Genomic DNA, 111,281 nt, shown 5'->3' with positions numbered 1-111,281 from the left:
GCCGAGTTCGACTACGGGTCCAACCTCGCCAGCGCCGAGGACAAGATCCAGACCGTCGTCAACGCTCTCTCCCTGCCGGACTCCGTGCAGACGCAGATCGTCACCGGGTCCTTCGACGACCTGCCCGTGCTCCAGCTCGCCGTGTCCGCCAAGGGTGACCAGGAGCAGCTCGTCGACCGGTTGAACGCGACGGCGATCCCCGACCTCGAGAAGCTCGACGGCGTGCGCGAGGCCGACGTCTTCGGCAACCCGGGTCGCCGCGTGGTGATCACCCCCGACCGCGACGAGCTCGCCGCCAGGGGCCTGTCCGAGACCACCATCTCCGACGCCCTCGACGACAACGGCACGCTCATCCCCGGCGGCAGCCTGACGCAGGACGGCTCGACGCTCTCGGTGCAGACGGGGGAGCGCATCGCGTCGACCGCCGACATCGCTGCCCTGCCCCTGACCGGCGGCAAGGACGTCACCGGCGCCCCCGTGGCGACGACCCTCGGGGACGTGGCGACGGTCGCGATCAAGGAGTCCCCGCGCACGTCGATCAGCCGTGTGGACGGTGAGCAGGCGCTGACCATCGCGATCACCAAGACCCAGCAGGCCAACACGGTGGACGTCTCCACGACCGTCCGCGACGCCCTGCCCGGCATCGAGTCCAAGATCACCGGGGACCCCAAGTTCACGGTCGTGTTCGACCAGGCGCCCTACATCCAGCAGTCCATCGACTCGCTGGCCGAGGAAGGGCTGCTCGGGCTCGGCTTCGCCGTGGTCGTGATCCTGGTGTTCCTGCTGTCCGTCCGGTCGACGCTCGTCACCGCGATCTCGATCCCGACCTCGGTGCTGCTCGCGGCGATCGGCATGCGCGCCGCCGGGTACACGCTCAACATCATCACGCTCGCCGCGCTGACGATCGCGATCGGCCGCGTGGTCGACGACTCCATCGTCGTGATCGAGAACATCAAGCGGCACCTGCAACCCGGGGTCGACCGGCGCCAGGCCGTGCTCGACGGCGTGCGCGAGGTCGCCGGCGCCGTGACCGCGTCCACCGTGACGACCGTCGTGGTGTTCCTGCCGGTGGCGTTCGTCGCCGAGCTCGTCGGTGAGCTCTTCCGGCCGTTCGCCCTCACCGTGTCGATGGCGCTCGTGGCGTCGCTGCTCGTCTCGCTGACGATCGTGCCCGTGCTGGCGTACTGGTTCCTCCGCGCGCCGAAGGGCCACAAGCACGCGGCGGCGGCGTCCGCGTCCTCGTCCTCGTCGGCCACGAGCACCACGCTCAGCAGTGCCGCCGACCTGCACGACGCCAGCGCTCCCGACCGGCTGCGGCGCGGGTACCAGCCGCTGCTGCACTGGGTGCTGCGGTTCCCGTGGGTCGTCGTCCTCCTCGCCGTGCTGGTGCTCGGCGGGACCGCCGCCGCGCTGCCGTTCGTGAAGACGAACTACCTCGGCGACTCCGGCCAGAACACGTTCACGGTCACGCAGGACCTCGAACCGGGGAGCTCGCTCGCGGTCCAGTCGGACGCAGCCCGCAAGGTCGAGCGCGAACTCCGCGCGGTCGACGGCGTCGAGACCGTGCAGACCACGATCGGGTCGAGCGGTCAGTCGATCCAGGCCGCGTTCGGCGGCGGCGGGACGGCGTCGATCCAGTACGCGGTCACCACCACGTCCGGTGCCGACCAGACCCGGATCCAGTCCGACACCCGCAAGCGCCTCGACGGGATCACGGGTGCTGGGAACGTCGCAGTGTCCTCTGCCGGCGGGGCCTTCGGCGGCAGCAGCGACATCGAGGTCGACGTCACGGCGCCGACCCAGGCGCAGCTCAAGACGGCGTCCGACCGGGTGCTCGCGAAGATGCGGGGCCTGGACGACACGACCGGCGCGTCGAGCAACCTCTCCGCCGCCGAGCCCTACCTGGCCGTCCGGGTCGACCGGGCGAAGGCCGCCGAGCTCGGGCTCACCGAGACCCAGGTCGGCGGGCTCGTCGCCGCGTCGGTGTCCCCGCGTGACACGGGCTCGGTCGAGATCGAGGACGCCACCCTCGACGTCTACATCGCCGACCCGGAACCGCCGACGACGATCGCCGCGCTGCGGGCGCTCTCGGTGCCGACCGCGACGGGCTCCGTCCCGCTGTCGGACGTCGCGACGGTCGAGCGTGCGGACGGACCGACCACGGTCACCACGTCGGACGCGGTCCGGACGGCCACCATCACGGTGACCCCGGACCCGGCGAACCTCGGGGCAGCGGTGCAGTCCGTCACCTCGGCGGTGGACCAGCTCGACCTGCCGAAGGGCGCGTCAGCGTCGATCGGCGGCGTCGCCTCGAGCCAGTCGTCGGCGTTCAGCCAGCTGCTGCTCGCGGCCCTGGTGGCGATCCTGATCGTCTACGTCGTCATGGTCGCGACCTTCCGCAACCTGTACCAGCCGGTGCTGCTGCTCGTGTCCGTGCCGTTCGCGGCGACGGGGGCGATCCTGCTGCAGCTCGTGTCGGGCATCCCGCTCGGGGTGGCCTCGCTCATCGGCGTGCTCATGCTCGTCGGCATCGTCGTGACGAACGCGATCGTGCTCATCGACCTCGTCAACCAGTACCGACGACGGGGCCTCCGCGTGCGCGAGGCCCTGGTCGAGGGCGCCACACGACGACTCCGGCCGATCCTGATGACGGCGCTCGCGACGATCTTCGCGCTGGTGCCGATGGCGATCGGGGTCACCGGGCAGGGCGGCTTCATCTCGCAGCCGCTCGCACTCGTGGTGATCGGCGGGCTCGTGTCGTCTACTCTGCTGACGCTCATCGTGCTGCCGGCGCTGTACTTCCTGGTGGAGCGGGCGCTGGAGTGGCGTGCAGACCGTCGCGCCGCAGGCCGCCCGCGGCGTCGGTTCCGGCAGTGGCTCCGGGAGACCTTCACCCGGTCGGGCCGTCAGGAGTGGAAGGACCAGTACGCGCGCTAGCGCCCCTCGGCGTCCTCGACCTCGAGCTGCGTGAACCAGTTCACCAGGACGACGGTCAGCGTCACGAGGAACACGACCGCACCGAGCTGGGCGACCGGCGAGGTGTGGCCGGTCGCCACGCCCCAGCCCGCGAAGGCCACGGTCACCACGAACGACAGCCCGAGCAGCAGCTCCGCCGCGGTGCTGGCGAGCGAGCGGTGCTGCCAGCTGGTGGTGGGTCGCACGAGGAGGGTCGAGGTGTCGGTCACCCGGGAAGTCTCGTCCGGACGGTGCGCCGCCGGCAGCCCGACTCCGGGTGGCACCCGCCCGGGGTACAGACCGGTCCGCGGTCTGACCGACCGCCCGACCGCCCGCTCCGTCAGCGCAGCGTCCGCCGCAGGAACCGCACGACGCGCTCGCTCATCGCCTGGTCGAGCTGGGCGATCGAGTGCGCGGTGCCCTCGACCGCGACGAAGGTGACCGGGACGCCCTCGTCGCGCAGGGCCGAGGCGAAGTCCTGGGACTCCCACATCGGGATGAACTCGTGGGTCGAGTGCCCGATGAAGAACGGCGGGGTGTCCGCCGTCACGTTGTACCGCGGGGACGCCCGCTCGGCCGCTGGGCAGGCGTCGTACCGGGTGCAGCCGAGGTACAGCAGTTGTCGCCGTTGGAACGCTGCCGACACCCCGTCGGAGGCGGTCGAGCGGCTGGTCAGGTCCGACGGTCCGCTCAGGTCGACGACCGCACGGATGCGGTCACCGTCGGCGTACGCGGTCGAGCGGTGGTCCTCGACGGCGAGCAGTGACACGAGGTTCCCCCCGGCGCTCCCGCCGAACACCCCGACCCGGTCCGCGTCGACGTCGTAGGTCTCGAGCGTGGCGGGCCGGAACACCCAGTCGAGCGCCCGTCGGACGTCGTCGAGCCCGGCGGGGAACGGATCGGTCGGGGCGAGGCGGTAGTCCACGTTGAACGTGACGAAGCCGGCGGACGCCAGGTACTGGCAGACGGCCCGGTACGCGGCCGTGTCCTTGTCGCCGTGTGACCAGCTGCCGCCGTGCACCATCATCACGGCCGGCCGGGTCCCGGTGGCGGCCTTCTCGAGCGCCGAGGGGTCGGCCGTGGCCGGCGCGGTCGGTGACGGGTTCGTGCGGCCCGTCGCACCCGGCTCGGGGACCTCCGGCACTGCCGAGGAAGTGGACCCGGAGCCGGCAAGGCCCCCGCTCCCAGCGGCAGCAGCCGCACCCGCTGGCGTCGCCGCCCCCTCGGGCGTCGCGGTCGTGCCCGGTGCGCTGTCCGCCGGCAGGCAGACGTCGAGCCGCTGCAGTCGGTCCCCGCCGTACGGCACGTCCGTGACGACGTCGATGCCGTGGTACCGCAACGACAGGGGGTAGATCACGGCGCCGGCGGTGACGGTCTGGTTGCCGTCGCCGGCGGGGTCGGCACTGCACGACGCGACCGCGCCGAGCGCCACGATCGCGGCGACGAGCGCGAGCAGGGTGCGACGGCCGGACCTCATCGCCGACAACGGTATCCCCAGGTGTGGCCGATCGCAGCACGCTGGACACCCGGGGGTGCCAGGATGAGGGCGACCCGTCACCGTCGAAGCAGGAGGACCCGTGAGTCGACGCAAGGCCTGGAACGCCGATCCCGAACCGCTCCTCCGTGTCGACGAGGGCTTCCAGCTCGCCGACGTCGACCCCGACGGCACCCCGGGCTTCCCCGGACGCAAGATCGACGGCCTCGAGTCCCTCGCCGCCGGAGCCGACCGACTCGCAGCTCTGCAGGAACGTCTGTGGGCCGCTGCGACCGCGGGCGACGAGCGCCGCGTGCTCCTGGTACTGCAGGCGATGGACACCGCGGGCAAGGGCGGCATCGTGTCGCACGTCGTCGGCGCCGTCGACCCCAACGGCGTGCACTACGCCGGGTTCAAGGCACCGACGGCAGAAGAGCGCGAGCACGACTTCCTCTGGCGCGTGGAACGGCAGCTCCCGGCCGCCGGGCAGCTCGGGGTGTTCGACCGCTCCCACTACGAGGACGTCCTCATCCAGCGGGTGCGCGGGTACGCCCCACCCGAGGAGATCGAGCGTCGCTACGGCGCGATCGTCGACTTCGAGAGCCGACTCGCCGCGCAGGGCACCACGATCGTCAAGGTGATGCTGCACATCTCGAAGGACGAGCAGCGCGCTCGCCTCGGCGACCGCCTGGACCGCCCCGACAAGCACTGGAAGTTCAACCCGGCCGACATCGACGAGCGCCTGCGCTGGGACGACTACCAGCAGGCGTACCAGATCGCCTTCGACCGCACGTCGTCCGCCGTCGCACCCTGGTACGTCGTGCCGGCGAACCGCAAGTGGTACGCCCGCCTCGCCGTCCAGCAGCTCCTGCTCCGCGCGCTCGAGGACATGCACCTCTCGTGGCCCGCGGCGGACTTCGACGTGGCCGAGCAACGACAGCGGCTCGCCGAGTCCTGAGCCCCTCCGGCCAGGAGGCCCCGCTCGCCCACCGACACCAGCCCGGCCGATCGACGGGGCTGGTGTCGACGCGCGTGGTCGCGTAGACTCGGCCGGTCGGCCTTCGACACCGCGGCTCGCGAGCCGCGGACGTGTTTGGGTGTTGTGTAGTTCGAGGGCTGGAATCACGTCGATCGACGACGGGATGAACCCCCTCTCCACGAACCGCCCCCGCCGATGTCGCTGCTGGGCTGCGTGGTACGTCTGCACCCCGGAAAGCACTCATGGCCCCCTACGACAAGGGCGCGGACAACCGCGCCTCCGACCGAACCCGTCACCCGAACGGCACCCCCGCCGCTCGCAGCAGCAAGCACCGCGGCTTCCGCGCCCCGGAGCCGACCGCGCCCCGGCAGAAGCAGCGCTGGGACGCTGACGACCGCCGCAACCGTTCGTCGCAGGGCGATCGCCCGAGCCGTCCGAACTGGGACCCGCGCGACAGCCGCGGCAGCCGTCCGGCGTGGGAGCCCCGCGGCGCTGGCCGTCCCGCACGCGGTTCGGACCGCGATGAGCGAGCCCCGCGCAGCTTCAACCGCGACGATCGTGCCCCTCGTCGTGACAACGACGAGCGCCCGCAGCGTCGCTTCGACCGCGACGACCGCGCGCCTCGCAGCTTCAACCGCGACGACCGTGCCCCGCGTCGTGACAACGACGAGCGCCCGCAGCGTCGCTTCGACCCTGATGACCGTGCCCCGCGCACGTTCAACCGTGACGACCGTGCCCCGCGTCGTGACAACGACGAGCGTCCGCAGCGTCGCTTCGACCGTGATGACCGTGCCCCGCGCACGTTCAACCGTGACGACCGAGCACCCCGTCGTGACAGCGACGACCGTGCCCCGCGCAGCTTCAACCGTGATGATCGTGCGCCCCGTCGTGACAACGACGAGCGTCCCCAGCGCGGCTTCGACCGCGACGACCGCGCTCCTCGCACGTTCAACCGCGACGACCGAGCCCCGCGCCGTGACAACGACGAGCGCCCGCAGCGCCGCTTCGACCGCGATGACCGTGCCCCGCGCACGTTCAACCGCGACGACCGCGCACCTCGTCGTGACAACGACGAGCGCCCCCAGCGCCGCTTCGACCGCGACGACCGCGAGGCCCCCGCGTCCCGCGCCGGCCACTTCGTCCCCGTGGACGACGTCAAGCTCGACAAGCTCAAGGCCGAGTCGACCATCGCCGCCGACGTCGAGGGCGTGACCTTCGCCGACCTCGGCATCGGCGGCAACATCTCGCGTGCCCTGGCCGAGCTCGGTGCGACCAGCCCGTTCCCGATCCAGGCCGCGACGATCCCCGACGTCATCGCAGGCAAGGACGTCCTCGGCCGCGGCCGCACGGGCTCCGGCAAGACCATCGCGTTCGGCGCCCCGCTCGTCGAGAAGCTCATGGAGAACGGCGGCGGCGCGAACCGCAAGATGGGCCGCGCCCCGCGTGCGCTCATCCTCGCGCCGACCCGTGAGCTCGCCCTGCAGATCGACCGCACGGTGCAGCCCATCGCCCGGTCGGTCGGCCTGTTCACGACGCAGATCTACGGCGGCGTGCCGTACGGCCGTCAAGAGGGCGCTCTGCAGCGCGGCGTCGACATCATCGTCGGCACTCCCGGCCGTGTGCAGGACCTCATGCGGAAGGGCACGCTCGACCTCAGCGAGGTCGTCGTCTCCGTCCTCGACGAGGCCGACCACATGTGCGACCTCGGGTTCCTCGAGCCCGTGCAGGAGATCCTCGAGGCCACGGCCCAGGTCACCCCGGCCGGCAAGCGCGCGCAGAAGCTCCTGTTCAGCGCCACGCTGGACACCCAGGTCGCGGCCCTCGTCGAGCAGTTCCTGCACGAGCCGAGCGTGCACGAAGTGGCGGGCGAGGACCAGGCGTCCTCGACCATCGACCACCGCGTGCTCGTGGTCGAGCAGCGCGAGAAGGACCGTCTCCTCGAGGAGCTCGTCGCCGGCGACGGCAAGACGATCGTCTTCGCCAGGACCCGGGCCTACGCCGAGCGTCTCGCTGAGCAGTTCGAGGACGCCGGCATCCGTGCGACCTCGCTCCACGGTGACCTGAACCAGTCCCGACGGACGCGCAACCTGCAGTTGCTCACGAGCGGCCGGGTGAACGTGCTCGTCGCGACCGACGTCGCCGCCCGCGGCATCCACGTCGACGACGTCTCGCTCGTCGTGCAGGCCGACGCCCCGGACGACTACAAGGCGTACATGCACCGCTCGGGCCGCACGGGTCGTGCCGGCAAGGAGGGCACCGTCGTCACGATCGTCCCCCGAGGCCGCATCCGCAAGATCGAGGGCATCCTCGAGCGCGCCGAGATCCAGGCCGAGCTGGTGCAGGCCGGCCCCGGCGACGGCATCGTCGCGGAGCTCGCCGCGCGCTGATCGCGAGCAGATGACGGACTGGAGGCCCGGTGCCAGCTGGCACCGGGCCTCCAGTCCGTCGTCAGTCCGACCAGCGTCAGCGGTTGAAGAACAGCAGCCCGCGCGCGTAGCCGGCCTGCCCGGCGTGCTGCGTGCAGTCGTCGAGGATGCTGACGAGGCGCGCGCCCGCGGTGACGGGCGGGTCCCACGCGTCGTCCACCACGGCGTCGAGGTCGTCCGGCCCGAGCGTGCCGAGGTACGCGACGGTCCGCTCGTGGACCGCGCGGAGGTACCCGGTGAGCAGCTCGCCGGACGCCCGCACCCGGCCGACGTCGTCCTGGGACATGCCGTAGCCGAGCGCCTCTGCCGGGAAGGGCAGCCCGAAGCGGTCGTACCAGCCGTCTGCGGTCCACACCTGCTCGGTGCCCGCGAGGTCCGCGACCTGCACGTCCTGCCCGCGCGCGATGTGCCAGGCGAGCCAGCCGACGGTGTTCGCGCCCGCTCCGGGGCGTGACGCGAGCTGGTCCTCGGAGAGCCCGTCGACGGCCCGCTCGACGGTCTCGGGCACGCGGGAGAACGCTTCGATGAGGAGTTCTGAGGGGGTCATGCCCCCGAACCTACGCCCGGGCGCGCAGCGCCAGTCCGACTCGTCAGGCGGAGGCGCCGGAGCGACGGGCGAGTGCGTTGCCGAACCGGGTGAACGCCTCGGCGAGGGCCTCGCGGGCGTCGGGGGCGATGACCTCACGGAACGCCGCCGAGTAGACGGCGCCGATCTGCTGGGCGATCGCCTCGCCGGACGGCGTCAGGTGGAGCAGGATGCTGCGGCGGTCGTCCGGGTTGGGGCGCCGCTCGATGTGACCGCCCTGCTCGAGCCGGTCGATGAGCGAGGTCATGGCACCGGTGGAGAGCTCGAGGTACTCGCCGGCACGCTTGGGCGTGACGCCCAGGTCGTCGGCCGACGCCAGGAAGAACACGAAGCGGCTGTCCGTCGGGTTGAGCCCCCGGATGCTGCTCTCGTGGTGGAGCACCCGCGAGTGCTGCGTCTGCAGCAGCCGGAAGGCGGTGACCAGGGCGGCGATGCCGTCGTCGGGGCGGGTCGGTACGGCGGACGTCGTGGGGGAGGTGGTCGGTACCGTACTGCTCATCGAGCAAGTATCTCACTGATCAAGACACTTCCGCTGTCCCCACCAGAGGGGGCATCCCTCGTCTTGTGAGTCACTCTCGGACGAAGTAACTTGATCGTCGTACCAACCAGTACACCGCACCACCCCGGCATGCAGCGCGACTCAAACCATCGCGGTCCCGGCCGAACCAACCGATCAGACCTCTTCTCCTCTGGAGCACCGCCATGCCTCGTGTCACTCCTCGTGCTGCCCGCCTCGCCGCCTGGATCGCCATCCCCGCCGCGCTCGTCGCCTCGGGCGCCGTCGTCTCCACCGCCTCGTACGCCGCGTTCTCCGCCACCACGGTGAACCCGACGAACAACTGGACCGCCGGCAACGTCGCCCTGACGGACGACGACAACAACACCGCGCTCTTCAACGCCACGGGTCTGAAGCCCGGCTCGACCGGCACGAACTGCATCACGGTGACCTCGACCGGCTCGCTCGCGTCGGCCGTGAAGCTCTACGCGACCACCCCGGCCACGACCAACGCGCTCTCGTCCAACATCACCGTCGCGATCGACCTCGGCACCGGCGGCGGCTTCGGTTCCTGCACCGGCTTCACCCCGGCCGCCACGAACAGCTCCGTCTACTCGGGCACGCTCGCCGCGTTCGGCACGTCGGCGACGAACTACGCCACGGGCGTCGGCACCTGGACCCCGACCGGCACCGCGACCGAGTCGAAGGTCTACCGCGTGAGCTACACGGTCTCGCCGACCGCGCCGAACTCGGTCATGAACGGCACCGCCTCCGTCGGCCTCACCTGGGAGGCCCAGAACAGCTGAGCCACCCCAGCACGCCCCCGGTCGAAGGCAACCATGGTCAGCATCGAAGTCAGCGGTGGACGCACACCGCACGATGCGCTCCACGACGCCGTCGACTGGGGGCGTGTCGTCGTCGCGACGGTCGCCCGCGGCGTGATCGCCACGCTCCTCGGCCTGGCGCTCTGGGCCGCAGCGCCCGCCGTCATCGGCTGGCTCCCCACCACGGTGATGACCGGTTCGATGGCGCCGCGGATCGTCCCCGGCGACGTCGTCGTCTCGCGTCCGGTGGCGCCCGCGGAGCTCCGGGTCGGCCAGGTCCTGCTCGCCGACGACCCGGACCAGGCCGGTCACCTCCGGATGCACCGCTTCGTCGACGCCGGACCGGACGGCTCCGTCGTCACCAAGGGCGACGCCAACCCCGAACGGGACTCGACCGCGATCACCCGCTCCGCGGTGCACGGCGTCGCGTTCCTGCGCATCCCGTTCGTCGGGACGCCGATCGTCTGGATGCGGGACGGAGCCTGGTCGAAGGTCGCGCTGCTGGTCCTCGCCGCCGCGGCGGTCCTCTGGCTCGCCACCGTCGACGGCTCGCTCCGACGGCTGGCCGCGGCCGTCCGCGACGAGGACGACGACGACCCGGACGGTCCCGGTCCCGATGCCGGCCACGGTCCGTCACCGCGGCACTGCCTGGAGGCCCACCCCTCGTCCGCCCCGCTCCTCCGGCCCGACGGTCGGTCCGGTCGCCACGCGCTGTCCGGGCCGATGCTGTCCGGGCAGGTGCTGTCCCGCCGCGCGCACCGCCGCCAGGTCCGCCGGCAGCGCCGACTGCGCGGCACCGGCGGGGTCGCCGCGGTGGTGCTGGTGGCCGGCGGGCTCGGCCTGCTGCTGCCGGCGCAGGCCGTCGCGGTCCCCTTCACCGCGAAGACCGTGAACGCGGGTCCCACCCTGACCGCGGCGACCGCGGTCGCGACGACGGCGCTCACCTGCAAGGCGAACGGCGACGGCAGCGTGAACATCGGGTTCACCTACGGGGGAGCGCCCGGCGTGGTCTCGTCCTTCGACGTGATGATGGGCTCCACCGTGGTCGGGACCGACGTCGGCACCGTGTCGTCCGTCCGCGTGGTCGGCAGCGGGATCCTCAACCTCGGCGCGACCGTCACCGTCGCCGTCCGGACCAACCTCGGCGGGACGTGGACCGCCACGAGCACCTCGACGACGAAGATCCAGACCGCCCTCGTCAGCACCAACCTCAGCTGCGGCTGACCGCGTTCTCCACAGGCGCGGGCGGGGTGTCCCGTGATGTCCGTGGGCGGCGCTAGCGTGACCGGCATGCGCATCCTGCACACCGGCGACTGGCACCTGGGCCGCTCGCTGCTCGGTGCCGACCTGCTCGAGCACCAGGCCGCCTTCCTCGACCACCTGGTCGGGGTCGTCGTGCAGCGCTCCGTCGACCTCGTCGTCGTCGCCGGTGACGTCTACGACCGCGCGATCCCGCCGGTCGACGCCGTGCGCATGCTGTCCTCCGTGCTCGAACGCCTGGCCACGGTCGCCACCGTCGTCGTGACCCCGGGCAACCACGACTCCGCCGTCCGGCTCGGGTTCGGTTCCGCGGTGATGAACGAGCGCGTGCGCATCCTGTCCGAGCCGGCGCGGCTCGCCGACCCCGTGCTCGTCGACGACCCGGACGGCCCCGTCGCCGTCTACGGCATCCCGTACCTGCAGCCCGACATGGTCCGGTACGCCCTGGCCACCGTCCCCGACGAACCGCTCGCCCGCTCGCACCAGGCCGTCGTCGGTGCCGCGATGCACCGCGTCCGGGCCGACCTCGCCGCGCGCCCCGGCACCCGCAGCGTCGTCGTCGCGCACGCCTTCGTGGGCGGTGCCGAGCCGAGCGACAGCGAGCAGGACATCCGCGTCGGCGGGGTGGACCGCGTCGCCGAGTCCACGTTCGACGGCATCGACTACGTGGCCCTCGGGCACCTGCACGGACCACAGCGTGTCGGCCACACCGACCGCATCCGGTACGCGGGCTCGCCGCTCGCGTTCTCCTTCGGGGAGCGGAACCACACCAAGTCGGTGACGCTCGTCGACCTCGACGCCTCGGGCGCGGTGTCCGTCGAGCTCCTCCCCACACCGGTGCCGCGGCCGCTCGTGGACGTCCGCGGACCGATCGACGCCATCGAGTCCGGCACCTTCGCCGAGCACGCCGACGCCTGGGTCCGGGTCGCCGTGACGGACACCGTGCACCCCGAGCGGATGTACGCCAGGGTCAAGGACCACTTCCCGCACGCCCTCGCCGTCACGCACGAACCCACCGACGCCCCGGCACGCACGACCACCCGCGCGGTCACGGCGACGTCCGACCCGGTCGAGGTCTCCGCCGACTTCGTGACCTTCGCCACCGGGGGCGCCCCGTCGGACGACGAACTCGTCGTGCTGCGTGACGCGTACGAAGCCGCGGTGGCGACGATGTCCGACCACGACCGGGCGGTGCGCTGATGTACCTGCACCGGCTCGAACTCCGCGCCATCGGCCCGTACCCGGACCTGGTCTCGATCGACTTCGCCGCGCTCGCCGCGTCCGGGGTGTTCCTGCTCGAGGGGCCGACGGGCTCGGGCAAGTCCACGATCATCGACGCCGTCGTGTTCGCGCTCTACGGCGGGCTGGCGGGCACCGACGTCAGCACCGACCGCCTGCACTCCCAGCACGCCGACCCCGCGGTCGAGCCCTTCGTCGAGCTCGTGTTCGAGACCGGCGCCGGGGTGTTCCGCGTCCGTCGCACGCCGCAGCACGACCGCCCCAAGCAGCGCGGCACCGGCACCGTGAAGCAGCAGGCGTCCGCGCAGCTCACCCGCCTGGCCAGCCCGACGGACCCCGCCGGCGAACCCGTCTCCGCCCGTGCGCAAGAGGTCGGCGCCGAGATCACGCGGATCATCGGGCTCGACCGCGCGCAGTTCCTGCAGACGGTGGTGCTGCCGCAGGGCGAGTTCGCGAAGTTCCTGAAGTCGCCGGGCGAAGACCGCCGCCGGCTCCTGCAGTCCCTGTTCGGCACCGAGGTCTACGACCGCACCGCCGACGAACTCGCCACCCGTCGCCGCGCCGCTGCTGCCGAGGTCGACGCCGCCGACGCCCGCGTGCGGGACGCCCTCGCCCGCTTCGCCGAGGCCTCGGGTCGTCCCAACGTGGACGAGCCGGCGGTCCCCGACGTCGCCGCCGACCTCCGGGCCGCTGCCGAGCACGCCGAGGTCCTCCGAGCGCAGGCCGCCCTGACCGCCACGGCCGCCGCCGAGCACGAACAGGCCGTCGTGCTCCGTGCCGCCGCCCTCGAGCGCCGTGCTGCGCTCCTGCGTCGTGTCGCGGCACTCGACGAGCAGTCCGCCACGGTGGCGGACGTCCGGCGGCGCCTGGCCGTCGCCGAACGTGCCGCGCGGGTCGGCGCCGTGGCGGACGGTCTCGACGCCGCCGAACAGCGTGCGTCCACCGCCGATGCGACGCGTGCTGCTGTGCGCGCCGAGCACGGCGTGACCGACGAGGACACCGCCGCCGAGCGCGACCGCCTGACCGAGGTCGTCAGCGGGGTCCGGCACCTGGTCGCCGTGGCCAGGGCGCTGCCGGGGCGTCGCGTCGCGCTCGACGCCGCCCGAGTGGACGCCGAACGCCTGGCCGCCCGACTGACCGAGCTCGACGCCGCGCTCGACGCCCGCCCGGCCGAACGGGCACGCGTCGTCGAGGCCGCGCGGACCGCAGCTGCCACGGCCGCCGGCGCCGATGCCGCCCAGCACCAGGCCGACGCCGTCGCCGAACTCCGTCGCGTGTCGGCGGAGCTCGTCGCGACGCGCGCCCGTGTCACCGACGGGGAAGCCGCGGTCACCGCCGCCCGTGTCGCCGCGGACCGTGCCCTCGACGCCGAGCAGCAGCTCCGCGAACGCCGCATCGCCGGCCTGGCGGGGGAGCTCGGCGCAGCGCTCCAGCCGGGTGACCCCTGCCCGGTGTGCGGCGCGGTGGAGCACCCCGCCGTCGCCACACCACAGGCCGACCACCCCACGCCGGCGCAGATCGCCGAGGCCGCCGCCGTCGCTCGCCGAGCCGACGACCTGCTCGCCGAGGCCGCCACCACCCTGGCGCTCGAGCGGGCCGAGCGTGACCGCCTCGTCAGCGTCCTCGGTGCGTCGAGCTCGGCCGACCTCGACGCCCGTGCCGCCGAAGCCGACGCGCGCCTCGCCGAGGCCCGCGCCGCCGCTGCTGACGTCGCCCGGCACGAACGCGCTCGCACGGCCCACGACGAAGCCACCCGTGCGCTCGAACACGACCGCAACGACGTCGACGCGCGCCGACAGGTCCTCCTCGCGACCACCACCGCGGACGCCGACCGCATCGAGCAGGACACCGCCGCGGTCGCCACGGCGCTGCACACGCTGACGGCGGACCTCGCCCACCTCGACGAGCAGCCCACGGCGCTGCCGGACGCGGTCGCCGCGATCGACCGTCGCGTCGAGGCCCTGCGGGCGGTCGCCACCGCCGACGAGCACGCCCGCGTCGCCGCGCGTGCCGTCGCCGAACGCCGGACCGAGGTCGACCGGGTCGTCGCCGAGCAGGAGTTCGCCGACGTCGCCGCCGCCCGGTCCGCCGTGCTCGCCCCCGACGACACCGAGCGGCTGCAGGAGCAGGTGCGGGCCGCCGACCGCGAGCGTGCGGTGGTGGACGCCGGCCTCGCAGAACCGGCCGTCGTCGCCGCGGCGCAGGACGACCCCGCCACCCTCGACCTCGACGCCGCCCGAGCCGCCAGGGTCCAGGCCACGGCCGCGCTCGAGGGCGCCGCGCGCGACGCCACCAGCACCGCCGACCGGGCCACGGCCGCCGACCGCTGCGCGACCGACGTCGAACGTGCGCTGACGGCCCGGGCGGGGACGTCCGCCCGCAGCCGCGCGGTGGTGCGCCTCGCCGACATCGCCGCCGGTGCCCCCGGCGTGAACCCGACGGGCATCACCCTCGGCACCTACGTGCTGATGCGCCGTTTCGAGGACGTCGTCGCGGCGGCGAACGACCGGCTCCGGGCGATGCTCGGCGGGCGGTTCGCCCTCGAGACCTCCGACGAGCGCGAGTCCGGCAGCCGGTCCCGTCGCACGGGCCTGGCGCTCGCGGTCCGCGACCACACCACGGACACCACCCGCGACCCCCGCAGCCTGTCGGGCGGCGAGACCTTCACGGTGTCACTGTGCCTGGCACTCGGGCTGGCGGACATCGTCCAGGCCGAGGCCGGCGGGGTCTCGCTCGGCACGCTCTTCGTCGACGAGGGCTTCGGCACGCTCGACCCCGAGTCGCTCGACGGCGTGATCGGGCAGCTGACCCGCCTGACCGCCGGCGGGCGCCAGGTCGGCATCGTCAGTCACGTCGAGGAGCTCAAGCAGCGGATCCCCGAGCGCATCGAGGTCCGCCGCGCTCCCGGTGGCGGGTCACGGGTGACGACGACGGTCTGACGGCCGACCCGTCGGTCGCTCGACGAGTCCGTCGCTCGACCGGTCGCTGGCTCGGGCCGTCAGGGCGTCGGCGTCGCCGAGGTGTCGACCGTGCCGTCCGGCGGCGGCAGGATGTCCGCCGCGATGAACGGGAACACCCAGGTGAAGAGCGCGAAGACGACGACGGCGACGAGCAGGAGCAGCTCGATGACCTTGAGGGCGGTCGGTCCGGGCAGGACCCGCCAGACGAACGGGAAGATCACTTGGCGGGCTCCGAGAGTTCCTTGGGGGTGCCTTCCGACGCGGGCATCCAGTAGTCGAGCTTGGCGTGCGTGACGAAGCGTTCCTTCGCGGACCACATCGGGTGGCAGGCCGTCAGCGTGAGCCAGCGGTCGTCACCGGTCGGCTCGACACCGGGCTTGTTCGGCACGGGGGCGATGGTCTCGACGTGGTCGGGGGTGACGATCTGGCTGTCGGTGACCCTGTAGACGTACCAGGTGTCGAAGTTCGTGGCCTTGTCGGTGACGCGCACCACGATGGCGTCGTCGGGCTTCAGGTCCGCGATCTGGTTCAGCGGCTTGCCGTAGGTGACGCGGTGGCCGGCGACGGCGAAGTTGCCCTCGGCGCCGGGCATCGCCGTGCCCTGGTAGTGGCCGAGCCCGATCGTGTTGAGGACCTTCTCACGATCGGTGCCCTCACCGATGGGCCGGTCGTAGTCCGCGCCGAACCGGGGGATCTGCATCGTGCCGAACACGGACGACAGCCCCGGCGGCTCCGCGAGCACGGGGGCGACCCCGCGGCGCTCGGTGCCGACCTCCGACGGCGGCTTCACCTGCTGCAGGTCCTGCACGAGCGCGGTCTGGTCGTGCACGGCGACCACGTCGGTCCACCAGGCGGTCCAGAGCACGTAGAGCCCCGTGGCGGCACCGGCGATGATGAGCAGCTCCGCGACGAGCGACAGCAGCGCGCCGCCGACCGTCTGGCGGGGCCGACGACGGGGTGAACGGGAGCGACCAACCTGTTCGTCCTGCGCGCCCCCGTGCGCGGGAAGGGTGTCGTGTGTGGTCACGTGGCTCCTGGTCCGGTCGTTCTGCGTCGCGGTGACGACGGGCTAGGTCTATCAGACCATGGTGACGCCCGGTCGAGGACGTTCTCCACCGAGTCGCTACCGTGGAGCGATGGAACACGTCATCCGTCAGTTCACCCCTGCCGACACCGAGGCGGTCGTCGCCGTGTGGGAGTCCTGCGGCCTGGTCCGTCCGTGGAACGACCCGCGGCGGGACATCGCCCGCAAGCTGACCGTGCAACCCGAGCTGTTCCTGGTCGCGACCGAGGCCTCGGTCGGCTCCGACCGCCCCGCCGTCGTCGCCGCGGGCATGGCCGGCTTCGACGGCCACCGCGGCTGGGTGAACTACCTGGCCGTCCGGCCCGACCTGCAGGGCTCCGGGCTCGGGCGCGCGTTCATGGCGGAGTTCGAACGGCTGCTCACCGACCTCGGCTGCCCGAAGCTGAACCTGCAGGTGCGGGCGGGCAACGAGCAGGTCATCGGCTTCTACGAGTCGCTCGGGTACACCGACGACCGGACGGTGTCGATGGGCAAGCGCCTGATCCCGGACGTCTGACGCAGGCGATCGCGCCCGACGCAGGCCAGCGCGAGCGCGCCCGACTCAGGCCAGCGCGAGCGTGACCGACGCCGTCAGCGCCAGGCCGATGCCGACCGCCTGCAGCACGGCGAGCCGCTCGCGCAGCACGACCCCGGCGAGCAGCACGGTGCCGATCGGGTAGAGCGCGTTGAGCACGCTGATCACCGGCAGCGTCGACGGGTCCGTGCTCGAGTGCAGCCCGGTCTGGATGAACACGTTCGCCAGGGCGTCGAACACCCCGCACGCCACGACCACCAGGGCGAGCCGACGGACCGAGCCGCCGACGGCCGTGGAGCCGGCCACGTCGGGAGCGCTGGACGCGGCGGTGACGCGGGAGGGGCCTCCCGTCCGGAGCGCGGCAGCGATCGCCGCGACCCCCAGCAGCACCGCCTGCAGCAGCCGCGCGACCAACAGCGGGGCCATGCCGGAGTCGGCCGGCGTCTCGTTGAAGGCCAGCACGATCCCGCCGAACCCGCACCCGGCCACCGCTGCCGTGACCACGCCGCGCGCGGTGAGCCGAGCGCCGCCGGGGTCCCGCACCGACGCCACGAGCACGACGGCCACGACCGCGACGACCAGCGCCCCGATCGCCACCGGCGACAGCACGGTCCCGCCCACGAGCGCGACGACGACCGGCACCACGGCGGCGAACACCGCGGTCAGTGGTGACAGCACGCTCATCGGGCCCATCGCCAGTGCCGCGTAGAGCAGGAGGACTCCGACCGCTCCGGAGACGCCGGCGACCGCGCCCCACAGGCCGGCCTGCCACGAGAACCGTCCGCCCACCACGGCCAGCGCGACCAGGAGCGGCACGATGCCCACGACGGCTGCGGACGCCGCGACGGTGACGGGCCGGAGCCGCCGCGAGGCCAGCCCGCCGAGGAAGTCCGCGAACCCGTACACGAGCGCCCCGCAGAGGCCCAGCACGACGGTGATCACGGGTCCCATCCTGCCGTGCCCGGTACCCTGCGCAGGTGAGCGTTCCCTACCACCGTCTCTTCCGCGTCGACGCCCGCTGGCGCTGGTGGCGTCCGCTCGTCGCCCTCGCGTTCCTCGCCGGGTGGTACCTGGTGTCCCAGATCCTCATCACGATCGCGTACTTCGTGCCGATCGGGGCCACGCAGGGGCCGCAGGGGCTGCTCGACCTCGAGCAGAGCCTGCAGAGCGGCGCGCTCGACCCGACGGACCCGATCGTGCTGTCGCTGTCCCTGGTGTCGCTCGTCGTGCTGCTGCCGGGGATCATGCTCGCGGTGAAGGTCGCGCGGCTCGGCCCGGCGAACACGCTCTCGTCGATCCGCTTCCGGGTCCGCTGGCGCTGGGCGGCGTGGTGCCTGCTGCCGACGCTGGTGATCGCGGTGATCATGTTCGTCGTCCAGACCCTCGGCATGTTCACGTTCGACGGTGGCCTCGGGTGGGACCACGACGCGATCGGGCAGTCGACCGTCTCCGTCCAGGCCCTCACCCTGACGATCGCGATGGTCGTCCTGCTCGTGCCGTTCCAGGGGGCAGCCGAGGAGTACGTCTTCCGCGGGTTCCTCATGCAGACCCTCGGCGCCTGGATCCCGTGGCGCAAGGTGGGCGCCGTCGTGGCCGTCCTCGTCTCCACCGTCGTGTTCGCCCTGCTGCACATCCCGAACGGCTACAACGTCTGGGGCATCCTCGACGTCGGGTCGTTCGGGCTCGTGGCCGCGGTCATCGTGCTCCGGACCGGCGGGCTCGAGGCCACCGTCCTGCAGCACGCCTTCAACAACATCATGATCTTCGTGCTCCAGGCGCCCGGGTGGTCGAAGGTCGACCTCGACTCCTCGAACGGCTCCTGGCAGAGCTGGCTCGTCACCCTGGTGACGTCGCTCTTCTACTGGGGCATGGTCGAGTTCCTCGCCCACTGGCGGAAGCTCGACCGCCGTTTCCCCGGCGCCGAGACCCCCCGGTTCCGTGGTGTGGTCCCCACCTGGGCAGGTGGCACACGCTGGGTCCGGCCAGGAGGCATCGGCTGGTCGGGCGCACCGGCTCGCTCCGAGGGGGTGGCCGGATCCACCGCCGCGGTCGCGCCCGCCGGGTCGGTCGCCAGCACCGGGCGCTGACCGCGCCCCTGTGGACAGCGGGATCGGTGTCGTCGGTCGCCCGTAGGCTGGAGTCATGAGCACCACCACGGCCGCCGTCGTGCCCGACGCGTCCCCGTCGCGCACCGCGGCGCTCGACGTCCTGCACCGGGTGTGGGGGTACGACGACTTCCGCGGGGAACAGGCGGCGATCATCGACCGCGTGGTGTCCGGGCAGGACGCCCTGGTCCTCATGCCCACGGGTGGCGGCAAGTCGCTCTGCTACCAGGTGCCCGCGCTCGTCCGCGACGGCGTCGGGGTCGTCGTCTCGCCGCTCATCGCCCTGATGCAGGACCAGGTCGACGCCCTCGCGGCCAACGGCGTCAAGGCCGCGTTCCTGAACTCCACGCAGGGCCCCGACGAGCGTGCCCGCGTCGAGCGTGCCGTCGTCACGGGGGAGGTCGACATGCTCTACCTCGCGCCCGAACGGCTCAAGCTCGAGTCCACCCGCGCGCTGCTCGACCGCGCCCGCATCGCCCTGTTCGCCATCGACGAGGCGCACTGTGTCGCGCAATGGGGCCACGACTTCCGCCCGGACTACCTCGAGCTGAGCGTCCTGCACGAGCGCTGGCCGACGGTGCCGCGGATCGCCCTCACCGCCACGGCGACCCCCCAGACGCACCGCGAGATCTCCGGCCGGCTCGGGCTGGACGACGCCGAGCACTTCGTCGCCGACTTCGACCGCCCGAACATCCAGTACCGGATCGAGCCCAAGACGGGTGCGCTCCAGCAGCTGCTGACGTTCATCCGCACGGAGCACAAGGGCGACGCGGGCATCGTGTACTGCCTGTCGCGCAACTCGGTCGAGCGCACGGCCGCGGCGCTCGTCGACCAGGGCATCCCGGCGCTGCCGTACCACGCGGGGCTCGACGTCCGGGTCCGCGAGCGCAACCAGTCCCGCTTCCTGCGCGAGGACGGCATCGTGATGGTCGCCACGATCGCGTTCGGCATGGGCATCGACAAGCCGGACGTCCGCTTCGTCGCCCACCTCGACCTGCCCAAGTCGCTCGAGGGCTACTACCAGGAGACCGGCCGCGCCGGGCGTGACGGTCAGCCCTCCACCGCGTGGCTGGCGTACGGGCTGAACGACGTCGTGCAGCAGCGCCGGATGATCGACCAGTCCGAGGGCGACGCCGCCCACCGTCGTCAGCTCAGCGCACACCTCGACGCCATGCTCGCGCTCTGCGAGACGATCGAGTGCCGCCGGGTGCGGCTGCTCGCGTACTTCGGGCAGGAATCGACCGCGTGCGGCAACTGCGACACGTGCATCGCCCCGCCTGAGTCCTGGGACGGCACCGTGCCCGCGCAGAAGCTCCTGTCGACCATCGTCCGGCTCGACCGCGAGCGCGGCCAGCGGTACGGCGTCGCGCACCTCGTCGACATCCTCATCGGCAAGCAGTCGCCGCGCGTGCAGGAGCTCAAGCACGAGTCCCTCGCGACCTTCGGCATCGGCGCCGACCTGTCCGAGGGCGAGTGGCGCACCGTGGCTCGGCAAGTGCTCGCGCAGGGCTACGCCGCGGTGTCCGGCGACGGCTTCGGCACGCTCGTCCTCAGCCAGAGCAGCGCCGAGGTCCTGGCCGGCCGCGTGCAGGTGCTCATGCGCCGCGACCCGGTCAAGGCACCCCGAGCCAGCCGCGGCCGCCGCACGGTCGTCTCGGACATGCCGCAGGAAGCCGTCGGACTGTTCGAGGCACTGCGCGCGTGGCGTGCAGCGCAGGCCCGTGAGCAGGGCGTCCCCGCGTACGTCGTCTTCAACGACGCGACCCTCCGGGGCATCGCGGCGGTCCGACCGTCCGACGTCGACCAGCTCGCCGAGATCTCCGGCGTCGGTGCCGCGAAGCTCGAGTCCTACGGTCGCGCGGTGCTCGACGTGGTGGCCGCCGCGGACTGACTCCCGGGTCCATGCCGTTCGCGGCATGTGGTCGTCCTGCCCCTGGCTACACTCGGTACCTCTCGCCCCGAGGAGGCTGCAGGTGACCGGTTCGTCGATGCTCGCCACCGTGCTCGGTCGCGGGGTGGTGGCACCGCTGGCACGGGTGCTCTGGCGGCCGCGGATCGTGGGCCGGAAGAACGTCCCGAAGCGCGGCGCGGTCATCCTGGCGAGCAATCACCGGTCCTTCATCGACTCCCCGGCGATCACGATCATGGCGCCGCGCAAGGTGTCGTTCCTGGCGAAGCAGGAGTACTTCACCGGGACGGGGTTCCGCGGCGGGGTGTCCCGCGCGTTCTTCGGGGCGATCGGCGCGATCGGCGTCGAGCGTGGTGCGGGTGCCGCGGCACAGCAGGCCCTCGACCTCGGGCTCGCCCGCCTGCAGGAGGGCGAGGCCTTCGCGATCTACCCGGAGGGAACCCGCTCGCTCGACGGTCGGATCTACCGCGGGCGCACCGGCGTCGCCTGGCTGGCCCTGACGAGCGGGGCGCCCGTCGTGCCCGTCGCGCTCACCGGGACCGAGGACGTACAGCCCGTCGGCTCCCGCGTCCCGAAGCTCGCCCGCGTGACGATCGAGTTCGGAGCCCCGCTCGACCTGTCGTCCTACGGTGAGGCGTCGTCCGGACGTGCGCGACGACACGCGACGGACGCGGTGATGACGGCCATCCAGGCGATGAGCGGGCAGGAGCCCGCGAATGCCTACAACAACCCGCCGGCGACCATCGTCGAGCGGGTCCGTCGGGCGCTGCACCGCGACGACCCGAGCGAGGCCGTCGAGCCCGACTGAGCACCGACGATGCTCCCGCTATTGCAGATACGAAATATCAGTGCTTGAATGGGGACCGTGCCCACGCCGGGCACGGTCCCGCCGCCCGAACACGGATCAGGGACCTCACCCCGTGATCGGAAGGTCAGCAGCATGTCCTCCACCCCGCTCTTCGACGCCGTCTCCCGGCGGCACGACCGTGCCACCCTCGCCGGACCGCGCCCCACGGCGACTCCCGTCGCAGCTCCGTCGCCGGCTCCCACCTCGCCGCTCTCGGCTCCCGTCGCAGCCGCACGGTCCACACTCGTCCCCGCTGCGCTCGTCGCCGCGATCGACGACATCCCCGTCCGGGTCGCCTCCGCGCTCCCGCAGGTGGTCAGCGTGCGTCCGGAGCAGCTCGTGCTGGTCGAAGCCGTCGCCGACGCCCTGACCCGCGCCGTCGTGGACGCCGTCGCGGTGGAGCTCGACCGCATCCACGCCGACGGCGCCGTCCGCGTCTGACCCGCTCCGCTGCCTGATGACGACGAACGACGCGCTGCCCAAGCGTCCGCGCGGGGCCGAACGCCGCGCAGCGAACACCGAGGCAGCACGGACCTCGCGTGCGTCGCGTCCGCTCCGCAGCTCCGGGCCCGCCACGGGTCCGTTCCAGTCCTCCGGTGCGGCGGTGTCCCCTCCCGCCGCGCCGGAGCCCAGCCGTCGGCGCCGTCGGGCTGTCCCACTGACGGCCACCGCGGTCGCCGCCTGCCTGTTCGTGACCGTCGCGTCGCCGCAGTCGGCCCTCGCGACGCCGACCGACGCCGTCTCCGACACCACCGCGCCGATCGCCGCGATGGACGCGCAGGAGTACCGCACCACGGGGTCCGCGCCGATCGACGTCGACCGCGACGGCTTCTCCGTCGAGCGTGCGCCCAGCCGGGTACCACGTGGCATCCTCGGCGCAGCGCTCCCGGACGGCACCGCGGTCGCGCGTCCGGTCGACGGCTCTGTGCCCGCTGCGGGTGGCTTCGGCTCGCGGTGGGTCGCGGGGTGCGGAGCGTGCTCGACGAACCACGAGGGGCTCGACTTCGCCGCCCCCATCGGGACCCCGGCCATCGCGGCGACGTCCGGGGTGGTCGTGTCGGCCGGTGTGCTCGGCGGCTACGGCAACCAGGTCCTCGTGCAGCACGCCGGCGGTCTGCAGACGCGCTACGGCCACCTGTCCCAGATCGCTGTCCGTGTGGGGCAGGTCGTGACCGCGGGGGAGCGCATCGGGGCGGTCGGCAACACCGGCGTCTCGACCGGCCCCCACCTGCACTTCGAGGTCATCGTGTCGGGCCGCCCCGTCGACCCGGCGGTCTGGCTCCGGGCGCGCGGGCTCCTCTGAGAACCGGGCGTCGTCGCCGCGTACCGTTCGACGAGCCGTCGGCACCGAGCCGACCGGCAGGACGGAGACCCACGGTGCGCGTGACGGTGTTGGGAACAGGGGCCATGGGAGCCGGAGTGGCGCAGTCGCTCCTGCGCGAGGGACACGACGTGACGGTGTGGAACCGGAGTCGTGCGCGTGCCGAACCCCTGGCAGAGCACGGTGCGACCGTCGCCGACGACCCGGGCAGCGCCGTCGCCGAGGCCGAGGTCGTCCTGCTGACGCTCTTCGACGCCGATGCGGTGGTCGACGTCCTCGAGCAGGCCGCCGGGGACGCACCCACGGACACCGTCTGGGTGCAGGCCTCGACGGTCGGCGTCGAGGGCAGCGACACCGTCGTGCAGATCGCGGCGAAGTACGGCGTCACCCTGGTCGAGGCCATGATGCTCGGCACGAAGACCCCCGCGGAGCAGGGCAAGCTCACGATGCTCGCCGCCGGCCCCTCGGCGACGCTGGACGCCATCGACCCGGTGCTCGACGCGATCGGCGCCAAGACCGTCCGTGCCGGCGAGCGGGTCGGGGAGGCCACCGCGCTGAAGCTCGCCGCCAACGCCTGGATCGCCTCGATCACGGCGGCGACCGGGCAGTCCCTCGCCATCGCGCGGGCGCTCGGCATCGACCCGTCGCTGTTCCTCCAGGCCATCGAGGGCTCGGCGAGCGACTCCGCCTACGCCCACACGAAGGGCGCGTCGATGATGTCCGGGGAGTTCCCCGCGCAGTTCGCCCTCGACGGGCTCCGGAAGGACATCGGCCTGATCACGGACGCCGCACGGGCGAACGGGGTGTCGACGACGCTCCTCGACGCGCTCGGTCGGGTCTACGCCGACGCCAGTGCTGCCGGCCACGGCAAGGACGACATCGCGGCGGTCAGCACGGCCTTCTGAGCAGCACGCCGCACTAGTCGCGGCGGAAGAGCCGTCGGAGTCTCGTCCCGAGGCGTCCGACGGCTTCGTCGTTCATGATGTTGGCGAGGTCGAAGGCCTCACGTGCCGGGTCGGAGCCGTCCCGGATGCGTCGGAGTGCGGCGTCAGCCCGGGCCCGCGCGTCGAGCTCGGCGAGGGGCATGTCGTCCTCGGGCTCGCGGGGCCGGGGTTCCGTCATGACTGCAGGCTACGCGTGCTGCGGTGAGCCATCCGAGGGTGCGGGACGCTCCGCACGCGGCGGCACGGACCGGGGCCCGTCGGCGCGCCTGGCCGTCTTGTCGGCGTCGATCTCGTCGACGACCGAGGCCATCTCCTCGAGGAACTCCACGACGACGGCCATGTCCATCGAGGGCAGGTGCTCGGCCACGGTGAAGGCGCGGGTGTCCAGCTCGTCGATGACGGTGAGGGCACGGCGCATCGACGACCCCGACGCGCTGAGGATGACCCCACGGCGGTCGTTCGGGTCGGGTCGGCGCTCGACGTGCCCGCTCTGGACGAGTCGGTCGACGAGTGCGGACGTGGATGCCGGGGTGATCTGCAGGCGTTCCGCGAGCTCCTTGGCGTTCACCGCGTGGCCGTCGGACTCGGCGTCGACCAGGACGCGGAGCGCCAGGAGCGCGTTCTCGCCGATCCCCAGGGCTTCTCGGGCGCGACGCTGCGCGGCGCTCTCGGCCGTGCGGTACCGCCGGAGGGCGTCGAGCACGTCCGTTGCGTCGACCCGGGACCTGGTGCCGTACCAGTGCCCCATGGTGTTCGTCGTCACCTCGGAACTCATGATCGTGATTCTAGGCTGCCTAGTTAGGTTGTCTAGCGATCAAGCCGGTCCGCGCGTTCGCAACACCCGTGACGCGGCCCCGAAACACCGACGCAATGCGGGCTCAGTAGGTTCACGGGATGCAGGAGCCGCGGTGCTGAGCCGACTCGCCGGGAGTGTGTTCCGCGTCGGTGCCGCGGTCGAGCGCGCGGACGTGATCGCTCGGCTGCTCGACGTGTACCTGACGCGGTCCGATCCGGCCACGGGCGCCGGCGAGCCCGCGATCGCGCGGGAGCTCCGCGTGGTCGCCGGAGCGGCGATCCGTCCAGCGACCGTCCTCGACCGCTCGACGACCCTCGAGGCGCTCGCACTCGACCGGCACGAGCCGGCCTCCATCGCGAACGCCGTGGCCGTGGCGCGGGACGACGCCCGCCGAGCCCGGGACGTCGTGTCGACCGAGCTCTGGGACTGCCTCAACGTCACGCGGTCGCGGATGCCCCGCAAGATCGCCGGTGGCCGGGAGCACGAGTTCCTCGGCTGGGTGCGCGAGCGCAGTGCCCTGGCGATCGGCGTGGTCGAGGGCGACGCCAGCCGCGACGAGGTCTGGGAGTTCTTCACGCTCGGTCGGTCCCTGGCCCGCTGCGCTGCCACCGCGCGGCTCCTGGCGTCCGACCTGCTCGAACCGACGTCCGCCACGTCGTGGGGCACCGCGCTCCGGGCGTGCGGTGCCGGCGAGGCCTTCCACCGTGGGTCCCGCCCGGGGGCACCCGCCGCCGAGGCCGCGGCGTTCCTGCTCCTCGACGCGCGCAGCCCACGCTCGGTGCTGTTCCTGACGCAGCGGGCCGAGGAGTGCCTGGCGGACGTCGCGTCGAGTGCCGTGACCGAGGAGCTCGCGGAACTCCGCGACGCCCGGCGGGCACTCCAGCGGATCCCGCCAGCCGAGGCGCTCGATGCGGCCAGGGGCGCCGGTGCCCGGCTCGCCGCGGTCGCGGAACGCGTCGCCACTGCCCTCGAGGACCGCGTCTTCGCCGCCGCCGAACCCGCGCGCTGACGTCCGGAGCGCGGACCCGCGCACCCACCGGACGGGAGGCTCGGTGGCGGACCGGTGGGGAGCCTCCTGTCCGGTGGGGTGCCGGACCGTCAGGAGGCGCTGGAGCGGTCGGCGACCGCCTCGTCCCGCTGCAGGTCGTCACGGACCTCGGCGGCTGACCTGGGCGCGCCGACCACCGGGATCGAGTGGGTCACGGCGAGGTGGAGCCGCGAGTCGGCGTCGTACCGGAGGCGGAAGTGCTCGTGCCGGACGAGCCAGACGAGCGCGATCGCCAGCGCGACGAAGCCGGACGCGGCACCGACGCCGATCGCCCAGCGGGGGCCGAAGGCGTCCGCGACGGCGCCGACCACGGGGGCGCCGATCGGGGTGCCGCCCGCGAAGATGGCCATGTAGAGCGCCATCACACGGCCGCGCATCGCCGCGCTTGTGGTGGTCTGGACGAGGGCGTTCGCGGTGGTCATGAACGTCAGCGACGCCAGGCCGACGAAGACGAGCACGATCGCGAAGGTCCAGTACGTCGGAGCGAGCGCCGCCGCGGTGCACGCGAGCCCGAAGCCGCCGGACGCGATGACGAGCAGGCGCATCCTGGGGCGCTCGCGGCGGGCGGAGAGGAGCGCGCCGAGCACCGAGCCGACCGCCATCACCGAGCTGAGCAGGCCGAACTCGCTGGCACCCTTGTGGAACTCCACCCGCGCCATCGTCGAGGTGAAGATCGGGAAGTTCACGCCGAACGTGCCGACGACGAAGATCATCGCGAGGACCACGATGATGTCCGGTCTGGTGCGGACGTACCGGAAGCCGGCGACGATCTGGCCCTTGCCGCGCTTGGCCTTCGGCCGGTCCGCGAGCTGTTCGGGGTCGACGAACGCCAGGGCGCCGAGGACCGCTGCGAACGACGCCGCGTTGATGATGAACACCCAGCCGGACCCGACCGCGGCGATCATCACGCCGGCGACCGCTGGGCCGATGAGCCGGGCGGCGTTGAACGAGGCGGAGTTCAGCGCGACGGCGTTCGAGACCTGTTCGCCGGTGACCACGTCGGAGACGAAGGCCTGGCGGACCGGGGTGTCGAAGGCCGCCACGATGCCGAGCGCCAGGGCGAAGCCGTACAGCCAGAGCAGGGTCGCCGTCTCGGTGACGACCATGATGCCGAGGCCCAGGCCGAGCAGCCCCATCAGCGCCTGCGTGACCATGAGCGTGCGGCGGCGGTCGAAGCGGTCGGCGACCAGGCCGGTCCAGGGGAGGAGCAGGAGCTGCGGTCCGAACTGCAGCGCCATCGTCGTGCCGACCGCGATCGCGTCGTTGTGGGTGAGCTGCGTCAGGACGATCCAGTCCTGCGCGGTGCGCTGCATCCAGGTGCCGACGTTGGACACGAGTGCCCCGGCGAACCAGATGCGGTAGTTGCGTCCCGAGAGGGACCGGAACATGGCGGTCACGGCTGGGCCAGCCTCCTCATGATGTCGGTGGCCTCGGTGAGCACGCGGCGTTCGGCGGGCGTGAGCACCGCCAGGCGCGGGGTGAGCCAGTCGTCGCGGCGACGTCGGGTCTCGACGACGACGTCCGCCCCGGCCGGGGTCGTCGCGATGAGCACCTTGCGGCGGTCGTCCCCGTGGTCGGCCTTCGTCGCGAGGCCGAGCTCGACCAGGGCGGCGACGGTCTTCGTCATCGAGGGTGGGGTGACGCCCTCGTGCCGGCTCAGGTCCGCCAGGGTCAGCGGGCCCTCGCGGTGCAGGCGTGCGAGGGCGGAGAACACCGCGTCGCTCATGGTGCTGTCGGCCTTCTGCGCACGCAGGGTCCGGGAGAGCCGGTTCACGGCCACGCGGAGGTCGGTGCTGAGGTGCGTCACCTCGTCAGCCTAACTCATTAGTTCAGTGAACGAACTGGTTGGGCCGCGGTGCGCATCGCAGGTGTACCGTGCGACGTATGGGCAACAGGTGTTGCCGAGGATTGGAGCAGGTCATGTCCGAGTTCGAGGGCAAGGTCGCCGTCGTCACCGGTGGCGGCAGCGGCATCGGCGAGGCCATCGCGAAGGAGCTCGCTGCGGCGGGCGCGCGGGTCGTCGTCACCGACATCAAGCAGGACGCCGCCGAGCGGGTCGCCGGCGCGATCGAGTCGGCCGGTGGGACCGCCGTGGCGTTCACGGCGAACTCGGCCGTCGCCGCCGACAACGAGCGCGCCGTGCAGTTCGCGGTCGACACGTACGGCGGGCTGCACCTCGCCGTGAACAACGCCGGCATCGGGGCCGCCCCGCAGCCGATCGGCGAGTACGACGTCGCCGCCTGGGACCGCGTCCGTGGGGTGGACCTCGACGGCGTCTTCTACGGGCTGCGCTACGAGATCCCGGCGATGCTCGCCTCCGGTGGCGGCGCGATCGTGAACATGTCGTCGGTGCTCGGCTCGGTCGGGCTCGCGCAGAACGCGGCCTACGTGGCCTCGAAGCACGCGCTCGTCGGCCTGACGAAGGTCGCGGCGCTCGAGTACACGGCGCAGGGCATCCGCACGAACGCCGTCGGCCCGGGCTTCATCGACACGCCTCTGGTGCGGTCGTCCCTGTCCGCTGAGCAGCTCTCCGCGCTCGAGGCCGAGCACGCCGCGAAGCGCCTCGGCACCGACGCCGAGGTCGCCGCGCTGGTGCTGTTCCTGCTCAGCGACAAGGCCTCGTTCATCAGCGGGAGCTACCACCTGGTCGACGGCGGGTACTCCGCGCACTGAGGGTGGTGCGGAGCGCGCGCGGGTGGTTCCGCGCGTGGTGGGTTGTTCCGCGCGTGGTGGGCTTCCGCGTGTGGGTCCTCCTGCGCGTAGGGGATCGTTCCCGGCATGGTAGGTCGAATCGCGCGTAGCGGGTCGGATGTTCCGTCCCCCTACGCGCGATTCCGCTTGCCACCGCGGGCGATGTGGGAAGGAACGCGCACCACAGGCGCCGGACTGGAGGCTCGACTCGCGGTGCCGACGTCGGGAACGCGAGTGGGGCCTCCAGTCCGGTGCCGTGGCTGACTACACGAGGACCGCGTCGTGCGGGAGCAGGGCGTGCACGCCCCAGGTGCGGTTCGCGACCTGGGTGACGCGCATGCTGACGGCGACGCTGGCCATGGCGAGTGCCTGGGCGCGGGTGATGTCGTGCGTGCCGGCGATCCAGTCCACCATCCGGTCCAGCGCGGTCGCGGTCGCAGCGTTGAGGTCGGCGTCGAAGCCGAACGTGATGCGGCCGGCCGGGGTGTCGGCGTGGATGCCCTCGACCGGCGCCGCGTCGAGGAGCGAGAGCGTCATCGTCGTGGTCATGCCGCACTCGACCGCGGTGCCCGAGACCTCGCCGTCGCCCTGGGCGGCGTGGCCGTCGCCGACGAAGAGCAACGCCTCGGGGACCGTGACGGGCAGGTAGAGCGTCGCGCCGGCCACGAGCTCGCGGCAGTCGATGTTGCCGCCCCCGACCGGGCGGGGCGGGATCGTGGAGTGCTCGCCGGTGGCCTCGGGCGGCAGGCCGACGACCCCGAGGAACGGTGCCGTGCGGACCCCGAGCCCGAGCTGGTTGTGCGCGGTGCCCCCGGCGACGTCGATGTCCCAGAGGAGCGGCCCGCGCGTGGACGGATCGGCCAGTCCGAGCGCTCGGTTCAGCTCGGTGTCGACGCCACCCGAGCCGGTGTAGCCCCAGTCGTCCGGCACGAGGTCGTCGAAGTGGATCGCGAGGACCTGGCCGGGGCGCGCACCCTCGAGGGCGATCGGGCCGACCAGGCAGTGGCCTCGGCGCGGGTCGATCAGGGTCGGGACGTCAACGCCCGGTTCCCGCTGGCGTTCGGTGTAGCCGGCCGCGCTCAGCGTGTGGACCGTGACGGTGTCGCCGGGGGAGGCGGTGAGCACGGGGGAGCGCTCGGCCGTGAAGACGTCGACAGCGGTGGCGGGGGAGCTCTCGAGGCGGTGATGGGTCACGTGCCGATCATCCCAGGCGGGGTGGTGAGGCGCCGGGGGGCTGCGAGACAGGGATGTCTGCGCGACGGGGGTGTCTGCGCGAGACGCCTCGGGACGAACGAGACGCCGCCAGGATCGGCGGCGTCTCGACGGTGGGACGGGGTCTCGCGCAGACGCCGGTGTCTCGAGTCGAGACACCGGCGTCACATCGCTCAGTGGAACTGCGGGATCGTCATCCAGATGCCGTAGAGGACCGCGGCGACGCACACGGCGAAGCAGAGCCCGGCACCGGCGAGGGCGATCGGCGGCGTGGTCCCGCTGCGGGGCGTCTCCTCGCTGTACTGCGTCTTCTCGCCGCCCGCATCGGCCGGTTGACCGACCCCGAGCAGCCGGAGGCCGAGTGTGTACAACAGGACGACCCCCACGGCCGCCACGAATCCCACGCCGGCGACGGTCGCGATCGCGCTGAAGTCGATGGTCATCAGGGTGCCTCTCAGCTCTCGGCAGCCACGGGCTCGCGCTCCGTGGTGCCCTCGTTGACGTCACTCGCCGAGATCGGCTTGCGACGCGCCAGTGTGTAGAAGGTCAGGCCGCCGGCGAGGGCCAGCACCGCGACGATCACGAGACCGATCGTCGACGTCGAGGCCAGCCAGGTCGCCAGGCCGCCGACCACCGCGGCCGACGGGAGCGTGATCACCCAGGCGATGACGATGCGCCCGACGACGCCCCAGTGCACGTCGGCCAGCTTCTTGCCGAGGCCGGAGCCGATGACGGAACCGCTCGTGACGTGGGTGGTGGAGAGCGCGAAGCCTAGGTGCGATGACACCAGGATGGTGGCGGCCGAGCTGGTCTCCGCCGCGAAGCCCTGCGGGCTCTGCACGTCGGAGATCTTCTTGCCGACGGTCTGCATGATGCGCCAGCCGCCCATGTAGGTGCCGAGCGCGATCGCCATCCCGCAGGCCAGGATCACCCAGAGCTCGGGACCGGTCCCGGCGTCCTGGTAGTTCGCGGCGATGAGGGTCAGCGTGATGACGCCCATGGTCTTCTGCGCGTCGTTGGTGCCGTGCGCCAGCGACACCAGCGAGGCCGAGATGGTCTGCCCGTGTCGGAAGCCGGTCGCGGCACCGTGAGTCGTCGCGTTCTTCGTGATCGTGTAGGCCAGGTAGGTGGCGGCCAGGGCGATCAGCCCGGCGATCACCGGGGAGAGCAGCGCGGGCAGCACGACCTTCGAGACGACGGTGACCCAGTCGACCGAGTTCAGCCCGGCACCGATGATCGAGGCGCCGATGAGCCCGCCGAACAGCGCATGCGTGGACGACGACGGCAGGCCGAAGTACCACGTGCCGAGGTTCCAGAGCACGGCGCCGACGAGTCCGGCGAAGATCATCGTGGGCGAGATGTGGATGCCGTCCTGGCCCTCGCGGATGATGCCCTGCGAGACGGTCTTCGCCACCTCGGTGGACAGGAACGCGCCCACCAGGTTGAGGACGGCGGAGATGATGACGGCGGTGCGGGGCTTGAGGGCTCCCGTGGCGACCGAGGTGGCCATGGCGTTCGCGGTGTCGTGGAAGCCGTTCGTGAAGTCGAACACGAGGGCCACGACGATGACCAGTACAACGGTGACGAGGACGTCCATGCGCGAGACGCTAGGCCGGGCGCGTCGCGGCCGGGTGAACGGGCGGTGAACAGGTCCGGCCATCTGCGAGGATGCTCACCGTGCCCACGTTCTCCGCCGCTCGCGGCGACTCCTCGTTCGTCGACGCGCACGGCGTCGAGATCGTCTACTCCACCTGGCGCGCCGGTCGGCCGAAGGGGATCGTCCAGCTCGCGCACGGCGTCGGTGAGCACTCGCTGCGGTACGAGCCCCTCGCGCAGGACCTCGTCCGGGCGGGCTGGACCGTCGTCGCGAACGACCACCGCGGGCACGGCCGGACCGGCGTCCTGCAGTGGGAGGACGACCGCACGAAGCTCGGACGGCTCGGCCCCGGCGGGCTCCGCGCCGCGATCGCCGCCGTCGAGCAGATGACCGCCGTCGCGCGTGCTGACAGCCCCGGCCTGCCGCTCGTGCTCCTCGGACACTCGTGGGGGTCGCTCATGGCCCAGCGGATCGTGAACACCTCGAGCGAGTCGTACGAGGGCGTCGTCCTCTCGGGCTCCGCCTACCGGATGCCGGGCTCCATGAACGGCGGCGACCTCAACAAGCGGCACGCGGCACTCGGGCCGACCCGGTTCGAGTGGCTGACCCGCGACCGGGCGGTCATCGACGCGATGGGGGTCGACCCGCTCGCGGTCGAGGCCGACGTCATCGGGCTGTTCGGCCTCGCCGACACCCTCCGGCTGCTCGGCGTCCCGCGGCGTGGGATCCCGCACGACCTCCCGATGCTCCTGCAGGTCGGGTCCGACGACCCGCTCGGAGGCCCGAAGTCCGTGCAGCGCCTGGCGCAGGCGTACCGACGGCGTGGACGGCTGTCGGACGTGACCGTCCAGGTGTACGAGGGCGCGCGGCACGAGGTCTACAACGAGACGAACCGGGACGAGGTCATCGGCCACCTGGTCGAGTGGCTCGACCGGTTGGTGGATTGACACCGCAGGTCCCAGCACCACCAGGAGCGGACTGGAGGCCCGGATCACGTGAGCCGGTCGGCGTACGTGATGCGAGCCTCCAGTCCGGTCTGTGGTGGCGACCGCAGGAATAGGCTGACGACGTGCATGGTGAGTACAAGGTCCCAGGTGGCAAGCTCGTCGTCGTCGACCTGGAGGTCGTCGACGACACGATCCAGGAGTTCCGTCTGGCGGGGGACTTCTTCCTCGAACCGGACGACGCGCTCCCGCTGGTCGACGCGGCCGTCAACGGGCTGCCCGCGACGACGGACTCCACCGGTGTCGCCGCTGCCGTCCGCGCAGCCCTGCCGGCGGATGCCGTGCTGCTCGGCTTCACGCCCGAGTCCGTCGGGGTCGCCGTCCGCCGTGCCCTGTCGCGCGCCTCGACGTGGAACGACTACGACTGGCAGGTCGTCCACGAGGGCCCGATCAGCCCGAACGAGCACCTGGCGCTCGATCAGGTCCTGACGGAGGAGGTGGGGGCCGGCCGACGTGGTCCGACCCTGCGCATCTGGGAGTGGGACCAGCCCGCGGTCGTCATCGGCAGCTTCCAGTCGCTCAAGAACGAGGTCGACCCCGCCGGCGCCGAGAAGTACGGCGTGCAGGTCGTCCGGCGGATCTCCGGCGGCGGCGCGATGTTCATGGACGCCGGCGCGATCATCTCGTACTCGCTCTACGTGCCGACCGCCCTGGTGCAGGGCATGACGTTCGCCGACTCGTACGCGTTCCTCGACGAGTGGGTGATCGAGGCGCTGAAGGCCCTCGGCATCGACGCGTTCTACCAGCCGCTCAACGACATCACCTCGGCCAAGGGCAAGATCGGCGGGGCTGCGCAGAAGCGCCTCGGGACCGGGGCCCTGCTGCACCACGCCACCATGAGTTACGACATGGACGGCGAGAAGATGGTCGAGGTCCTGCGGATCGGTCGCGAGAAGATGAGCGACAAGGGGACGACCTCCGCCGCCAAGCGCGTGGACCCGCTGCGGTCCCAGACGGGCCTCTCGCGGGCGGAGATCATCGACTCGCTCGTCGCCACGTTCACGCAGCGGTACAGCGCGACGCCCGGCGAGGTCACGGACGAGGAGCGGGCCAAGGCCCGGGAGCTGGTCGAGACGAAGTTCGCGACGAAGGAGTGGCTCGAGCGGGTGCCGTGAGCCCGCGGCGTGATGTCCGACCGATCGGAGGATGCCGGATCGCGAACATCCTCCGCGCGGCTGATCCGGTGACGCATCCGGTCACGTAGCGTCACTGCCGTGAACTGGATGATCCTCCTGGGGGCGATGGCCGCAGCGGTCCTCGTGACGTGGATCGCCGATCGCCTGGGGTGGATCGACCTGTCGAACAAGGCCACCAACAGCGGGGGATCCGGCGGCGTCGCGTCGATGATGGACGAGGTCTTCGCGCCGACCCGGCACGAGACGCAGGCCGAGTACGAACGGCAGTCGCGCCTCCCGAAGGAGGCCCCGACGCCCGCCGGTGACGACCACGACCTGCTCAGCGGCACCGTGCTGATCCGCGTGCCCGCGGTGCGACCGGCCGGACGGCACGTCGGCAGCACCGGGACGCACGACCGCTCGTACTGAGCGAGGGCGCTCCAACCCGAGGGCGCTCCGGCCCGGGGGCGCGAGCGCGGCCGCGTGCGGTGCCCGCTCGTCAGCGCGTGGTGAGCTCCTGGTAGTCCGGGTGGCGCTCGATCCACGCGGCCACGTAGCTGCACTGCGGCACGACGCGGAGCGAGGTGCCCGAGCGCACGTCGTCCAGCGCGTGCTGCACCAGGATCGACGCGTGGCCGCCGCCGCGGTGCGCGGGGTCCACCTCGGTGTGCACGAAGCGGATCTCGTCGGCGTCGGACTCGTACGCGGCGAAGCCGATCACCTCGCCGTCCTCGACGAGGGAGTACTGCTGCTGGTCGGTGTCGTTGCGGACGTCAAGAGCCATGCGCAGGAGGCTACGCGGGGATCCCGGACGCCCGGTGGAGGCGGTCGGGTGACCTCAGGGCGGACGCGGAACGACGAAGCCGCTGTCGTCCGACAGCGGCTTCGTCGTTCTGGGGCAGTGCCCGGGACTGGCTACTCGGCCGAGTGACGGCCGTGCTGGTGGTCGCCTTCGTCCGGACGGGAGGCCGTGCCCGGCTGGGCAGCGTCGGTCCCGCTGACCGGGCGCGCGGCGTCCGACCCGGCGGCGTGCGCCGCGTGCTGGGTCCGGATGGCACCCGTCGTCGTGGCGGGCTCGTCGACCGGCGCGGCGGCCGAGTGGGCACCGTGGGTGGGTGCGTCCGGCAGCGGTGCCCGGGTGTCGCTCTCCCGCGGCAGCACCGAGACGCTGCTGCCGTCGACGGAGCGGGCGGACCGCGGCTGCACGGGGACGTCCGGCGAGGTCGGGACCACGTGCATCGACCCGGTGTCCGGCGACACGAGGGCACCGGAGCCCGCGGCGGCCTGCTGGGCGTCGACCGTCAGGCGGTCGTCGTCGCCGTCACCGTTCCGGCCACCACCGGAGGCTGCGGCACGGGCGGTGTCCGCCTGCTCCTGCAGCGCCGAGGTCTTGCGCAGCGGCGGCACGCGGAAGAACCACGTCAGCACGAACGCGATGAGGACCACGCCGAGCCCGACGAAGTACACCGTGACCGTCGAGTTGCTGAACCCGACCAGGAACGGACGGGTCAGGCGCTTGTCCGCACCGTTGAGGAACGAGGTGTCGCTCGTCGCGGAGCTCGAGGACGAGTTCGCGGCGGAGTCACCGTTCTTCAGCTGCTTGATGAGGGTCGGTGCGACCTCGTCGACGACGTTCTTCCGCTGGGCGGCGTCGGCGTAGTCGATCTGCAGCGTGCCACCGTCGCCGACCTCGGCGTTCGCCCGGCTCGCAGCGGTCTGCAGGGCCTGGCGCTCCGCGGCGGGCTTGGCTGCCGCGATCTGGTCGGTGACGACGGACTGCGCGGCCGCAGCCGGGACGGTGCCCGCGGCGACCTGCTGCTGCACGGCGGCGGTGACCTGCTTCGTGACGGCGTCGTCGGCGGCCTGCTTGGCCTGCACGGCGCCCTTGTCGAGGCCGTCCTGCACGTTCTGCTTGACCGGGTCGACGATCTTGGTCCAGATGTTGTCCATCACGCCCTTGTTGTCGCGGGCGTTCGCGACGGACGGGGTGAGTGCGGCGTTCAGGGCACTCGACAGGTCCGACTTGTTCTGCATCGCCGTCGTGATGTTCGTCGGCATGAGCGTGAACAGGACCGAGAGGAGCACGGCCGTGCCCATCGTGCCGCCGATCTGGCGGAAGAAGGTCGCGGAGCTGGTCGCGACGCCGATGTCCCGGGGGCTGACCGAGCCCTGCGCGGCGAGGGTCAGGGTCTGCATGAGCTGACCGAGACCGAGCCCGATGAGGAACATGCCCGTCATCAGGAACACGAGGGAGCTGTCCGCGGTGAGGAAGGTCAGCAGGGTGAACCCGAGGGCCGTGAACGCCGTGCCGGTGACCGGGAAGATGCGGTACTTGCCCGTGCGGGACACGATCTGGCCGGACGCGATCGAGGAGATCATCAGACCGATGACCATCGGCAGCATCGCGAAGCCGGACTCGGTCGGGGTCACGCCCTTCACGATCTGCAGGTACAGCGGGATGGTCAGCATCGCGCCGAACATGCCGAAGCCGACGAGCACGGACAGGATCGCCGCCATGGAGAAGACGTGCGACCCGAAGAGCTTCAGCGGCAGGATCGCGTCGTCGCCCATCGCGCGCTCGACGATGATGAACCCGATCAGGCCGAGCGCACCGATCGCGTAGCAGGCGATGGCGCCGGGGGAGGCCCAGCCCCACTCGCGGCCCTGCTCGGCGATGAGGAGCAGCGGCACGAGGGTGGTGATGACGAGCGTGGCGCCCCACCAGTCGATGCGGGGCTTGCCGCGGTCGCCGAACTTCGGCAGGTGCAGGAACGTCAGGACCATGAACAGGGCGATGACGCCGACCGGCACGTTGATCAGGAAGACCCAGCGCCACCCGGACACGAACAGGATCTGGTTCGCGCCGGCGAACAGGCCACCGACCAGCGGGCCGATGACGCTCGAGATGCCGAACACGGCGAGGAAGTAGCCCTGGTACTTCGCACGCTCGCGGGGGGCGAGCATGTCGCCCATGATCGCGAGCGGCAGCGACATCAGACCACCGGCTCCGAGGCCCTGCAGCGCGCGGAACCCGGCGAGCATGAGCATCGAAGTCGAGAACGACGCGGCGAACGAGCCGAGGATGAAGATGCCGATCGCGGTGAGGAACAGCGGGCGTCGGCCGAAGATGTCGGAGAGCTTGCCGTAGATCGGGGTCGTGATCGTCGAGGCGATCAGGTAGGCCGTGGTCACCCAGGCCTGCTGGTCGAGCCCGTGCAGGTCGTCGCCGATCGTGCGAATCGCCGTGCCGACGATGGTCTGGTCGAGCGCACCGAGGAACATGCCGGCCATGAGGCCGTAGATCACGAGCAGGATCTGTCGGTGGTTCATCACGACGTTGGACGCCGTGGTGGTTCCCGCGGGGGCGGTCGCCGTCTGGGTCATGTGCAGGGTCTCCCGGTACCGAGGCGCTGTGGTCAGAAAATTGCGCTGTCTGCAAAGTTACATCTGCCGCAACCAGCTGGTCGTCCGGGAGCGGCTTCCTGAGTGGATCGGCAGGGATCCACACGGGAACGGCTCAGCGGTGTGCGCAGGCGCGAGCCGCCCGATCGCCAGAGGCTACGCCCGCGGTGTCGGTACGGTGGTCGGGTGACGACGACGTTCCTCGACGATGCGACCCTGTCCACCCTCCGCTCCGCCGCCGACCGCGTGCGCACGGCGATCGGCACGGACGTCGGGGACCGCGTGGAGCGGGCGCTCACGCGGACGCTGCAGGAGACCATCTCGCTCGATGACGACGGCGCCTTCGTCATCACGGGGGACATCCCCGCGATGTGGCTGCGCGACTCCACGACGCAGATGACGCCGTACCTGCGGCTGGTCGGCGAGAGCCCGGCGCTCGCCGACCTGCTGTGGTCCATCGTGCGCCGGCAGTTCCGGTTGATCGACCACGACCCGTACGCCAACTCCTTCAACCGGGAGCCGAACGGGGCGCACTGGGACGAGGGCGACCTGAACGCCGACCCGCTCGTGTGGGAGCAGAAGTACGAGGTCGACAGCCTGGCCTACCCGGTGACGTTCGCGCACGCGCTGTGGCGGGAGACCGGCTCGGCGGACGTCCTCGACGAGCGCGCCCACCGGGTGTTCCGCACGATCGTGGCGCAGTGGCGGGCTGAGCAGGACCACGACGCGTCCGCCTACCGGTTCTCCCGCGCGGGGACGGTCCCCACCGACACGCTCGCCCGCGACGGCCGCGGCACACCGGTCGGTCCGACGGGCATGACGTGGTCCGGTTTCCGACCGTCGGACGACGCCTGCACGTACGGGTACAACGTCCCCGCCAACCTCTTCGCCGCCGAGGCGCTCCTGGCGATCGCCGAGCTGGCAGGGGCGGTCTGGTCCGACGGCGCACTGGCCGACGCAGCCGACGTGCTCCGGGCGGAGATCACCGCGGGGGTCGCACGGCACGGTGTCGTCCCCGGGCCGGACGGCACGGACGTGTACGCGTACGAGGTCGACGGCCTCGGCGGGGTGCTGCTGATGGACGACGCGAACACCCCGTCGCTGCTGTCGTTGCCCCTGTCGGCGCCGTCGGTCGTCGACGAGACCGTGTGGGCGTCGACGCGGTCGCTCGTGCTCTCACCGGCGAACCCGTTCTGGTTCTCGGGTGCCGTGGCCGCGGGCATCGGCAGTCCGCACACGCTGCCGGACCGGGTGTGGCCGATCGCGCTCGCCGTGGAGGGGCTCGTGTCGGGCTCGGCAGCACGTCGTCGCGAGCTCCTCGAGGTGCTCGTCGCGACGGACGCCGGCACGGGCGACATGCACGAGTCGTTCGACGTGGACGACCCCACGCAGTTCTCGCGGCCCTGGTTCTCGTGGGCGGACGCGATGTTCTGCGAGCTGGCGATGGCGGCGGCGGAGGACTGAGCCCCCGCCGCCGACGCGGGACGGCCGACCTGGACCGCTAGGCGCCGAGGGCGGCGTCCACGATCTCCTTGGCCTCGCGCTGGACCTGCTCGAGGTGCTCCTGGGACACGAAGCTCTCGGCGTAGATCTTGTAGACGTCCTCGGTGCCCGACGGGCGGGCGGCGAACCAGGCCTTGTCCGTGACGACCTTGACGCCGCCGACGGCTGCGTCGTTGCCGGGGGCCTTCGACAGCTTCGCGGTGATCGGGTCGCCGGCCAGTGTCTCGGCGGTGATGGCGTCGCCGTCGAGCTTCGACAGGCGGGCCTTCTGCTCCTTCGAGGCCGCGGCGTCCACGCGCTGGTAGACCGGGGCGCCGAAGCGCTCGGTGAGCTCGGTGTAGAGCTGCGACGGGGTCTTGCCGGTGACCGCGACGATCTCCGACGCCAGGAGCGCCAGGATGATGCCGTCCTTGTCGGTGGTCCACGCGGTGCCGTCGGTGCGGAGGAACGATGCACCGGCGGACTCTTCGCCGCCGAAGGCCACGGATCCGTCGATCAGGCCAGGCACGAACCACTTGAAGCCGACCGGGACCTCCCACAGTCGGCGACCCAGGGACTCGGCGACGCGGTCGATGATGCTCGAGGAGACGAGGGTCTTGCCGATGGCGGCGTCCTCGCGCCACTGGGGGCGGTGCGCGTAGAGGTACTCGATCGCCACGGCGAGGTAGTGGTTCGGGTTCATCAGGCCGCCGTCGGGCGTGACGATGCCGTGCCGGTCGGAGTCCGCGTCGTTGCCGGTGAGCACGTCGAACTCGTCCTTGTGGGCGAGCACGGACGCCATGGCCGACGGGCTCGACGGGTCCATCCGGATCTTGCCGTCCCAGTCGAGCGTCATGAACGACCAGGTCGGGTCGACGTCCGGGTTCACCACGGTCAGGTCGAGGCCGTAGTGGTCGCGGATCGCGTTCCAGTAGGGCAACGAAGCGCCACCGAGCGGGTCGGCGCCGATCTTCACGCCGGCACGCTTGATGGCGTCGATGTCGATGATGTTCTCGAGGTCGGCGACGTACGTGTGCAGGAAGTCGTAGCGGTCCGGCGTCGCGTGCTCGCTGCGCTGCACCTCGGCGTTGCCGCCCTCGATGATCGCGTTCGCGCGGTTCGCGATCCACGAGGTGGCGTCGCTGTCGGCGGGGCCGCCGTGCGGGGGGTTGTACTTGAAGCCGCCGTCGCGGGGCGGGTTGTGGCTCGGCGTGATGACGATGCCGTCCGCCGTGTCGGTGTTGCCCGCGCGGTTGTAGCGGATGATCGCGTGGCTCAGCGCCGGGGTCGGCACGTAGCCGTTGTCGCTGTCGGCGAGGACGTGGACGTCGTTCGCGGCGAGGACCTCGAGCGCCGTGCGCTCGGCGGGCCCGGAGAGCGCGTGGGTGTCACGGCCGATGAAGAGCGGCCCGTCCGTGCCCTGGGAGCGCCGGTACTCGACGATCGCCTGCGTGATCGCGGCGATGTGGGTGTCGTTGAACGCGGTGTCGAGCGAGGACCCGCGGTGCCCGGACGTGCCGAACACCACCTTCTGCTCGGGCACGGACACGTCCGGGACGCGGTTGTAGTAAGCGGAGACGAGTTCGTCGAGGTCGACGAGGTCGTCTGCGGTCGCGGGGGTGCCGGCGCGGTCGTTCATGGGCCCATCCTGGCATCGTCCGCCAGGACACGCTCAGGGACGCCGACTCACGCGGTGCGGAACGACCCGGTCGCGGTGCGGAACGAGCCGGTCACGGTCCGGTTCGCGGCCGTGGCGGTGCCCGGGCGGACGGACTGCACGTCGACGAAACGCCCGAGACGGCCGGTGATCGCGACGCCCGTGTAGGTGCCGACGACGTCGATCGAGCGCGAGCCCGTGAAGGTGCCGCGCTCGTCACGCTGCTCGGTGCTGGACACGTACGAGCCGCCGAGCGGGGAGGTGTGCTGCGTCATGGGGTCTCCTCGGGTGGTGCGACGCGCGAGGAGCCACCAGTGCGACGACTCCGACGTCGTCGACTGGAACCACCACCGTACCGCGTTGTCTTGCACTGTGCAAAACAACGCGGTCATCGGAGGGTCAGGCCACGAGCTCGCAGAAGCTCCGGCCGGCAGCGGTCCAGCTCGACCGCGTGACCAGCCCGACGTCGGCTGCGTGCCGGCGCAGGGCGTCGAGGCCGACCTCGGCCCACGGGAACTCGGCGCTGGCGTGGCCGTCGGTGTCGACGACGCGCGCCTGGTAGGTCCGGTCGGCGGTGCGGTCGGTGTGCGTCTCGACGACCACCCGGCCGCCGACGCGGACGATGTCCCGACAGCGGGCGAGCAGGGCGACGGGGTCCCCGCCGATGCCGATGTTGCCGTCGAGGACGAGCGCGGTGTCCCAGCGGCCCTCGTCCGGCACGGTGTCGAAGACCGAACCCTGGACGGCGCGGCCGCCGGAGCGGGTCGCGATCGCCACGGCCTCGGCGGAGACGTCGACGCCGAGCGCCGGGATCCCGAGCGCCATCGCGGCGACGAGCATCCGCCCGGGGCCGCAGCCGATGTCGATCACGGGGCCGTCGACGTCCTCGAGCAGGGAACGGTCGACCCGGTCCGCAGCGGCGTTCCAGCGGCCGACGTCCATGGTCACGTCGGCGTCGGGACGGCCGAGGTCGGTGAGCCGCAGGCGGCCGTCGGTGCGGAGCGCACGAGCGTAGGGCTCGTCGCCGCCGGTGCCGAAGGTGACTGCGGTCTGGGTGATGTCGCTCATCGGATGGGTCCAGTCGTGACGGAGGCGTCCACCGGTTCGGCGTGCAGGGCCGTGGCGAACGCGGACGTGGGGGCGAGGTCGGCGACGCGCTGGGCGTCCGGGACCGTGTCCACGTCGAGCAGGGTGGTGAGGGTGCCGACATCGAGACCGGCGTCGGTGAGGCGTGCGAGCTGGACGGCGCCGGTGTCGTCCTGGGACATCGGCACACCACGGAGGAGCGCGCCGTCGGGCCGTCCGAGGGACAGGGACCAGAAGCCGCCGTCCTCGGCCGGACCGAACCAGGCGTCGCGCTCGGGGGCGTCGAGCACCGGGGCGAGGTCGGCAGCGGAGAGCTGCGGGGTGTCCATGCCGACGAGCAGGGTCGGGCCGGTCATCGTGTCGAAGAGGAACCCGAGACGCTCGTCGAGACCGCCACCGGGCTGGTGGAGCATGTCGAAGCCCGCGGCTGCGTCGGGGACCACGGTGCCGTCGAAGAACAGGACGCGGCGCGTCACGGGCAGGGCGGTGATGGTGGTGAGCGTGTCGTCGAGGCTCGCGGCGGCGACCCGGGCCGCGGCTTCGGGGGAGAGCGCCGGGGTCAGGCGGGTCTTCACCTTGCCGGGCAGGCACTCCTTCGCGATGACGACGACGGTCAGCGGGACCAGTGTCGTGCTGTCGGCGGTCACGAGCGAACCTCCGCAACCGGCGTGCTGTCGGTGGTGGGGGCCGTGGAGCCGACCGTGTGGCGGAGACGGGCCGGCGCGACGGTGGTTGTCCGGGCCTCCCGGCGGTACTCCCGGAGCAGCCGCGTCATGTCCTTCACCGCGTTGATCGTGCCGCGGAGCGTGCCGGTGACCTTGCTGTCGCCGACGCGCTGCGCGTAGCCGATGTCGGACTCGTCGACGAGCCAGCCGGCGGCGTGCGCTGCCAGCACCATCTCGAGCGGGTAGCCGCTGCGGCGGTCCTGCAGGTCGAGGGCGACGAGGTCCTCGCGGCGCATGACGCGCATCGGGCCGAGGTCGCGGAGGCGGTAGCCGGTCGCCCGGTGCATGAGCACGGCGAGCACGCGGTTGGCGAACCGGGCGTGCGGTGCCCAGGCGCCGCGGGTGGTCGGGACGCGGCGGCCGAGTGCCAGGTCGACGCGGCCGGAGGCGACGCGGTCGACGAGCGGCGGGAGCTCGGCGGGGTCCATCGACGCGTCGGCGTCGCAGAAGGCGACGAAGTCGGCGGTGGCGGCGGCGACCCCGGCGGCACAGGCCGAGCCGAAACCGCGGCGGGACTCGGTGACGACGGTCGCACCTAGCGCACGGGCGATGTCAGCGGAACCGTCGGTCGACCCGTTGTCGACGACGATCGCACGATATCCCTCGGGCAGGCGGCCGATGACCGACGGCAGCGCGTCGGCCTCGTCGAGACAGGGGAGGATGACGTCGACCTTCATGCCCACCATTCGGTGCGCGGAGCTGTTTCGGTTGGTCGACGTTGCCATGCACACCAGGCAACCGGACAGCGGCTGCGAATGTCCGGTCTACCCCACCCCGTCTCCGGGGGACGCGCAAAGCGGCCGGGGCCGTGCGTGTCCCCCTCGACGTCCCCGCCCGGACCGGTCAGCGCACCGCCGCCCGCAGCGGAGCGTCCGCGAACTCGCGCATCCCGCGCTCGAAGTCGACCTCCGCACGCCACCCGAGCTCGTCCGCGATGCGCGCTGACGACGCGGTGACGTGTCGGACGTCGCCGAGCCGGTACTCCCCGGTCACGACGGGCTCGAACCCCGCGGTGCCGGCGATCGCCGCGGCCATGTCGCCGATGGTGTGGACCGTGCCCGAGCCGACGTTGTACGCCCGGAAGGAGTCAGCAGGCATGGTCTCGGTCGCGCCGATCGACGCCAGGTTCGCGCCGGCGACGTCGTCCACGTGCACGAAGTCGCGACGCTGGGCGCCGTCCTCGAAGACCCGGGGTGCCTCGCCGCGGGCGATCGCACTGCGGAACAGCGAGGCGACACCGGCGTAGGGCGTGTTCGCGGGCATGCCCGGTCCGTAGACGTTGTGGTAGCGGAGCGCGATCGCCCGGCCGCCGGTGGCCCGGGCCCACGAGGAGGCCAGGTGCTCCTGCGCGACCTTCGTCTGCGCGTAGACGTTCCGCGGGTCGAGGGCGGCGGACTCGTCGATCAGCCCGGGGACGAGCGGCTGCCCGTCGGGTCCGATCGGGTCGAAGCGCCCGGCGTCCAGGTCCTCGCGGCGACGGGCCGGCGGTCGCATCGGTGAACCGGTCGACGTGGCGTAGGCGCCCTCGCCGTAGACGACCATCGAGCTCGCCACGACCAGTCGGAGGATGTTGAGCCGGTCCATCCCTGCTAGGACGCAGGCCGTGCCGGCGTCGTTGCTCGAGACGTAGTCGGGCGCGTCCTGGAAGTCGACGCCGAGCCCGACCTTGGCGGCCTGGTGGCAGACGACGTCGATGCCGTCGAGGGCCGCGTCGAGCGCCACCCGGTCGCGCACGTCGCCCTGGATGAACTCGACGCCGCGGGCCTGGTGGTCGGCCGCGACTGCAGCGACACCACCGTCGACGCCCCCGTGCACGTCGGTGCGGAGGGAGTCGAGCACGCGCACCTCGTGCCCGTCGGCCAGGGCGCGGCGGACGATCGCGGAGCCGATGAAGCCCGCGCCGCCCGTCACCAGCAGGCGGCTCACGCGCCGACCGCCATGACGCTCGCACTGGCCGCCGCGGGGACGAGCTCGCGCGGTGTGTAGTCGTCGGGGACCGCGGCGACGATCGACCCGATCGCGCGGACGATGACCTCGTTCGCGCGGGCGAGCCGTTCCATCACCATCGCGTGCGAGACCGGTGCCTCCGTGGCGGCTGCGGCCTCGTCCTCCGTGGGCGCGAGTCCGGCGTCGGCGTCGGTGACGAACGACAGGTTGACGGTCCCGATGCCGAGCTCCGCGGCGAGCGGCACCTCGGGCGTCATGGTCATGTTGATCGTGTGTCCGCCGGCCTCACGCAGCCAGACCGACTCCGCGCGGGTCGAGAAGCGCGGGCCCTGGATGACCACGCACGTGCCGGTCGGGCGGAACGGGACGTCGAGGCCCGCGACCGCGTCGACCGCTGCCCGGCGGAGCACCGGGTCGAAGGGGTCGGCGAAGGAGAGGTGCTGCACGGCGTCCTCGAAGAACGTGTCCGAGCGACCCCAGGTGCGGTCGATGAGCTGGTCCGTCACGACGAAGGTGCCGGGCGCGTAGTCGGGGTGCAGGCCACCGACGGCGCTCGACGACACGATCGCACGGACACCGAGGGAGCGGAGCGCCCACAGGTTCGCGCGGTGGTTGATGCGGTGCGGTGCGACCGAGTGCTCGCGCCCGTGCCGGGTCAGGAAGGCGACGCGCTTCCCTGCCATCGTGCCGATCGTGATCGGGGACGAGGTCGCCCCGAACGGCGTCGGGACGTCGATCTCGTCTGCGGTGCCCGGTGCGAAGAGCTCGTAGAGGCCGGAGCCTCCGATCACACCGATGTTCGCGGTCACGTCGTTCTCCACAGGTCCTCCGGATCGTCAGGGGTGCGCCGAGCGCGCTGGTTACGCTACTGACAGGCAGCCCGCGTGGGCTGCATCGAGTCCTTCGGAGGCAGCCGTGCGAACGATCGGTCACCACCAGCGCGAGCTGGAAGCCCTGGTCGCACCCGTGCTGCTCACGCTGGCAGACGTGATCGGGGACGACGGACTGGAGGCCCGGCTCGTCGACGACCTCGCTGCCGACACCGGCGCCGGACACGGCTACCGCGTGCTCGGACGGGCCGTCGGCTCGCCGATGCCGCTCCCACCGTTCGACAACAGCCAGATGGACGGCTTCGCGGTCCGCTCCGCGGACGCCGGCACGACGCTGCGCGTCGGGGAGCCGATCCCGGCCGGGGTCGTCCCGGCGCCACTGGACCCGGGCACGGCGGCGCCGATCATGACCGGCGCGCGCATCCCCGACGGCGCGGATGCCGTGTTCCCGGTCGAGGCCACGGAGCCCGGAGCGTTCCCGGCAGCGCTGTCCCTGACCATGGTGGACGTGCCGGCCGACCTGGCTCCGGGCACCTACGTGCGCACCACCGGGTCCGACCTGGCGCTCGGGGCTCCGGTCGTCACGGCAGGGGCGGCGCTGACACCGGCCGTCCTCGGGGCGCTCGCGGCTGCGGGCGTCAAGCGGATCGAGCTGGTCCGACGTCCGCGGGTGCTCGTCGTGTCGACCGGCTCCGAGCTGTCCGGACTCGCAGACGCTGCCGGCGCCGGCGCCGCGATCAACGACGCGAACGGCGTCGCGCTGCGGGCGGCGCTCGCCGAGGTCGGGGTCGAGTCCCGGATCGCGCGCGTGCCCGACGACGAACCCCGCTTCCTCGCCGCACTCGATGCCGCCGTGGGGGACTGGGCCGACCTCGTGCTCACGACCGGCGGGATCAGCGCCGGGGCGTACGAGGTCGTCCGGCAGGCCCTCGAGCCCCGCGGGCTCGCGGTCACCCCGGTCGCGATGCAGCCGGGCGGTCCGCAGGCATCGGGCACCGTGTCCATCGCGGGGCGTCCCGTGCCGGTCGTGTCCTTCCCGGGCAACCCGGTGTCGGCGCTGGTGTCGTTCGAGGTCTTCCTCCGCCCGCTGCTCGCCCGCGCCGCCCGGATGCCCGAGTCGCGGGCCACGCAGGTGCTGCCCGCGGCGTCGGCTGCCGTGTCGCCCGAGGGCAAGCACCAGGTCCGTCGTGGCCGGGTGCAGGACGGCCTCGTGCACTTCGTCGGCGGTCCGTCCTCGCACCTCCTCGCCCACTACGCCGACGCCACGCACCTGGTGCACGTGCCCGTCGGCACCGCGGCCGTCGAACCCGGCGACCCCCTGACCGTCTGGAGCCTCCGATGACCGACGACACCACCGCCTCCAGGGCGTCCGACGACCTGTCCCACGTTCGTGCGGACGGCAGCGCGCACATGGTCGACGTCTCGGAGAAGGACGTCACCGACCGTTCGGCGACGGCCACCGCGACGCTCGTCACCCGCCCGGACGTCGTCGAGCGCATCCTCGACGGCTCGCTGCCCAAGGGCGAGGTCATCGGCACCGCACGGATCGCCGCGATCATGGCGGTGAAGAAGACCTCCGACCTCATCCCGCTCTGTCACCCGCTGCCGATCGCCGGCGTCGAGGTCGACATCACCGGAGCCGGCGACCGCGTGGTCGTCGAGGTCTCCGTCCGCACCACCTCACGCACCGGCGTCGAGATGGAGGCCCTGACCGGCGCGAGCGTCGGTGCCCTCACGGTGTACGACATGGTCAAGGCGGTGGACCGAGCCGCCACGATCACGGACGTCCGCGTGCTCGAGAAGCACGGCGGTCGGTCCGGGGACTGGAGCGCACGATGAACCTGCTGAGCAGAGGCCGAGCCGCGGTGGTCGTCGTGTCCACCCAGGCTGCCGCCGACCCCACGCTCGACCGCACCGGTCCCGTCATCGCGGCCTGGCTCCGCGACCACGACTTCGCGGTCCCCGAGCCGGTCATCGTCGCCGACGGCGGTCCGGTCGCCGAGACCGTCACGAGCGAGCTCCTCGCCGAGGCCCGCGTGGTCATCACCACGGGCGGCACCGGCGTCACGCCCACCGACCGCACCCCCGAGGCCGTGGCGCCCCTGCTCGACCTGCAACTCCCCGGGATCGTCGAGGAGATCCGGCGCCGGGGTCTCGCCGGTGCCGGGCCCACCGCACTGCTCAGCCGCGGGGTCGCCGGCATCGCGGGCGGAGCGTTCGTCATCACGCTGCCCGGGTCCCGCGGCGGGGTGTCCGACGGGCTCGACGTCCTCGACGGACTCCTCGAGCACCTGCTCGCCCAGCTGCACGGCGAGGGCCACGCGCCCCGGAGCGCGTCGTGACCGCGGTCGACGGTGCCGCCGACCACGGTGCCGACCGCGTGGTCGTCGCCGACGTCGTCGACCGGGTGATCTCCGTGGACGAGGTCGCCGCGGGCGTCGCCACCGACCAGGACGGCGCCGTCGTGACCTTCGCGGGTGTGGTGCGCGACCACGACGGCGGCAAGGGCGTCACCGCACTCGACTACGAACAGCACCCCAGCGCCGGCAGCGTCATCGCTGAGGTCGCCCGCACGATCGCGGCCGACCACCCCGGGGTGCGGGTCGCCGTCCTGCACCGGGTGGGGGCACTCGTCGTCGGTGACGTGGCCCTCGCCGCAGCGGTGTCCTCGTCGCACCGGGCGGACGCGTTCACCGCCTGCGCCGCGCTCATCGACCTGGTGAAGGAACGCACGCCGATCTGGAAGCACCAGCGCTTCACCGACGGCTCGGACGAGTGGGTCGCGTCCCTGTGACCGCCGGACGCGTACCCCGTTCCTGAGAACTCCGCAGGGCTCGCCGCGGGGAACCGCACCCCGCGAAGGGGTGCGTGGCGCAGTTCACCGCTGATCCATAGGATTCGACGTCATGAGCGTGCTGTTGTCCGGGGTCACCATCGTCCTGCTGGTGTTCGCACTGATCGACATCCTGACGAAGACGGACGACCAGATCCGCGGCCTCCCGAAGATCGCGTGGGTGATCCTCGTGATCCTGGTCCCCGTCGTCGGCAGCGTCGTGTGGTTCGCGATCGGGCACGACTGGGCTCCCGGTCCTCGCAACCACGGCCGGTACATCGAGCCGAACCGCCACGAGGACCAGCACCCCACCCTCGGTCACGCCCGGGCGGCGCACGGCGACCGCCGCGTGACCACGACGGAGCAGGAGCTCGCCGAGCTCGACCGCGAGATCGAGTTCTGGGAGGCCAAGGCCCGGCTGAAGCGCGCGAAGGAAGCTGCGGGCGAGGGCGACACCGCCTCGTCGCTCTGACCCGCCGATGACCACCGAGACCACCTACGCCACAGACATCGTCACCGACGAGCAGTGGAACGCGATCGACCGACGCCTCGACGGCAACCTCACCGAGGACGGTGACCCCCGACGGCCAGATCGTGGTCGAGTCCGTTTCCTGCTCTGGGCTGCCGTCGCCATCGTGATCCTGGGCCTCGCGGCAGGATGGGTGACCGCGACGGTCTTGCCGGGCGACGTCGATCGGTCCGCGACCACTTCGGTGTCGACCGTTCGAGGGGTCATCGGCATCGCTGCATTCGTCGTCGCGGTGGTGGTCTGGGCGGTCGGCGTCGTCGTGCTCATCCGGCGCGGTGGCATCAGTTGGTCGTGGCGGGAGCCGACCCAGGAGCTGCCTCGAGCGCAACGACGGGCGATCAACGACGTGTTCCGTGGCCGCGCGCAGGAGGACCCGGCCCGCAGGTCGAGCCTCCGTCGTGTCGCCTTGACGCGCATGAGCCAGATCGGATGGATGCTCTGTCTCATCAGCGGATTGCTGCCCTTCTCGATCGGGCAGGTGGCCGTGGGTTGGGGGGAGTGGACCGGAGCTGTCCATCTCGGCCTCGCGGTCCTCTGGGTGGTCGGAGTGGCTTCAGCCGTCCGTCAGCGACGCCGTCTGCGCGCCTTCCTCGCAGCGCACCCGTCTGACGGGGGCGAGCCGGCGCCGGGGAGCTGAGCCGAGCCTCCCGGCTGTCCGTCGGGACCACGTGCGGGTCGCACGGTGCGCGCGCAGCCGGGCGGTGCGAGCTTGGTCGCCCCGTGCGGCGGCACGACCTCGCACGGTGTGGGCAACCTCGCACCAGCCGGAGCGGCCCCGCGCCGCACCCGCACCCGCACCCGCACCCCGCGCCGACCCCGCCCTCGCACCACCTACCCTTGACGGGTGGCACATCTCCTCGGCGCCGAGAACCTGCATCTCGAGTTCCCCACCCGCACCGTCTTCGACAGCGTCACCATCGGCATCGACGAGGGTGACCGCATCGGCGTGGTCGGCCGCAACGGCGACGGCAAGTCGACGCTCCTGAGCCTGCTGTCGAAGCGCCTCGACCCGGACACGGGCCGCGTGACGCACCGCCGTGGGGTGACCGTCGGCTCGCTCGACCAGCGCGACGAGCTGCCGTCGGGCGAGACCGTCGGCAGCGTCGTCGTCGGCGACCGCGCGGAGCACGAGTGGGCGGGCGACCCGAAGATCCGCGACGTGATCGGCGGACTCGTGTCGGACATCCCCTGGGACGTGACGGTCGACGACCTGTCGGGTGGACAGCGTCGACGGGTGGCGCTCGCCCGGCTGCTGGTCGGCGACTGGGACGTGCTGTTCCTCGACGAACCGACCAACCACCTGGACGTCGAGGGCATCCAGTGGCTCGCGGAGCACATCAACCGGCGCTGGCCGGCGAACCAGGGCGGGCTCGTCGTCGTGACGCACGACCGGTGGTTCCTCGACGCGGTGTCGACCGACACCTGGGAGGTCCACGACGGCATCGTCGAGCCCTTCGAGGGCGGCTACGCGGCCTACATCCTGCAGCGCGTCGAGCGTGACCGGCAGGCCGCCTCGAGCGAGCAGCGTCGGCAGAACCTGGCGCGCAAGGAGCTCGCGTGGCTCCGCCGCGGTGCGCCGGCCCGCACGAGCAAGCCGAAGTTCCGCATCGACGCGGCGAACGCCCTGATCGACGACGTCCCGCCCATCCGTGACGGCGTCGCCCTGGCGAAGACCGCGACGGCACGCCTCGGCAAGGACGTCGTCGACCTGCTCGACGTCGGTCTGACCTTCCCGGGCGCCGACGAGCCGACCATCCGCAGCATCGAGTGGCGCATCGCCCCGGGTGAGCGGACCGGGATCCTGGGGCCGAACGGCGCGGGCAAGTCGACGCTGCTCGCGCTCATCGCGGGACGGCTCCAGCCGACCGCGGGCCGGGTGAAGACCGGCAAGACCGTACAGGTAGCGGTGCTCGACCAGCAGCTCGCGGACCTGGCGCAGTTCGCGAACGACCGCGTCCGCGAGGTCGTGGCCCGCAAGAAGACCAGCTACGTCGCCGACGGCAAGGAGATGACGCCGTCGCAGCTCCTGGAGCGCCTGGGCTTCACGGCCGAGCAGCTCTCCACCCCGGTCAAGGACCTGTCCGGTGGGCAGAAGCGCCGCCTGCAGCTCATGCTCATCCTGCTCGACGAGCCGAACCTGCTCATCCTCGATGAGCCGACGAACGACCTCGACACGGACATGCTCGCCGCGATGGAGGACCTCCTCGACACCTGGCCCGGCACCCTGCTCGTCGTCTCGCACGACCGGTACCTGCTCGAGCGGGTCACCGACCAGCAGTACGCCGTCCTCGGCGGTCACCTCCGGCACCTGCCGGGCGGCGTCGACGAGTACATGCGGCTCCGTGCGGCCGGCACCGGTGGTGGGACCGCGTCTGCGGCTGCCGCCGCCACGGCCGGGAGGCCCGACACGGCCGGGTCAGGGTCCGGCACCACCGCCTCGGGGCCGGGTGCAGGGCACGGGGCCGGGTCCGGTGGGTCCGCTGCTGCGTCCGGGTTGTCGGGGTCGGAGCGGCGGACGGTGGAGAAGGAGATGTCGGCGCTCGACCGCAGGATCGCCCGGTTGGGGGTTGACCGGCAGACCATGCTCGACCTCTTCGCGGGGCACGACCAGTCGGACTACGCCGGGCTGGGGGAGCTGCAGGCGAAGCTCGCTGCGCTTGAGGCCGAGATCGAGCAGCTCGAGGAACGCTGGCTCGAGATCGCGGAGCAGCTCGGGGTGTAGTCCCGGGGCGGCGGCTGCCCGCTGCCCGTCGCGCCCCGCCGTGAACGTCGCACCCCGATGTGACGGGGCGCGATGTCCATGACTGGGCGCGACGTGGTCAGCGGAGGGCCGGTGCGTCGCCGCCGCAGCGCCACAGGGATGCGGCCAGTCGGTCGATCTCCTGGCGGGCCTCGGCGTCGCCCGTGCCCTCGGCGAAGACCGTGAAGACGATGCGGTCACCGCCGACCTCGTCCGTCACCCCGGTCAGCCCGAACATGTCGTCGAGCGTCCCGGTCTTGCCGCGGACGTGCCCGCGGGCGTCACTCGCGGGGCCGGTGAAGCGGCCGTGCTCCGCGAGCGTGCCGGTCTTCCCCGCGACCGCCAGGCCCGCGTCGACCGGGGCGAGGCCGTCCCGGTGCTGCACGACGACCCGCATCAGTTGCGTCAGGAACGCCGCCGGCACGCGGTTGTCCCCGCTGAGCCCGGAGCCGTCGACCAGGCGCAGGCCGCTCGTCGGGACACCGACGTGCCGGAGCGCCGTCGTCGTGCCGGTCTGGATCGCGTCGAACGAGCGACCGGTGCCCTCGGCGACCGCGACGTGCCGGGCCAGGACCTCGGCGAGCGTGTCGTCCGAGTGGGTGAGCAGCGTCCCGACGAGCTCCGACACCGTCGCCGACCGGACGGATCCGAGCGTCGTCGCCGCCTTCGGCACGCCGACGGACGCGGTCTCGACCTGGACGTCCGGGCCGAGCAGGGTCGCGAAGGACGTCGCCGCACGTGACACCGCGGTGTCGCTGCGGAGCGAGTAGGCCTCGGTCGGGTCGTCCCGGTCGCCGTCCACCATGAGCGCGGTGATGTTCGAGACGCTGCCGCTCGTGCGGGCGCTCTCGGTCCAGCTCGGGTGCCATGCGGGACCGTCGAACAGGGCGGTGTCGACCTGCACGAGCCGGATCGGCCCGGGGTGTGCCGCGCGGACCTGCCGTGCGAGGTCGTCGAGGTGCGGGGCGCCCGGGTAGACACCGTCCTTGCCGGAGGCCAGTCGGCTGAGGGTCGGGTCCCCGCCACCGACCAGGACGACGGCGTCGGGGGAGGGCCCGCTGACCACCCTGGTGGTGAAGCGGTGGTCCGCGCCGAGGGCCGTCAGCGCTGCCGATGCCGTGACGAGCTTCATCGTGCTGCCGGTCTGTGTCGGCTGGTCTCCGCGCACGGCGAGCACCGTCGCCCCGGTCCGGACCGACCGGGCGTCGAGGTGCAGCTGACCGGAGGACCACCGGCCGGCGAGGTCGTCCGCAGTGCAGCGCTGTTCGGCCGCTGATGCCCGGCCCGGCACCGTGCTGATCGCGGTCACCGCGACGGTGAGGCCGCCGAGGACGAGGACGAGCACTGCGACGAGCGCGACGACGTAGGGGTAGCGGCGGAGGAAGGAGCGGGGGCTGGTCACACGTCCATCGTCCGATTGGACGCATTCGCCCGGCATCGCCCGCTCGGCCCAAGTGAGGGCTGCTCGTTCGTCCGATCGGACGAAGCCGCGGGAGTCGTCTCAGTCGCCGAGGCCGAGGATCAGTCGGCGCAGGAGCCCCGCGAGCTGGTCCTGCTCACCCGCGGACACGACGGTCAGGATGTCCCGCTCGGCCTGCAGCAGGTCCGCGATCGCCGAGTCCACCGCGCTCCGACCGGCATCGGTCAGGGACACGAGGATGCCGCGGCCGTCCTTCGGGTCGGTCCGACGTGCGACGAGCCCGCGTGCCGTGAGGCGGTCCACCCGGTTCGTCATCGTGCCGCTCGACACCATCGTCTGCTGGAGCAGGGTCTTCGGGCTGAGCTCGAACGGATCGCCCGCCCGCCGGAGTGCCGACAGCACGTCGAACTCCCACGGCTCCATGCCGCTCGCGTCGAACGCCGCCCGCCGTGCCCGGTCGAGGTGGCGGGCCAGCCGGTCCACCCGGGAGAGCACCTGCAGCGGCGCGAAGTCGAGGTCGTCCCGCTGCCGTCCCCAGGCCGCGACGATCCGATCGACTTCGTCCTGGTCCGGCATCCGTCCATCATGGCCGGTCGGGCTGCGCGCGGCCACTGCGGCACACGGACCCCGGCGCACGCCCACCGTCCGACGCATGGGAAGATGGTCGGGCGCCTCCGTGCGCGTTCCGCCTTGGTGTAATGGCAGCACGACGGCCTTTGGTGCCGTTAGGTCTGGGTTCGAGTCCTGGAGGCGGAGCTGCAGCGCATGCCGGGGTCCTTGCCGGGGGTTCCTGGGCAGGCAACGGCGTGGAGGAACACGAGACCCGCGGCGGAGGACGTCACCAGGGCACCAGCACCGCCGATTGCGGTGTCGATCAGGGGCGCTTCCGCCCCCACCGCACGATCAGCCCCGCGTACTCCACGACGGCGCGGTGCAGGGCGTCCACGCTGACGGACTCGTCCCGCTTGTGCGCCAGGTCGGTCTGCCCCGGCCCGAGCAGCACCACGCGGTCGCACCCGAGCGCCCCGGTCAGCACCGCTGCGTCGGTGAAGTACCCGACGATCCGGTCGTCCGGCTCGATGCCGAGGCGCCGGACCTCGGCGTCGTCGGGGTCGAGCAGCACCGCCGGCAGGGTCAGCTCGGACTCGACGGCCGCCAGGTCGGGCTGCTCCCGCCACCAGGCGGCCGGGTCGGCCAGCGGGTCGGCGGTGCGCAGGTCGACCTGCGCCCACGCCCGGTCAGGCACGACGTTGACGGCGGTCCCGCCGCCGATCGTCCCGACGTTGAGCGTGTCCCACCCGGTGCCCTCGGTGGCGGCGCGGTCGAGCACGCGGGTCAGTCCGGTGATCGCGTTGCGTCCCAGGTGCGGGGTGCTGCCGTGGGCGGCGACGCCGTCGGTGACGACGCGCAGCCAGGTGACCCCGCGGTGTCCGCGCACCACGCGCCCGTCGGTGGGTTCCGCGACGACCAGGAGGCGCGCCTCCAGTCCGTCGAGCAGGGTCGCCGCCTCTGCGGCGCCGCGACTGCCCGTCTCTTCCTCCACGGTGAACAGGGCCGCGACGGACGCGCCGTCGGGTGCGCCGTCGAGTGCGGCGACGATCGCCGCGACGCCGCCCTTCATGTCGGTGGTGCCGCGGCCCCAGACGCGGCCCTCGGCCAGGTCGCCGGAGAACGGCGGGTGCGTCCACAGGGCTTCGTCGCCGGTCGGCACGACGTCGACGTGGCCGGTGAACACCAGGAGCGGGCCGTTCGGGACCGCGGGGACGACGGCGACCGCGCGCAGCGACCCGTCCGGGCCGGCCAGGGTGCGGACCGCGTACCGATCGTCGAACAGGCGGGAGAGCACGTCGAGGACGGCGGCCTCGCCGGGTGAACCGGAGACGGAGGGGATGCGGACGAGGTGCTGGGTCAGGTCGACGACGTCAACCGACACGGTGGGTCTCCATCGCGCGGATCACCTGGATGCCGCGCAGCTCGAGGGCGTCGGCGGTCTCGTTCGGGCCCACGGCGTCGGTGACGACGGTCGTCACGCCGGCGAGCGGCGCGACGGGCGCGAACGACACCTGGCCGAGGTGCCGCGCCTCGCACAGGACGATGACGTGGTCGGCGCTGGCCATCATGGTCGACTTCAGGCGCGCGTCGGTCTCGTCGAAGTCGGTCACCGAGTCGCTCTCCGCGCTGATGCCGGCGACGCTCACCACGGCGACGTCCCAGCGGTGCGCGCGGAAGAACTGCTCGGTCACGGAACCGTGCAGGCTCAGCTCGCCCGGCTTGAGTTCGCCACCGGGGACGAGGAGGTGGATGTCCTCCTCCTGCCCGAGGACCTCCATGACCTGCACGCTGGTCGGGGCGACGAGGGCCTGGAGGTGCCGGCCGCGCATCTCCATCGCCACGTGGTACGCCTTGGTGCCGAAGTCGATCGCGACGTTCGCCTTGCGGGGGACCAGGTCGACGACGGCACGGGCCATCGCCTGCTTCTCCACGACGTTCGTGCGCACTCGCAGGCTGAACGGCGGTTCGAAGCTCCGTCCGGCGGCCAGGACCGCACCGCCGTAGACGCGGCGCGCGATGCCCTGGGTGTCGAGGTGGTCGATGTCGCGGCGGATGGTGAGCTCCGTGACGCCGAGCTCATGACTGAGCGTCGCCGTCTCGACCTTGCCGCCCTCCTCGAGCATCTCGACGATGCGCAGCAGTCGCTGGTCGCGCTTGTCACCCACGTCGTCCCACCCCTTCGTCGCCGATCACTGTAGTGGCAGTCACGAGGCCAGCTCGGGGTGCACGTCGGACACGCCGAGGACTCGTTCGAGCCGGTCGCCGAGTGCCAGCAGCTCCCCGTCGGCGCCGTGGCGGCCGACGACCTGGATGCCGATCGGCAGTCCGCTGTCGGCACCGAAGCCGGCCGCCATCGCGAGCACCGGGTGCGCGGACGGCACGAGGCGACAGGCGAGGCGCTGCCACAGGAAGTACCGGTCGAAGGGCACACCGTCGACCTCGGTGACCCACTTGTCCTCGGCGGCCGGGGCGACGACGGGTGCGCCGGGGACGACGAACGCGTCGAAGTCCTCCAGCAGAGCGGCCATCTCCGTGTACGCCCGGTACCGGCGCTCGAGCGCGGCGACGATCCGGCCGGACGAGTAGCCGGACGCCTCGGTCACGTTCCGGACGAAGTCGTCGCGGTACGCGTCCGGGTGCTCGACCGGATCGGTGCCGAGCAGGGCGAACCACCCGAACAGCTCGATCGTCTGCCAGGTCTCGTCGAGGCCATCGGTGTCGATCTCGACGTCGACGACCTCGATGCCGGCGGCCTCGAGTGCGGCACGGGTGGCGCCGTGGGCCGCGCGGACCTCCGGCGCGATCGGCAGGCCGCCGAGGTCGGTGCTCCAGGCCAGACGGATCGGCGTCTCCGTGGCGTCGCCGAGCTCCGTCGTGGCGGCACGGCCCGCGGACAGCGGCGCGAGCTGGTCGGTGCCGGACATGCCGGTCAGCAGCAGGGCGACGTCGCGGCAGTTCCGACCGACGGGGCCGTTCACCGAGTGCGGTTCCCAGGACGTGGCACCCTGTGCGGCCGGCACGAGGCCCGGTGTGGTGCGGAGCCCGACGGCGTTGCAGAACGACGCCGGGTAGCGCAGGCTGCCACCGGAGTCCGACCCGTCCGCGAAGGGCAGCATGCCGGCGGCGACCGCGGCGACGCCTCCGGTGGAACCACCCGCGTGCCGGGACAGGTCGAACGGGTTGCGGGTGATGCCGAAGACCTCGTTCCAGGTGACGGTGCCGACGCCGAACTCCGGCGAGTTCGTCTTGCCGATGACGAGCGCGCCGGCGGCCCGGAGCTTCGCCACGTGCGGGGCGTCGGTCGGCATCGGCCCGCGGTCCGCGAACGCTCGCGACCCGCGCGAGGTCGGCATGCCCGCGACGTCGACCAGGTCCTTGATCGCGATCGGCAGACCGTGCAGGGGTCCGAGGGTCGCCCCGGAGGCACGGAGCTCGTCGGCGGTGGCGGCGAGTGCGAGTGCCTCGTCCCGCGGCAGGCGGTACACGATGACGTTCACGGCGTCGTTGGTGGCGTCGATGCGGTCGTAGAAGGCGCGCATGACCTCGACGGCGGTGAGCGACCCGTCGGCCATGGCGTCGCGGAGGTCGGTTGCCGTCCGCCAGTGCAGCGGTGTGGTGGTCGTGGTCTCGTCGGTGTCGGTGGTGGTCGTCACGGGGTGCTCCTGATCGGGTGCGCGGACGGGGTCCGGGGAGGTGTGCTGGACGGCGTCACCGGTGGTCGGTCGGCGTCGTCGCGCATCGGGCGGCGGAAGGGGAGGTCGACGACGTCGGCGGCCACGGCGAGACCGTCCAGGCCGACGACCGTCAGCAGGGCGAGGACGCGGGTCGCGCGGTGCGTCCGTCGGGCTTCGGGGCCGATGCGGAAGCGCGCGGCACCGGTGCCGCGGGTCGTCACGGAGGCGGACCGCGACCCGACCTCGACCCACGCCGTCGTCGCAGCGCCGGCGTCGACGGTCGCCTGCACCTCGACGGTGACGCCCCCGTCGTCGTCGATCGTGGCCGTGCCGGTCAGCGTCGCCGTGACGGGGTCGGTCGGCTCGGGGACGGCGATGGAGTGGGTCGAGGCGGGGGAGCGCGAGGTGCCCAGACCGGCCACGTCGGGCAGGCGAGCCGGCGTGCGAGGGGCGAGTCGAGCCTCCAGGGCGGCGGCGACGTCGACGAGGTGTGCATCCGACCAGGCCGGTCCGCAGACGGTCGCGCCCACCGGCATGCCGGTGTCGGCCATGGTGCCCATCGGGATCGTGACGCTCGGGATGCCGACGCGGCGGAGCACGTGGTTCGTGGTGGAGAAGACGGCCCCGTCGGCCCACGCGGCTCGGGCCGCCTCCTGGTCGACGTCCGCGTCGTACGGGGCGATGTCGGAGTTGGCGGGGAAGGCGACGACGTCGATGCCCTCGCGGCGCAGCCAGTCCTCGAAGAGCTCGCGACGGGCGCGGTCCAGGCCGGCGATCGCGGGTGCGACCCGCGCGGCGACCTGGTCGTCGGGGAGCGGAGCGTCCCGGGTGATCGCGGTGAAGTCGAAGACGTCGCGGCCCGGGTGGAGTCGGCCGTTCTCGACCGCGTCGATCACGTACGGCGGGTCTGGTCGGATCGACCCGGGCGCCAGCTGCGACAGGGCGACGGGATCCGTGGCGTGGTCGTCGAGGAAGCGTTGCCACGACGCGGTCATCAGCTCGCGGAGCTCGAAGGCGGTCCAGTCGGTGAGCAGGTGGCCGGTGTCCTCGAGTGCGGGGGCGGTCCCGCGGCCCTCGGCGGCCTCGACCAGGGGGAACCTGACGCGCACGACGCGGGCCCCGGCGGCGACGAGCTCGCGTTCGACGGCGTCCCACCTGGCACGGATGCTCGGACGGAGGGGGACGGAGGGCGGAGCGTCGGCGTCGGCGTCCGTGTCGTGGGCCGGGACGTACAGGGTGGGCACGCCCACCACCAGGCCGTCGAGCGGGCGAGGGCCCTGGCCCGGTGTCCGCTTCCGGAACCGGGCGGCGACGGCCTCGGCCCGGGACACGTCGACGGCGGTCTGCTGCTGCCACACGTCACGGTCGTCGGGGCCGGCGACGACGGCGAGCACCTCGCGCAGATCGGCGACGGAGCGCGTGTGCGGCACGACCACGTCACGGTACGGGTGCAGCGGCCAGTTCCCCACGCTCGGCACCACGCCCCAGGACGGCGTGTACGCCACGAGTGCGTTGTTCGACGCCGGGGAACGGCCGGACGACACGGTCTCCTCGCCGATGCCGAAGGAACAGAAGCCGGCGGCGACGGCCACGGCGCTGCCGATCGAGGAGCCGGAGTGCCAGGCGGCGGCGAGCCACTCCGGGGAGTACGGGCTGCGGGTGCGTCCGTACAGGCCGGCCTGGCCGCCGCCGATCGCCATCGGCGGCATGTTCGTCTTGCCGACGAGCAGCGCGCCGGCGGCGAGCAGCCGTTCGACGACGACCGCGTCGCGGCGGGCGACGGTGGTCGCGAAGGCGGGGGAGCCGGCGGCGACCGTCAGGCCGGTCACGGCGAAGCTGTCCTTGAGGGTGAAGGGGATGCCGTGCAGCGGTCCGGGTCCGGGTCCGGGTCCGTTCAGGTCGGCGGCGCGCTCTGCGTCGACCCCAGCCGCCGCCAGCTCGAGCAGCGCGGCGCGCTCTGCGTCGCTCGCCGCCGCCCGCTCGAGCAGCCGGGGGTCCAGCACGGGGACGGCGCCGAGGCGGGGGCCGTCGCGGTCGATCCTCGCAATGCGACGGAGTGCGTGCTGCGCGAGGGCGAGTGCCGTCGTCTCGCCGCGCTGGAGTTGCCCGCGCAGGTCGGCGATGTCGGAGTCGAGCACGGAGCACCTCCCAGGGGCTGGGGAAAGGACGGGATGGGTGGGGCGGGTGCGGAGCAGGCGGACGGCGTGGGTCCTGCCCTGCTCCGCACCCGGCAGGTCAGAGCGCGGAGCAGTCCGACGTGTAGAGGAACTTCTTCACGTCGTCGTCGTCCACGTTGGCCTTGGTGACGAGCTTCCAGGGCGAGTACACGGTCTTCTTCTCGACCGCGGACGCCTTGGTCTCGCCGGTGATGAGCTTCGCCATCAGCTCGGTCGCCTGGTAGCCCTCGGTGTACGGGTCCTGTGCGACGAGGGCGTCGTAGTCGCCCTTCTTGAGCGCTGCCACCTGGTTCGACGCGGTGTCGTAGCCGATGTGCACGATGCCCTTGGTGCCCGAGGCCGCGATGGCGTTCGCCGCACCGGTGCCGGCGCCGATGTTCGTCGAGAACACGAGCTTGACGTCGGGGTTCGCCGACAGCTGCGACGAGACCGTCTGCGACGCCTTGGCCGAGTCGCCACCGACGTACTGGACGTCGAGCGGGGTGAGCTTGCTCTCCTTCTCGATGGCGTCCTTGAAGCCCTTCGCGCGGGCGGACTGCACCTGGTTGCCCGGGGCGTCGGTGACGATGACGACCTTGCCCGACGTGAGCTTGAAGTCCTTGAGCGCCTGGACCGCCGCGTCGTACGACGACTGGTAGTTGTCGGTCCGGATGGACTGCACGTACTGGTCGTTCGACAGGAACGAGTCGGGCATCACGAGGGGCTTGCCGCCGTCGGTGTACGCCTTCAGGGTCGAGTTGAAGGCGGTGTTGTCCCACACGGTCAGCAGCAGGCCGTCGGGGTTCGTCGCGAGCACCGACTGCAGGACCTGCATCTCGGCGTCGGTGGTGGTCTCCGGCGTGCCCTGGATCTTCAGGGTCACGCCCTCCTTCTTCGCGGCTGCCTTGGCGCCGCAGTACATGGTGCCGTAGAACTCGCCGGTCGACTCCGGGGTGACCATGGCGATGGTCTTGCCGGACGAAGACGACGAGTCGCCGGTCGCGGCGGGGCTGCCGGCGGAGCAGCCGGCGAGGGCCACGACGATGCCGATGGCGGAGACGGCGGCGATGGCGGAGCTGGTCTTGGGACGGGACACGGTGGTCTCCTAGCGGGGAGGGGGTGGACAGGAGGTGGTGCCGTGGTGCGGGGAGGGGAGGACTAGGTCGTCCGCCGGTTGCGGCTGCTGCGGTCGAGGCTGACGGCGACGAGGAGCATCGCGCCGATCGCGATGGTCTGGTAGAAGGGCGACAGGTTGATGATCACGAGCCCGGACTGCAGGATGATCGCCAGGAAGGCGCCGACGATCACGCCGAGGAAGTTGATCCGGCCGCCGGTCAGGGCGGTGCCACCGATCAGCGCGGCGGCGATCGCGGCCAGGGAGTCGTTGGTGTGCCCGGAGATGTTCGTCGTCGAGTAGCGGGACAGGTCGATGAACCCGGCGAGCCCGGCGAGACCGGCGGACAGGACGAAGATGCCGATGGTGTTCGCGAGGGTCTTGATGCCGACCCGGCGGGACGCCAGGAAGTTCGAGCCCATCGCGAGCGTGTGGGTGCCCCACGCGGTGTACCGGTACAGCGCCCAGATCACGGCGAGGAGCACCAGGGCGAGGATCGTCGGGAGCGGGAAGGCCCCGACGGTGACGGTCCCGAACGACGACGCGAGCTGGGTCGGGATGCCGACCAGGTTGACGCCCTTCGTGGCGACCTGGGCGATGCCCGTCGCGAGCGAGAGCATCCCGAGGGTGGTGACGAGCGAGTTGATGCCGACCACGCCGACGAACAGTGCGTTGGCGGCACCGAGCACCGCGCCGGTCGCGATCGCCACGACCAGGCCGACCAGGATCACCAGGCCGACCGGTGCCGAGGTCCCCATCGCGATCATCACCTGCCCGGAGACCACCGATGACAGGATCAGGACGGCGCCCTGCGAGATGTCGATCTGTCCGGCGGACATCAGCACCGCCTGACCGGCCGCGAGCAGGAGCACCTGCGACGCGGTGAGCAGGATGCCGCGGATGTTCGCCTCGCTGAGGAACGCGCCGCTCGGGGAGAGCGCCTGGAACACCGCGATGAGCACGACCTCGACGGCGATGATCTGCACCGCTCGGTTGCCGGAGACCCTGGTCACGCCGTGCCGGAGCGCGGAGCCCCGACGGCTGACGGTGTCGGACGTGGAGCTGGGGGTGTGGGCTGCTGTGGTCATGCTGCTACCTCGTCTCCGACCATGACGGTCATGACGTCGGACACGGAGAGCCCTGCCGGCTCGAGGTCGGCGATGATCGTGCCGTGGCGGAGGACCACGATCCGGTCGGCGAGCTGCAGGACGTTGGGGATGTCGTGCGACACCAGGACGACGCCGAGCCCGTGGCTCGCGGCGACGCGGATCGCGTCGAGGACGATGCCGACCTGCTTCGGACCGAGGGCCGCTGTCGGCTCGTCGAGCAGGATGAGGTCGGACGCCCACTTCATCGCGCGGGCGACGGCGAGGACCTGCCGCTGTCCGCCGGAGAGTGACCCGACCGGCAGCCGGACGTCGCGGAGCGTCGAGATGCCGAGCTTCTCGATGGCGGCGCGGGCCTCGGTGTGCATGCGCTTCCGGTCGAGCCAGGGGCCTCGACGGAGTTCGTTGCCGAGGAACAGGTTCTCGGTCAGCGACAGGTGCGGCGCCAGGGCGAGGTCCTGGTACACGACGCCGACGCCGAGGCGCTTGGCGTCGGCGAGTCCGGACATCGGCTGGCCGCTGACGTGGATCTCGCCCTCGTCCGGGGTGTTCGAGCCGCAGATGATGTTCATCAGGGTCGACTTGCCGGCGCCGTTGTCGCCGAGCAGGGCGACGATCTCGCCCGACCTGACACTGAGGTCGATGTCGCGGAGGGCGCGGACGGCGCCGAAGTCCTTGGCGACGCCGGAGATGCTGAGCACCTCGCGGGGGGTGGTCGTCGGCGTCGCGGGAGGTGCGTCGCTCATGAGGTGGGTCCTTCCTGCTGGAGCGTGGTGAGCACGGAGTCGTAGGCGGCGAGGAACGCGTCGGCGTCCTCGCGGGTGAAGACGAGCGGCGGGCGGACCTTGAGGACGCGTCCGTCGGCACCGACTGCGGAGATGAGCACGTTGCGGTCGCGGAGGGCGTTCACGACCCGGGCCGCGAGCGCCCCGGCGTCGGGTCCGGCCATCTCGACACCGATGAACAGACCGACGCCGCGGACGTCCACGACGAGCCCCGACGACGCCGAACGGTCGGCGATGCCCTGCAGCAGGAACGCGCCGACCGTGCGGGCGTGCTCCACGAGGCCGCGGTCCTGCACCTCGTCGAGCACGGCGGTGGCCGCGGCGATCGACGCCGGGTTGCCGCCGAAGGTGTTGAAGTAGCGGTGTCCGGCGGCGTACCCGTCGCTGAGCGCGGAGCCGAGCACGAGGGTGCCGATGGGCAGCCCACCGGCGAGCGGCTTCCCGCAGGTCACCATGTCGACGTGGCCGTCGACGTCGGCCGCGTCGGCGGTGCCGCCGGTCGGTCCGGCCTGGAGGCTCGGCTCGGCTCCGGCACGCCGTGGCGGCTCCGTCGCGGTGTGCCGCTGGAACCCCCACATCGCCTCACCGGTGCGGCCGACGCCCGGCTGCACCTCGTCGGCGACCACCAGACCGCCGGCGGCGTGGGTGGCGCGGTAGGCCGGCACGAGCATGCCGGGGGCGCCGGGGAAGATCCCGTCGGTCGACATGATCGAGTCGAGGAGCAGGGCCGCGAGACCGAAGCCGTGGCGGTCGAGGTCGGCGGCAGCGGCGGTGACCGCCCGGGCGAACAGCTCGCCGGCCCGGTCGCCGTCGCGGTGCGTGTCCGGCGCGGGAACGGTCCGCACCCAGGGGTGCAGCGGCATCGACGTGCCGTTCTCCGGCGACGTGCCGGCGAGCAGCTGGGTGGTGCCGTGGTACGCGTTCTCGGTGACGATCACCCCCTGGTGGCCGGTCCGCCACTGCGCGATCGTGATCGCGAGGTCGTTCGCCTCGGACCCGGAGTTCGAGAAGATCACCCGGTCGAGGTGCTCCGGGTAGGTGCGGAGGAACCGCTCGGCGAACGTCACGATGCCGTCCTGCAGGTACCGCGTGTGGGTGTTCATCCGGGTCAGCTGTTCGTGCACGGCCGTCGCGACCCGCGGGTTGGCGTGCCCGACCGCCGGGACGTTGTTGTACGCGTCGAGGTACTCGGTTCCGTCGGCGTCCCAGAGCCGTGCGCCGGCACCGCGGACGACGTGCACCGGTCGTGCGTAGAAGAGCGGGTAGATGTCGCCGAGGACGGCGCGGCGTCGGGCGAGGAGGTCCCGGTCGCCGTCGGGCAGGAGGGCCGCGTCGGCCGGGTCGAACCGGTTCACCATCGCCGTGGCGGCGTTCGCCGTGGTGGTGTCCACCTGGGTCTGGGTCTGGGTCTGGGTCTGCTGCACGGGGTCACGCGCCTTCCGAGGTGAGGTGGACGGGACGGGCCGGTCGCGCGTTGGGCGCGTCGAGGAGTGCGACGGCCGCGCGGTCGTACCGCAGCACGTAGTCGGCTCGGTCGGGCTCGCGACGGGCGGTGTCGCGGGCGAGCACCACCGCCTGGACGAGTCGGCAGGCGGCCAGCGGCAGCACGACCGACTCCTCGGCGGGGGAGAGCGCGAGCGCGCTGGCGATGCGTGCCGTGTACCGCTCGACGAGCGGGTGGTCGAAGGACCCGAGCGCGATGGCGAGGTAGCAGGCGGTCACGGCGACGTCGAGCACGCGGGGTGCCTCGACCGCGTCGCCGAAGTCGATGACGCCGCTGACCCGGCCGTCCGCGACGAGCACGTTGGACAGGTTCGCGTCCGCGTGCAGCACCTGCCGGGGCAGGTCGGCGAGGACCGGCGCGAGCGCGTCACGATAGTGCGCGACCGTGTCGTGCATGCCGGCACGGTGGCGTTCGTCCGCCACGTCGTCGACGAGGTGTTCGTGTCGGGTGACGGCCTCGATCGACCAGTCGTTCTCGCCGGGGACCTGCGCCGACGCCGACGGCACCGCGGACAACGCGGTGACGAGGGCGGCCTGCACGTCCGCGAGGTCGTCGACGAGCGCGGGCCAGAGCTCGACGTCCTCGAGGGGGATCCCGGGGACCGTCGTCATCACGAACAGGTCGCCGGCGTCGGTGGCGCTGACCGCCGACCCGTCGCCGTCCGGCAGGACACGGGGGACCGGGACGGTGGGGTCGCTCGCGGCGACGGCCTGCAGGAGTGCGGCCTGCATGTGCGCGCTGTCCGACAGCTTCAGCACCACCGGACCGCTCGCTGCGTCGACGAGCACGGTGCGGTCGGTCTCGGAGCCGGTGTCCCGCATCCCCGTGACGCCGCTGACGCCGCGCGTGCGCAGGTGGGCGACGAGGTCAACCACGGGCGGTCCCGACGTCGGCAGCGCCCGAGGCGACGGACTGACCGGCACCGCAGAGGTCGAGGATCATGAGTGCCATCGCCTGGATGCATGTGCGGTACTCGTCCAGGTCCAGGTGTTCGTCCGGCTGGTGCGCGACGCTGAGCTGACCAGGTCCGAAGGTGATGGTGGGCACACCGGCCTTGATCGGCAGGCCCATGTCGGTGTGGCACGTGACGCCCTGCACGACCGGGGCGATCCCGAGGGCATCGAGCGCGGTCTGCGGAGCGACGACGAGCGGATGGGTGTCGTCGGTCTCGCCGCAGTCGGCGTCGACGAGCCAGGTGACCACCGGTGGGTGCTCGGTCAGCCACGGGTCGTCGCCGACGAAGTCCCGGACCATGTCCTCGATCTGCGCGCGCACCAGGCCGCCACCGCCGAACGCGTCGAGTTCTGCGGGCAGGTACTGGATGTCGAACCGGATGGTGAACGACCCGGCCCAGGAGCTGGGGTACGTGCCGGCGTCGATCTCGGCGACGTTCACCTGGCAGGGGAGCGGCACGTGCCGGTGGTTCTTCTCCGGGAGCGACCGCCACCGGGTGTTCAACGCATCGACGGCGTCGAGGAGTCTGCGGCCGTGGGCGATGGCGTCGACGGCGCCGCCGTCCTGCCAACGCGGCTGCTCGATCTCGATGTGGCCGCTCTTGCCCGGGATCGTGATCTCGCCCCAGAGGATCCCGCGGCACAGCGGTGCGACCTGCAGGCTGGTGGGCTCGGGGATGACGATGCCGAGCTCCGGGCGGTAGCCGCGGTGCACGAGGGCCAGGGTGCCCATCCCGCCGGTCTCCTCCTCGGTCACGGAGGCGAACTCGACGTCACCGGAGAGATCGATCCCGCTCGACCGCACGGCACGGATCGCTGCCAGGGCCGCCGCCATGCCGCCCTTCATGTCGCAGGCGCCCCGGCCGACCACACGGCCGTCGCGGATCGTGCTCGAGAAGGGGCCGTCGGTCCAGCCCGGTCCGCCGGGGACGACGTCGCAGTGCCCGAGGAACATCAGTGCGGGGGCGTCGGCATCGCCAGCTCCTGAGCGGAAGTGGCCGACCAGGTTCGGACGGCCGGTGAAGTCGCGGTCGGCGAAGAACCCGGGCCCGTCGGCGTACCCGGCGAGTTCGACGGCGGAGGGCTCCCACACGTCGACCGTGCCGCCGAGGTCCTCGACGTGGCGCCGGAGGAAGGTCTGCACGTCACCCTCGCCGCTCACGGAGTCGTCGTCACCGAACCAGGGCCCGACGCTCGGGATGTCGATGAGGTCGCGGACGAGCTGGACCGCGTCGTCGAACTGGGCGTCGACGAGGTCCAGGACTGCGTGCTGCTCTGGTGTGGTCACCGGTTCTCCCGCGGTCGATTCGGTATGTTCACGAATCATGTTCGAGAAGTAACCAAATACGCCAGAGACGTGATCGTGACGTTACTTTTCTTCACGGTCGCGTAACACCGAGGAAATCGACACGGCGACGTCAGTGGTGGCGCGGGTCCACCGAGAGCGGCGGGTGGTCCGGTGTCGTCAGGCGGACGCGCGCACGACGAGGGCCGGGGGCAGCGCGATCCGCACACCGGGGGTGCGGTCCGTCGACGGAGCGCGGTCGAGGAGTCGGAGGACCTCCTCCGCCATCCGTGTGGTCGGCTGCCGCACGGTGGTCAGGGGCGGCGTGACGTAGCGCGCGAACTCGAGGTCGTCGAGCCCCGTGACGGCGACGTCCTCCGGGATCCGCAGGCCGCCGGCGACGAGCGCGTGCGTGACGCCGATCGCGAGCAGGTCGTCGGCGCACACGACGGCGGCCGGGCGGTCGGTGCCGAGCTCGACGAACCGCGCACCGGCGTCGACGCCGTCCGCGATCGTGAACGCTGCGGGCACCGTCCAGCGAGGGTCGGTGCGGATGCCGAACCGTGCGCACGCGTCCGCGAACCCCGCGGCGCGCTCCCGGGTGGACGAGTTCGCAATGGACGCCGTGACGAACCCGGCGGACCGGACCCCCCGCTCCGCCAGGCGACCGACCACCAGGTCCATCGCCACCCGGTCGTCGAGCCCGACCCAGTCCGCGACGGGCTCGGGGACGTGTCGGTCGAGCTGGACGAGCGGGACGTGTGCCGCGGCCTCGACGACGGCGGCGGTGCTCCGGTCGTCGGCGCAGGGGCTCACGACGATGCCGTCGACGCCACGGGCGACCAGCGAGCGGAGGTGGCGTGCCTCGACCTCGACGTCGTCGCGGGCGTCGCAGAGGTACAGGACGCGCCCGGTGGTCTGCAGCGTGCGCTCGACGGCGTCGACGAGTGCCGTGAAGAAGGGGTTCCTGATGCTGGGCACCACCATCCCGACCGCGTCGGTCCGCTGCCGGCGGAGGGCCCGCGCGACGCCGTTGCCGGCGTAGCCGAGCTCGGTCGCTGCGCGCTCCACCGCGGCCTGCGCCCCGGGGGACACCGTGCGCGACCGCGCCAGGACCCGCGACGCCGTCGTGATCGAGACGCCCGCGCGCAGCGCGACGTCGGCGAGGGTGACGGCCATGCGGACTCCGGAAGGTCGTGGCGAACGTTTGCCGAGCCTCCCGGCACGGTGTAACACAACCGTAACCCTCCGATGCACCCAACGGGGTAGCGTTCCAGGGCAATCGATTGCCAAGCCGCCAATCCACGAGAGACCAGGACGCCCATGGCCCGCATCCTCATCGCCGGCGAGAGCTGGATCACCACCACCACCCACGCGAAGGGCGTCGACGAGTTCACCGTCCACTCCTACGCCGAGGGCGTCACTCAGCTGCGGGACGCCCTCACCTCCACCGGCCACGCCGTGGTCCACCTGCCGGGCCACCTGGTGCCGACCGACTTCCCCGAGACCCCCGAGGCGCTCGGCGAGTACGACGTCGTCGTGCTCTCCGACATCGGTGCCAACTCCCTGCAGCTCGCGCCCGCCGTCCTCGAGCGGTCCGTGCCCGGCGCCGACCGGATCGCGACCCTCGCCGACTGGGTGACCGCGGGCGGGGCCCTCATGATGATCGGCGGCTACCTGTCCTTCTCGGGGTGGCAGGCCAGAGGTGCCTACGCGGGTACCCGGATCGCCGACGTGCTGCCCGTGGACATCGCGCCGTGGGACGACCGGGTCGAACGTCCCGCCGGCTCGGTCGCGACCGTGCTCGACGCCGGTCACCCCGTGCTCGCCGGCGTGACCGGCGCATGGCCGGCCCTGCTCGGCTACAACCGCCTGGTGCCGAAGGCGGACGCGGACGTGCTCGTCGAGATCGACGGCGACCCCCTCGTCGCCGTGCGCACCGAGGGCACCGGCCGCACCGCCGTCTTCACGAGCGACTGCTCGCCGCACTGGGCGCCGCCGGCGTTCTGCGAGACCTGGGCCGGCTACCCGGCCCTGTTCGACGGGCTCGTCCGGTGGCTGAGCGCGCGGTGACGTCCCGGAGTGAGCGCCTGGTGGCCGACTGCGCCACGGACCTCACCCGCTCCGCCGACGTGCGCTTCATCCGCGAGGCCGTGGACGGCACCCTGGACGACGACGCCTTCGCCGCCTACCTGGCGATCGAGGAACGGTTCGTCCGCACGGCCACCCGCGTGACCGGGTACCTGGTGTGGGCGTCCGCGGACTGGCACGAGTCCGCTGCCCACGCCAGGACCGTCGGCGCCCTGGTCGGACCGCAGCTCGACTGGTTCCACCGGGTGCGCCCCCGCTGGCAGGGCGACCCCGACCGCATCGCCGAGGCCGTGACACGGTCGGAGCCGCTCGCCGCGCACGTGCTCCGGCTCGTCGCCGACCACGGAGCGCCGGCCGCGGTGACCGCGATGTTCGCGGCCGAGACCCTCTACGCCGGGTGGTGCGCCCGCGCGGCTGCGCTGCCCGTCGAACGGTTCTCGGACCTGCGCGACTGGATCGACCTGCACGCAGCAGCGTCGTTCACCGAGGGCGTCCGGGCGCTCGCCGCCGCGGTCGACGCCATCCCCGAGTCCGTCGACGACCGCACCCTGACCGCGTGGTTCCGCGACACGCTCGCCGCGGAGGACGCCTTCCACGACGCGGTCCACCCCGACGCGGTCGAGCCCGGCGGGCTCCGCCCCGATGCGCTCCGTCCCGCCGCCCAGACCCGACCGTGAGGACCCCATGACCACCGAAGCCCTCGCTCGCCCACCGGCACGGGACGACGGCCCGACCGTGCCCGTGCGCACCGTGACCGGCACCGTCGGCAGCGACGCGCTCGGGTTCACCCTGCCGCACGAGCACCTGCTCAACAGCATCGAGGTCGGCGGGATCGAGCCGGACCCGCGACACCCCGAGCTGTTCGACCAGCCGGTGACGCCGGACCTCGCATGGCTCCTCCGCGACCACCCCTACGCGTCGCGGGACAACTGCCAGCTCGACGACCCCGAGGACGCGCGCGCCGAGCTCGACGCCTACGCGCTGCTCGGCGGCACGACGGTCGTCGAGGTCACGTCCGACGGCCAAGGTCGTGACCGGCCGGGGCTTGCGGCGCTCAGCCGGGCGACCGGGATCCAGATCGTCGCCGGCGGCGGGTGGTACCTCGAGCGCTTCCACCCCGCGATGACGGCGGACGACCCGGTCGACAGCCTGGTCGAGCACCTGCTCGCCGACTACGTCGACAGCCCGACACGGGACGAGCCGCTCTCCGGCGTGATCGGCGAGATCGGCGTCTCACCCGCGTTCACCGAGCGGGAGGAGCGTTCGCTGCGTGCGGCGTGCCGACTGCAGCGCGAGGTCGGTCTGCCGATGTACGTCCACCTGCCGGGGTTCGTCCGGCACGGGCCGCGGGTCCTCGACGTCGTCCTCGACGAAGAAGGCGTCCCCCCGGGAGCAGTCGTGCTCTGCCACATGGACCCCTCCGGCGACGACCCGGACCACCAGCGGGCACTCGCCGACCGTGGGATCGTCGCGGAGTTCGACATGGTCGGCATGCCGTACCGGTTCACCCTGCCCGGCGAGGGCGACTCACCGTCCGTGGCACAGACCGCACGGGCCATCGGAGCACTGGTCCAGGCCGGGCACGGTGACCGGGTGCTCGTCAGTCATGACCTCTTCCTCAAGGGCATGCTCCGCAGGAACGGCGGCAACGGGCTCTCCTACATCCCGGGGGCCTTCCTCGACCGGCTCGTCGACGACGGCATCGACGAGACCGTCGTCCGCGGCCTCAACACGACCAACGTCCGGGCGCTCTTCGAACGCGCGGCCCACGGAAGGACCGCCCGATGAGCCAGGACACGACCCGCGCGCTCCGCGACCTCACCGACCTGACCGCGTTCGGCCCCCGGTTCCACGGCGAGCAGGGCATCCACGACGCCGCCGACTGGCTCGTCGGCCGGCTCGAGACCGCCGGCCTGGACGTCCGACGACAGCCGGTGTCACTGCCGGCGTGGCGGCCGGGTGCCGAGAACACCCTGCTCGTCACCACGCCGATCGAACGGTCGATGCCGGTCTGGCCCATGCTCTGGAGCGGGGGGTCGGACGGCACTGTGACGGGTCGCCTCCGCCCGCTCGGCCCGCAGGGGATCTGGGGCGACTCGATCACCTGGCAGCGCTTCGTCGTCGAGGACGACGCGGGCGCGGTCGTCGCGTTCGTGCACGCCCGCGACGTCGGCCCGGCAGCGCCCCAACCGCTCCCGCACGGCTCGGACCTCAGCGTCCCGCACCTCGTCGTCGGGCGGCTCGACGGGTTGCAGCTGCGCGAGTGGTCCACCACGGAGCGGGACGTCACGGTCGTCCTGCACTGCGACGCCTCTGCCGGGGTCGACGCCGCGGTCGCCGACAACCTGGTCGTCGACATAACCGGAACCGGAACCGGAACCGGAACCGGCACCGGGACCGGTGCGGGCACCGTGCTGCTCTGCGCCCACTACGACACCTTCTACAACACCGTCGGCGCGTACGACAACGGCAGCGGCACCGTCGCGCTGCTCGAACTCGCGGAGCGCTGGGCAGCCGCGCCGCCGGAGCGCTCCGTCCGGCTCGTCTGGTTCACCGCGGAGGAGTGGCACCTCGGTGGCTCCCGACACCACGTCGACACGGCGACGGCCGAGGACCTCGCTGCGATCGACCACGTCGTGAACGTCGACGGGCTCGGCCGGGGCTCCATGCTCGAGACGTTCGCATCCCCCGAGGAGTTCGGTGTCGAGGTGGACCGGACGGTCACGGCGTACGCCCGCGACACCGGGCGCGTCCTCGAGACCGTCAACCGCTTCCCGCCGACGACCGGCACCGACGACGCGTCCTTCCACCGAGCGGGGGTGCCGACGGTGTTCATGACGTTCAACGACCTGCACCGTCTGCACCAGCCCGACGACCTGCCGAACGAGGGGATCGCGGAGAACATCGTCTGGGCGCAGGGCCTCGTCGAGCGGTTCGTCGGCCTGGCCCCACCGCGTCGGCCCGGTGCCCCCGGGATCCTCTGATGCCCGGCATGACGGACCTCGGCCTGGCGCACCTCGGCCGCACACCCGAGATCGCCCTCACGCTGTTCCGGCTCCGCGACGGCCTGACCGAGGACGACTACCGCACCTTCAGCCGGGACACCGTGCGTCCGGGGATGCTCACGATGCCGTCGGTCCTCGGCTTCCTGGACTACCGCGTCGCCGGGGGACTGACCGCGCTCGACGGGTGGGAACTCGTCGAGGTGATCGTGATCAGCTCCCGCGTCGACTTCGAGCACGAGAACGCCACCGCGGGCGCCGCGCTCGCCACGGAGTGGGAGGGCTGGGTCGCGGACTTCCGCGTCCTGTTCCTGGAGGACCTCGTCTCGAGCGCGGGCCCGGCCCGCCTGGCAGGCTGATCGACGTGCACATCACCCTGGACCCCACGACCGCGACCGACGTCGTCACCGGCATCCGCTTCCCCGAGGGCAACCGCTGGCACGACGGCCGACTCTGTTACTCGGACATGCACACGGGCGAGGTCTTCTCGCTCGACCCGACCACCGACCAGGGACCCCGCCTGGAGACGACGGTCGACGGCCAGTCCTCGGGCCTCGGCTGGTTGCAGGACGGCCGCCTGGTCGTCAGCGCGATGGAGGCCCGCGCGATCGTGGCCGTCGAGCCCGACGGATCCCAGAGCGTGTTCGCCGACCTGTCGCCGATCGAGTCGTCCCTCGTCAACGACCTGGTGGTCGACGCCGCCACCGGTCGGACCTACATCGGTGCCTTCGGCTACGACCTGTACGGCGGCGAGGAACTCCGCCCCGGCCCGCTCTACGTCGTCGAACCCGACGGCTCGGCCCGCCTGGCTGCCGACGGGCTGGTCTTCCCGAACAGCGCGAACGTGTTGCCGGGCACCCGCACGCTGGTCGTGAGCGAGACCTGGGCCGGACGCCTGACGGCGTTCGACATCGAGGCCGACGGCTCCCTGACCGGCCGCCGCGAGTGGGCGGCACTCCCGCAGGGCATCACGCCGGACGGCAGCACCGTCGACGCCGAGGGCGCCGTCTGGGTGTGCTCCGTCGACACGGGGGAGTTCCTGCGCGTGGTCGAGGGCGGCGAGGTCACGGACCGCATCGACGCACCGGGACGCTGCGCCGTCGACTGCGCGCTCGGTGGTCCGGACGGGCGCACGCTCTACCTGGCCACTGCTGACAGCTACGACCCGGCCACGACCGCGCAGACGCGCGACGGGCGCATCAGCGCGGTCCGGGTGACGGTCCCTGGTCCTTGACCGGATGACGGACGGGAGGCTCGTGGTGGCGCCGCCACGAGCCTCCCGTCCGGTATCGGGTGGGCCCTAGGATAGCGACCATGAGCGACGAGACGCGTCCACCCCGAGCGCTGGCCGTCGGTGTCGCCGCAGGTCTGGTCCTGATGGCGGTGTTCTCGCTCTGGTGGGCGAGCGACACCTTCACCGGGTGGCCGGTGCCGGTCGCGACGGTGGTCATGGGGCTGAGCGCCGCCGCGGCGGCGCTGTTCCTCGTGCAGGCGGTCCGGCTCCTCGTGGCCAGCCGGCGAATGTCCACCATGCTCAGCGCGTCGGACCAGACGCGGAAGCCGAACGGCGCGCTGTTCGGGGCGGTGTTCGGCGCCGAGGGGCTGCTCATCGGGGTGGCGGTCGGGGTCCTCGGGGCGAACGGCCTCGACCGGTTCACCGTGCCGACCATCGCGGTCATCGTCGGGCTGCACTTCTACCCGATGGCACGCGTCTTCCGGCGGTCGATCGACACCTGGATCGCGACGTGGACCACCCTCGTGGGCCTCGCCGGTGTGGTCGCGGTGCTCGCCGACGGATCGGCGTGGCCGCTCGCGTGGTCGTGGGTCGGTGCTGGTGCCGCAGCGGCGACGCTGTCCTACGGCGGGTACATGACCCGGCTCGGGCAGCGGCTCCTGATCCGGTCCGCGGGTGCCGCGGCGGCGGTGGCTGCGTCGCGGCCGACCGTGCAGGGCTGAGCCGGCGTCCACTGCTCAGGTCAGGTGCGGCGGGTACGGATGGACAGCATCGCCTTCGTAGGCGATGTCGAACGGCTTGTTCGTGATGAACAGGAAGGTGACGTCTCCGTGTTCAGTCGCGCCGTGTTCCATCCAGCCGCCCTCCGGGAACCACACGAACGAGCCGGGGCCGTGGTCGCCCTGGTGGGTGTGGAGGACGCCGTCGAGGACGTACATGCCGTGGGCGTGCGAGTGGGTGTGCCATTTGTTGACGAAGCCCGCTGGGTAGCGCATCTTGAAGACCTGCATGCCCGTGTCCGGGTCGCTGACCAGCGCCTTGCTGGGGATCTCGGCGCCGGTCTGCGGGACGACGAAGAGGTCCCAGGGCGCTCGGTTCGAGTCTACGACGGTCACGTCGAGGACGTTGGTCGGGGCAGGTGTGCTCATGGTGTTCCTCACGGTTCTCTCGGTGGTGGCGGTGCTGGTGGCGGTGGCGGTCCCTGGTCGGCCGCCGCTCCGCGCCAGCGGGAGCGGCGGACCTTCCCGGTGTCGTCGCGCAGTGGTTCGCGCACGATGACCCATTCGCGAGGCCGCCGCTCGGGGTCGAGGCGCTCAGCGGCCCACCGGTCGAGGGCGGACTCGTCGAGGTCGTTCTCCGCGGTGTCGTGCTCCCCGATCTCGACGACCGCTCGGACTCGCTCGCCGAGGTCGTCGTCCGGCACCCCGACGACGACGCAGGACCGGACGGTGGGGTGGGCCTCGAGCACGGACTCGATCGCGGCCGGCCAGACGTCGACGCCGCCGGAGACGATCCGGTCGTCGGCGCGGTCGGCCAGGTACAGGTAGCCGTCGCCGTCGAGGTGGCCCATGTCGCCGAGCCCGTGCCATGCGTCTGCGGCGGGCTCCGGTCGGCCGAGGTACCGGTAGGTCGCGGGCCCCGGTCGGGTGAACTCGATGCGTCCGATCTCGTCCTGCCCGGCGATGGTGCCGTCCGGTCGGAGGATGCGGACCGCCGAGCCACCGGCCGCTCGCCCGACGGAGCCCGGCCGCTCGACCCACTCCCGGCCGGTGATCATCGTCAGTCCGTTCGACTCGGTGCCGGAGTACACCTCGACGACCCGGTCGGGCCCGAGCCAGTCGATCCACGCGCGCTTCACGTGCGGCGGGCAGACGGCCCCGATGTGCAGGACCGACTCGAGCGAGGACACGTCCGCGCTCGCCAGGCGGTCCGGACCGAGCGCGGTGACGCGCGACATCATCGTCGGCACGACCATGCCCCACGTGACCCGGTGCCGCTCGACGGCCGACAGCCAGGCTCCGGCCTCGAAGCGGGGGAGCAGGACCAGCTCGTGCCCGGTCATCAGGCCGCGCATCGCGTAGACGAACGGCGCCGCGTGGTGCAGCGGACCGGCGACGAGCTGCGTCGCGTGCCGCGGGACGAACGCAGCGACCCGTCCGTCCCGGTCGACATGGGCCGAGGCCGCCGCGACGACGACCTTCGGGGTGCCGGTGCTCCCGCTCGAGGTCGGTGCCTTCCAGGAGCGCGCCGCGGCGTCGGGGAGCGCGGCGGCGTCACCGTCCCCGACACCGCAGCCGGTGAGGGGCATCGACCGGTGCTGCGCCATCGGCTGATCGGTCAGGACGAGCGCCGGTCGGACGAGGTCGAGCACGGCGTCGCGGTCGCTCGGCGGCAGTCGGGGTGACAGCGGCTGGGGCGTCGCGCCGGCCTTCCATGCCGCGACGGTGGCGACCACGGTGTCCACGGTGTTGGACCCGATGACCGTCACGAACGCATCGGGGGTGACCCCGGCCTCCAGGAGGAGCCAGGCCAACCGGTTGGACCGTTCCTCAAGTGTCCGTCGGTCCGACCGGGTGGTGCCGTCGTCGACGGCGAGTCGGTCGGGGTCCTCGTCCGCGAGCCCGGTGAACGCCCGCGAGATCGAGACGCGCATCAGGCGGGGACCGCGTCGGACCGGACCCGGCCGACGGGTGCGCCGCCGGAGCGGTCGAGGAGCCGGCCGTACAGCTCGACGTGCGCGGCTGCGGCGGCGCTCCACGAGTAGCTCGCTGCGAGCGCGCGTCCGGCCAGCGGGTCCACGGGGTCGTGCAGCGCGGACCCGAGTGCGTCGGCGATGCCGTCGACGTCCCCGGCGAAGGCGACGGTGTCGCCGAACACCTCGCGGAGGACGGGGAGGTCGCGCGCGACGACCGGGACGCCGGCGGCGAGCGCCTCCATGGCCGCCAGGCCGAATCCCTCCTTGGTGGAGACGAAGGAGAAGGCGGCGGCTCCGGCGACCAGGGCCGGGAGGCTCGGGTCGTCGACGACGCCGAGTTCCGTCACCGGGATCCCGCGTTCGCGCACCAGGGCGTCGAACTCGGCGCGGTAGGGCCGGTAGTCGAAGAGGGTCTCGCCGCCGGCGAGGACGAGTGCGACGTCGTCGTGGCCGCGGGTCCGGAGCAGGTCGTAGGCGCGGAGCAGGTCGATGGTGCCCTTGCGCGGTTCGATGCCGCCGACGGCGAGGACGTACCGGCCGAGACGATCGGTCCACGCGGCCCGGGCGGCGGCGGCCGTCGGGGAGTCGCTGGCGGCATCGGTGAACCGGGCGGCGTCGACGCCGTTCGGGATGACGGTGGCCGACCGGTCGTAGGAGGCCATGACCTCGGCGGCGACCGATCGGGACACGCAGACCAGGGCGGCCGGTTCGCGGACGGCCCGGTCGTGGCAGGCGACGAGCTGCGTGGTCGTGAACGTGTCGAGGTGGTGGACGGTGCGGACGGCGCCGTCGCAAGCGTTCGACGAGATGCAGTCCTGCGCGTGGACGACGTCGAAGCCGGACAGGTCGAGGCCGGCACGGAGCGCCTCGATCGACCGGACGATCCGTTCACCGACGGTCTCGTCGGGGGATGCGTCGGGGAACGGGACGACCTGCATCGTCACCCTCGGGTCGACGGCGCGGAAGAACACCGCGTCGCCGCCGCGGCCGAGCGTCCCGACGGTCACGTCGTGGCCGGACGCGGCGAGGGCCTCGGCGAGGGCGAGCGTGTGCACCACCCCGCCGCGGGGCTTCGTGGAGTACGTGAGCAGGGCGATGCGCATCGGTGGCGTGCCGTCAGCCGGCGAGGGCGGTGCTCGCGGCGGTCCCCGTGGCGGGGCCGAGCCCGGTGACCGAGCCGGTGATCGCGACGGTCTCCTCGCCGTCGGGCCACCGCAGCCGGACGCCGGGGGCAGCGGTGAGTTCCCCGCACTCGGCGGTGACGGCGGCGGCGGAGCGCATCCTGCCGGCGCCGGGGTCGTCGGCCGTGAGCATGGCGAACCCGGGGAAGCAACCGAGCCAGTCGGCGGTGGCGGCGAGCCGCGGGGTCGGGACGTCGGCCACGTCGAGGACCGCGCCGCACCCGGACGCCTCGGCGAGCATGCCGGCGGTCCCGACGATGCCGGCCATGCTGACGTCCTTCGCTGCGGCGGGTCGTGCCCGGGCGACCGTGGCGGCGAGGTCGCGGAGGGCTGCCCGGTCGCGGCCCTCGGTGCTGTTCCACTGCGCACCGCGGTGTCCGGTGCGCCATCCTCCGGTCAGGTCGGCTGTGAGCGTCAGACGCTGTCCGGCCCGTCCGCCGCCACCCGGCACCGGGTCGGTGGTCCGGCCGAGCGCGGTGACCGACAGTGCTGCTGGGACACCGAGCTGGGTGTGGCCGCCGATGATCGGCACGCCCCAGGCGTCGGCTGCCCGGCGGAGCCCGCGGACGACCCGGGCGACGAAGGACGCATCGCGGCCGGCGACGGCGTCGAGGAGCGCCGTGGGGGTCGCACCCATGGCGGAGAGGTCGTTGACGTTGACGAGGACACCGCACCACCCGGCCCACTCGGGGTCGCGTTCCACCATGCTCGGCAGGATCGCGTCGCAGGCCGCGACGACGTCGGTGCCGCTGACCGGGGCGCCGTCGTCGCCGACCCACCCCTGACCACCGGGCAGGTCGTCGCCGAAGAGCCCGGCGAGGTGCGCCTTGGTGGTGTCGACGAGCCGCTGGTACCGGTCGATCGGCCAGCGCATCCGCAGGTGGGGGACGCCACCGATGACGTCGGTGCCGGTGGCCTGCCAGCCGATGCGTCGGAACAGGACCGCCGCGTGCTCCTGCACGACGGCATCGAAGCGGAGGACCCCGCGCTGTTCCGCGAGGGCGCAGGCCGCTCGGACGAGGGCGGGCCCGATGCCGGTGGCGTTGCGCGCGGTCGGTGCGACGACGAGCCGGCTGCCGGTCCACCACCCCGTGTCCCGGATCGTGGCGGGCGCGATGCGGACGCCGCCGAGCACCGTGCCGCTGCCGTCGGTGGCCCGGGCGACGAGCACCACCGTGCGGTGGTCGTCGTCGAGGTCGTCGTGGTCGCTGCCGGCGAAGAGCCCCTGCTCGCCGACGAACGCGTCGCGACGGAGCCGACGGTGCTCGGCGACCTCGCGACTGTCCGCGATGCCGACGACCCAGGCGGGGTCGGCGGTCGGACCCGGTCGGACCGGTGCGGGACCCGTCAGGGCGGGGACGTCGAAGACCGCCACGTCAGGCTCCCGTCGTGCTGAGGACCGAGCAGGCTCCGCACGCGGCGCAGCCGGCGGCCTGGTCGGCGCCGCGCATCCCGGCGGCGAGGAGGAGGTCGGAGACGCGGCGGGTGACGTCGTGCATGACGTCGCGCGGCGGGGTGGTCGCGCCGTCCACGTCGACCGCGAGCGTCCCGCGGATCGGACGGAACGGCACGATGAACGGGTAGACGCCCATGTCGATGAGCTCCGCGGCGGACGCGACGAGCTCGTCCGGGTCCTCGCCCATGCCGACGATCAGGTAGGTCGAGACCTGGTTCCAGCCGAAGACGCGGACCGCCTCGCGCCAGGCGGCGCGGTACTCGTCGAGCGGGACCCGGGCCTTGCCGGGCGTCCAGCGGCGGCGGACGTCGTCGTCCATCGACTCGACGTGGATGCCGATGCTCCGCGCTCCCGCCTGGTACAGGTCGGTGATCGTCGACAGGTCGGCCGGTGGCTCGCACTGCACCTGGATGCCGAGCTCGGGGACGCGCTCCTTGATCGCGCGGACACAGCGGGCCAGGTGTGTGGCGCCGCGGTCGCGCCCCTTCGACGTGCCGGTCGTCATCACCATCTGCGTGACGCCGTCGAGCCGGACCGCTGCCTCGGCGACCTCGGCCAGCATCGCCGGTGTCTTGACCGCGATCGTGCTGCCCGCACGCAGGGACTCCTCGATCGAGCAGAAGCGGCAGCGCTCCGCCTCGTCGTACCGCATGCAGGTCTGCACGACGGTCGTCGCGAGGACCTCGGCACCGTGCAGCCTGGCGATCTGCTCGTACGGGGTGCCGTCGGCGGTCGACATGTCGTAGAAGCGCGGACGCGCCACCGGTTCGACGGACAGGCCGAGGTCGGCGCCCTCGAGCATGAGCTTGCCGTCGGCGACGGTGTACGGGCTCGTCGCGTTCACGGGCAGTGCCGCCTGCAGGCCCTCGAACAGGACGTGGCCGTCGTCCGAGGGTCCGGCGCCGCCCTCACGGTGCACCGGGGCGGCGACCCGGACCCCGAGCAGCGAGAGGGCGACGCGGTGACCGATGGCCCCGTTGTTCGTGATCGTCACTGGTCAGACCATGTACGTGCTGTTGATGATCGCGCCCTTGCGGGCGTAGTGGATGACGGCGTCCTGCACGTCGAGCGGGTGGCACGGGGTCACGCCCGCGATGAGGTCCTCCTCGCGGTTGCCGTGCAGCGCCAGCCCGAACCGGCAGCAGAACACCGTGCCGCCCTCGGCGATGAAGGTCTCGAGCGCGTTGTTGATGTTGTTCTCGCCCGGGAACCCGTCGGACCCCGTGGTCGGGAAACCGCGGTTCGCGATGCAGTTCATCGCGCCGGGGCCGTAGAAGTAGAGGACGCTCGTGAAGCCCTTGCGGAGGGCCCGCGTGGCCTGCAGCACGGCGACGAACGACACCGAGGACTCGTGCGCGATGCCGTGGACGAGCTGGAAGTAGTACTGGTCCGGCGTCGCGGTGTAGTCGGGGAACACCTTGGTCGAGCCGTAGATGGTGCTGCCCTTCGGCAGGGACGGGTGCGCGATCTCGTTGCGGGACTTCTCCGCGTTCTCCGCGACCAGGGTGTCGTAGTCCGGCGTCTCGGCGGTCGTTGCATCGGTCATCGGGTGCTCCCAGGGCTCAGCGTCGGTGGTGCCGCCAGGCGGGTGCTCCTGGCGGTGGTCCAAGTCTGTGTCGAGGCCCGTTTCGGACTGGTTTCACCTGGAACAACGATGCGTTTCGTCGATGACGTTCTGGTTTCTGGCCCTCGCAGGGCGCCGTCGCCCGGCTCTCAGGTCAGGCGGTACGCGCCGGTGACCCGCTGCGCCGCGTGGTCGAGCGACCGCCGGGCCCGGGTGATCGTCGCGTCGACGTCCACCTCGGCGACCGCCATCCCGCCCTTCGCCCAGGTCTTCGCGACGATCTCCCCGCCGGGGTCGACGATCTTCGCCTGCCCGAGGAACCGGAGGTCCCCGAGCACGCCGGTCTGGTTCGAGGAGACGACGAACACCTGGTTCTCCGCGGCACGAGCGCAGTCGTAGAGGTCGAACAGGTGCGCCTGCCGGTCCGTCCGGATGCGGTCCGAGCGGTCGGTGACGCTGGCCGGCCAGGCGCTGAGGCACGCGATGACCGCGGCTCCGTCGAGCGCCAGAGTCCTGGCGGACTCCGGGAAGGTCTTGTCGAAGTCGATGAGCATCCCGATGCGACCGACCGGGGTGTCGAAGGCCCGGAAGGAGTCACCCGCGACGTACGCCTCGGACTCGCCGAGGGGCAGGTGCACCTTGCGGTGGGTGCCGAGGACCCCGTCGCCGGTGACGCACACCGCGGTGTTGTACCGGACGGGCTCCCCGTCGACGACGCCCCGCTCGGAGATCCCGAACGCCACGGTCATGTCGCCGGCCATCGCGGCGACCGCGCGGACCTCTGGGCCGTCGAGGTCGATCGCCTCGGGGATGCCGTCGGCAGCGGATGCCGGGTGGTGCAGGTCGAGGAGGTAGCCGCCGATCGTGGCGTCGGGCAGCACCAGGAGGTCGACGCCGCGCTCACGGCCCTGCTCGATGATCCCGGGGAGCTTCGCGAGCGTGCGGCTGACGTCCCGCCCGAAGTGTGCGGCCACGGCTGCCATCGTCACGGTGGTCACGGCCCCAGCGTAGGCCGTGGCCTGGTCACGGCGCTGGCTCGGGGACCGCCGTCCTGACGAGCGGAGTCCCGACGTGCGGGGTCCTGACGGTCCGCGTGATGCCAGCCGAGACGTTCTCGGCGTCCCGCGCGACGGCGTGGAAGCGTCCGGAGCCCCAGGTGTGCATCCACGGCAGCCCGATGAACCGGAACCCGGGGACGCTGGTCTCGCCCCGGTCCTGCAGGGGGAGCCCCTCGGGGTCGAGGACGTCCAGCGCGCCGAGCCACGACCAGTCCGCGCGGAACCCGATGGCCCAGATGATCGTGGCGACCTCGTCGAGGGGCAGCGTCGACGGTCCGGGCTCCGGCTGCCACACGGGCACGTACCGGGCCTCGGGGGGAGCGTCGATGCCCTCGCGGGCGATGTACGCGTCGATGTCGTCCTTGATCGAGTCGGCCACGGAGTCCGCGTGCGTGAGGTTCGCCGCGAGGGTGTCGTCGAAGTGCACGACGCCGTCCTCGATGCCCGTGGCGCGGCCGTGCAGCCCCATGCCCTCGCGGGCGAAGGCGCGCAGGTCGACGTCACGGCCACCGTCACGGCCGGTGACGTAGTGGTTGGTGGACTCCCGCTTGGCGATCCCCCGCGTGGCGATCGGGATGTCGTAGACGCCCATCTCGGCGAGCCACGTCATGCAGTCCCTGCCGCGGTGCAACCGGGCGACCCGCGGCGCGCGGCCGACGGCGAGGTGCACCTGGCGGCCCTCGAGGTGCAGGTCCTCGGCGATCTGCGTGCCGGACTGGCCGGTCCCGACGACCAGCACCGGGCCTCCCGGCAGTGCTGCGGCGTTGCGGTACTCGTGTGAGTGGACCTGGCGGACGTGTGCCGGCACCTGGGCTGCCCAGGTCGGCACGACCGGGCGGTGGTAGCCGCCCGTCGCTGCCGTCACGGTGTCCGCCGTGATCGTGCCCGCGGACGTGGCGACGACGAAGACCCCGTCGGCACGCCGGGTCACGAGCTGCACGGCGACGCCCTCGGCGACCGGCGCGTCGAACGTGTCGGCGTAGCGCCGCACCCAGGCGTGGGTCTCGTCGCGGGTCATGAAGCCGTCCGGGTCGTCCCCGTCGTACGGGTACCCGGGGAGGTGGCAGTGCCAGTTCGGCGTGACGAGGGTGAAGGCGTCCCAGCGCCCGTCCCGCCACTCGTGCGCGACGGAGTCCCGCTCGATGACGACGTGGCGCACGCCCGCCTCGACGAGGCCGTGGCTGACGGACAGGCCCGCCTGCCCGCCGCCGACGACGACCGCCTCGACGTGGTCGCCGTCCCGGATCGTGGTCGGGATCATGCTGGTGTCCCTGCGTGTGGTGGCTCGAGCCCGGTGACCGTCACGTCCCCGAGCGGGTTCCGTGTGGCGGCCAGCGCGATCGACTCCTGCGTGTGCATCGCCGACGTGCACGCGAAGCCGTACTTCGCGCGGACGCGCTCGCTCGCGATGTCGAGCGCTTCGGTGGCCCGACGGACGAACTCGTCGACCGGGTAGACCGAACCCGCGTCGAGGAAGTCGTGCATGACGAGGCTCGGTGAGTAGTACGACGCCTCGGTGCCGTCCGGCCAGCGGACCACGAACTGCATCTCAGGCATGTGCGAGCTCCTGCCAGCCGGTGACGGACGCCGTGTCGGACTCGCTCACCGGGCCGTAGAGGTCCGGGCGACGGTCCCGGAGGTGGAACATCCCGCCGCGCATGCCGCGGAACGTCTCGGCGATGTCGATCTCGGCGACCGCCAGCCCCGACTCCAGGAACGTGTTCGCGAGCACGTTGCCGCCCGGGTCGACCACCTTCGCGTTGCCGACGTAGCGGAGCGACCCGAAGGTGCCCGACTGGTTCGACGCCATCCAGAACACCTGGTTGTCGAGCGCCCGTGCGACGTCGAAGGTGTTGTGCCGGTACGTCCAGCGGTCCTCCTGCAGGTCCTCGGCCGTGGCGGTGCGGGCCGCGGGCCAGGCGGAGAGGCTCACGATGACCTCGGCGCCGTCGAGCGCGAGCATGCGGGCTGCCTCGGGGAACGCCTTGTCGTAGCAGATCTGCAGGCCGACGCGGGCGAGCGGGGTGTCGAAGGCGGCGTAGGAGTCCCCGGCGGCGTAGGACATGTGTTCCCCGAGTGGCTGGTGCACCTTCCGGTACGAGCCGTACACCTGGCCGCCGTCGAGACAGACCGCCGCGTTGTACCGCGTCTCGCCGTCGTCGCCGAGCTCGCAGAACCCGATCGCGACGAGCATGTCGCCGGCCAGTTCCTGCACCCGCCGGATCTCGGGCCCGTCCAGCCGGACCGCCGGGGGCAGCGACCGCTTGGTCGTGGCCACGGTGTCGCCGTGGTTGCCGAGGGAGGAGAGGTACCCACCGATCGAGGCCTCGGGGAACGCCACGAACTGGACACCCCGTGCGCGGGCCTCCGCGATCGTCTGCTCGATGAGCGCGTAGTTCTGGTCGAGGTCGCGGGTGAAGTTCGCCGAGACCGCCGCGACGGTGATGGGGGACATGCAGCCAGTCTGAGCAGCGGGTGTTACGGATTGGTTTCCGTCGGAATGAGAGATCGTTACGACGGGCTGCGAGCGGAACCACGAGCCTCCCGTCGGACGACCGCGCGCGATCAGTGGTGGTGCGGCACCGGCCACACCGGGAACGGGTCCGCGTACCCGTCCCAGGCCGGCGGACCGTCGAGCAGTTCCTCGTCGGTCAGCAGGCAGGCCTGCAGCGCCGAGACGACGTGGTCCCGGTGGAGGCGCTCGCCGAAGAGGACGAGCTCCTGCCCGACCGGTGCGTCCGGGTCCCAGCTCGAGATCCCGGAGGGGTCGAAGGACACGGTGTCCCCGGCGCTGCGCCACGATCCGTACTGGACCGTCCGGGTGGCGAGCTGCACCAGCCCGCGGGACCGCGCGATCCGTCCGACCCGGTGCGGGACGAGGTCGTGCCGGACCGCCTCGAACAGCCGCTCCGGGTGGAAGGGCCGTGGGTCACGGAAGACGAGCGCGTCGCCTGCGTCGGGGCCGGCGAGCGCCCGCGTCCACCCCATCCGCTGGCCGAGGCGACGGGCGCACCCACGGCCGCTCCACCGCGCGGCGCGCAACGGCCCCGCCGGCATGCCCATGACGGCGGCGTCCGGGTTGAGCCGTCGGAGCAGCCAGAGCACGCTGTCGAGCTGGTCGGCGGGGGCCGTCGTGGCGTCGGTGAGCACGACGACGGTCGCGAACTCGACCTGCGACGCGAGGAACTCGGCCGTGACGTGGTCCTCCGCTGGACCCGCAACGGGCGAGAGCAGCCAGCGGTGCAGGTCCCGCACCGACACCACGGCGACGAGGTCGTGGAGCTCGACGACGGGTCCCTCGTCGCGGTGGTGGTCGAGTTCGGTCTCGAGGACGAATGCAACCTCCATCAGGTCGGCTTCTGGCTCGAGTCCGACGATCGTCCGACCGGAGGACCCGTCGCGTGCCATCGCGAGGAGGCGGTCGGCGAGCACCAGGGCGAATTCGCCGCTGTCCTGGGTGTCGTCCGCCACCGCCGTGCCGGACGGCTCGGGTCCTGCTCCGGCCGCCGTACCGGCGAGTCGTCGACACACCCGCGTCCGTGCGTCCGGGCGCAGGCCGCTCACGAGGGTCACGTGCAGGCCGGGAGGCTCGGGGCGGGTGGGGTGCTGGGGTTCCGTTACGTGGTCCATGCGCACTACTCTACTGAGAACAGTTCTCACGAAGGAGGCATCATGAAGGTCCGCAACTCGCTGAAGTCCCTCAAGCGGCTCCCCGGCGCGCAGGTCGTCCGTCGCCGTGGTCGCACGTTCGTCATCAACAAGCTGAACCCGCGGGGCAAGGGCCGTCAGGGCTGAGCTCGGTACTGGTCCACCGTCCTCGGTGGATCAGCAGCAGTCGCAGCCGGCAGCCGGTCGGTCGCCGGTGACTGCCGCGACCGGCTGCTTGCAGGCGTCGCCGCGCCAGGCTTCGAGTCCCTCGCGGACGGCGACGACCACCACCACGAGCGCCGCCACCGGGTCGGCCCACGTCCAGCCGAACAGCGTGTTGAGCAGCAGCCCGACGAGGACCGCTGCGGACAGGTAGCTGCACACCAGGGTCTGCTTCGAGTCCGCGATCGCGGAGGCCGATCCGAGTTCCGTGCCGGTGCGCCGTTCGAGCAGGCTCAGGAACGGCATGACGGCGAGGCTGACCGCGGCCAGGACGATGCCGACGGTGCTGTGCTCCGGTTCGCGGAGGCCGGCGAAGGCCAGTCCGGCGTCGACCGTGACGTAGAGGGCCAGGCCGAAGAACGACACCGCGATGACCTTCAGTGCCGTCCGCTCGCGGGCTTCCGGGTCACGACCCGCGAACTGCCACGCCACGGCCGCGGCGGAGAGGACCTCGACGACCGAGTCGAGGCCGAAGCCGATGAGCGCGGTCGACGACGCCAGTGTGCCGGCCGTGACCGCGACGACGGCCTCCACCAGGTTGTAGGTGATGGTGGCGGCGACGATCCACCGGATGCGCCGCTGCAGGATGGCGCGTCGGGCGGGGGTCAGTCCGGCGAGCGGGGCGGTCGTCGCGGTCATCGTGCGGCGCAGTCCTGCTCAGCGGCACAGTCCTGCTCGGCGGTGCCGTCGTCGACCGCGAGGACGACGTCCACCAGGGCCTCGAGGGCCACGGTGAGGTTCCGGTCGGCGATCTCGTAGCGGGTCCGACGCCCCTCGGGCACGGCGACGACGATCCCGCACCCGCGGAGACAGGCCAGGTGGTTCGACACGTTCGTCCGCGTCAGGTCGAGTTCGTCGGCCAGGCGGGCCGGGTAGCCGGGCTCGTCGAGCAACCGGAGCAGGATGCGCGACCGGGTCGGGTCGGAGAGCGCCCGACCGAGCCGGTTCATCACGTCGAGCCGCGAGGCGATGGTCAGCATGCGATGACCATACAGCGACGGCTGACGTGTCGCCAGGGCGGACCTGGCGGACGGGACGGACCTGGCGGACGCAGGACGAGCCTCCCGGCGGTGGTTCAGAGGTGCTGCGCGATCGCGTCGGCGACCGCGCGCGGGTCCTCGCGCTGCACGAAGTGGCCCACCTCGTCGAGCTCGACCAGGCGACGGCCCGCTGGGAACCACGGGGCGTTCGCGCGGGCCATGGTCGGTGTCTCGCAGTCGTCCTCCAGGCCGATGAGGAACGTGGTCGGGACGGTGATCTCCGGCCAGGTGTCGAGGACGGCCTGGGCCGCCTCGTACCGGGGACTGCCCGGTGCCTCGCCCGTGCCGTGTCGGTAGTAGTGGACGACGAGGTCGGCGAAGTCGTCGGTGTCGACCGCTCGGAGCACCTGGCCGAGCGCGTCGGCGGACAGCGGGAGGGACGGGGACCAGTGCTTCCACGCCCACCTGACCAGGTCCTCCGGCGCCCGTCGGAACGCCTCTGCTCCTGGCTCCGTGCAGAGCCAGTAGCGGTACCAGGCCCCTGCGGCCTCGTCGAGCGCCGCCTCGCCGTGCAGCAGCGAAGACGGGCCGTACGCAGTCGCGATCGTCACCAGGCCGGTGACGGTCTCGGGCGCCAGCGCAGCCAGGGCGTGTGCGGTCCGGGCGCCCCAGTCGTGCCCCACCAGGACGACGGGTCCCAGGTCGAGCTCGTGGAGGAGGTCGAGGAGGTCCGTCGCCAGTGCGGCGACCTGCGCCGAACGGGCCTCCGGGTCGACCACCCGGGTCTCACCGACGCCGCGGAGGAACGGGCGGATGACCCGGAGGCCAGGCGGCAGGGCGGCGACGACGTCGTCCCAGGTGCCCGGGTGGTCGGGGAAGCCGTGCACCAGCACCACGGGCGTGCCGGTCCGCGGGCCCTCGTCGAGGTACTCGATGACGGTGGAGCGGGTGTGCACGAGCGGCATGGTCGAGCCTTTCGGGTCGCGTGGTGATGACCATCATGGCGAACCACGGGTCGGACGGACCAGTCGCGTAGCCTGAGCCGATCATGGACGAGCAGGCGAGCACCTCGGTCATCGCGTTCTTCGACGTCGACAACACGCTCATCCACGGTGCGAGCGTGTTCCACCTGCTGCGGGGTCTGCGGGCAGCCGGGCTCATCACCGTGCGGGACATCGTCGGCGCCGTCTGGAAGCAGGCGCGGTTCAAGGTCCGCGGCGAGAACGACCGGCACCTCGCCTCGGCGCGGGTGCGTGGGCTGGAGGTGCTCACGGGTGTCCCGGTCGCCGACATGGCGCGGCTGGCCGACCAGGTCTATGACCGTCACACCGAGGCCGCCGTGTGGCCGGAGATGGCGCGCGTGGCGCGGGACCACCTCGAGCAGGGGCACCAGGTCTGGCTCGTGACCGCGTCGCCGGCCTTCCTCGCCGAGGTCATCGCCGAGCGGCTCGGCCTGACCGGCGCGCTCGCCAGCGGCCTCGAGGTGCACGACGGCATCTACACCGGACGCCCCGACGGCGAGTTCCTGCACGGCACGCACAAGGCCGCCGCGGCACGACGACTGCTCGAGCGGACGGGCGCGGACCCGGCGGGGTGCTGGGCGTACTCGGACTCCCGTCACGACATCCCGCTGTTGTCCCTGGTCGGTCACCCCGTCGTGGTGAACCCGGACCGGCAGCTCGCCGCCCACGCCCGCGCGTCCGGGTGGCCCGTGCTCGACCCGCGTCGGAGCGGTCGCCCGGCATGACCACGCGCGGCATCGTGTTCGTCGACATCGACGGCACCCTCGTGCCGTCGGGCTCCAGCAGCAGCTTCCTCGCCGCACGACTCGGGCACCAGCACGACCTCGACCAGGCGGAGGCTCGGTACGCCAGCGGCGAGCTGTCCAACCAGGAGGTCAGCGAGATCGATGCCAGGGGATGGCGGGGGACCACCCCGGCGACGATCGACCGGTGGCTCGAGGACCTGCCCGTGATCGCCGGGATCGACGCCGTCGTCGCGTGGTGCCGAGAGCACGACGTGGAGCCGGTCCTCGCATCGCTCGCCTGGCAGCCGGTCAGCGCGGCGCTCGCCCGGCGGTTCGGCTGCACGGCGAACGGCGGACCGCGCATCGGGCTCACCGGGGGCGTGTACGACGGCACCGTCGCCGAGCACTTCGACGAGCACGACAAGCGCGACCGGGCACTGGCGCTCGCCGCCGAGCGGGGGCTGACGCCGGACCGGTGCTGCGCCGTCGGGGACAGCCGATCGGACCTCCCGCTCTTCGGGACGGTCCCGCTGTCGCTCGCGCTGAACGCCGGGGCAGCGGCTCGGGCCGGGGCCACGGACGCCCTCGACACGGACGACCTGACCACGATCCTGCCGTGGCTCACCCGATGGGAGCGCGGGCTCGACTCCGCTGGTCGCTGACGACCGGAACGGGTGGCGCGGACGCTGGCGAGGTCACCCGGGCCCGTCGCTCGCCGCCGCCAGGAGCGGCACGACGACGTCGGACACCGGCGTCGGGATCCCGTGCGCCCGACCGCGGCGCTGCACGACGCCGTTCCTGGCGTCCCACTCGAGGGGGAAGCCGGCCACGCGGTCCGCGAGGATGGACGTCCCGAGGTCGGCGGGCCGCGTGCGGAAGCCGTCGAGGATCGTCCCGACCACCGCGTCGTCGAGCACGGCGCCGTCCGCTCGGGCCACGGTCAGGCACTCGCGCAGGTAGACCACCGCGAGACCGGCGACGTCGTCACGCGTGTACATGCCCGAGCGGCGCCCGGTCAGGACCATCAGCCCCGCCGCCGCGTTCTGCAGCAGCTTGCGCCACGCCGTGCTGTGGAAGTCGGTGCTCGTCTCGACCGTGCACCACGATCCGTCGAGGGCGGCGGCGGCACGGTCGGACGCGCTCCCGGTGGGGAGGGTGAGCCGCGCGGCTCCGTGGAGCAGCACCTCGCCGTCGGGCTCCCGGACCGCCGGGAACCACACGACCGCGGGGACGACCGTTGCTCCCGCGACGAGCGGCGTGACCGAGTCGACCTGCTCGATGCCGTTCTGCAGCACGCACACGACGGTGTCGGGACCGCACGTCGCCGCCAGCAGCCCGGCAGCGCCGGACACCTGCGTGGTCTTGACCGCCAGGAACACCAGGTCGAAGGGGCCGTCGACGGCGGCGGTGTCCGTCCGGACGGGGCCCGGCACAACGACCCGCTCCGATCCCGTCCGGAACGCCAGCTCGTCGCGCGCCGACCGTCCGAAGACGACCGGGGTGCGCCCGACCTGGTGCAGTGCCGCCGCGATGGTGGTGCCGATCGCGCCGGGGCCGATCACCGCGACGGTCCCCGCCGACGCGCTGGCGCTCACCGGGACCCGCCGGACGCCGTGGACCGTGCCCCGGCGTGGGCACGCAGGACGGCGGCGAGCATCGCCTCACCGCCGACCTCGAGCGGGCCGTCGTTGCGGATCTCGACGTCGACCTGGTGGTCCGGCGCCGGGTCCGGGCGCTCGAGCCGGGCGGTGACCGCGTCGCCGGACTCACGACGGCGGGCCAGCAGCCGCTCGGCGCGGACCGCATCCGGCACCGTCACGCAGACCACCACGAGCCGGGCGTAGCGCTCCGCGAGCACGCCGAGGACCCCGCGGGAGACGTTCGCGACGACCGTCATGCCCGCCAGGACGTCCTCGTCGACCTGAGCGGAGATCCCGTAGTCGAGCCCGTGCGCGTGCCAGTGGACGGCGAACGCGCCCGTTCGGGCAGCGGTGGCGAAGGCGTCCGGGTCGAGCGGGTCGTGGTCCTCGCCCGGGCCCGACGGCCGGGTGACGGTCCGTCGCGGGTAGCGCACGGTGTCGGGCGTCCGGTCGTGCGCGTAGGTGATGAGGGCGTCCTTGCCGACGCCGCTCGCGCCGACGACGGCGACGAACGCACCCGGGCCGATCGGGGTCGGGGTCACGAGACGCGTTCCCCGCTGCGGTACACGCCGCGGACGACGGGCATGCTCCGCCCGTTCGGCCGACGGTCGTCCGCGGGCAGCTCGTGGGTGGCGACCCGCACCAGGTCCGCGCGCTTGCCCACGGCGATCTCGCCACGGTCGTCGAGCCCGACCGCCCGGGCCGGGTTGGTGCTGATGAGTCGCGCACCCTGGGACATGGTGATCACGCCGTCGGCAGCGAGCTGGAACACGGCGTGCAGCGGGCTCGACGGCACGTAGTCCGACGACAGCACGTCGAGCAGGCCCAGGTCGAGCAGCTCCGAAGCCGCCACGTTGCCGGACTGGCTGCCGCCGCGGACGATGTTCGGTGCGCCCATCACCACGTGCAGACCCTGGTCGACGGCGGCCTGCGCGGCGACGACCGTCGTCGGGAACTCGGAGATGTGCACGCCGAGGGAGACGGACTCCGCCACGTGCTCGGGCGTCGCGTCGTCGTGGGCGGCGAGGGTGATGCCGCGCTCGGAGGCCAGGGCGGCGATGGCCCGTCGGTTGCGGTCGGCGTGCAGGGCCGACTGCTCGTGGAGCAGCTGCACGTACTGCTCGAAGTCCGCCTCGCTCACCCGGCGCTTGGCGAGGTAGTAGCGCTTGAAGTCCTCGACGTCGGCGTACTGCCGCTGTCCGGGCGTGTGGTCCATGAGTGAAGCCAACCGCACGAACGGGTCGTCGTCGAACTCGTGGAAGGCGTCGAGGCAGTCGGCGGACGACACCTCGCAGCGCAGGTGCACCGCGTGCTCGGCGCGGAGCAGTCCAGCGCCCATCGCGGACTCGACGGCCCCGGCCAGCCGGTGTGCCGCAGCCGCTGCGCCGTCGCGCCCGTCCGGCTCCGAACCGATGCGGACCGCGTCGAACACGGTCGTCGCGCCGGCCGCCGAGAGCTGTGCGTCGTGTGCGAGCACGGCGGGCAGCGGGTCCCAGGAGACCCCGGGCCGCGGGCTGAAGTGGTACTCGAGGTGGTCGGTGTGCAGCTCGACGACACCCGGCATGAGGTGGTCGCCGTCGAGGTCGAGCCCGACGGTCGCGGCCGGACCGGTCGCGACGTCGGCGATGACGCCGTCGCGGACCAGGACCGAGCCGAGCACGGTCTCGTCGCCGAGCACGACGCGGGTGTTGGTGAAGACGGTCTCGCGGGTCATCGTGTTCCTTCGCTGGCTGGGGCTTCGGCGGTGCGGGAGGTGAGGGTGGGGTGGAGCCGGTGTGCGGCGTGCAGGACGAACGGTGCGCCCGGCTCAGGTTCGACGAACACCGCGAGGGCGTCGAGCGGGACGTCGTGTCCCAGCACCTCGTCGAACCAGCTGCGCAGCATCCGCTCGACCTCGGGCTGCTGGCCCGGGGGGACGCGGTCGGTCAGGGTCAGGTGGAAGCGGAACTCCTCGAGCACGTACGGGTAGCCGTAGGTGTCCAGCAGCTCCTGTTGCCGCTCGGTGAGCGCGGCCGGGTCGCGTCGCGAGCGGTCCGCGTCGGACAGCGGTGCCCGGAACCGGTCGAACTTCACCACCACGTCGTTCGCGATGGCGTCGAGCCGCGGGGCGGGCACGCCGGGGACCAGGGCGAAGAAGCCGTCGATCCTGGCCAGGGTGAGCGACGGCAGGACCACGAGCGGTCGACGGGCGGCGAACCGGGCCACGGCGCCGTCGAGCTCGTCGAGGCTGTGTCCCCGTGCGAGCCGGAACGGGGCCTTGAGCGTCCCGTGGAAGCCGTAGCGTCGAGCGTCCCGCGTGATCGCGTCGATCGAGGACCGGCTGTGCCCGAGCGGCGCCGCGGCCTCGACGGGTTCCCCGGTGGCGCTCCGCCCGAGCCACTGTTCCGCCAGGGTGCGGAGCCGCGCCGCCCCGGCGTGCACCGAGGGCGTCCCCGGTGCGGCGTAGACGGCCGCTCTCATGCGTCGGCCCGCTCGAGTTCCCGGGCCGCGGCCGGCGAGGACACCGCGACGTCGACCACGCGGTCGGCGACCGCGTCACGGACCGCTGCGTCGTGGAAGATCCCGAGCATCGCGGTGCCGGTGCGCCGCTTCTCGGCGATCAGCTCCACGACGACGTCGCGGTTCCGTGCGTCGAGGGACGCGGTCGGCTCGTCGAGCAGCAGCAGCGGCAGGTCCGCGATGAAGCCGCGCGCGATGTTGACGCGCTGCTGCTCGCCGCCGGAGAAGGTGGCGGGCGGCAGCGACCACAGGCGTTCCGGGATGTGCACCCGGGTGAGGAGCGTGGCGGCCCGGTCACGAGCCTCCAGTCGGTCGACGCCGCGCTCCAGCAGCGGCTCGGCGACCACCTGCAGTGCCGGGACGCGCGGCACGCAGCGCAGGAACTGGCTGACGTAGCCCATGGTGTCGCGGCGGGCGGCGATGACCTGTCGTGGGTCGGCGGTGGCGAGGTCGAGCGGCGGGTCGGTGCCGAGCAGGACGCTGCCCCGGTCGACGGCGTAGTTGCCGTAGACCATCTTCAGGACGGAGCTCTTGCCGGCGCCGGACGCGCCCCCGAGGACGACGCACTCGCCCGGGTGCACGCGGAAGCTGAGTCCGCGGAGCACCTCGATGCGCTGGCCGCCCTGCAGGTGCATGGTGAAGGTCTTCTCGACCTCGGAGACGGTGAGGATCGGATCGGTCATGGTCGGTTCACCCCTGGAGGATCGAGGAGACGAGGAGCTGCGTGTACGCGGCCTGGGGGTCGTCGAGCACCCGGTCGGTCAGACCGGACTCGATGACCCGACCGCCCTGCATCACGAGCGTGCGGTGGGAGATGAGCCGGGCGACCGCGAGGTCGTGCGTGACGATCACGACGGCCAGCCCGAGTTCGGCGACGAGCGAGCGGATCAGGTCGAGCAGGCGGGCCTGCACCGACACGTCGAGTCCGCTGGTCGGTTCGTCCATGAAGACCAGCCGCGGTGACACCACGAGGTTCCTGGCGATCTGCAGACGTTGGCGCATGCCGCCCGAGAACTCCGCCGGGGTGTCGTCGATGCGGTCCACCGGGATCTCGACGCGTTCGAGCCACTCCGCCGCCACCGCCCGGATCTGTCCGTAGTGCCGCCACCCCGTCGCCATGAGCGGTTCCCCGACGTTGCCGCCGGCACTGACGTGCATCCGCAGGCCATCGGCGGCGTCCTGGTGGACGAAGCCCCACTCGGAGCGCCAGAGCCGTCGGAGGGCGGTCTCGCTGAGGTCGCCGAGCTCGACGGTCTCGCCGTCGGCCGTGCCGTAGCGGATGGAGCCCTCCGTCAGCGCCAGGCGCCGGGAGAGGGTGCCGAGCAGCGTGGACTTGCCGGAACCCGACTCGCCGACGACGGCGAGCACCTCGCCTGGCCACAGCTCGAAGTCGACGTCGCGGCAGCCGTACCGGTCGCCGTAGCGGTGGCCGGCCCCCCGGACCTGGAGCAGGGGACGTGGTTCGCTCATGCGGTGACCTCCTCGGTCGTCGTGTCCGCGGCGGGGCCGGTGGTGACGGCGGCAGCCCCGCCGCGAGTCGCGGCCCCGCCGCCTGCGGCGACCGTCCGCTCGCAGTGGTCGGTGTCCGAGCAGGCGAACAGCACGCCGCCCGCGTCGTCGGTGATGATCTCGTCGAGGTACACGCCCGTCGACCCGCAGATCGCGCACGGGTGCTCGAACCGCTGGGGCTCGAACGGGTGGTCCTCGAACCCCAGGCTCACGACGTCGGTGAAGGGCGGCACCGCGTAGATGCGCTTCTCGCGGCCGGCGCCGTACAGGTGGAGCGCCGGGCTCCGGTGCAGCTTCGGGTTGTCGAAGCTCGGCGTCGGCGACGGGTCCATCAGGTACCGCCCGTTGACCATCACCGGGTACGCGTAGGTCGTGGCGATGTGCCCGTACCGCGCGATGTCCTCGTAGAGCTTGACGTAGACCAGGCCGTACTCCTCGAGCGCGTGCATCCGCCGCGTCTCGGTCTCCCGCGGCTCCAAGAAGCGCAGCGGCTCGGGGATCGGCACCTGGTAGACCATCACCTGTCCGTCACGCAGCGGCGTCTCCGGGATCCGGTGCCGGGTCTGGATCACCGTCGCCTCGTCCGTGCGGGTCGTGGTCGCGGCGCCGCTCACCCGGGCGAAGAACTGCCGGATCGACACGGCGTTGGTGGTGTCGTCGGCGCCCTGGTCGATCACCTTGAGGACGTCGTCCTCGCCGAGGACCGCCGCCGTCACCTGCACGCCACCGGTGCCCCAGCCGCGGGGCATCGGGACCTCGCGGCTGGCGAACGGCACCTGGAACCCGGGGATCGCCACGGCCTTCAGCAGGGCACGGCGGATCATCCGCTTGGTCTGCTCGTCGAGGTAGCCGACGTTGTACACCAGCTCGCCGCTCATGCGGGCACCGCCTCGGTGTCGACAGCGGCGCTCGCCGCCGTGGTCGCCGCGTCGCCCGCGCCGCCCGCGCCGCCCGCGGCGCGTCGCTCGTGCTCGCCGCGGAGCCGCCGGACCAGGCCGAGCTCCGCCTGGAAGTCGACGTAGTGCGGCAGTTTCAGGTGCTCGACGAAGCCCGTCGCCTGCACGTTGTCGCTGTGGCTCACCACGAACTCCTCGTCCTGCGCCGGTGCGACGCGTCGTTCGCCGAACTCGTCGGCGCGCAGTGCCCGGTCGAGCAGCGACATCGACATCGCCTTGCGCTCGCTCCGCCCGAAGGCCAGTCCGTAGCCGCGGGTGAACTGGGCGGGCTTGTCGGCGCTGCCGGTGAACTGGTTGATCATCTGGCACTCGGTGACCTCGAGCCGACCGAGCGGCACCGGGAAGCCGAGGTCGGGTGCGTCGAACTCCACCTCGACCTCACCGACCCGGACCTCGCCGGCGAACGGGTGGGTGCGACCGAAGCCGCGCTGCGTGGAGTAGCCGAGGGACAGCAGGAAGCCCTCGTCCCCCCGCGCCAGTGCCTGCAGCCGTTCGGCCCGGCTCATCGGGAACATCGTCGGGTCGCGCGTCAGGTCGGCCGGCTCCGGGTCGGTCGAGTCCGGGTGGCGCTCCGGCTCGATGAGCGACGCGTCGCCGAGCAGGTCGTTCACGCGCGGCATCGGCCCGGACGGCTCGGCCGCGGTCTCCGTGACGACGGGTCCGTCCGTCGCGGCGTCGGCGAAGAGCCGGTGCGTGTAGTCGAACGTGACGCCGAGCTGCTGGCCGCCGGGCAGGTCCTTGAAGGTCGCCGAGATCCGTCGCTGCGGGGGGAGCGACGCGGTGTCGAGCGGCAGCGTGTAGCCGAGGCGGGGGAGCGTGGTGCGGTAGGACCGCACGAGGGTGACGGCTTCGAGCACGTCGCCCTGCGCCTGCAGCACGGCTCGCGCCGCGAGCTCGGGGTCGTAGAGCGAGCCCTCGTTCATGACGCGGGCCACCAGCACCGAGAGCTGGCCGGCGACCGCCTCGACGGCGATCACGGGCGTCTCGGGGTCGCCCCGACCCTCCTTGGCGAGCAGGGCGTGGGCGTTGGCGATCGCCTTCTCGCCACCCTTGACTGCGACGTACATCAGGCCTCCTGTGCGGTGTCGGACGCGGCGAGCCGCGTGGTCCTGGGGAACGCGGCGACGTGGTCGGCCTCGACGAGCAGCAGGTCCACGCCGCGCGGGAACCGCGCACCGTTCTGCCGCCACTCGTCGAGGAACGCGGCGTCGACCCACGGTGCGGCGACGTCGACGCTGCCGTCGATGCCGGGGCCGCTCGCGGTGAGCGGCTGCTGGCCGTCGAGGTCGCGCACGTCGAGCACGAGGGTCGCGGAGCGGTGCGGGTCCACGTCGGTGCCCTGGGCCAGGTCGGCCAGGGCCGGACGGGAGGCTCGGGTCACCACGACGAAGTCGGCGTCGGCCGGGTGGGTGGCGCGGGACACCCCCGTGTGGAAGGCCAGCCAGGCCGCGAGTTCCGCGTCGTCGCCGGCGGCGCCGGCGATCCACACCGAGCACTCCTCGTCGAACAGCGTCAGTGCGACGGCGGCGAGCCCGGGGCCGAACGCCGTCGGGGGTGCCGGGGGGACGGCCAGCGGGTACCGGCGGCCGGGGTGGGCGAGCGCGTCGAGGACGGCGCGGAACACCCGCTGCGCGCCACGGGTGGGGTCGTCGAACCCGGGGGCGGGGATGGGCGTCGTGGTGCTCATGCGTGCTCCCGCGAGATCGTGAAGAAGTCGACCAGGGTGCTGCGGGCCTCGACCCGGCGGGCCTCGTCGCGCTCGACCTGGGCGTCCTCGAGCGGACCGACCACCTCGGCGAGCAGGCGCTCGCGCAGGCCGGCGTCGGCGAGCAGCCCGTCGAAGACGGCGGCGAGCCGTGCGTGCTCGAGGTCGGTGCCGAGCAGGTACGAGGTCCCGACGACGTCGGCGTCGAGCGGGGCGCCGTGCAGCCGGACCGTCGCCCGGCTCACCGTCGCCTCGCCCATGTTGAAGCGGTCCCCGCCGGCGTCGACCCGGGCGCGGACCATGACGAGTCCGGTCTCCGGACCGCGGATCGCCTGCACGTCGGGCTTCGGTTCGAGCCGTCGCCACGCGGCGTCGAGGGCGGCGGTCGGTGCGAGCGCGAGTGCGCGCATCCACCGCTGCCGCTCGACGACGGCCGCCGGTGCTGCTGAGTTCGTGGACATCGCGTCCTCCGATCAAGTTGTCTGTGTTTCTGGATAACTTGACCGTAGCGCTGTCGGTCGAGCAGCACGACCGCACGGGGCGACGAGCAGCACGACAGCGGGTGAACATCCGGGGAACTGGCCCGTTCACCGCCGACGGTAGAGTGCGGTCGCATGACGGTGCAGGGGCGATCGGCGAGCGGGTACTCGGCCTGGCGACTCATCGCCGACGAGCTCCGCCGCGAGATCTTCGACGGTTCGCTGCTGCCGTCGGCCAAGCTGCCGACCGAGGGCGCACTCGCCGAACGCTTCGGCGTGCACCGGAACACCGTCCGGCAGGCGGTGGCGGCGCTCGCGTCCGAGGACCTGGTGCGCTCCCGTCGCGGCAGCGGCACGTTCGTCGTCGAGCACTCCGTGATCGTGCACCGGATCGGCCTCCGGACACGCCTGAGCGACAGCCTCGGCCGACGCGGGTCCGCCGTGTCCGGCCGGCTGCTGGAGTCCCGGACGGTCCCGGTGCCGCCGTCCGAGGTCGACGAGCAGCTCCGGCTCGAGGGGCGTCCCGCGCTGCTGATGGAGTCGGCTCGGTCCGTCGACGGCGTCACGATCTCCCGCGGCACGCACTGGTTCGACGCCGAGCGCGTGGCCGGGATCGACGAGCACTTCGCCCGCACCGGGTCGATGACCTCCGCCCTGCGTGCCGTGGGCATCGAGGACTACCTCCGTGCGCACACGACGGTCGGGGCGCGCATCGCCAGCGGCGCCGAGTCGTCGGACATGGCGCTGCCGATGGGGACGGTCGTGCTGGTCGTCCACGCCCTCGACGCGCTGCCCGACGGCACGCCGCTGCAGGCCGGCATCACCCGCTTCCGGGCGGACCGGGTCGAGCTCGACGTCGAACACCCCGACGCGGGCGCCGGGGTGCTCGGCGTCGGACACCCCGACGCGGGAGTCGGCACGCCGTAGCGTCCCGCGGCCTACGCGCCGTACCGGCTGAGGAACTCCTCGACCGGCAGCGTGCGGAAGTCCGGCAGCCGCGCCTTCAGCGTGTCGTGGTCCCAGTCCCACCAGGCCAGCCGCTGCAGCCGCTCGGCGGTCTCCGGGGGCTGTCGGAGTCGGATCACCCGCGCCGGCACCCCGGCGACGACGGCGTACGCGGGCACGTCCTTGGTGACGACCGCGCCGGACGCCACCACGGCGCCGTCGCCCACGGTCACCTCGGGCTTGACCTGGGCGCCGTGGCCGATCCACGTGTCGTGACCGATGTGTGTCCGACGTGCACGACGCTGGGCGAACCACGCGGCGTCGTCCTGCTCGTCGTCCCAGTAGCGGCTGCTGCGGTACATGAAGTGGTGCAGGGTCGCCCGGTCGAGCGGGTGGTCGGTCGCGCCGATCCGCACGGCGCTCGCGATGTTCGCGAACCGGCCGACGGTGGTGTTGGCGATGTCGCACAGCCGGTCGCAGTAGCTGTAGTCGCCCATCGCGCTGTCGAGGAGCCGGCAGTCGTCGCCGATCTCGACCCAGCGTCCGAGCGTGCTGCCGGTCATGACGGTGCCCGGCCCGACGGTCGGTTCCTCGGTGAGCCGGTTCGGTCCGGGCACCGGCAGGCCGTCGCCGCTCACCGGTACACCCGACGCATCCACGCCGCGAGTCCCTCGACCGCGAGCACGGCGACGAGCACCATGGCCACGAGCGTCGTCACCTGGCCGTGCAGGGTGAGGACCGTGGACGCGTTCGTCAGGTAGAAGCCGACCCCGCCGCCGCCGACGATCCCGAGCAGCGTCGCCGCGCGGATGTTCGTGTCGACGAGGTACAGCGAGTTGCCCACCAGTGACGGCAGACCCTGGGGGAGCGTTGCGGCCAGGTAGCGCTGCCCCCGGGTGGCCCCCGCCGCCGTGAGGGCCTGCTCCGGTCCTGACGGCACCTCCTCGAAGGAGTCGGCGACGAGCTTGCCGAGCAGCCCGATGCCACCGAAGGCGAGTGCGACGACGCCGGCCTGGTTCCCGAGCCCGGTCACCATGATCAGGAAGATCGCGAGCACGAGCTCGGGTACGCCGCGGAACACGACGAGCACGACCCGGAACACGCCCCGGACGGCTCCGTTCGGTGCGACGTTACGCGCCGCGAGGGACCCGACCACGAGCGACAGGACGAGCGACAGGAGCGCGGCGGCGAAGGCCACCTGCACGGTCACGAGCAGCGCCTGCGCGAACTCGCCGAACGTGTGGCTGCCGAGGTTCGGCGGCCAGAAGCTCTGCAGCGTGGGCACGACCTGGTTCCACGCGATGTCGTCGAAGTCGACGCCGGCCATCCACCAGCTCGAGACCACGAGCACGACGGCTGCGAGCGACCACGCGGTGTTGCGCACCCGACGCGGCGTCCAGGGTCGGCGGGACATCGACGCGACGGTGACGCCCCGGTCGTCGCGTCGGACCGGAGCGGGACGGTTCCGCGTCGCACGACGGACGATCCGGTCGCCGAGGCCGCGGCCGGACGGCTCCACGCCGAGCAGGTTGCGCCGGATCGTCGACGAGACGACCTCGAGCACGACGCAGAGCGCGAAGATGACGATCGCTATGCCGAGACCCCGCCCGTAGCCGGTCGGGAACTGCCCGAACGCGATCTTCATCGCGTACCCGAGTCCGCCGACCCCGGCGTACCCGAGGATCGCGGAGCCGCGCAGGTTGATGTCGAACCGGTGCAGGGTGATCGCGATCCAGGCGGGGAGCACCTGCGGGACGACGCCGGACCAGAACTCCTGCGCGCGGGAGCCACCGGCGGCACGGATCGCGAGCCGGGGCCCGTCGTCGATCTGTTCGACGGCGTCGGCGAACAGCTTCGAGATCATCCCGATCGAGTGGATGCCGAGCGCCAGGATGCCCGGCAGCGGACTGCCCAGCGCGAACGTCAGGGAGAACGCCAGCGCGATCACGACGTCCGGCACCGCGCGGGTCAGCGCGCCGATGGCCCGTCCGACCCAGCGCGACCAGCCGACGGGTGTCGTGTTCGCTGCGGCGATCCAGGCGACCGGCACCGAGACGGCCGCGGCGATGACGGTGCCGAGGATGACGATGCCGATCGTCAGTCCGATGAGGTAGACCAGGTCGCCGGGTGCCGGGAAGCTGATCGGGTCCATCTGCTCGAACACCCGCGCGGCGTTCGCGATGCTCGTCGGCACGGCGCTCCAGCCGAAGTCGAGCTCGGACAGCGACCACGCGCCGAAGGCGACCATGGCCAGCACCACGACCCCCGCGACGATCCGCTGGACCGCGACCGGTCGGCGCGGCGCGCGGGCGTCGACGTCACCGGCGCCGGTGACGCGCGGTGCCTCGAGGACCGTCATCGGTCGCCGGCGGCGCGCGCCGGGTCGAGCAGGCCGACGTCGGCGAGCTCCGTCTCGATGACCCGCATCTCGGCGGAGGACGTGCTCACGCGGCCGTAGATCTCCATGACCTGGGCCTTGCTGATCCCGGCCGTCGGCAGGTCCAGGACGACCTCGCCGTGCCGGAGCCCGACGATCCGGTCACCCCAGCCGAGCGCGATGTCGACCTGGTGCAGGCTGCAGACGACGGTCAGGCCGTCGTCGGCGGCGATCTCGCGGATGAGTCGCATCACCTGCGCGCTCGACTCCGGGTCGAGCGACGCGACGGGCTCGTCGGCGAGCAGCACCTCCGGGTCCTGCATGAGTGCCCGGGCGATCGCGACGCGCTGCTGCTGTCCGCCGGAGAGCTCGTCGGCGCGCTGGTAGGCCTTCTCGAGCAGCCCGACGCGGTCCAGGTGGGTCAGCGCCGCGGTCCGGACGGCCCGCGGGTACGACCAGAGGCCGAGCCGCGGACCCGACAGGCGGGACAGCGCTCCGGTCAGGACGTTCTCGAGCACCGTCAGCGCCGGCACCAGTTCGAACTGCTGGAAGACCATGGCGACCCGGCCGCGCATCGTCCGCAGGGCGCGTGGACGGAGCGTGGTGAGTTCCTCGCCGAGCACCCGGACGGATCCGGAGGTCGGGAACTCGAGGCCGTTGACGTGCCGCAGCAGCGTCGACTTGCCGGAGCCGGACAGCCCGAGCAGCACGACGACCTCCCCCTGCTCGACGGTCAGGTCGACGTCGTCGAGGGCCCTCGTGGTGCCGAAGTCCTTGGTGACCCCGGTCACTGAGATCACCGGGGAGGTCGTCGTGTGCTGCATGGTGTCAGTCCCTCGTCCAGGTCCTGCGCGTCACTTGGCGCAGTCGGCGCTCGGGATGGTGGAGCACAGGTCGCGGATCGACTTGTAGTACGACGCGTCCTCGGCCTGCACCCCGAAGTAGCCCTCGGTGAAGCCGTCGGTCAGGGTGATCCCGGCCTTCTTGATGGCCTCCGGCGAGGCACCGGACAGGACGTCGCCGAGCTTCGTCTGCACGTCCTTCGGCAGCTTCGTCGAGATCGAGAGCGGGCCGCCGGGCACGTACTGCTTGCCGAGGACCTCGACCTCGCCCTTCTTCGCCGCGGGCTCCGCGATGGAGTCCTCGGCGAACCCGACGTCGCACTGACCTGACGCCACGGCCTGCTCGGACTTGTCGTGGGCGCCGGCGAAGTACGCGGTGAACGCGTCGAACTTCGGGTTGCCGCTGGCGTCCGTGCCCGAGGTCGAGACGTCGACCCCGGCCTTGTTCAGCTGGTACAGCCCGAACAGGAAGCCCGAGGTGGAGTTCGGGTCGACGAAGCAGACCGTCTTGCCCTTCGCCTGCTTCAGCGAGGTGATCGACGAGCCGGCCTTGGTGATGGCCTCGGAGTAGTACCCGGGGTCCTTCACGTCGGGGGAGCTGAGCGTCGCGGCGACCGGCTCGAGGGCGGCGCCCTTGTTGGTGGCCTGCACGTACTGCAGCCCGCCGGAGGACATCACGTCGACCTTGCCGGCGACGGCCGCGGCGATGAGCGCCGTGTAGTCGGCGGTCGGGTAGTACTCGACCTCGTAGCCGGTCTTCTTGGCGATGTACTCCTCGAGCGGCTTGTTGTTGGCGTCCGAGCCGGCCTGGTCGGGGACGGCGCCGAACACGAGCGTGCCCTTCGACTTGGCCCAGGTGCCGGTCGAGGACCCGGCGGAGGAGTCACTGGTGGCGGCGTTGCTGCTTGCCGAGCAGCCGGTGAGGGCGACGACGGCGAGGGCCAGGACGGAGCCGACGACGCCGATGCGCGTGCTTCGGGACAGATGCATGGGGGAGGGCCTTCCGGTCGTGCACGCGCCGCGGTGGGTTCCGCATGCGTGTCACGGTGACGGTAAGGACGTCAGGTGGAGCGGAGCCCCTGCCTCAGTGACGAATCCGTGAACCAGTCCAGAAATCCAGACAACTCCCCCGGATGGTCAGCGCCCCCGGCGACCGGTCCGCAGGGCGTTGGTCGCCCAGAGCGCGACCGCGATGAGGACGGGCTGGAACAGCAGCCGGACGAACCGCTTGGTGTCGGTGTCCAGGCCGAAGCCGTCCCGGTGGTGGAGCCACTGCGCGATGTTCCCCGGGAACACCGCGGCGAAGAACACGGCGGCGACCCAGCCGACGGTCGCCTGTCGGCGGACCAGGAGCACCAGTGCGGCACCGATGGAGATCTCCGCGATGCCCGACGCCAGGACGGTGACGTCGGGGTCGAGCGGCACGAACTCGGGGACCTGTGCGCGGAACTCCTGCCGGGCCACGGTGAGGTGGCTGATCCCGGCCCAGGTGATGGCCGCACCCAGCAGGATGCGCACCACGGTCCTGGGCTTCGTCGAGCGGGTGGGGCGGAGACGGGACGACATCAGGGGCAGCTGCCTTTCAGGCGGGGACCGGAACAAAGTTGTGCACAACCTAACACGCGTCCGTCACGGCCACCCGGCCAGGCGGATGCCGGACGGGAGGCTCGTGGCGGCGCCGCCACGAGCCTCCCGTCCGCCATCGGCTCAGCTGAGCACTGGGGCTGCGGCAGCCTCGTCGACCCCGGAGGCGGCGACGGCCGCCATGAGGACGGTGACGGCCTGGGAGTCCTCGTTGGCGTCGATGGCCGTCACCTTGCCCCAGCGGAGTGCCACGACGTGGACGCCGTGCTGGTGGTACGGGGAGCCGTCGGGGAAGGTCGCGGTGCCGGTCCAGCGGATGATCACGGTGGTGTCCCACGGCCATCCCTTGACCCACATGTCGGTGATGGTCAGGCGCAGGGAGGGGACGAGTCGACCGAGGCGGTCGAGCCACGTCGCGAGGGCGTCGCGGGTGTGGCGCTGGCCGCCGAGGGCGTGGTCGCCGCCGAACCGGTGACTGATGTCCGGGGTGCACGACGCCAGGAGCTCGGCGTGGCCCTTGGTGTTGATGAGCTCGAAGTTCTTCGCGGCGAGGCGCTTCACGAGTGCGTGGTACATGGCGGCGTGTCCTGTCGGGGTCGTGTGTGGGGTGGCTGGTGGGCGGGGTTCAGGCGCCCAGGCCGGCGGCGCGGAGCAGGGTCGGCAGGACCGGGACGCCGAACACGGCACCGAACTGCCCGACCGAGCCGATGGAGAGCACGGACCCGACGGAGCCGATCGAGAACAGCGAGCCGAACGAGAACGCCGACCCGAAGGAGAACGCCGACGCGAACGACGCGGCGCTGAACGCGGACCCGAACGACGCGGCGCTGGCGGCGGAGCCGGCACTGGCGGCCGAGGCGATCGACTCACGGGACGCGGCCGAGGCGATCGAGCGGATGCTGCCGCGGGAGGCGATGGAGGCGATGGAGGCGATCGAGGTGGTGGTGGCGGTGTTCGACATGGGCGGGTTCCTCCGGTTGTGGTTGACGCTGTCAAGTGACATCAGCATGCACCCTCCGCTTGACAGTGTCAACCCCGTTCGCCAAGATCGTTCCATGACCGACCACAGCACTCCAGGAGACGCACGCGAACGGCTCGTCGCCGCCGCACGGGCAGAACTCACCGAGCGGGGTCTGGCGGGCGTCAGCCTGCGGGGCATCGCCCGGCGAGCGGAGGTCTCCCATGCCGCGCCGAAGTACTTCTTCGGAGACCGGGCGGGGTTGCTGACGGCGATCGCGACCGCGGGGTTCGCCGAGCTGACCGACCGACTGCGGGCGGTCGGCGCGGGTGACGGCCCCGGGCTCGGTGACCTCGGGCGCGCCTACGTGCACTTCGGACTCGAGCACCCGGCGCTGTTCGAGCTGATGTTCCGACCGGACGAACTCCACCCCGACGACCCGGCCCTGCAGGCGGCGCAGGCCGAGAGCATCGGGGTCCTCGCGTCGGCGACCACCACCATCGCCGTCGAGGGGCAGCCCGACGGCGTACCGCCCGTCATGGCGCTCGTCAGCTGGGCGTTCGCGCACGGGCTGGTCGCCCTGGTCCGCGACGGCGCGCTGCAGTCACTCGGTGGCGGGGCAGACGCGACCGCGCTCGCCGACCAGCTCGTCGGGGTCTTCGACCGCGTCGTCCGGTGAGCGGCGGACGGGAGGCTCGTGGCGGCGCCGCCACGAGCCTCCCGTCCGTCAGCGGGCCGGGACGGGCCCGACCGTCACTTGGTCGACGAGCCCCTGCCGGTCCCCGGCAGGCTGAGGATGTTGTCCGTGCCCTGCGGCACGACGATGAGCGAGCCGTTGTCGCCGGCGCTCTTGAGGGCCTCGATCTCACGCTGCTTCAGTGCGGCGTCGGAGAGCGGCTGTGCGTTGAGCACCTTGTTCGCGTCGGCCTGGCCCTGGGCCTCGGCGACCTGCTGCTGCGCCTGCACCTTCTTGGCATCGAGCAGCGCGCGCTCCTTCGTCACCTGGATCTGGGCCTGCTGCGCTGCGGCGTAGGAGTCGATGACGGACTTCGGCGGCGTGATCTCCTGCAGCGAGAAGTTGTCGACGTGCACGCCGGAGCCCTTCCACCGCTTCTCGAGCGCCTGGATCATCGACTTCTCGACCGACCCGCGCTTGGTGATCAGCTCGATGGTCGTGAAGTCGTTCGGCACCTGGCGGACGACGCTGCGCACCGAGTTGCCGATGAACTGCGTCTTGAAGTTCTCCTCGGTCTTGTAGGACCGGTAGATGTCGGTGACCGACTTCGCGTCGATGCTGTACTGCAGGTTCAGGCTGATGTTCGACGAGACGCCGTCCTGGTCCTGCACGGTGACGAACGGGCCGGAGCGGATGTTGCCGTTGTTGTCCGAGTCGGAGCCGTTCACGGAGTTGATGTACGTGACGGTCTGGTTGCGGATGTTGAACGTGTGCAGCGTCGCCCACGGGGCCTTGACGTGGAAGCCGGAGTCCGTGGTCTGCCCGACGATGTTGCCGGAGATGTCGACCTGCACCTTCGACTCGCCCGTGTCCTGCGCGTAGACGGTGCTCGCGATGGTGAAGCCGACGAAGAGCACGCCGGCGCTGACGGCGGTCCAGGTGGCGACCGTGTTCGGGCGACGGGTGGTGAGCGCTGGACGGGCCTCGCGGCCCGGGGTGGCCGGGCGCTCCGGGATCGTGTAGGTCCGTCCGCGGAAGGACAGCGCGACGAGCGCGGCGACGAGGAAGACGATGGCGGCGACGAACATGAAGAACACTCCTGGATTCGGGTCCCTGCAGTCTGCCGTGTCCGGGGCGTCCGCCGTGCCCCCAGTGCGCGGCGGACGCCCCTGCGTGCTCCGGTCAGGCGATCGTGCTGCCGCCGTCGACGACGAGCTCGCTGCCGGTCATGCCCGAGCTCTGGTCCGACACCAGGAACAGGACGGCGGCGGCGACCTCCTCCGGCCGGAGCAGGCGACCGATCGGCATCCCGGCGGCCATCTGCTCGAGCAGCGCGTCCGGGGCGTCCGGGGACAGGCCCGCGAGGCCCGGGGTCTCGGTCGGCCCAGGGGTGACGGTGTTGATGCGGATGCCGCGGGGCGCCAGCTCGGCCGCCCAGGTGCGCGTCATCGCGGTGACGGCGGCCTTCGACGCACCGTAGAGGCCCAGAGCCGGCTCGGTGCCGGAGGCGGAGGTGGAACCGGTGACGACGATCGCGGCGCCGTCACGGAGGAACGGCAGCGCGCCCTGCACCGTGAGGGCGGCCCCGCGGACGTTCGTCGCGAAGGCGGTGTCGACGTCGTCGGCGGTCACGTCGGCCAGGGGCCCGAACGCCCCGCCGCCGGCGTTCACGTGCACGGCGTCGAGCCCGGTGCCACGTGCGGCGACGGCCTCGAACAGCGTCGCCACGTCGGTGGAGTCGGACGCGTCTGCCCGGACGGCGGTCACCGCGTCGCCGAACTCGGCCGAGACGGCGTCGAGCTGCGGCTGGCGTCGACCGGTGACGACGACGTGCGCGCCCTCCTCGACGAACCGTCGGACGACGGCCAGCCCGATCCCCGACGTCCCGCCGGTGACGAGTGCGGTCTTGTCCTGCAGTGTGTGGCCCATGATGGTCCTCCCGTGTAGTTTTTGACTGCGTGATCCACAACGTACGTCGTTGTGGACCGATCAGTCAAGAACTCCGAGGAGCCCTGTGCCCAGACCCCGTACCTTCGACGAGGCCGACGTCGTCGCCCGCGCACGCCAGGCGTTCGCCGACACCGGGTTCGCCGGCACCTCCCTCGACGCCCTGCTCGAGGCGACGGGGCTCGCCCGCCAGAGCCTCTACAACGCGTTCGGTGGCAAGCGGGAGCTCTTCATGCGGGCGTTCCTCAGCGACACGGCCGAGGCGGTGGACGCCGTCGAGACCATCCGGCACGGGTCGGACCACCCCGTCACCCGGATCCGGGCGCAGCTCGTGCACGTGGCGGTGACGCACGGGTCGGCGCAGGCTGCTCCGTCGCTGTTCACGAAGGCCGCGGTCGAGCTCGGGGCCCACGACCCGCAGGTGGCGTCGGCGGTGGCCACGGCGTTCGACACGATGCGGGCGCACTACGCGGCGTGCATCGTCGACGCGCAGGAGGCCGGCGAGGTCGACCCGGACGCGGACGCCGACTCGCTCGGGGCGTACTTCTGCGCGGTGATGGAGGGCATGGCGACACTCGGCGGGTCGGGGGCGTCCCGCGCGACGCTGCTCGACATCGGGCTCACCAGCCTCGGTGCCGTCCCGGTCACCGAGCTCGGGCGCGACCACCTCGGGCGGGACGACGGCAGCTGGTCCTGAGCCGCACCGAGCGCACCCGCCACGACCACAGGTGTTGCTCCGTGTGACGCTGCAGGGGAATACCGAGCGCCGGTCTGCGATTGTCGATCCCGATGAGCATCACCGACGCGGACACGACGAACGACGCCCCCTCCTCCTGGCACGACTGGCGACAGGCGCGCCGCCAGCGGGTGACCGGCCCGCAGGGCGACCTCGCACTCGTGTCCACGGTCTGGCTGCCGGACGGCACCGAGCCCGACCTCGAGGCGGTCCTCGACGGTCAGCCCGCGAGCGTCGTGGCGACCGCCGTGCACCGGAAGGACCTCGACACCGGGGCGCCCGAGCACGGCTACCGCCTGTGGGACGCCGAGTCCCCGGCGAACCGGTCCTTCGTCGAGGTCCCGGTCTTCCCCTACGACCCGGCCTGGCGCATCACCGCGCACTTCACCCCCGCCGAGCCCGGCCGCACCATCCCCTACGAGCACCTCCGCGACGCCGCCGGTGCCACGCGCGACCTGGTCGTCCCCGGCGACATCACGGCGACGATCGACGGCCGCTCGTACACGCTGAGCGCCTTCGACGACGACGGCACCCTGCTCCTGGTCTTCGGCGACCCGACGAACCGCAGCACCGACGACGCCGACCGCACCTACGGCACCGGCCGCTTCCTCTTCGTGGAGCGTCCGGCGGGGTCAACGACGGGCGAGGAGTCCGACGTCGTCCTCGACTTCAACCAGGCCTTCGTGCCGCCGTGCGGGTTCAGCGACCAGTACAACTGCCCGCTGCCGCCGTTCCAGAACCGCCTGCACGTGCCGGTCAACGCCGGCGAGCGGTACGTCGCGAACCAGGCCTGACAGACGGGAGCGACCCGGCACCGGCCGTCGCCCCCACCGAGCACCACCCCCCGAACCCGACCCCGAACGACCAGGAGTCCCGTGAAGTCCCGCACCGCAGCCGCGCTCGTCGCATCCGGCATCGCCCTGAGCCTCGCCCTCGCCGGCTGCTCGTCCTCGAACGGCGGCTCGTCCTCCGGCGCCGACGCCACCGTGGCGATCGGCTCCCTCTACGAGCCGACCAACCTCTCCAACGTCGACGGCGGTGGCCAGGGCGTCAACGAGGCCTTCCAGGACAACGTCTACGAGGGCCTGTTCCGCCTCGGCGACGACGGCAAGGTCACCCCGCTGCTCGCTACGTCCTACAAGACGTCCTCCGACGGCCTGACCTACACGTTCACGCTCCGCAAGGGCGTCAAGTTCCACGACGGTGGCACGCTCACGAGCGCCGACGTCAAGAGCTCGATCGAGCGCGTGACCGCCGAGGACTCGCAGTCGTCGCGGAAGTCGAGCCTGGCCGTCGTGAAGTCGATCGCCACCCCTGACGACGACACCGTCGAGGTGACGCTGTCGAAGCGCTCGATCTCGTTCGTCTACAACCTGTCGTACGTGTGGATCGTGCCCGCGGACGCCACGAAGCTCAAGACCGAGGAGAACGGCACCGGGCCGTACACGCTCGGCACGTTCAAGCGCGGTTCCTCGCTCACCCTCGAGCCCTTCGCGGACTACTGGGGGAAGAAGCCCGCGAACGGTGGCGTCGAGTTCGACTACTTCACCAGTGCCTCGACGCTCTCGAACGCCCTGGCCAGTGGCCGCGTCGACGTCGTCACGAGCATCCAGTCCCCGGACGCGCTCTCCCGGTTCACGGCCGACACGTCCAAGTACACGGTGAGCGAGGGCGACTCGACCACGAAGGAGCTCCTGGCGTTCAACGACGCGAAGGGGCCGTTCACGGACGTGAAGCTCCGCCAGGCGATCTCGGCCGCCGTCGACCGCAAGGCCCTGCTCAAGGCGATCTGGGGTGACTACGGCACGGTGAACGGGTCGATGGTCCCGCCGACCGACCCCTGGTACCAGGACCTGACGAGCGTCAACGCGTACGACCCGGCCAAGGCGAAGGACCTGCTCGCGCAGGCCGGTCACGCCGACGGCTTCACGTTCACGCTGGACACCCCGTCGTACGACCCGCACCCCGCGGTCGCGCAGTACCTGCAGAGCGCGCTGAAGAAGGTCGGCGTGACCGTCGACATCAACACGATCAGCGCCGACGAGTGGTACACGAAGGTGTACCAGCAGCACGACTTCGAGGCGACGCTGCAGGAGCACGTCAACGACCGTGACGTCGTCTTCTACGGCGACCCCGACTTCTACTTCGGGTACGACAACGCCGACGTGCAGCAGGACATCGCGGACGCCGAGCAGGCCACGTCCGAGGACCAGCAGACCGAGCTGCTCAAGCAGGCGAACGAGCAGATCGTCAAGGACGCGGCGAGTGACTGGCTGTACCTGTACCCGCAGATCGTCGTGTCGGACAAGGACGTCACGGGATACTGGAAGAACGGGCTGAACTCGCAGTTCCCCGTCTCCGGCATCACCGTCTCGTAGTCGCGGACGGCGAACGCGCCGGCCCCGCACCGACACCCACCAGGCAGGATCCGCACCACCCCATGACCGCGTACGTCCTCCGCCGCCTCGGCATCCTCGTGCTGTCGCTCGCGGCGTCCCTGGTCGTGGTGTTCGCGCTCCTGCGGATCCTGCCCGGTGACCCGGCGAACGCCCTCCTCGCGGCGAACGCCACACCCGACCAGGTCGCAGCGGCACGGCGGGCGGTCGGCTCCGACCAACCGCTGGCGCAGCAGTTCGTGCACTGGTTCGGGCAGATGCTGCACCTCGACCTCGGCACGTCCTTCACGAGCGGCCTGCCGGTGCTGCCGGACCTCGCGCAGCGCCTGGTCGTGACCGTGCCGCTGACGCTCATCGCGTTCGTCGTCGCCGTGGTCGTCGCCAGCGTCGTCGGGTTCGTCGCCGCCGCCCGGGCCGACCGCTGGTACGGGGTGCTGCTCTCCGGCATCACGCAGCTCGGCATCGCGGTCCCCGTCTTCTGGATCGGCATCCTGCTCGTCCAGGTCGTGTCGCTGCAGTGGGGGCTCCTGCCGTCGAGCGGCTTCCCCCGCGACGACTGGACGTACCCGGGCGACGCGCTGCAGTCGCTGGCGCTGCCGATCATCACCGTGGCCGTCGTGATGACGGCGTCGATCGCCCGCTACATCCGGAGCGCGGTGCTCGACGTCCTCGGCGCCGACCACATCCGCACCGCCCGGGCACTCGGGGCCTCCACCGCGTCGGCGTTCCTGCGCCACGGCGTCCGGTCCGCGGTCGTCCCCGTGATCGCGGTCCTCGGCATCGAGCTCGCATCGACGTTCCTCGGCGCGGTCGTCGTCGAGAGCGTCTTCGCCCTGCCGGGCCTCGGCAGCATGCTCATCACCGGGATCGAGCAGCACGACTACCCGAGCATCCAGGGCGTGCTCCTCGTCTCCACCGTCGCCGTCCTCGTGATCGGGTTCATCGCCGACGTCGTGCAGCGCATCGTCGACCCGCGCCTGCGCTCGAGTGTCTCGGGGAACCGATGAGCGCCCGCCGCTCGGTGTCCCTGACCGTGGGCATCGTGCTCGTCGGCCTGGTCGTCGTCGCCGCGGTCGTCTCGCTGATCTGGCTGCCGTACTCGCTGTACGACACGTCCGGCAGCCGGTTGACTCCGCCCGGCGGCGCGCACTGGCTCGGCACCGACACCCTCGGCCGCGACCTCGCCACCCAGCTGCTCATCGGTGCGCGGATCGCGCTCGCCACCGGCCTCGGCGCGGTCCTGGTCGGCGGGGTCCTCGGTACCGCGGTCGGCCTGGCCGCCGCGTTCGCGCGACCCTGGCTCGACGACACCCTGTCCGCCGTCCTCGACATCGTCATCGCGTTCCCGACGCTGCTCGTCGCGATGCTCCTCGTCGCTGCGCGGGGCGCCTCCCTCGGCACCGCGATCATCGCCATCGGCCTCGTGATGACCGCCGTCGTCGCCCGACTGGTCCGGATCCTGGCCCGGCGGGTCCTCCGACAGGAGTACGTCACCGCGTCCAGGACCTCCGGCACCTCGTGGGCGCGCGTGGTCACCGAGCACGTGCTGCCGAACATCTGGCCGACGCTCGCGGTCAACCTCGCGCTGCAGTTCGGGCTCGCGGTGCTCGCCGAGGCCAGCCTGTCCTACCTCGGTCTCGGCGCCCCGCCGCCCAACGCGTCGTGGGGCCGGATGCTCCAGGACGCCCAGCAGACCGCCTTCGAGGCACCCGCCGGCGTCCTCGCACCCGGCCTCGCGCTCGTCGCCCTGGTCATCGGCGCGAACCTGCTGGCGGACGGTCTGCGCGACGTCGCGGACCCGACCCGCCGCGGACGGCGAGCGACGCGCGGAGCCGCACCGAGCCTCCCGGCCGTGCCGGTCACGACCACCCCAGAAGCGACGGACACCGAAGAGCCGGACAGGAGGCTCGGATGAGCCCCGCCATCGAGGTCACCGACCTGCGCATCACCACCGCCGACGGTGCGGCGCTCGTCGACGGCGTCTCGTTCGCCGTCGAGGACGGCGGCCGCCTCGGCATCGTGGGGGAGTCCGGCAGCGGCAAGTCGCTCACTGCGCTCGCCGTGCTGGGCCTGCTGCCGTCCGCCCTGACGGTCACCGGCTCGATCCGGGTCGGGGACGTCGAGGTGGTCGGTGCGACCGAGCGGGCGCTCCGTGGCGTCCGCGGTGCCGCCGTCGCGCCGGTGTTCCAGGAGCCGATGACCGCGCTCGACCCGATCATGCGCGCCGGCGACCAGATCGCCGAGCCGCTGCGCCGGCACCGGGGGCTGCGCGGCGAGGCCCTGCGGTCCGCCGTGCGCGAGGCGATCGTCGACGTCGCCCTGCCCGACCCCGACCGGGTGTCCCGCGCGTTCCCGTGGGAGCTCTCCGGCGGACAGCGGCAGCGCGTCGCGATCGCGATGGCGCTGGCCTGTCGACCGCGGGTCCTCATCGCGGACGAGCCCACCACCGCGCTCGACGTCACGGTGCAGTCGGAGGTGCTCGACCTGCTCGACCGGGCCGTCGCCGACCGTGGCATGGGCATGCTCTTCATCAGCCACGACCTGTCCGTGGTCGCCCGCACGGTCGACCGGGTGCTCGTGCTCGAGCACGGGCGTGCCGTCGAGCAGGGGCCCGTGCGGGACGTCATCGCGGCGCCGAGCCACCCGTACACGCAGCGGCTCATCGGGAGCGCGCGGGCACTGCAGGACGCGCTCGACCGCGGCCGAGGAGGACCCCGATGACCGCCCTGCTCGCACTCGACGACGTCGCGTTCCGGTACCCGGGGCGGCACGCGGGGCTCGCCCTCGACGACGTGTCCTTCGCCGTCCAGCCCGGGCAGCACCTCGGCATCGTCGGGGAGTCCGGCGCCGGCAAGACCACGGTGCTCCGGATGCTCCTCGGGCTCGCATCGCCCGACTCCGGCACGGTGTCCTTCGACGGCTCGGCGCTCGACCTGCGGGACCGCGCCGGCATGCACCGCTTCCGCACGGCCGTGCAGCCGGTGTTCCAGGACCCGTACTCGTCGCTGGACCCCCGGCAGCGCGTGGACCGCATCGTGGGGGAGCCGCTCCGGTCCCTCGGGGTGGCGTCCGGTTCCGAGGCCACCGACCGCGTCGCCGCAGCCCTGCGGGACGTCGGGCTCGACGCCGACGCCGGCCGTCGCTACCCGCACGAGTTCTCCGGCGGACAGCGCCAGCGCATCGCCATCGCCCGTGCCGTGGTGTCCGGGCCGCGGGTGCTCGTGGCCGACGAACCCGTCAGCGCGCTCGACCTGACGACGCGGGTCGCGGTGCTCGAGCTGTTCGAGCGGCTCGCCGAGGAGCACGGCATGACGATCGTGCTCGTCTCCCACGACCTGGCCGTGGTCGCGCGGCTGTGTGCGGCGACCGTGGTGCTCCGTGGCGGGCGCGTCGTCGAGCAGGGGGACACCGCCCGGGTGCTGGCCGCTCCGGAGTCGGACTACACGCGGGCGCTGCTCGACGCGGTGCCGCGCCTGCCGCGCTGACGCCGACGGGTGGCTGGGCGGCTCGTCCCACGCGCAGCGTGTGACTCCGCGCGCAGCGGGTCGTTTCGCGCGTACGGGGTCGTTCGTTCTGACCTCCCACGCTCGATTCCGCTTCCCAACGCATCCGTGATGGGTTGCTTCGCGCGTGGCGGGTCGTTCGATCGGCGCTTGTCCGTGGGCGCGGTGGTTCGTGGCCAGCGGGGTGACGGATCTGGTTCGGGAATCTCGGGCGGAGACGACCGGATCTGTCATCGTCGCGGAGGGGAACCGGCATCGAATGGGCCCGTGACGCCTGGACCCCCGAGCAACGCAGAGAACGCCGCCCCGGCTGGGGCGGCGTTCTCGTGGGTGGTGCGTGCGGGGCGTGCCCGCGGGGGTGTTACTTGATCTGGGCGGTGATCGTGGCGGTGCCGACGAGCAGGCCTGCCTTGACGGCGTCGGTCTTGAAGGTGCTGTTGAGCAGCTTCGCGGCGTCGGCGGAGACGTGGACGGTGGTGCCGGTC

At 72.3% G+C, this 111,281-nt stretch carries 115 protein-coding genes and 1 tRNA gene (1 of these 116 running past the window's edge); 47 read left to right on the top strand and 69 right to left on the bottom strand.

Annotated features, from left to right (window positions below):
* Positions 1-2,937, top strand: the 3' portion of a protein-coding gene (locus ITJ54_RS09365; protein ID WP_194627641.1) for an efflux RND transporter permease subunit. Its footprint begins 279 nt before the window's first position; 2,937 of the gene's 3,216 nt are visible here — the last part of the coding sequence; its start codon lies off the left edge, out of view; it ends in the stop codon at positions 2,935-2,937.
* On the opposite strand, the gene ITJ54_RS09360 is transcribed toward ITJ54_RS09365, so the two are convergent.
* Positions 2,934-3,185, bottom strand: coding sequence for a hypothetical protein (locus ITJ54_RS09360; protein ID WP_194627639.1), 252 nt, complete (start codon positions 3,183-3,185; stop codon positions 2,934-2,936). The genes ITJ54_RS09365 and ITJ54_RS09360 overlap by 4 nt on opposite strands.
* Before the next feature lie 110 nt (positions 3,186-3,295).
* Positions 3,296-4,432: an alpha/beta hydrolase gene (locus ITJ54_RS09355; RefSeq protein ID WP_194627637.1), complete on the bottom strand. Its 1,137-nt coding sequence runs from the start codon at positions 4,430-4,432 to the stop codon at positions 3,296-3,298.
* 100 nt (positions 4,433-4,532) lie between these two features.
* Between ITJ54_RS09355 and ITJ54_RS09350 the strand changes: the two genes are divergently transcribed.
* Entirely contained in the window at positions 4,533-5,387 is an 855-nt protein-coding gene (locus ITJ54_RS09350; RefSeq protein WP_194627635.1) for a polyphosphate kinase 2 family protein, read from the top strand.
* A 263-nt stretch (positions 5,388-5,650) separates the two neighbouring features.
* Complete coding sequence (locus tag ITJ54_RS09345) at positions 5,651-7,795, top strand: DEAD/DEAH box helicase (RefSeq protein WP_194627633.1); 2,145 nt, start codon at positions 5,651-5,653, stop codon at positions 7,793-7,795.
* Positions 7,796-7,871: 76 nt separating this feature from the next.
* Here the strand turns inward: ITJ54_RS09345 and ITJ54_RS09340 are convergent, their stop codons facing one another.
* Together ITJ54_RS09340 and ITJ54_RS09335 are read right to left on the bottom strand one after the other, a co-directional pair.
* Positions 7,872-8,381 carry a mycothiol transferase gene (locus ITJ54_RS09340; RefSeq protein ID WP_194627631.1) on the bottom strand — a complete coding sequence of 170 codons (510 nt, stop codon included), beginning with the start codon at positions 8,379-8,381 and terminating at the stop codon, positions 7,872-7,874.
* A gap of 43 nt (positions 8,382-8,424) precedes the next feature.
* The gene (locus ITJ54_RS09335) at positions 8,425-8,919 is read right to left on the bottom strand and encodes a MarR family winged helix-turn-helix transcriptional regulator (protein ID WP_194627629.1); all 495 of its coding nucleotides are present in this window, start codon (positions 8,917-8,919) and stop codon (positions 8,425-8,427) included.
* Between the two features lie 203 nt (positions 8,920-9,122).
* Here ITJ54_RS09335 and ITJ54_RS09330 point away from each other — a divergent pair, with 203 nt between their 5' ends.
* The 4 genes from ITJ54_RS09330 to ITJ54_RS09315 all read left to right on the top strand — a co-directional run bounded on the left by ITJ54_RS09330 (position 9,123) and on the right by ITJ54_RS09315 (position 15,178).
* Complete coding sequence (locus ITJ54_RS09330; RefSeq protein ID WP_194627627.1) at positions 9,123-9,722, top strand: hypothetical protein; 600 nt, start codon at positions 9,123-9,125, stop codon at positions 9,720-9,722.
* 33 nt (positions 9,723-9,755) lie between these two features.
* Entirely contained in the window at positions 9,756-10,964 is a 1,209-nt protein-coding gene (locus tag ITJ54_RS09325) for a S24/S26 family peptidase (RefSeq protein ID WP_194627626.1), read from the top strand.
* 66 nt (positions 10,965-11,030) lie between these two features.
* Positions 11,031-12,200: a metallophosphoesterase family protein gene (locus ITJ54_RS09320; protein ID WP_194627624.1), complete on the top strand. Its 1,170-nt coding sequence runs from the start codon at positions 11,031-11,033 to the stop codon at positions 12,198-12,200.
* On the top strand, positions 12,200-15,178 hold the full coding sequence (locus ITJ54_RS09315) for an AAA family ATPase (protein WP_194627622.1): 2,979 nt from the start codon (positions 12,200-12,202) through the stop codon (positions 15,176-15,178). Before ITJ54_RS09320 ends, ITJ54_RS09315 begins: the two co-directional genes overlap by 1 nt.
* A gap of 59 nt (positions 15,179-15,237) precedes the next feature.
* Here ITJ54_RS09315 and ITJ54_RS09310 read toward each other — a convergent pair whose 3' ends face one another.
* Together ITJ54_RS09310 and ITJ54_RS09305 are read right to left on the bottom strand one after the other, a co-directional pair.
* Entirely contained in the window at positions 15,238-15,420 is a 183-nt protein-coding gene (locus ITJ54_RS09310) for a hypothetical protein (protein WP_228509290.1), read from the bottom strand.
* Positions 15,417-16,226 carry a class E sortase gene (locus ITJ54_RS09305; RefSeq protein WP_323741662.1) on the bottom strand — a complete coding sequence of 270 codons (810 nt, stop codon included), beginning with the start codon at positions 16,224-16,226 and terminating at the stop codon, positions 15,417-15,419. Before ITJ54_RS09305 ends, ITJ54_RS09310 begins: the two co-directional genes overlap by 4 nt.
* Positions 16,227-16,335: 109 nt before the next feature.
* Here ITJ54_RS09305 and ITJ54_RS09300 point away from each other — a divergent pair, with 109 nt between their 5' ends.
* Positions 16,336-16,779, top strand: a complete 444-nt coding sequence (locus tag ITJ54_RS09300) for a GNAT family acetyltransferase (protein ID WP_194627620.1) — start codon at positions 16,336-16,338, stop codon at positions 16,777-16,779.
* Positions 16,780-16,824: 45 nt separating this feature from the next.
* On the opposite strand, the gene ITJ54_RS09295 is transcribed toward ITJ54_RS09300, so the two are convergent.
* A complete protein-coding gene (locus ITJ54_RS09295) occupies positions 16,825-17,739 on the bottom strand; it encodes an EamA family transporter (RefSeq protein ID WP_194627618.1) in 915 nt (304 codons plus the stop codon).
* A gap of 35 nt (positions 17,740-17,774) precedes the next feature.
* Here ITJ54_RS09295 and ITJ54_RS18295 point away from each other — a divergent pair, with 35 nt between their 5' ends.
* The 6 genes from ITJ54_RS18295 to ITJ54_RS09265 all read left to right on the top strand — a co-directional run bounded on the left by ITJ54_RS18295 (position 17,775) and on the right by ITJ54_RS09265 (position 23,884).
* Positions 17,775-18,884: a CPBP family intramembrane glutamic endopeptidase gene (locus tag ITJ54_RS18295; protein ID WP_194627616.1), complete on the top strand. Its 1,110-nt coding sequence runs from the start codon at positions 17,775-17,777 to the stop codon at positions 18,882-18,884.
* A 55-nt stretch (positions 18,885-18,939) separates the two neighbouring features.
* Positions 18,940-20,793, top strand: coding sequence for a DNA helicase RecQ (recQ, locus tag ITJ54_RS09285; protein ID WP_071274080.1), 1,854 nt, complete (start codon positions 18,940-18,942; stop codon positions 20,791-20,793).
* 97 nt (positions 20,794-20,890) lie between these two features.
* Positions 20,891-21,619, top strand: a complete 729-nt coding sequence (locus ITJ54_RS09280; RefSeq protein WP_228509144.1) for a lysophospholipid acyltransferase family protein — start codon at positions 20,891-20,893, stop codon at positions 21,617-21,619.
* Between the two features lie 132 nt (positions 21,620-21,751).
* Positions 21,752-22,099 (top strand): hypothetical protein, encoded by a 348-nt coding sequence (locus ITJ54_RS09275; RefSeq protein WP_194627611.1) that lies wholly within the window; start codon positions 21,752-21,754, stop codon positions 22,097-22,099.
* 16 nt (positions 22,100-22,115) lie between these two features.
* Positions 22,116-22,961 carry a M23 family metallopeptidase gene (locus ITJ54_RS09270; protein ID WP_194627609.1) on the top strand — a complete coding sequence of 282 codons (846 nt, stop codon included), beginning with the start codon at positions 22,116-22,118 and terminating at the stop codon, positions 22,959-22,961.
* 74 nt (positions 22,962-23,035) lie between these two features.
* Positions 23,036-23,884, top strand: a complete 849-nt coding sequence (locus ITJ54_RS09265) for an NAD(P)-dependent oxidoreductase (RefSeq protein ID WP_323741661.1) — start codon at positions 23,036-23,038, stop codon at positions 23,882-23,884.
* Between the two features lie 13 nt (positions 23,885-23,897).
* Here the strand turns inward: ITJ54_RS09265 and ITJ54_RS09260 are convergent, their stop codons facing one another.
* Both ITJ54_RS09260 and ITJ54_RS09255 read right to left on the bottom strand, forming a co-directional pair.
* Positions 23,898-24,101, bottom strand: coding sequence for a hypothetical protein (locus ITJ54_RS09260; protein WP_194627605.1), 204 nt, complete (start codon positions 24,099-24,101; stop codon positions 23,898-23,900).
* A gap of 9 nt (positions 24,102-24,110) precedes the next feature.
* A complete protein-coding gene (locus ITJ54_RS09255; protein WP_194627603.1) occupies positions 24,111-24,698 on the bottom strand; it encodes a MarR family winged helix-turn-helix transcriptional regulator in 588 nt (195 codons plus the stop codon).
* A 133-nt stretch (positions 24,699-24,831) separates the two neighbouring features.
* Here ITJ54_RS09255 and ITJ54_RS09250 point away from each other — a divergent pair, with 133 nt between their 5' ends.
* The gene (locus ITJ54_RS09250; RefSeq protein WP_194627601.1) at positions 24,832-25,728 is read left to right on the top strand and encodes an alpha-E domain-containing protein; all 897 of its coding nucleotides are present in this window, start codon (positions 24,832-24,834) and stop codon (positions 25,726-25,728) included.
* Between the two features lie 89 nt (positions 25,729-25,817).
* Here ITJ54_RS09250 and ITJ54_RS09245 read toward each other — a convergent pair whose 3' ends face one another.
* Together ITJ54_RS09245 and ITJ54_RS09240 are read right to left on the bottom strand one after the other, a co-directional pair.
* The gene (locus ITJ54_RS09245) at positions 25,818-27,164 is read right to left on the bottom strand and encodes an MFS transporter (RefSeq protein WP_194627599.1); all 1,347 of its coding nucleotides are present in this window, start codon (positions 27,162-27,164) and stop codon (positions 25,818-25,820) included.
* Positions 27,161-27,574: a MarR family winged helix-turn-helix transcriptional regulator gene (locus ITJ54_RS09240; protein WP_323741660.1), complete on the bottom strand. Its 414-nt coding sequence runs from the start codon at positions 27,572-27,574 to the stop codon at positions 27,161-27,163. The genes ITJ54_RS09245 and ITJ54_RS09240 overlap by 4 nt, the downstream gene beginning before the upstream one ends.
* Before the next feature lie 113 nt (positions 27,575-27,687).
* Between ITJ54_RS09240 and ITJ54_RS09235 the strand changes: the two genes are divergently transcribed.
* Positions 27,688-28,440 (top strand): SDR family NAD(P)-dependent oxidoreductase, encoded by a 753-nt coding sequence (locus ITJ54_RS09235; protein ID WP_194627597.1) that lies wholly within the window; start codon positions 27,688-27,690, stop codon positions 28,438-28,440.
* Between the two features lie 282 nt (positions 28,441-28,722).
* Here ITJ54_RS09235 and ITJ54_RS09230 read toward each other — a convergent pair whose 3' ends face one another.
* The 3 genes from ITJ54_RS09230 to ITJ54_RS09220 form a co-directional block, all read right to left on the bottom strand.
* Positions 28,723-29,652 carry an acetamidase/formamidase family protein gene (locus ITJ54_RS09230; RefSeq protein ID WP_194627595.1) on the bottom strand — a complete coding sequence of 310 codons (930 nt, stop codon included), beginning with the start codon at positions 29,650-29,652 and terminating at the stop codon, positions 28,723-28,725.
* 191 nt (positions 29,653-29,843) lie between these two features.
* Complete coding sequence (locus tag ITJ54_RS09225; RefSeq protein WP_194627592.1) at positions 29,844-30,113, bottom strand: hypothetical protein; 270 nt, start codon at positions 30,111-30,113, stop codon at positions 29,844-29,846.
* Positions 30,114-30,124: 11 nt separating this feature from the next.
* Positions 30,125-31,267, bottom strand: coding sequence for an inorganic phosphate transporter (locus ITJ54_RS09220; RefSeq protein ID WP_194627590.1), 1,143 nt, complete (start codon positions 31,265-31,267; stop codon positions 30,125-30,127).
* Between the two features lie 71 nt (positions 31,268-31,338).
* Between ITJ54_RS09220 and ITJ54_RS09215 the strand changes: the two genes are divergently transcribed.
* The 3 genes from ITJ54_RS09215 (at position 31,339) to ITJ54_RS09205 (ending at position 33,815) form a co-directional block, all read left to right on the top strand.
* Positions 31,339-32,214 carry an alpha/beta hydrolase gene (locus ITJ54_RS09215; RefSeq protein ID WP_194627588.1) on the top strand — a complete coding sequence of 292 codons (876 nt, stop codon included), beginning with the start codon at positions 31,339-31,341 and terminating at the stop codon, positions 32,212-32,214.
* A gap of 122 nt (positions 32,215-32,336) precedes the next feature.
* Positions 32,337-33,386: a lipoate--protein ligase family protein gene (locus tag ITJ54_RS09210; protein ID WP_194627586.1), complete on the top strand. Its 1,050-nt coding sequence runs from the start codon at positions 32,337-32,339 to the stop codon at positions 33,384-33,386.
* A 99-nt stretch (positions 33,387-33,485) separates the two neighbouring features.
* Positions 33,486-33,815 (top strand): hypothetical protein, encoded by a 330-nt coding sequence (locus tag ITJ54_RS09205; protein WP_194627584.1) that lies wholly within the window; start codon positions 33,486-33,488, stop codon positions 33,813-33,815.
* A 70-nt stretch (positions 33,816-33,885) separates the two neighbouring features.
* Here ITJ54_RS09205 and ITJ54_RS09200 read toward each other — a convergent pair whose 3' ends face one another.
* A complete protein-coding gene (locus tag ITJ54_RS09200; RefSeq protein ID WP_194627582.1) occupies positions 33,886-34,170 on the bottom strand; it encodes a GNAT family N-acetyltransferase in 285 nt (94 codons plus the stop codon).
* A 131-nt stretch (positions 34,171-34,301) separates the two neighbouring features.
* A complete protein-coding gene (locus ITJ54_RS09195) occupies positions 34,302-36,770 on the bottom strand; it encodes an MDR family MFS transporter (protein ID WP_194627580.1) in 2,469 nt (822 codons plus the stop codon).
* A gap of 204 nt (positions 36,771-36,974) precedes the next feature.
* On the opposite strand from ITJ54_RS09195, the gene ITJ54_RS09190 reads away from it, so the two are divergent.
* The gene (locus tag ITJ54_RS09190) at positions 36,975-38,252 is read left to right on the top strand and encodes a glycoside hydrolase family 125 protein (RefSeq protein WP_194627578.1); all 1,278 of its coding nucleotides are present in this window, start codon (positions 36,975-36,977) and stop codon (positions 38,250-38,252) included.
* A 37-nt stretch (positions 38,253-38,289) separates the two neighbouring features.
* Here the strand turns inward: ITJ54_RS09190 and pgm are convergent, their stop codons facing one another.
* The 7 genes from pgm to ITJ54_RS09155 all read right to left on the bottom strand — a co-directional run bounded on the left by pgm (position 38,290) and on the right by ITJ54_RS09155 (position 44,494).
* On the bottom strand, positions 38,290-39,909 hold the full coding sequence (gene pgm / locus ITJ54_RS09185; RefSeq protein ID WP_194627577.1) for a phosphoglucomutase (alpha-D-glucose-1,6-bisphosphate-dependent): 1,620 nt from the start codon (positions 39,907-39,909) through the stop codon (positions 38,290-38,292).
* Between the two features lie 47 nt (positions 39,910-39,956).
* Positions 39,957-40,202 carry a hypothetical protein gene (locus tag ITJ54_RS09180; RefSeq protein WP_194627575.1) on the bottom strand — a complete coding sequence of 82 codons (246 nt, stop codon included), beginning with the start codon at positions 40,200-40,202 and terminating at the stop codon, positions 39,957-39,959.
* A gap of 124 nt (positions 40,203-40,326) precedes the next feature.
* Positions 40,327-40,995 (bottom strand): class I SAM-dependent methyltransferase, encoded by a 669-nt coding sequence (locus ITJ54_RS09175; RefSeq protein ID WP_228509050.1) that lies wholly within the window; start codon positions 40,993-40,995, stop codon positions 40,327-40,329.
* Entirely contained in the window at positions 40,992-41,660 is a 669-nt protein-coding gene (locus ITJ54_RS09170; RefSeq protein ID WP_194627573.1) for a TIGR04282 family arsenosugar biosynthesis glycosyltransferase, read from the bottom strand. The genes ITJ54_RS09175 and ITJ54_RS09170 overlap by 4 nt, the downstream gene beginning before the upstream one ends.
* Positions 41,657-42,415: a glycosyltransferase family 2 protein gene (locus ITJ54_RS09165; protein ID WP_323741658.1), complete on the bottom strand. Its 759-nt coding sequence runs from the start codon at positions 42,413-42,415 to the stop codon at positions 41,657-41,659. Before ITJ54_RS09165 ends, ITJ54_RS09170 begins: the two co-directional genes overlap by 4 nt.
* A 166-nt stretch (positions 42,416-42,581) precedes the next feature.
* Positions 42,582-43,664 carry an NAD-dependent epimerase/dehydratase family protein gene (locus ITJ54_RS09160; RefSeq protein WP_194627571.1) on the bottom strand — a complete coding sequence of 361 codons (1,083 nt, stop codon included), beginning with the start codon at positions 43,662-43,664 and terminating at the stop codon, positions 42,582-42,584.
* A complete protein-coding gene (locus ITJ54_RS09155) occupies positions 43,661-44,494 on the bottom strand; it encodes an MTAP family purine nucleoside phosphorylase (RefSeq protein WP_323741657.1) in 834 nt (277 codons plus the stop codon). Before ITJ54_RS09155 ends, ITJ54_RS09160 begins: the two co-directional genes overlap by 4 nt.
* Before the next feature lie 106 nt (positions 44,495-44,600).
* Between ITJ54_RS09155 and glp the strand changes: the two genes are divergently transcribed.
* From glp to ITJ54_RS09120, 7 genes are all read left to right on the top strand, one after another.
* Positions 44,601-45,857, top strand: coding sequence for a gephyrin-like molybdotransferase Glp (gene glp, locus ITJ54_RS09150; protein WP_323741656.1), 1,257 nt, complete (start codon positions 44,601-44,603; stop codon positions 45,855-45,857).
* On the top strand, positions 45,854-46,354 hold the full coding sequence (moaC, locus tag ITJ54_RS09145) for a cyclic pyranopterin monophosphate synthase MoaC (RefSeq protein ID WP_194627565.1): 501 nt from the start codon (positions 45,854-45,856) through the stop codon (positions 46,352-46,354). The genes glp and moaC overlap by 4 nt, the downstream gene beginning before the upstream one ends.
* Entirely contained in the window at positions 46,351-46,857 is a 507-nt protein-coding gene (locus ITJ54_RS09140) for a MogA/MoaB family molybdenum cofactor biosynthesis protein (protein WP_194627563.1), read from the top strand. The genes moaC and ITJ54_RS09140 overlap by 4 nt, the downstream gene beginning before the upstream one ends.
* On the top strand, positions 46,854-47,309 hold the full coding sequence (locus ITJ54_RS09135; protein ID WP_323741655.1) for a molybdenum cofactor biosynthesis protein MoaE: 456 nt from the start codon (positions 46,854-46,856) through the stop codon (positions 47,307-47,309). The genes ITJ54_RS09140 and ITJ54_RS09135 overlap by 4 nt, the downstream gene beginning before the upstream one ends.
* 112 nt (positions 47,310-47,421) lie before the next feature.
* Positions 47,422-47,820, top strand: a complete 399-nt coding sequence (locus ITJ54_RS09130; RefSeq protein WP_194627561.1) for a PLDc N-terminal domain-containing protein — start codon at positions 47,422-47,424, stop codon at positions 47,818-47,820.
* A 7-nt stretch (positions 47,821-47,827) separates the two neighbouring features.
* Entirely contained in the window at positions 47,828-48,514 is a 687-nt protein-coding gene (locus ITJ54_RS09125) for a hypothetical protein (RefSeq protein ID WP_194627559.1), read from the top strand.
* Positions 48,515-48,721: 207 nt separating this feature from the next.
* The gene (locus tag ITJ54_RS09120; protein ID WP_194627557.1) at positions 48,722-50,599 is read left to right on the top strand and encodes an ABC-F family ATP-binding cassette domain-containing protein; all 1,878 of its coding nucleotides are present in this window, start codon (positions 48,722-48,724) and stop codon (positions 50,597-50,599) included.
* Between the two features lie 97 nt (positions 50,600-50,696).
* Here the strand turns inward: ITJ54_RS09120 and ITJ54_RS09115 are convergent, their stop codons facing one another.
* Both ITJ54_RS09115 and ITJ54_RS09110 read right to left on the bottom strand, forming a co-directional pair.
* Positions 50,697-52,019 carry a D-alanyl-D-alanine carboxypeptidase/D-alanyl-D-alanine-endopeptidase gene (locus ITJ54_RS09115; protein WP_323741654.1) on the bottom strand — a complete coding sequence of 441 codons (1,323 nt, stop codon included), beginning with the start codon at positions 52,017-52,019 and terminating at the stop codon, positions 50,697-50,699.
* Positions 52,020-52,118: 99 nt separating this feature from the next.
* The gene (locus ITJ54_RS09110; protein ID WP_194627554.1) at positions 52,119-52,613 is read right to left on the bottom strand and encodes a MarR family winged helix-turn-helix transcriptional regulator; all 495 of its coding nucleotides are present in this window, start codon (positions 52,611-52,613) and stop codon (positions 52,119-52,121) included.
* 108 nt (positions 52,614-52,721) lie between these two features.
* Between ITJ54_RS09110 and ITJ54_RS09105 the strand changes: the two genes are divergently transcribed.
* Positions 52,722-52,793, top strand: a tRNA-Gln gene (locus ITJ54_RS09105).
* A gap of 118 nt (positions 52,794-52,911) precedes the next feature.
* On the opposite strand, the gene ITJ54_RS09100 is transcribed toward ITJ54_RS09105, so the two are convergent.
* From ITJ54_RS09100 to ITJ54_RS09050, 11 genes are all read right to left on the bottom strand, one after another.
* On the bottom strand, positions 52,912-53,970 hold the full coding sequence (locus tag ITJ54_RS09100; protein WP_194627552.1) for a M20 family metallopeptidase: 1,059 nt from the start codon (positions 53,968-53,970) through the stop codon (positions 52,912-52,914).
* On the bottom strand, positions 53,960-54,754 hold the full coding sequence (locus ITJ54_RS09095) for a DeoR/GlpR family DNA-binding transcription regulator (protein WP_194627550.1): 795 nt from the start codon (positions 54,752-54,754) through the stop codon (positions 53,960-53,962). Before ITJ54_RS09095 ends, ITJ54_RS09100 begins: the two co-directional genes overlap by 11 nt.
* A 39-nt stretch (positions 54,755-54,793) precedes the next feature.
* Positions 54,794-56,242 (bottom strand): amidase, encoded by a 1,449-nt coding sequence (locus tag ITJ54_RS09090; protein WP_194627548.1) that lies wholly within the window; start codon positions 56,240-56,242, stop codon positions 54,794-54,796.
* Positions 56,239-58,401, bottom strand: coding sequence for an amidase family protein (locus ITJ54_RS09085; protein ID WP_194627546.1), 2,163 nt, complete (start codon positions 58,399-58,401; stop codon positions 56,239-56,241). The genes ITJ54_RS09090 and ITJ54_RS09085 overlap by 4 nt, the downstream gene beginning before the upstream one ends.
* A gap of 97 nt (positions 58,402-58,498) precedes the next feature.
* On the bottom strand, positions 58,499-59,515 hold the full coding sequence (locus ITJ54_RS09080; protein ID WP_194627544.1) for a substrate-binding domain-containing protein: 1,017 nt from the start codon (positions 59,513-59,515) through the stop codon (positions 58,499-58,501).
* 62 nt (positions 59,516-59,577) lie between these two features.
* Positions 59,578-60,621: an ABC transporter permease gene (locus ITJ54_RS09075; protein WP_194627542.1), complete on the bottom strand. Its 1,044-nt coding sequence runs from the start codon at positions 60,619-60,621 to the stop codon at positions 59,578-59,580.
* Positions 60,618-61,385 (bottom strand): ATP-binding cassette domain-containing protein, encoded by a 768-nt coding sequence (locus ITJ54_RS09070; protein WP_194627540.1) that lies wholly within the window; start codon positions 61,383-61,385, stop codon positions 60,618-60,620. Before ITJ54_RS09070 ends, ITJ54_RS09075 begins: the two co-directional genes overlap by 4 nt.
* Entirely contained in the window at positions 61,382-62,848 is a 1,467-nt protein-coding gene (locus tag ITJ54_RS09065; protein WP_323741653.1) for an aspartate aminotransferase family protein, read from the bottom strand. Before ITJ54_RS09065 ends, ITJ54_RS09070 begins: the two co-directional genes overlap by 4 nt.
* A gap of 4 nt (positions 62,849-62,852) precedes the next feature.
* Entirely contained in the window at positions 62,853-63,803 is a 951-nt protein-coding gene (locus tag ITJ54_RS09060; RefSeq protein ID WP_194627538.1) for a phosphotransferase enzyme family protein, read from the bottom strand.
* Complete coding sequence (locus ITJ54_RS09055; protein WP_194627537.1) at positions 63,796-65,169, bottom strand: M20 family metallopeptidase; 1,374 nt, start codon at positions 65,167-65,169, stop codon at positions 63,796-63,798. The genes ITJ54_RS09060 and ITJ54_RS09055 overlap by 8 nt, the downstream gene beginning before the upstream one ends.
* A gap of 177 nt (positions 65,170-65,346) precedes the next feature.
* Positions 65,347-66,345 carry a LacI family DNA-binding transcriptional regulator gene (locus ITJ54_RS09050; RefSeq protein WP_194627535.1) on the bottom strand — a complete coding sequence of 333 codons (999 nt, stop codon included), beginning with the start codon at positions 66,343-66,345 and terminating at the stop codon, positions 65,347-65,349.
* A 144-nt stretch (positions 66,346-66,489) separates the two neighbouring features.
* Between ITJ54_RS09050 and ITJ54_RS09045 the strand changes: the two genes are divergently transcribed.
* The 7 genes from ITJ54_RS09045 (at position 66,490) to ITJ54_RS09015 (ending at position 72,215) form a co-directional block, all read left to right on the top strand.
* On the top strand, positions 66,490-67,239 hold the full coding sequence (locus tag ITJ54_RS09045) for a glutamine amidotransferase (protein WP_194627533.1): 750 nt from the start codon (positions 66,490-66,492) through the stop codon (positions 67,237-67,239).
* On the top strand, positions 67,236-67,934 hold the full coding sequence (locus tag ITJ54_RS09040) for a TenA family protein (RefSeq protein WP_194627531.1): 699 nt from the start codon (positions 67,236-67,238) through the stop codon (positions 67,932-67,934). The genes ITJ54_RS09045 and ITJ54_RS09040 overlap by 4 nt, the downstream gene beginning before the upstream one ends.
* Before the next feature lie 7 nt (positions 67,935-67,941).
* Entirely contained in the window at positions 67,942-69,045 is a 1,104-nt protein-coding gene (locus ITJ54_RS09035) for a phosphotriesterase family protein (protein WP_194627529.1), read from the top strand.
* Complete coding sequence (locus ITJ54_RS09030; RefSeq protein WP_194627527.1) at positions 69,042-70,241, top strand: M20/M25/M40 family metallo-hydrolase; 1,200 nt, start codon at positions 69,042-69,044, stop codon at positions 70,239-70,241. The genes ITJ54_RS09035 and ITJ54_RS09030 overlap by 4 nt, the downstream gene beginning before the upstream one ends.
* Entirely contained in the window at positions 70,241-70,618 is a 378-nt protein-coding gene (locus ITJ54_RS09025) for a hypothetical protein (protein ID WP_194627525.1), read from the top strand. Before ITJ54_RS09030 ends, ITJ54_RS09025 begins: the two co-directional genes overlap by 1 nt.
* A 5-nt stretch (positions 70,619-70,623) precedes the next feature.
* Entirely contained in the window at positions 70,624-71,493 is an 870-nt protein-coding gene (locus ITJ54_RS09020) for an SMP-30/gluconolactonase/LRE family protein (RefSeq protein WP_194627523.1), read from the top strand.
* Positions 71,494-71,573: 80 nt separating this feature from the next.
* Positions 71,574-72,215, top strand: coding sequence for a hypothetical protein (locus ITJ54_RS09015; RefSeq protein ID WP_194627521.1), 642 nt, complete (start codon positions 71,574-71,576; stop codon positions 72,213-72,215).
* A gap of 15 nt (positions 72,216-72,230) precedes the next feature.
* On the opposite strand, the gene ITJ54_RS09010 is transcribed toward ITJ54_RS09015, so the two are convergent.
* From ITJ54_RS09010 to ITJ54_RS08960, 11 genes are all read right to left on the bottom strand, one after another.
* Complete coding sequence (locus ITJ54_RS09010) at positions 72,231-72,641, bottom strand: cupin domain-containing protein (protein ID WP_194627519.1); 411 nt, start codon at positions 72,639-72,641, stop codon at positions 72,231-72,233.
* Between the two features lie 8 nt (positions 72,642-72,649).
* Positions 72,650-74,146, bottom strand: a complete 1,497-nt coding sequence (locus ITJ54_RS09005; RefSeq protein ID WP_194627517.1) for an AMP-binding protein — start codon at positions 74,144-74,146, stop codon at positions 72,650-72,652.
* Positions 74,146-75,291: an MSMEG_0565 family glycosyltransferase gene (locus tag ITJ54_RS09000; protein ID WP_194627515.1), complete on the bottom strand. Its 1,146-nt coding sequence runs from the start codon at positions 75,289-75,291 to the stop codon at positions 74,146-74,148. The genes ITJ54_RS09005 and ITJ54_RS09000 overlap by 1 nt, the downstream gene beginning before the upstream one ends.
* Positions 75,292-75,304: 13 nt before the next feature.
* A complete protein-coding gene (locus ITJ54_RS08995) occupies positions 75,305-76,744 on the bottom strand; it encodes an MSMEG_0567/sll0787 family protein (protein WP_194627513.1) in 1,440 nt (479 codons plus the stop codon).
* A 1-nt stretch (position 76,745) separates the two neighbouring features.
* Positions 76,746-77,819, bottom strand: a complete 1,074-nt coding sequence (locus ITJ54_RS08990) for an MSMEG_0568 family radical SAM protein (protein ID WP_323741652.1) — start codon at positions 77,817-77,819, stop codon at positions 76,746-76,748.
* Positions 77,820-77,822: 3 nt separating this feature from the next.
* The gene (locus ITJ54_RS08985; protein ID WP_194627511.1) at positions 77,823-78,371 is read right to left on the bottom strand and encodes an MSMEG_0572/Sll0783 family nitrogen starvation response protein; all 549 of its coding nucleotides are present in this window, start codon (positions 78,369-78,371) and stop codon (positions 77,823-77,825) included.
* A gap of 167 nt (positions 78,372-78,538) precedes the next feature.
* The gene (locus tag ITJ54_RS08980; RefSeq protein WP_194627509.1) at positions 78,539-79,387 is read right to left on the bottom strand and encodes a carbon-nitrogen hydrolase family protein; all 849 of its coding nucleotides are present in this window, start codon (positions 79,385-79,387) and stop codon (positions 78,539-78,541) included.
* A gap of 25 nt (positions 79,388-79,412) precedes the next feature.
* On the bottom strand, positions 79,413-80,708 hold the full coding sequence (locus tag ITJ54_RS08975; RefSeq protein ID WP_194627508.1) for an MSMEG_0569 family flavin-dependent oxidoreductase: 1,296 nt from the start codon (positions 80,706-80,708) through the stop codon (positions 79,413-79,415).
* The gene (locus ITJ54_RS08970; RefSeq protein WP_194627507.1) at positions 80,705-81,004 is read right to left on the bottom strand and encodes an MSMEG_0570 family nitrogen starvation response protein; all 300 of its coding nucleotides are present in this window, start codon (positions 81,002-81,004) and stop codon (positions 80,705-80,707) included. Before ITJ54_RS08970 ends, ITJ54_RS08975 begins: the two co-directional genes overlap by 4 nt.
* Positions 80,997-81,902 (bottom strand): carbon-nitrogen hydrolase family protein, encoded by a 906-nt coding sequence (locus ITJ54_RS08965; protein WP_194627505.1) that lies wholly within the window; start codon positions 81,900-81,902, stop codon positions 80,997-80,999. Before ITJ54_RS08965 ends, ITJ54_RS08970 begins: the two co-directional genes overlap by 8 nt.
* Positions 81,903-82,012: 110 nt before the next feature.
* The gene (locus ITJ54_RS08960; protein WP_194627503.1) at positions 82,013-83,077 is read right to left on the bottom strand and encodes a GTP-binding protein; all 1,065 of its coding nucleotides are present in this window, start codon (positions 83,075-83,077) and stop codon (positions 82,013-82,015) included.
* A 42-nt stretch (positions 83,078-83,119) separates the two neighbouring features.
* On the opposite strand from ITJ54_RS08960, the gene ykgO reads away from it, so the two are divergent.
* Positions 83,120-83,242: a type B 50S ribosomal protein L36 gene (ykgO, locus tag ITJ54_RS08955; RefSeq protein WP_194627501.1), complete on the top strand. Its 123-nt coding sequence runs from the start codon at positions 83,120-83,122 to the stop codon at positions 83,240-83,242.
* 30 nt (positions 83,243-83,272) lie between these two features.
* Here the strand turns inward: ykgO and ITJ54_RS08950 are convergent, their stop codons facing one another.
* From ITJ54_RS08950 to ITJ54_RS08940, 3 genes are all read right to left on the bottom strand, one after another.
* Positions 83,273-83,956, bottom strand: coding sequence for a cation transporter (locus ITJ54_RS08950; protein ID WP_194627499.1), 684 nt, complete (start codon positions 83,954-83,956; stop codon positions 83,273-83,275).
* The gene (gene cmtR / locus ITJ54_RS08945) at positions 83,953-84,297 is read right to left on the bottom strand and encodes a Cd(II)/Pb(II)-sensing metalloregulatory transcriptional regulator CmtR (RefSeq protein WP_194627497.1); all 345 of its coding nucleotides are present in this window, start codon (positions 84,295-84,297) and stop codon (positions 83,953-83,955) included. The genes ITJ54_RS08950 and cmtR overlap by 4 nt, the downstream gene beginning before the upstream one ends.
* A gap of 95 nt (positions 84,298-84,392) precedes the next feature.
* Positions 84,393-85,262 carry an alpha/beta fold hydrolase gene (locus ITJ54_RS08940; protein WP_194627495.1) on the bottom strand — a complete coding sequence of 290 codons (870 nt, stop codon included), beginning with the start codon at positions 85,260-85,262 and terminating at the stop codon, positions 84,393-84,395.
* 83 nt (positions 85,263-85,345) lie between these two features.
* On the opposite strand from ITJ54_RS08940, the gene ITJ54_RS08935 reads away from it, so the two are divergent.
* Positions 85,346-86,044 carry an HAD family hydrolase gene (locus ITJ54_RS08935; protein WP_194627493.1) on the top strand — a complete coding sequence of 233 codons (699 nt, stop codon included), beginning with the start codon at positions 85,346-85,348 and terminating at the stop codon, positions 86,042-86,044.
* On the top strand, positions 86,041-86,706 hold the full coding sequence (locus ITJ54_RS08930; RefSeq protein ID WP_194627492.1) for an HAD family hydrolase: 666 nt from the start codon (positions 86,041-86,043) through the stop codon (positions 86,704-86,706). The genes ITJ54_RS08935 and ITJ54_RS08930 overlap by 4 nt, the downstream gene beginning before the upstream one ends.
* 33 nt (positions 86,707-86,739) lie before the next feature.
* Here ITJ54_RS08930 and ITJ54_RS08925 read toward each other — a convergent pair whose 3' ends face one another.
* From ITJ54_RS08925 to phnG, 10 genes are read right to left on the bottom strand one after another with little or no spacing between them, the layout of a single operon-like run.
* Positions 86,740-87,639 carry an oxidoreductase gene (locus tag ITJ54_RS08925; protein WP_194627490.1) on the bottom strand — a complete coding sequence of 300 codons (900 nt, stop codon included), beginning with the start codon at positions 87,637-87,639 and terminating at the stop codon, positions 86,740-86,742.
* Positions 87,636-88,226, bottom strand: coding sequence for a phosphonate metabolism protein/1,5-bisphosphokinase (PRPP-forming) PhnN (gene phnN, locus ITJ54_RS08920; protein WP_194627488.1), 591 nt, complete (start codon positions 88,224-88,226; stop codon positions 87,636-87,638). Before phnN ends, ITJ54_RS08925 begins: the two co-directional genes overlap by 4 nt.
* Positions 88,223-89,398 (bottom strand): alpha-D-ribose 1-methylphosphonate 5-triphosphate diphosphatase, encoded by a 1,176-nt coding sequence (locus tag ITJ54_RS08915; protein ID WP_194627486.1) that lies wholly within the window; start codon positions 89,396-89,398, stop codon positions 88,223-88,225. Before ITJ54_RS08915 ends, phnN begins: the two co-directional genes overlap by 4 nt.
* Complete coding sequence (locus tag ITJ54_RS08910) at positions 89,395-90,144, bottom strand: DUF1045 domain-containing protein (RefSeq protein WP_194627484.1); 750 nt, start codon at positions 90,142-90,144, stop codon at positions 89,395-89,397. Before ITJ54_RS08910 ends, ITJ54_RS08915 begins: the two co-directional genes overlap by 4 nt.
* On the bottom strand, positions 90,141-90,866 hold the full coding sequence (gene phnL, locus ITJ54_RS08905) for a phosphonate C-P lyase system protein PhnL (protein ID WP_194627482.1): 726 nt from the start codon (positions 90,864-90,866) through the stop codon (positions 90,141-90,143). Before phnL ends, ITJ54_RS08910 begins: the two co-directional genes overlap by 4 nt.
* Before the next feature lie 7 nt (positions 90,867-90,873).
* Positions 90,874-91,653 (bottom strand): phosphonate C-P lyase system protein PhnK, encoded by a 780-nt coding sequence (gene phnK / locus ITJ54_RS08900; protein WP_194627480.1) that lies wholly within the window; start codon positions 91,651-91,653, stop codon positions 90,874-90,876.
* A complete protein-coding gene (locus ITJ54_RS08895) occupies positions 91,650-92,570 on the bottom strand; it encodes an alpha-D-ribose 1-methylphosphonate 5-phosphate C-P-lyase PhnJ (RefSeq protein ID WP_194627479.1) in 921 nt (306 codons plus the stop codon). Before ITJ54_RS08895 ends, phnK begins: the two co-directional genes overlap by 4 nt.
* Positions 92,567-93,715 (bottom strand): carbon-phosphorus lyase complex subunit PhnI, encoded by a 1,149-nt coding sequence (locus tag ITJ54_RS08890; RefSeq protein ID WP_194627476.1) that lies wholly within the window; start codon positions 93,713-93,715, stop codon positions 92,567-92,569. Before ITJ54_RS08890 ends, ITJ54_RS08895 begins: the two co-directional genes overlap by 4 nt.
* Positions 93,715-94,335: a phosphonate C-P lyase system protein PhnH gene (gene phnH, locus ITJ54_RS08885; protein WP_194627474.1), complete on the bottom strand. Its 621-nt coding sequence runs from the start codon at positions 94,333-94,335 to the stop codon at positions 93,715-93,717. Before phnH ends, ITJ54_RS08890 begins: the two co-directional genes overlap by 1 nt.
* Complete coding sequence (phnG, locus tag ITJ54_RS08880; protein WP_194627472.1) at positions 94,332-94,814, bottom strand: phosphonate C-P lyase system protein PhnG; 483 nt, start codon at positions 94,812-94,814, stop codon at positions 94,332-94,334. Before phnG ends, phnH begins: the two co-directional genes overlap by 4 nt.
* A 153-nt stretch (positions 94,815-94,967) precedes the next feature.
* On the opposite strand from phnG, the gene phnF reads away from it, so the two are divergent.
* Positions 94,968-95,759 (top strand): phosphonate metabolism transcriptional regulator PhnF, encoded by a 792-nt coding sequence (gene phnF / locus ITJ54_RS08875; protein ID WP_194627470.1) that lies wholly within the window; start codon positions 94,968-94,970, stop codon positions 95,757-95,759.
* Positions 95,760-95,770: 11 nt separating this feature from the next.
* Here phnF and ITJ54_RS08870 read toward each other — a convergent pair whose 3' ends face one another.
* The 7 genes from ITJ54_RS08870 to ITJ54_RS08840 all read right to left on the bottom strand — a co-directional run bounded on the left by ITJ54_RS08870 (position 95,771) and on the right by ITJ54_RS08840 (position 101,541).
* A complete protein-coding gene (locus tag ITJ54_RS08870) occupies positions 95,771-96,415 on the bottom strand; it encodes a DapH/DapD/GlmU-related protein (RefSeq protein ID WP_323741651.1) in 645 nt (214 codons plus the stop codon).
* Positions 96,412-98,136 (bottom strand): PhnE/PtxC family ABC transporter permease, encoded by a 1,725-nt coding sequence (locus ITJ54_RS08865; protein WP_194627468.1) that lies wholly within the window; start codon positions 98,134-98,136, stop codon positions 96,412-96,414. The genes ITJ54_RS08870 and ITJ54_RS08865 overlap by 4 nt, the downstream gene beginning before the upstream one ends.
* The gene (gene phnC / locus ITJ54_RS08860; protein WP_194627466.1) at positions 98,133-98,978 is read right to left on the bottom strand and encodes a phosphonate ABC transporter ATP-binding protein; all 846 of its coding nucleotides are present in this window, start codon (positions 98,976-98,978) and stop codon (positions 98,133-98,135) included. Before phnC ends, ITJ54_RS08865 begins: the two co-directional genes overlap by 4 nt.
* A gap of 30 nt (positions 98,979-99,008) precedes the next feature.
* Positions 99,009-99,986 (bottom strand): phosphate/phosphite/phosphonate ABC transporter substrate-binding protein, encoded by a 978-nt coding sequence (locus ITJ54_RS08855; RefSeq protein ID WP_194627463.1) that lies wholly within the window; start codon positions 99,984-99,986, stop codon positions 99,009-99,011.
* A 147-nt stretch (positions 99,987-100,133) separates the two neighbouring features.
* Positions 100,134-100,562 (bottom strand): hypothetical protein, encoded by a 429-nt coding sequence (locus tag ITJ54_RS08850; RefSeq protein ID WP_194627461.1) that lies wholly within the window; start codon positions 100,560-100,562, stop codon positions 100,134-100,136.
* Positions 100,563-100,703: 141 nt separating this feature from the next.
* Positions 100,704-101,156 (bottom strand): nuclear transport factor 2 family protein, encoded by a 453-nt coding sequence (locus ITJ54_RS08845; RefSeq protein WP_194627459.1) that lies wholly within the window; start codon positions 101,154-101,156, stop codon positions 100,704-100,706.
* 49 nt (positions 101,157-101,205) lie between these two features.
* The gene (locus ITJ54_RS08840; protein ID WP_194627457.1) at positions 101,206-101,541 is read right to left on the bottom strand and encodes a hypothetical protein; all 336 of its coding nucleotides are present in this window, start codon (positions 101,539-101,541) and stop codon (positions 101,206-101,208) included.
* A 94-nt stretch (positions 101,542-101,635) separates the two neighbouring features.
* Between ITJ54_RS08840 and ITJ54_RS08835 the strand changes: the two genes are divergently transcribed.
* Positions 101,636-102,217, top strand: coding sequence for a TetR/AcrR family transcriptional regulator (locus tag ITJ54_RS08835; protein WP_194627455.1), 582 nt, complete (start codon positions 101,636-101,638; stop codon positions 102,215-102,217).
* A 74-nt stretch (positions 102,218-102,291) separates the two neighbouring features.
* Here the strand turns inward: ITJ54_RS08835 and ITJ54_RS08830 are convergent, their stop codons facing one another.
* Together ITJ54_RS08830 and ITJ54_RS08825 are read right to left on the bottom strand one after the other, a co-directional pair.
* On the bottom strand, positions 102,292-103,302 hold the full coding sequence (locus tag ITJ54_RS08830; RefSeq protein ID WP_194627453.1) for an SPFH domain-containing protein: 1,011 nt from the start codon (positions 103,300-103,302) through the stop codon (positions 102,292-102,294).
* A 94-nt stretch (positions 103,303-103,396) separates the two neighbouring features.
* Positions 103,397-104,143: an SDR family oxidoreductase gene (locus tag ITJ54_RS08825; RefSeq protein WP_194627451.1), complete on the bottom strand. Its 747-nt coding sequence runs from the start codon at positions 104,141-104,143 to the stop codon at positions 103,397-103,399.
* An 85-nt stretch (positions 104,144-104,228) separates the two neighbouring features.
* Between ITJ54_RS08825 and ITJ54_RS08820 the strand changes: the two genes are divergently transcribed.
* The 7 genes from ITJ54_RS08820 (at position 104,229) to ITJ54_RS08790 (ending at position 110,778) form a co-directional block, all read left to right on the top strand.
* Positions 104,229-104,858 (top strand): TetR/AcrR family transcriptional regulator, encoded by a 630-nt coding sequence (locus tag ITJ54_RS08820; protein ID WP_194627449.1) that lies wholly within the window; start codon positions 104,229-104,231, stop codon positions 104,856-104,858.
* A 92-nt stretch (positions 104,859-104,950) separates the two neighbouring features.
* A complete protein-coding gene (locus tag ITJ54_RS08815) occupies positions 104,951-105,691 on the top strand; it encodes a DUF1684 domain-containing protein (RefSeq protein WP_194627447.1) in 741 nt (246 codons plus the stop codon).
* An 81-nt stretch (positions 105,692-105,772) separates the two neighbouring features.
* The gene (locus ITJ54_RS08810) at positions 105,773-107,275 is read left to right on the top strand and encodes an ABC transporter substrate-binding protein (RefSeq protein ID WP_194627445.1); all 1,503 of its coding nucleotides are present in this window, start codon (positions 105,773-105,775) and stop codon (positions 107,273-107,275) included.
* Between the two features lie 62 nt (positions 107,276-107,337).
* Positions 107,338-108,300: an ABC transporter permease gene (locus tag ITJ54_RS08805; protein ID WP_194627443.1), complete on the top strand. Its 963-nt coding sequence runs from the start codon at positions 107,338-107,340 to the stop codon at positions 108,298-108,300.
* On the top strand, positions 108,297-109,208 hold the full coding sequence (locus ITJ54_RS08800) for an ABC transporter permease (protein ID WP_194627441.1): 912 nt from the start codon (positions 108,297-108,299) through the stop codon (positions 109,206-109,208). Before ITJ54_RS08805 ends, ITJ54_RS08800 begins: the two co-directional genes overlap by 4 nt.
* The gene (locus ITJ54_RS08795; RefSeq protein WP_194627439.1) at positions 109,205-110,014 is read left to right on the top strand and encodes an ATP-binding cassette domain-containing protein; all 810 of its coding nucleotides are present in this window, start codon (positions 109,205-109,207) and stop codon (positions 110,012-110,014) included. The genes ITJ54_RS08800 and ITJ54_RS08795 overlap by 4 nt, the downstream gene beginning before the upstream one ends.
* Positions 110,011-110,778, top strand: a complete 768-nt coding sequence (locus ITJ54_RS08790; RefSeq protein WP_194627437.1) for an ABC transporter ATP-binding protein — start codon at positions 110,011-110,013, stop codon at positions 110,776-110,778. The genes ITJ54_RS08795 and ITJ54_RS08790 overlap by 4 nt, the downstream gene beginning before the upstream one ends.
* The last annotated feature ends 503 nt before the right edge of the window (positions 110,779-111,281 follow it).

The organism is Curtobacterium sp. VKM Ac-2865 (assembly GCF_015350905.1).
Taxonomy (GTDB): Bacteria; Actinomycetota; Actinomycetes; order Actinomycetales; family Microbacteriaceae; genus Curtobacterium.
This window is presented reverse-complemented; position numbering and strand designations above follow the sequence as displayed.

Bases quoted from the DNA above. Each gene is read 5' to 3' on its own strand.
- ITJ54_RS09355 (WP_194627637.1), bottom strand. From the start codon at position 4,432: ATGAGGTCCGGCCGTCGCACCCTGCTCGCGCTCGTCGCCGCGATCGTG.
- ITJ54_RS09345 (WP_194627633.1), top strand. From the start codon at position 5,651: ATGGCCCCCTACGACAAGGGCGCGGACAACCGCGCCTCCGACCGAACC.
- ITJ54_RS09340 (WP_194627631.1), bottom strand. From the start codon at position 8,381: ATGACCCCCTCAGAACTCCTCATCGAAGCGTTCTCCCGCGTGCCCGAG.
- ITJ54_RS09335 (WP_194627629.1), bottom strand. From the start codon at position 8,919: ATGAGCAGTACGGTACCGACCACCTCCCCCACGACGTCCGCCGTACCG.
- ITJ54_RS09330 (WP_194627627.1), top strand. From the start codon at position 9,123: ATGCCTCGTGTCACTCCTCGTGCTGCCCGCCTCGCCGCCTGGATCGCC.
- ITJ54_RS09325 (WP_194627626.1), top strand. From the start codon at position 9,756: ATGGTCAGCATCGAAGTCAGCGGTGGACGCACACCGCACGATGCGCTC.
- ITJ54_RS09320 (WP_194627624.1), top strand. From the start codon at position 11,031: ATGCGCATCCTGCACACCGGCGACTGGCACCTGGGCCGCTCGCTGCTC.
- ITJ54_RS09315 (WP_194627622.1), top strand. From the start codon at position 12,200: ATGTACCTGCACCGGCTCGAACTCCGCGCCATCGGCCCGTACCCGGAC.
- ITJ54_RS09300 (WP_194627620.1), top strand. From the start codon at position 16,336: ATGGAACACGTCATCCGTCAGTTCACCCCTGCCGACACCGAGGCGGTC.
- recQ (WP_071274080.1), top strand. From the start codon at position 18,940: ATGAGCACCACCACGGCCGCCGTCGTGCCCGACGCGTCCCCGTCGCGC.
- ITJ54_RS09280 (WP_228509144.1), top strand. From the start codon at position 20,891: ATGCTCGCCACCGTGCTCGGTCGCGGGGTGGTGGCACCGCTGGCACGG.
- ITJ54_RS09275 (WP_194627611.1), top strand. From the start codon at position 21,752: ATGTCCTCCACCCCGCTCTTCGACGCCGTCTCCCGGCGGCACGACCGT.
- ITJ54_RS09270 (WP_194627609.1), top strand. From the start codon at position 22,116: ATGACGACGAACGACGCGCTGCCCAAGCGTCCGCGCGGGGCCGAACGC.
- ITJ54_RS09260 (WP_194627605.1), bottom strand. From the start codon at position 24,101: ATGACGGAACCCCGGCCCCGCGAGCCCGAGGACGACATGCCCCTCGCC.
- ITJ54_RS09255 (WP_194627603.1), bottom strand. From the start codon at position 24,698: ATGAGTTCCGAGGTGACGACGAACACCATGGGGCACTGGTACGGCACC.
- ITJ54_RS09235 (WP_194627597.1), top strand. From the start codon at position 27,688: ATGTCCGAGTTCGAGGGCAAGGTCGCCGTCGTCACCGGTGGCGGCAGC.
- ITJ54_RS09225 (WP_194627592.1), bottom strand. From the start codon at position 30,113: ATGACCATCGACTTCAGCGCGATCGCGACCGTCGCCGGCGTGGGATTC.
- ITJ54_RS09220 (WP_194627590.1), bottom strand. From the start codon at position 31,267: ATGGACGTCCTCGTCACCGTTGTACTGGTCATCGTCGTGGCCCTCGTG.
- ITJ54_RS09215 (WP_194627588.1), top strand. From the start codon at position 31,339: ATGCTCACCGTGCCCACGTTCTCCGCCGCTCGCGGCGACTCCTCGTTC.
- ITJ54_RS09200 (WP_194627582.1), bottom strand. From the start codon at position 34,170: ATGGCTCTTGACGTCCGCAACGACACCGACCAGCAGCAGTACTCCCTC.
- ITJ54_RS09195 (WP_194627580.1), bottom strand. From the start codon at position 36,770: ATGACCCAGACGGCGACCGCCCCCGCGGGAACCACCACGGCGTCCAAC.
- pgm (WP_194627577.1), bottom strand. From the start codon at position 39,909: ATGAACGACCGCGCCGGCACCCCCGCGACCGCAGACGACCTCGTCGAC.
- ITJ54_RS09180 (WP_194627575.1), bottom strand. From the start codon at position 40,202: ATGACGCAGCACACCTCCCCGCTCGGCGGCTCGTACGTGTCCAGCACC.
- ITJ54_RS09175 (WP_228509050.1), bottom strand. From the start codon at position 40,995: ATGAGCGACATCACCCAGACCGCAGTCACCTTCGGCACCGGCGGCGAC.
- ITJ54_RS09165 (WP_323741658.1), bottom strand. From the start codon at position 42,415: ATGAAGGTCGACGTCATCCTCCCCTGTCTCGACGAGGCCGACGCGCTG.
- moaC (WP_194627565.1), top strand. From the start codon at position 45,854: ATGACCGACGACACCACCGCCTCCAGGGCGTCCGACGACCTGTCCCAC.
- ITJ54_RS09140 (WP_194627563.1), top strand. From the start codon at position 46,351: ATGAACCTGCTGAGCAGAGGCCGAGCCGCGGTGGTCGTCGTGTCCACC.
- ITJ54_RS09130 (WP_194627561.1), top strand. From the start codon at position 47,422: ATGAGCGTGCTGTTGTCCGGGGTCACCATCGTCCTGCTGGTGTTCGCA.
- ITJ54_RS09125 (WP_194627559.1), top strand. From the start codon at position 47,828: ATGACCACCGAGACCACCTACGCCACAGACATCGTCACCGACGAGCAG.
- ITJ54_RS09110 (WP_194627554.1), bottom strand. From the start codon at position 52,613: ATGCCGGACCAGGACGAAGTCGATCGGATCGTCGCGGCCTGGGGACGG.
- ITJ54_RS09075 (WP_194627542.1), bottom strand. From the start codon at position 60,621: ATGACCACAGCAGCCCACACCCCCAGCTCCACGTCCGACACCGTCAGC.
- ITJ54_RS09070 (WP_194627540.1), bottom strand. From the start codon at position 61,385: ATGAGCGACGCACCTCCCGCGACGCCGACGACCACCCCCCGCGAGGTG.
- ITJ54_RS09050 (WP_194627535.1), bottom strand. From the start codon at position 66,345: ATGGCCGTCACCCTCGCCGACGTCGCGCTGCGCGCGGGCGTCTCGATC.
- ITJ54_RS09045 (WP_194627533.1), top strand. From the start codon at position 66,490: ATGGCCCGCATCCTCATCGCCGGCGAGAGCTGGATCACCACCACCACC.
- ITJ54_RS09035 (WP_194627529.1), top strand. From the start codon at position 67,942: ATGACCACCGAAGCCCTCGCTCGCCCACCGGCACGGGACGACGGCCCG.
- ITJ54_RS09030 (WP_194627527.1), top strand. From the start codon at position 69,042: ATGAGCCAGGACACGACCCGCGCGCTCCGCGACCTCACCGACCTGACC.
- ITJ54_RS09025 (WP_194627525.1), top strand. From the start codon at position 70,241: ATGCCCGGCATGACGGACCTCGGCCTGGCGCACCTCGGCCGCACACCC.
- ITJ54_RS09015 (WP_194627521.1), top strand. From the start codon at position 71,574: ATGAGCGACGAGACGCGTCCACCCCGAGCGCTGGCCGTCGGTGTCGCC.
- ITJ54_RS09010 (WP_194627519.1), bottom strand. From the start codon at position 72,641: ATGAGCACACCTGCCCCGACCAACGTCCTCGACGTGACCGTCGTAGAC.
- ITJ54_RS09005 (WP_194627517.1), bottom strand. From the start codon at position 74,146: ATGCGCGTCTCGATCTCGCGGGCGTTCACCGGGCTCGCGGACGAGGAC.
- ITJ54_RS09000 (WP_194627515.1), bottom strand. From the start codon at position 75,291: ATGCGCATCGCCCTGCTCACGTACTCCACGAAGCCCCGCGGCGGGGTG.
- ITJ54_RS08985 (WP_194627511.1), bottom strand. From the start codon at position 78,371: ATGACCGATGCAACGACCGCCGAGACGCCGGACTACGACACCCTGGTC.
- ITJ54_RS08975 (WP_194627508.1), bottom strand. From the start codon at position 80,708: ATGATCCCGACCACGATCCGGGACGGCGACCACGTCGAGGCGGTCGTC.
- ITJ54_RS08970 (WP_194627507.1), bottom strand. From the start codon at position 81,004: ATGCCTGAGATGCAGTTCGTGGTCCGCTGGCCGGACGGCACCGAGGCG.
- ITJ54_RS08965 (WP_194627505.1), bottom strand. From the start codon at position 81,902: ATGTCCCCCATCACCGTCGCGGCGGTCTCGGCGAACTTCACCCGCGAC.
- ITJ54_RS08960 (WP_194627503.1), bottom strand. From the start codon at position 83,077: ATGGACCACGTAACGGAACCCCAGCACCCCACCCGCCCCGAGCCTCCC.
- ykgO (WP_194627501.1), top strand. From the start codon at position 83,120: ATGAAGGTCCGCAACTCGCTGAAGTCCCTCAAGCGGCTCCCCGGCGCG.
- ITJ54_RS08950 (WP_194627499.1), bottom strand. From the start codon at position 83,956: ATGACCGCGACGACCGCCCCGCTCGCCGGACTGACCCCCGCCCGACGC.
- cmtR (WP_194627497.1), bottom strand. From the start codon at position 84,297: ATGCTGACCATCGCCTCGCGGCTCGACGTGATGAACCGGCTCGGTCGG.
- ITJ54_RS08940 (WP_194627495.1), bottom strand. From the start codon at position 85,262: ATGCCGCTCGTGCACACCCGCTCCACCGTCATCGAGTACCTCGACGAG.
- ITJ54_RS08935 (WP_194627493.1), top strand. From the start codon at position 85,346: ATGGACGAGCAGGCGAGCACCTCGGTCATCGCGTTCTTCGACGTCGAC.
- ITJ54_RS08930 (WP_194627492.1), top strand. From the start codon at position 86,041: ATGACCACGCGCGGCATCGTGTTCGTCGACATCGACGGCACCCTCGTG.
- ITJ54_RS08915 (WP_194627486.1), bottom strand. From the start codon at position 89,398: ATGACCCGCGAGACCGTCTTCACCAACACCCGCGTCGTGCTCGGCGAC.
- ITJ54_RS08910 (WP_194627484.1), bottom strand. From the start codon at position 90,144: ATGAGAGCGGCCGTCTACGCCGCACCGGGGACGCCCTCGGTGCACGCC.
- phnL (WP_194627482.1), bottom strand. From the start codon at position 90,866: ATGACCGATCCGATCCTCACCGTCTCCGAGGTCGAGAAGACCTTCACC.
- phnK (WP_194627480.1), bottom strand. From the start codon at position 91,653: ATGAGCGAACCACGTCCCCTGCTCCAGGTCCGGGGGGCCGGCCACCGC.
- ITJ54_RS08895 (WP_194627479.1), bottom strand. From the start codon at position 92,570: ATGAGCGGCGAGCTGGTGTACAACGTCGGCTACCTCGACGAGCAGACC.
- ITJ54_RS08890 (WP_194627476.1), bottom strand. From the start codon at position 93,715: ATGTACGTCGCAGTCAAGGGTGGCGAGAAGGCGATCGCCAACGCCCAC.
- phnH (WP_194627474.1), bottom strand. From the start codon at position 94,335: ATGAGCACCACGACGCCCATCCCCGCCCCCGGGTTCGACGACCCCACC.
- phnG (WP_194627472.1), bottom strand. From the start codon at position 94,814: ATGTCCACGAACTCAGCAGCACCGGCGGCCGTCGTCGAGCGGCAGCGG.
- phnF (WP_194627470.1), top strand. From the start codon at position 94,968: ATGACGGTGCAGGGGCGATCGGCGAGCGGGTACTCGGCCTGGCGACTC.
- ITJ54_RS08865 (WP_194627468.1), bottom strand. From the start codon at position 98,136: ATGACGGTCCTCGAGGCACCGCGCGTCACCGGCGCCGGTGACGTCGAC.
- phnC (WP_194627466.1), bottom strand. From the start codon at position 98,978: ATGCAGCACACGACGACCTCCCCGGTGATCTCAGTGACCGGGGTCACC.
- ITJ54_RS08855 (WP_194627463.1), bottom strand. From the start codon at position 99,986: ATGCATCTGTCCCGAAGCACGCGCATCGGCGTCGTCGGCTCCGTCCTG.
- ITJ54_RS08850 (WP_194627461.1), bottom strand. From the start codon at position 100,562: ATGTCGTCCCGTCTCCGCCCCACCCGCTCGACGAAGCCCAGGACCGTG.
- ITJ54_RS08845 (WP_194627459.1), bottom strand. From the start codon at position 101,156: ATGTACCACGCACTCGTGAAGCGCCTCGCCGCGAAGAACTTCGAGCTC.
- ITJ54_RS08840 (WP_194627457.1), bottom strand. From the start codon at position 101,541: ATGTCGAACACCGCCACCACCACCTCGATCGCCTCCATCGCCTCCATC.
- ITJ54_RS08835 (WP_194627455.1), top strand. From the start codon at position 101,636: ATGACCGACCACAGCACTCCAGGAGACGCACGCGAACGGCTCGTCGCC.
- ITJ54_RS08830 (WP_194627453.1), bottom strand. From the start codon at position 103,302: ATGTTCGTCGCCGCCATCGTCTTCCTCGTCGCCGCGCTCGTCGCGCTG.
- ITJ54_RS08825 (WP_194627451.1), bottom strand. From the start codon at position 104,143: ATGGGCCACACACTGCAGGACAAGACCGCACTCGTCACCGGCGGGACG.
- ITJ54_RS08815 (WP_194627447.1), top strand. From the start codon at position 104,951: ATGAGCATCACCGACGCGGACACGACGAACGACGCCCCCTCCTCCTGG.
- ITJ54_RS08805 (WP_194627443.1), top strand. From the start codon at position 107,338: ATGACCGCGTACGTCCTCCGCCGCCTCGGCATCCTCGTGCTGTCGCTC.
- ITJ54_RS08800 (WP_194627441.1), top strand. From the start codon at position 108,297: ATGAGCGCCCGCCGCTCGGTGTCCCTGACCGTGGGCATCGTGCTCGTC.
- ITJ54_RS08795 (WP_194627439.1), top strand. From the start codon at position 109,205: ATGAGCCCCGCCATCGAGGTCACCGACCTGCGCATCACCACCGCCGAC.
- ITJ54_RS08790 (WP_194627437.1), top strand. From the start codon at position 110,011: ATGACCGCCCTGCTCGCACTCGACGACGTCGCGTTCCGGTACCCGGGG.